The sequence below is a fragment of the Pseudomonas sp. IT-P171 genome (genome assembly GCF_949767765.1).
GTDB classification, from domain to species: Bacteria; Pseudomonadota; Gammaproteobacteria; order Pseudomonadales; family Pseudomonadaceae; genus Aquipseudomonas; species Aquipseudomonas fluorescens_B.
Map to the genome: position 1 here is coordinate 225,567 of NZ_CATKQN010000044.1, position 111,546 is coordinate 337,112.

A 111,546-nucleotide genomic window follows, 5' to 3' on the forward strand; every position below is an offset into this window, starting at 1 on the left:
GCCGATGTCACCAAAGAATGCGGGGCGCTGCGTGCCGAACTGTTGAAGGCCAAGGCCGACCTCTCAGATTCAAACCGTAGAGCCACCGATATTGAGACGAAAAGCAACTGGGAGCTGATGGCCAATAGCAGGCACATCAGTGAACTCACCCTCAGGATTCGCGAACTCACCGGCGAAAAACCGTTCGACAGCCCTTTCCCCCATCAGCGAGACACCTCCCTCACGTAGGCCTGGCATGCGGCTAGCGCTATCAGTCCTTGGTCGCCGGCGTCGGTGATTCCGATAATTCGTTGAGCATGCGCTGGGTCAAGTCGGGCGCGCGCTCCTCCATGAACCACGCCGACGGCTTCGGTACCGGCAGGCACTGAACAGACACCGGCTGGATCCTCGGCAATGAGGACTGACAGCCGCAGATCAGAAGTGGCAAGGCGATCGCGCAGGCGAGCCTGGTTGACTTGAGCATCAGTTAGTTCCTTGTGATGTGCATGGTCGCTGGCCGACAGGCGCTGCTCGAGCACCAGACGCTTGTCCTGATCGGCGCGCAACTGGGCGGCGGCGGCGTTGCTGATGGCGGCCAGGTCGTCTTGGTGCAGTTCTGCCTGCTCGGCGAGTTGCTTCCCGTAGCGCCAGTCCTGGACCTTCCAGGCGGCGCCGGCAGTGGCCAGAACCAGCAGTAGGATGCCGGCCAACTTCCCCACCGCGGGACTCATGGCACGTCCTTGAAAAAGACGTGTCCGCCGAGCTTCAGCGTCTGCTTGGCCTTCGCGGCCCAGGCTGGTGGTGTTTTCATAGCGATCGCGTAATAGTGCGTGGCGCCGCCGATTGGATCGAGCACCTTACCGTCGATCACCTGATCACCCGCAAGCCGCGCCTGAGCCAGCTCGCGGAACGGGATCTGCTTCGCGCCTGACAGGTAGGCGAAGTTCGGGTCAGTCTTGTTCCAGCAACTGAACTGGTACTTGGCTTGGCACACGCCGGCATAGCCTTCTCCCCACCATGACTTGTCCTTGCCGTCATTCACGCGGTTGCGGATCGTCCAAGCCACGGCGATCTGGCCGGCCAAGCTTTCACCACGAGCCTCGCCCCACAGCGTGCGCGCGAGGATGTCGCGGTCCTGATCCGATACAGTCATCACTTTTCTCCAGGCGAAAAAAAACCCCGACATAGTCGAGGCATTAATTGAAGTTACTAGCTATGACTTAGGCCTTTTCTTGGGCTCCGACTGCCATACCTGATGTAGATATTTTGTCGCTGACTCTATATCCAAGATCTCTACAAGGCTCCTCAAGGTGAATGAATGACCTTACAGACAAGAACCACAAAGAGATCGCGAGGAAAACGGCAGGTATAATCGGAGAAACCCACTCGATATTTCTCGAATAAAAATGATCAGCTATCAATATCAGCGGCATATGTACAAGGTATGTAGAAAAAGAAACCTTGCCGGCGGCTGATAACCTGTCCCGAATAAGCCCGTTGCCAACTAGCATGCCTTGGCCTGGTAGAGCCATAAGAAACAAAGCGGCACACATTACTACAACAAAGATGTAGCCCTTTACCGAGTAGTGGGAGTTCACATAGGTCAGAGCAGCCACAACAGCGACGGATAAAGCAAGACCAGATCGCCCAGCCAGCGTCTTATATGCAAAGCTAGTTACCGAGTCTTTATAGAAAAATATTAAAACACCAATAAGCATTGGCTGGATTCTGAAGACGCCCCATAGAGGCCACTCATTGAATCCAACAATGAAAAGTAGAACAATAAAAAAGACTATTGCTGCTACCGCAACTCTAATCTTCGCAACGATTACGAGAAGTGGAAGCAACGCATAAAACCACTCCTCCAGCGAAAGTGTCCAGTAGTACCCAAAAATACCGCACTCACCAACCTTCACACAATGAAAGTATAAGTACAGGTGCGCAACTTGAAGAATTGCTGCAATTGCATGATGTAGGTTGTCGTACGGATTTCCGAGAAGTGGAATCATGAACGAGAGTGCGGTCCATGCAATTACCCATACGACACCTGGAATGACCGTCCTGAACCATCGCCGGGCGAAGAACACACTGAGCGACCTGCGGGCCGAAATCTTTCTGTTTGCAAACGATCTTGAAAGAGACTCGCTTACCAAAAAACCACTTATCACAAAAAACAGATCAACTCCGCATCCGCCATTAAAATTGACAAGTATTGTCTTCAACCAATCCGGAATGAAACTAACAGATCCAACATGGTAGGAAACCACTAATAAAATGGCTATACCGCGAAGAGCGCTGATATCTTCGTTTTGTTTAACGACCTGCATATTCCATCCGTGATGCTTTAAATTCGACCATCCATTTTATAGCAAAACAGCACCAAGCACACTAATTTTATTAGTTGGCATGGATTGCATAGCTCTTCCTTGAGCTTAGAATTACTAAGTTCCTGAAGGGTACTCTGGCGCAATAGGAAGCAAAGATTCAGGATCAGACATACCAGAAGAAACTATATTTCGCAAAGCCTTCCGATACGCAATCCAATCTTGTGGAACTGGAATTGCCGATTCATAGCAGCGAAGAATTGCTTTATCCGATTCAGAAAGAGCAATTGTCGCTTGCTGTTTTATTTCAGCATGCGGATCACCTGCCGGGATCTCTGGCATTGAATCCGAGTAAACCTCATCGCTGTTAATATCTGCTTCTGAGTCAATAGCACGCCATCCAAGCCCATCTTTACGGATTGCGAAACTCATAAGTTATCCTCCCAGCCGACGCACTGCAGAGCAGCTGTTGTGTTGTTGCTTGCGTAGTATATGTTGGTTGACTCAAGCATAAAGTTCGCTTTCGATGAACTGTCATATGCGGCGGCAACACCTAGCGCCAATTGAGGCGGATTCGCCGCGCTGTTAAAGGCGCCATGAGCATTGTTGGGTGCGGCAATGGCATTCCCAGAGCTTGTAGTCGGAGCATGAATTGACATCACCAAATCAATACTCGCGGCTGTCGGCGGTACTACAGCAGCAGTTGAAACGGCAAGCCATGTTGGAGTGCTGATGTTGCCTTGCGATCCCGATGAGATCACGGGACAACCAACAACGTTTGACCCAGCAGCCACCTTATACGAGCTTTTTCGGCCGATCTGAATCCAGGAAAGCGGGTACTTGTTTGCGGTACCGTCGGTCCGGATCCAGCCTGTCCGCGCCCTATGGGTGTAACCACTTGGCAGCGTTGGCGCTGTCGCTGATAGCGAGATCAATCCGGACACGGTAGTTCCATTCCAGATGATCCAAGTCGAGTACCAGGTCGAAGCAGCGAGCGAGCCGGTGTCCAGTCCGTTCGCGCCCGACGCAGCACTGTTGATGGCTACAGCAACCCCACGCAACGTCGCATACAGGTTCGCAGAACTTGCAACAACGATTTCATCTGCAGATACCGAGATACTTGCGTTAAGTCCGGTGGTGGACCCTTGAAGTTTTTTGAACGCTCCCTGAACAGTAGGGGCGCCTGCCACCATAGCCTTAACCGCTTTGAGGACTTGGTCTTGCGTGCCCTTAACTGGCGGAATGCCGCCTGCTGTCAGAACGCTCATCAGTTCTTCCTGCACATCATTCAACCAGTCATCAGTAACGACCGTTGCCTGAACGCCGCCAACCGGGTCGCCCTCGGTGAACTTGTTATCAACCGTGGCTCCAGCCCCGTCAATTCTGTGCATGCGTCAATCTCCGTAGGCGAAGAGCGCTATCGTGTGCGCTGGCTTCAATTGATTTATTTTGCATTCGAGCGTGTCGTTACCCCACGTGCGTAGCTGCTCACCAGCGGCGGAAAGGCCTGCTCGAAATTCTGTGACGCTCACCTCTGGCGCTCTGATCAACCAGGTATGAACCCATGGGCCGTTAGTCAATGCATCCCCAGCCACTGATATCCCGGCTCTGAACGGCCTGTACACTTCGATCGTCACCGTGTACCCAAGGGATGCAGCGAGCTCAATGAAGTACTCAGCTGACTGGCCGCCAGTGCTTGTGAGCTTTGTCAGTAATGCGCTTCGCCGCCCCTGCAACGTTTCCTCGAGGACGCCTGAGCATTTGTCAGGCAGTCCCGCCACTCGCTCCCAGTCAGGTAGCAACTCGGCAGATGTGGATGGGTTTGCCTCTTGCGGCAGCATGCTTGCTCGTCCATCGACACGCGCGAGCTCAATCGACATCCCATCAAGAAGTTCGTGTAGCGTGGTGCCGTGGTCGCGGGGAAAGGCCTGGCCAGGTGGAAGCAGCGCTTTCAGCTGCTCCCTGTATTCAGCAGCTGTTGGCATTGCGCCTCCTAAAAGCTGGAGAAAGTGAGGGTGCCCAGGATTGCCATGTGGCCAGTGGCGTGCGTCACATCCGCAGTTGGTGTGATTACCTGGTTGTTGTCCTCGCCGGCGGCCAGCGATACGGCTTCACGCAGACGGCTGATCAGAATTGGCCCGCCAGGCGCAGAGTCACGGTCGATCAAGTCCGCCAGTTCGGCGCGGACTGCGTTTTGAACAATAGTGGTGTTCGGCGTGAGCTTGATGGTCATGTCCAGCGGATCGGCGATTGGCGCCGCGACGAAGACTTCTGCTGTCACCGGAGCGCGTGCATTTATGTACGCCTGGACCTCGGCCACCTTTGCCGGGGAAGGGATGATGGTCACATCCTCATCGCACACGAACAGCACAGTGACAGTGCCCGCCCCCATTTGAAGCGGGTAAACCCAGACCCGTGTCACACCTGCAACCTCAAGCGCCCATTGTTCATAGTCGAAAGCCGCGCCGCCGTGTGGAGGCTGTTGAATCCTGGCCAGAAGTCGAGCCAGCAGTCTTTCATCTGACTCGACGTCAACGCCGCCCTCGATCTTAGTGGCCGTAGTGCCAGTGGATTGAACTCCGGCGATTGGAGACAGCAGAAAAATAGGCAGTCCAGAGTCGAAGTTACCAGCCTCCCCCGCCTCGATCGCCAGGATGGGAACGATCAACGGTCCGCCGCCGAACACGGCATCGCCTAGCACCTTGTACTGGACGCCGTCTTGGCGCTGGACAATCGTACCGTCAAGGATGGCGGCACCAGCAGTTCCGGAAAGTGCGTACTGTCCGGAAGCAAAGCCAGCGGTCTTTCGTATTACCTTCCAGATCGCAGCCCAACGCTCCAGATATTCTTTCTCGGCGGTGTCGATAATCGACTGCTTGGCAATCCAATCGAGATAGCCGTAAAGCATGTGCACGGCGCCGGCCTCGGACTGGCCGAGAACCCCGAGCAGGGATCGACGCAGCACCGCACTGTCAACACCGGTCACCCGGCTGCTGATGTCGGTTATTACCCGGTTGATCAGCTCGGTCAATGTGGGTCGAGCAAATGGCATCAGGCGGACCTCTTCGCGGCTTGAGCCGCCCATTCATAATTGAAGCGATAGCGAACCGGGGATCCGGTCGGCCGGAAAATATCAACGGTGATCCACATCCAGCCCCTGGCTCCAAACTCCGTCGTGACCTCAACTCGCGTTGCAATCAAGTCATCCACCATCCAGGCCAGGGCTTCCAAGCAATACTGCTTGGCGCGACTGAGGACCTGAGGTAATTGCTTTTCGCGGGCCAACAACCAAAGCAGAGAGCCGGTCTGGTCAGACGGGGTGGCGTTGCTGATGTCCCCCCAATAGCCGCGCAAATCATCCTGCGGTAGCTCGGCTGGGATCTGCTCGGGGCTGGCCCGGCGATCGGTGAAGAGGCTGATAATCACGCCTGTTTCCAGGCCATCGTCACGAGCCAGGTCGAAGCCCGACAAAACCAGCTCGCCGCCGTTTTCGGTCATTACCATTGCGGCATCGGCCATCAGACAGGCCCTCCAGAATTTCCACTACCGGCGGTGACGCCGCTGTGTTGGTGGGCACTGCCAATGTTTTTGCTGTTGTTCGTGATGGTTCCGGTGGTGCTGATGTTGCCGATCACCTCAAGATCGCCGATCAGCTTGATCGTCGGAGCAACCACCTCAAGGTGCTGTACCGCAGTGATCTTCACCATCTCCCGCAACAACTCGATCTTGTTGCCCAGGTCGTCATAGATCGCGACTTCGCCAGCCAGCAGGGGGATGCGGTACCGGCGATCATCAATAACCAGCACAATCCCTTGCTCACGGACCCCGCCGCTGAACGCGACGGCGCAATCGCCACCCAGCGGATGGCTGGTGAAGCCGTAGTTCTGCATGTGCTCCAGCCCGTCACGCAGCTCGTCCTTGAGCAATTCGACTTGCACCTGTTGCCGTGGGCCAGTGTCGCTGACCGCGCGCAATACACCTCGACCGAACATCATCCGCACCCGGTTGCCTAGCTCTCGGATAGCCTCACTCATTTAATTCGATCCTCTTCCGGGATAGCCTCACGCCAAATGTTCCGCGAGCCCTTTTTATCGCTCTTCGTGGATTTCTTTCCGTCCGGAGGTTCTGGATCAAAGGCTTGCGGGCTGACTATTTCCAGCTTGGCGGTAGTGCCTCCCTCGCCTCGCTCATAAGTCACTTGGCGAATCAGCATCCACCCATCCATCCGAAGCCAGACCGACCGCACATACACCAGCAGGCCCGGCTCCCAAAGTGCACCGCCCGGGCTTTGTCGCCATCCCTGAACAGAAATGCTCGCAGCAGCGCCCTTGCCAATTCGACTGTTTGCTTCCCAAGTAGCCCGATCCTTGAGGCTCGATGACGTGCCGCCCGTCTCGGCGACCAACAACATCGGCCGATAACGCTTGATTCCACTGTCAGTGACCGCGCCTTCTATATGCGCCTCAGTTTCACCGGTGCTGTCCGGGCTGTAGCTGGCCTGGCCCTTCACCAGGTAGCTGCTGAAGCGTTGGCTGTGATCGATGGTGCCACTTGCGCTAAGGATGTTTTCGCCCTGGACCAGCGAGGCAGTTGCACGTCGAACGCCAGCGCGGGTTATCAACAGACCGCCGGCGCCATCCGGCATCAACAACGCTTTTCGCTGCCGGGCATATCGCTCGATCGCTTTGAACGCTGTCTCTCCCTGCTGCAGCTTGCACACCGGGAATGGTTCGCCGACGTCAATATCGGCGATGACCTTCACACCGAAAGGCGCAGCAAGGATCTGCGCCAATCTGAGCAGGTCGATGTTCTTCCACTCGTCCGGCGCGTGCGCAGCGCTGCAATCGACGAGGTCGGCAACCTTGTCCCGGCCTTGGATATTTATGGTGTGGTCATTGGCGCTATATGACGGCTTGAAGATATCGACGTAGCCAACGACCATTCGGAAGCTGGCCAGCCGAACCTCGCACGAGTCACCAGGGATGATTGGCCACGGTTCAACCTGCGAGGCAGAGCTCTCACTGCCCTCCCATCTTTCGGTGAGAGTGGCGGTGAAAGCAGTGGTCGCAGCATCGATTGCCCGGGTCACGCCAAGAGACGTCCAGCCCGAGTAGTTCATTCCATTGACCAGCAGTTCGAGGTCATCCATCCGCCAGCACCTCTAGTTGATTGCCGCCCACCAAAAACCCAGGGTGACGCGGACCATTACGGGTCGCGATTTCATCGGCTCTGCCGGCATCTCCATAAATCTGGTAGGCCACCAACAGAGATGGCAGTGTTTCCCTAGGGACGAACTGGACGATGCGAGCAAGGTCCTGCTCAGGATTTGGTACCGCCTGGACAACACTCGTGCGCAAGTCCGACAGCGTCACGTACACCTCGTCATTCGGGGTTGCCTCGCTTTCGGCGTCGATCCTGTCGAGCAGGTCTGTGCGGACTTTGATTGCCTCCTGATAGCTGTCGTAGACGGTCGGAGCAGTTGAGGTTTGGGTTAGCCCGCTCGCAGTAGTGACAGTCGTCTGGGTAACAACTGCGGCCTTTGCGGCTTCGGCTACGGCGGCTTGGCGCACCAGAGCATTCATGGCGACGTAATTTGTCGCTTCCTGTTTTCGACTCGGGGTCGCGGTGCTGCCCGAATAATTGGACGGTGAACGGTCGAACAGACCGGTCAGCATGCTGAACGCATTACTCCCGAAAGCCGAGCGGATCGACCCGAACAGGCTTGTAATCCTGCTGACCATTTGCAGCGGTTGCTGCACCAGGCTGAGCGCGTCTGAGGCAAGCCCTTTGGCCTGCTGATAAAAATCTGATGCCGCCTGTAAATCACCGGCAAAGCTCAAGCCCGGAGCGGCCATGAATTCACCGAGTTCGGCCAACCCACTTACAGCGGACTCCGCGACATAGGCGGGAAATCCGGTAGTGAGAAAGTCCGAAACAAAGCTTTTCTCAGCGGCAGCCGTGACAGCATTGCCCTTTGCATCGATCGCATTGACGGTATCGACTTTGGCTGACGGGTAAGAAGCCTCCCCTGACTCCAGGAAGGTCAGTTTCACCGGACAAAAGCCGCCTTCGTTGGAGCTCTCGCTTACCCCCAGCCCTCGGCAGGTGACCGTCATCTCACCGCGGTACGGGTGAATCAGAACGCCAGGGCCTGCGGTCTCGCAAGCCTTGATCAATTCGTCACGCTGGGTTTGATATTCAGCGCCAATCAGATAACCGGAAACCGAGAATTCCCGAGCCTTCCGGCCAAGGTCCTCGGTATACGGTACATCACGTTGAGCATGCTCATGAACTGCTTGGCGGCGGCCATGGGTGCTGTCTGCAGACTCAACAAAAAAAGGAACGCCGCGAAAGCTCGCGGCGTGGTAGTTATCTCGCCAGGTCATGTCCTCGCTCCGGCAAAGCCCGGGCTGCTGCCGGGCTGGTGAAGTTCAAATGCATACCCGCACAAACAGCGAGAAGCCATTTATGATGGGGCGAATTCACAGAAGGGATTGCGTTATGAAAAAGCTTGGAGCTGTTGTTGTTTTGCTGTTGGCAGGCGTCGCTCACGCAGAGGAGCGCCTTCAGACCGTTCAAGTTGCCGGGCTTTCTGTGCCAGGTACACCTGCCATCGGCAAAGAGCTTGGGTTCACACAATGCGAGGACAAGTACAGCTATTACGAGTGCAAGCGAAACAAGCCCACAGTGATTTACGGCGCGAAGGCCGACAGCGCTTCAGTGTTTTTCAATGGCAAAGACAACTTTTCCAGTAAAACCGATTCCCGCACCGAGCCAAAAATATCGACGGTGCCTCCTGAGAAATTGTCTTACAGCTCCATTCGCCTGGACTTCCATCTCACCGAGCGTGAAGTGTTGGAGCAGGCACTACTTGCTGACGGCTGGCTGAAAAGCGGGGCTGGCAATTCCCGCAGCTACTATAAGGAAGGGGTTGCCGCTACGTTCAGCTTTCACCGCTCACTGGCAGTTCTCGAGCCTCTTGGGTTGACTGAGGTTAAAACGCAGATCAACACGCTGAAGGCAAAGGCTGCCGAAACAGCCAAGGCAGAGGCCAGCTCGAGCTCGTTTATCGAGTCCATGAAAAAGTAACTCAAACCGGCGAGGCCATTGAATAGCCAAGGTCTGTATCGAATTGCGCACCTTGGCTTCCCTCGGTTTTCACCTGCACACCCCTTGGCATATTGGTGAAGTCGACCTTCACGCGAACTTCTTGGGGTTGAGGTGGTGTAGCAACGATTTTTGCTGACTCATTGCCAACCCGTGCTGCCCGACGCCCGATATCGGCCAAGTCCTTTTCAGACCCCGGTGCGGCGGCACCAGACTCCGGTGCCTGGACCTGTGCTGATGGTTGCTCTGTGCCGGTTGAAGCATCACCAGTGGCAGCGCCACCCGAAACCTCGATACCGAGCATCTTCGCCGCCCAGTCCGGAATGGCGCTTTTCATAGCGCTCATTGCGTCCCTGATCTTCTCTCCGAGAATCGCGCTAAGGTCCCAGCCGGTCATGTACTTCACCAAACCGTTGAGCGCCTCCATGATCAGGGTGGCCGGGTTGTACTCCTCCCACACCTTAACGATGCCGTTGATGATCCCGTCGCTAAACGCCGCTTTAACGCCCGCCCACTTCTCTTCGAAGAACGCGACGATGTTGTCCCAGCTTTTGTAGATCACCGTCGCAGCAAAACCGATGGCGAACACCGCCGCCAAGAACCAGCCAACCGGCGTCGCGGCAATGGCGAATCCCAGTCCTTTGAAAGCCACGGCGAGGTTGAGGATGCTCATCACGAGCCCACCGCCGATGTACGCGCCGAGCGCCGCGAAGATAACGTTGGCACCGCCGAAGGTGTCAGACAGCCAGCCGACCGCGTTAATTACCGGCTGAATCCCCTCGTAAAGGTCACCGAGGAAAGCGGTGATTTTCTGGATGTTCCCTGGCAGGTTTTTGGCAAAGCTGGTGGCGAACGCTTCGATCTGAGGCCGGTATTTGACGATCGTTTCAGTCAGCCACGTGGACATCTTGCTAAGCTCAGGAACGAGCGCGGTGCCGATGATGTTGCCGACGCCGCCGACAGCTGCCTTGAGTGTGTCCAGGATGTCGCCGAAAGCCTCACCATCCCGAACAGCATCGTCGGACAGAACGATCCCGAGACGCCGAGCCTCGTCGGCCATGTCCTTGATACCGGCACCGCCACTCCTGATCAGTGGCAAAAGCTCAGTCGCACTTTTACCGAAGATCTTCACCGCGGCCTGAGCCTGCAGCGCAGGATTTTTGATCTTGGAAATACGGTCAACAAACATGTCGAACTGCTGGTCGGTGCTTTTTAAGCTGCCATCGGTGTTCTTCAGCTTGATGCCAAGACCGGTAAACATGTCCTGGAGCTCTTTCGAACCCTTGGTCGCGGCACCGACGTTGATGTTCATCTTCTGCAGTGCGCCGGCTAACGCTTCCGTAGAGGATCCGGTGAGCTTGGCGGCGAAGCCAAGTTCCTGGAATCGTTCGCGGCTGATACCGGTGCGTTCGGCGGTGTCACCGATCAAGCCCGTGGCATCTGCATAGCCATTCACGAATAGGCCAACTGCCGCAGAGGTGATGCCCAGCGTTGCCCCTAGCCCAAGTAGCCTGTCCCGGCTTTGCCCAACGGCGGTACCAACACCGCCGATTGCGCTCCCCACGTTCTTCAGGCTGTTGGTGAATACTGGAAGCCCGGCGCGGTCCAGTGACTTGCTGATCCCCGCACTGATCGCCTGCACCTTCCCCAACATCCCACGCAGCGGAGCGGTCAGCCGGTCAACAGCACCGATGATTACGCTTAATCCGTAGCCTTTGTCTGCCACCCCGTCCACTCCTCTGCCCGCTCAAGCCACCAGTTCAACTCGTCGAAGTCCATCTCCATGACCTCCGAGGGCTGCACGCCCATTACCTTGACGACAGCAGTCACGCCGGACTGCCACCCCCGAGGTGCTTCAGCAAAAAATCACGCGCTTCCTGCAGGAGTACGGACTGATCTTCCTCATCCATCTCGTCGATAAAGGCCGGAGTGCGCCCTGCCATCTTCGCGCTGAGGTCAATCAGAGTGGAGAAGTCGAGGTCGACGGTGCCACTGCCTTTCCCGTCTGAAGTAACCCGCAACGAATAGCCGCGCAGGTATTTCAATTTACGGGTCACGGTCAACTCACTGACGGTATCGCTACCGAACTGCACCGGCTCCTTGAGCGGTACAACCGTTTCCTTTGCCTTCGCCATTACTTGACCTCCTCGGCCGACATGCCTTCGAAACGAACCGGAATGTTGCCCTCGCCCGTGTTGCCCGTACCCTCGTTGGCGTACCAGGCTTCACGCAGAACGATTACCTTACCGTTCGCCAATTCGAGGGTGATCGTGGCATCGGAGATGTCGAGCAGTGCTTCCAAGCTCATCTCGGCGCGATCGGTGATCTCGCCTTCAACAAACGGGATCTGTGGAGTTTCCTTGTAGCCGTGGACGCGATCACTACCGACCACACCCTCCTTTTTCGGCCTGCCGATGTTGTAGGTGAAGTCGCCTTTGGCGAAGTACATATCGCCGTCGATCTTCAAGCTGATGATGCCGCCTACGCGCTTGTTGCCTGCCATGTGATGGTTCTCCCGAAGGCCGCCTTAGAGGCGGAATTGAATCTTGTTGGCGACGATTCGCAGTTGGTTGACCAGGTCCGGCGGCAGCAGCATGTCGAGCCGGTTCGGATCGCTGACGTTGCGCTCGGCGATGAGGTTGGCTTTGAAGTCGTCGATGTTCTCGACCAGCCCCAGATCCTCCCATTCGCGAAACTTGGAGATGGCTTCTGCCTTCATCACGTTCGGCGTGACCACTGCCTGACCGATGCCGTAGCGAGTACCGTTGTCGGCCAGCTTGTGCCGTGGGTACTTGCGCAGGATGTAGTCGCGCCAGTCGTGGCGGATAAACATCAGGGTGAACAGCGTTTCACTGTCCAGGTAGCTGATATCAGGCCCGCCAGCGGCGTTGGTTTTGTAGGTTGTGATCAGGCGTTCAACGAGCATGGTGCCGTCGGTGCCGACCTTGCTGGTGGCGATGCCGTCGAACAGCAGCAGGTTGCGCTCTTCGTTGGTGAAACGATCGGCCGCCGCCGGTGGCAAGCACCAGGCATAAGCCAGATTCTGGATCGGGCGCGCTGGGTCGATGGCCGCGTAATACGCAGCTATCGCCATGGTCTCGGCGGCCTTTTCATAAGCCGGCATCGGCTCATCGTTGGCCATGATGATCGAGAGGTGCTGGCTGTTATGGCTGTCACCGATCGCGCCGAGACTGCCTTGAGTGCCGCGGGCGGCAGCGAAGGCGTGCGCCTCAATCTCACGGTTCCAGGCGAAGCGACTGTTCAGCTCAGTTTTGATGCTGGCCAGACTTGCCGCGTCGGTGTACGGCACAGCCCAGGTATGCAGCCACTCATCACCGAGGGCAGCCAGAGCAGTGTCCAAAGCAGGGTTACCAGCGCCGCTGGTAAACGCAGTGACGGTGACACCAACACCAGTGGGCAGAGCCTGGCCGGCGTAGTAATTCACCCGGGCATTCAGGCTATTGCCCGCTTCGCCCTTGTGACGACTGGTTAGGGTGACAGTGCCGGTGACGGCCGCAGCGGTGACCGGCATGTCGGATGCGGCTGTGATTGCAGCTGCCGCAGCGGCACCAATCGCCGTGGGAGTGTCGCCGCTGATGACGCCAACCGAAACACGACGGCCGGCGATCATCAGTTCAACAGTGCCGGAAGCGGTGGCCGGGCCGGTGAAGACTACCGTACCGGTCGCGGCGACACCGGCGGCATTGTCGATCATCGGCATCACCTGAAGTTCGGTGTAGGTGTCGATGGCCAAGGCGGCTCGAACCATACCGGCAAGCATCGAGCCCGCGCCGAACAACGAGTCGGCTTGAGGAGCACTGGTCACGCGAACCATGGTGTTGGCCACGGCTGAGCCGGCGGTCAACTTTTGGCCGATCAACAAGCGGCGATAGGTGACCGACTGCGGGCCACGTACGGCCTGGCTGTTGTCGATCTCGCTGTAAACGCCCGGCTTGCGCAGCGATCCTGGCCCAGGGATGGTGTCGTATCCGATGCTCATTGTTTCTCACCTTTTTGGGTCGGGGCCTGATCAACAGGCTGTTCTGGCTCAAACGTGACGTCACCGGCCGCTTCCTTGCGGATCCAGTAACTGTTCTTTTCCAGCGGTTTGCCTTCTGCAGGCAGCGCCTCATAGGTGCCAGGGATCCGCACCAGGCGCCCCTCGACGGGTTTAACCAGCACTCGGGTGGTCATGGATTCAGGTCCTCGATGATCGTTTTGGCACGATCCGGCGGGTTGGGTTGGGCGTTGTCCAAGCTGTACTCGGTGCCCAGCGTGTTGAAACCGGGAAGTGTTTCGTTGAAAAGGTCGTCGGGGTGACGGTCCAGATACGACGCCTCGAAGATGAGGCGGCAGGCGCCGGTCAGTTGCTCCGATTGATCGAGTAACACCATGCGAGAACGCAGGTATTCCAGATCGTTGACGGTGTTGCCGAGGGTGTCGTCCATCAGCAGCAGGCGCTCAACCTGCCGGGCCAGCGTGTCGAGGGTGTCGTCCAGTGCACTGTTGCCTTCGGCGTGGATCTCCACCACCAGCTCGACCTTTCGCAAGTACTCGCGCGGCGCCTGGTTAAAGATCTCGCCGGACTCGTCCATCGTGTAAACGATGATTGCGGGTAGGTCGTTCTGCCAATCGTTCGATATCAGCGGAGCCACGCGGCTGGCATAGACGCTGGCCCCCGCATTGGTCGCGCCGAGCAGGACCGCAACAGCCTGCTTGCGTATCAGTTCTCGTGGATGAGCCATGTTCAAGCCTTTCGAAGGATGATCGTGACCCCGGCCACACCGTCAGGCTGAACATCGCTGATGGTGTAAAGCTCACCGCGGGCCTGGACCTTGTCACGGCTCGTCGGCTTGTTCGGCAGATCGATCAGGCGGACGCCGAGAATCGGGTTGTTGGTCGATACGGGGGCCCCCGTCTCCGGATCAACAGAGACGTGAGCTGTATCAAACACGGCTTGGGCCAGAGCCACGCCGGGCGCGACTCCGTCCGTCAACCAGTACACGGCGCCATCAGGATCGATGGTCGCCGAAGGCTCACTGAATGTTCGGATCGAAACGCCAAGCATGCGCTGGGCCATTGAGGCCCAGCTCATTTAGACTGGCGCCGGAGCAGACACGCCGTTGAGACGGCAGGCACCGGTCGCGCTCGGATTGGCCTCTACGTCGGTCGCCATGCCAGCCAGCACCAGGCCGGTAGCAGACACGTTGGTCAAGGCGCGGGTGGTGGTATTCATGAAAATGAGGTCACCAACTGCCCATGCCTGCGCACTGGTTTTCGTCAGGTCAAAGACACCGGTGGTCTTGAGAACGACCGCAGCACCGGCGACTTCAGTAGTCGCGGCAACGCCAATAATGGCGCCAACCTTGTAAAGCTCGCCGGAAACGGTACCGCCTGCGGGGGCCGCTACGGTCAAGCAGTCACCAGCTTGGATATAGGTTTTCATGCGAAATCACCTTGAAGTTCAAATAGGGCAAAAACAAAAAGGACGCCCAGTGGCGTCCTTTTAGGTCTGTGTGCTTGCAGGGGCTCAAGCACCAGGGTTTTTGTACGCACCGCGGTAGTCGATCCAGGCGGCGCCGAAGACCAGACGTGCCTTGATTTCCATACCGTCGACTTCAAAACCTTCACGGGTCTCGGTGAAGACGCCCGGCTCACCTTCGAGGTAAGCATATTCAAAGGTGTCAATCAGCCCTGCCTCGGTGAACAGATACCATTGGTTGCCAGTGATTCGGCCATCGACGATGACGACCAGCGACGTGTTGCGGCCGTCGTTGATGTCGGAGTTCTTGGCTGGAACGTATTGGGAACTGGTGAACTGGAAGGCTTCCAGCTCCTTGTCAGGACCGACCACCAGGTAGCGCGGCTCAACGTTGAGGAACGCGCCGGCCTTGGATTTTTGCTTGCGCATTGCGGCGCGTGCAGCCCCCAGGGTAGTGGTGTTGATTGCGCCACCACTGGCTGCCAGGTTGCCGTGACCCGCGACAAAGATTGCAGTCCCGTCAGTGAAGTTCGGGTTGCTTAGAATCAGATTCCAAACCAGATTGGATTCCGTCTCGGCAGCGGCCAAGCCGTAGGCCCGAGGGATGCGCGTCAGTGCGCCCAGGTCGTCGTTGATGACGGCTTCCCAAGTAATGGCGATGATCTTGCCGAACTTGGTGACGCGGATCGGAGCCCCATCTTCTTCGAGTTTTCCGTACTTGTATTCGCCATGCTCCTTGACCTCCTCAAGTGCGGAGATATCGCCCAGCGCGGCACGGGTGGTGGCGCGGAAGTCTGGAACCGTCGTCATCTGACCCAGAGGGCGCCAGGTCTGCGGCGCTTGGGCGTAAGCATCGCGGAGGGTGCGGGTGACGCCACCGCCGAGCAGGATTGGGAAGTCGCTGGTGGTTTGCATGCCGGCGGCGCGCATTGCGGTACGGTCACAGCCGAGGGCAGCTCGCGCCACTTCTTGTGGGAGCATGCCGCGCGCATTGCCACCAACAGTTTCCACACACTCACGCGCCAGATCGAGCAAGCGCATGCCGCGGAACTCCCGGGCGCCTTCGATCAATGCGATGGTCGGGTTGCAACGGTTGAGCAGAGCATTCTGCATAGCATTGCGCTTCGCAGTAATCACCGCCTCATCCAGACCGCCCACCACTGTCGCTTGGCTGTTGCGCGTTTCGGGTTGATCCTTACCCTGTTTCTCGGCGGCCTTGTCGATCAAAGCAATACTGGCATCAGCGATCGAGACGCCACGGGCCACCAGATCTTCTGCGACATCCTCGCCCAGACCAACCTTCTTCGTCATTTGGCGAATGGTCAGGCTGCGCTTACGCTCGGCATCAGCGGATTCGCGACGGATCAAATCCTCGGCCGCGCGCTTTTCTTCTTCAGTCATCGGGTTTTCCTCGGTGGTGTTGGCCACGGCGGCCGGTTGATCGGGAAGCGTTGCCGCTTCGCGAACTTCGAAAATGGTTTTGAATCGGTCGCCTGTGTACTCGGCGGGTGTTTTTGCGCTACGCACCTTCGCCCCGTCGTCGAAACCGATCGGAACCAGGGAGATCTCCAGCGGCTCCCAGTCAATCGCTCGATATGTCGGGAGCTTGTCGTCTTCCTCTTCGGTGAGCTGGTATTGGTGAACCGCGTAGCCGACGCTGACGTTGCGCAGAATCCCGTCGATCACGTCTTTGAAAACGATGTCCGCGTCCTCGCGCTTGCTGAACCGAACCAGAGCATGGCCTTCCCCATCTGCCAACCATGCGCGTTCGACCACCGCCAACACCGCACGGAGTTCGTACTGGTTGTGCACACCGAGCAGCGGCGCACCGTTGTTCAGACGATCAAGGCGAACAGCCTTGTCGCTGACTTCTAGTTCCTCCATGTAGCTGCCGATATCCCAAGACCAGCGGCGCCCTTTTGCCCCCGTCGTCCAAGTCAGTTCTACCGTGCGGTTTTCGATATCAACCGATTCCGGCCTTACCGCTGCTCGCAGGCTGAACGCCGGAGTCTCATGCGTCTTTCTCGTCGTCACCTGATTCGGAGTTGGCATCGTCTGTTTTCTCTTCTGTGATTGGCGGCTGACTTGGTGAGCCGGCGGCCGCGACTCGGCGCGGGTCGCAATCCAGGACCAGGCCGTATTCGTCGATCATGTCGTTGGCTTTCTTGATTTGCTCCGCATGTCGCTTCGGGTCTGTGATGCCCAGTTCGCGCAAAGCATCCGGCCATGTAGTCAGACCGTTACGCACGCGGGTGATGACGTTTTCGGTTTCCGACTTCGGATCGACCATGTCGCGACGAGGCGGAACCCAGTAAGCCTTGACGTCATCCATTACCCCGCCAGGCAAAAGCACCTGTGCCTCCATGAACCAACGCCAGACCTGATCACAGAGCTGAGGGATCAGCATTCGCCACTGCCAAACATCGACACGGCGGGCGAAGTTCAGCCAACCCATTCGGCCGCTAGAGAAGTTCACGCCCTTGAGGTCACCGGTCAGCAGTTCGTAAGGGACGCCCAAGCCGACGGCGATGGCATGCAGCGCTTGCCAGGAATAAGGCGTGTAGCCGTTGAAGGTTGGTGGAGTGCCGAAACTGACCGACTCGCCGAGCGACAACTCCTGAAGCATTCCTGGCTCCATGCGATCAATGAGAGGCGGTCGTTTATTGGAGCCTGCAGGGCTATTTTCAGGGTCCTTGGTAATGAACCCAGCGAAGCAGGCGGCGATCTTCGCCTGCTCCATGACGGCATCTTCCATCTCGTCGAACTTGCTCATGCGCTGAATCACAGGAGCCAGCCAGGTGTAACCCCGCGCCTGACCTGGCCGCTTCCGGAAGAACACATGAATCACGTCTTCGGCTGGCACGCGCGACGACTGCAGCGAGCCCCATGCCGCGTTCGAGCCAGGATGTCTATCGAATAACCAGTAGGCGACCCTTCGACCAAGAGCATCGAACTCGACACCCTGAATGACTTCATTCAGACCAAGGACCATCGCCTTGCTTTCATCGAGAAAGTCAGCTTCCAAAACTTGCAGCTGGACTGGAACAGGCAGACCGTCTGAGCTGAAACGGCGCCGGCGCCGAATGAGGCACTCACCGCTTTCGGTGATTGCCTCCATGATCATGTGTTGCAGACCGTAAAAGTTTTCCAACCCGTCCGCATCGCAAGCGGTCGTCTCAGCCCAAGCCTTCCAAAGATCCACCAGCTTCAGGCCATCACGATCGCGTCTCGCCAATGGCAATGGAACGATGCCGGCACCAACCGTGTTATCTGCTATGCCAGTGATTGCTCGCTCAGCGAATGGGTTGTTCCGACGTTGTTCGCGAGCGCGATTCCGAAGCTTCGCAAGAGCTGGGGCGTTCTCGGCGTTTGCATCAGCGCCAGTGGCGCGCCATCTATCATTTCTTCGGCCGCCTGCCGCGCCCTCGAACCGGCGCTTCAGCATGTCCATTGTCATCTCGGTGCGCAGCTTTTTCAGGCGTGCGTCCGATCGTTTCGCGGCATACCCAGGGAACAGGCTGTCGAGCATGCTCATGGGTAATATCCTTTCGAGAATGAGGTGTAGCGGCGACCGCCGTCGTTGTTTGCATTCAGGCCGAGTTCTCCGGCCATCAGTTTTAGAATCCGGATCATCTCGTCGAGCGACCGGTAGGTGACGCTTTTGTCGGCATAGCGGACGGACAGCGCGCCTTCGGCGATGGCCGCCTGCAAGGCCTGGTACTGCTCGATTGTGAAAGCCATAAGTCTCACTACCAGAATGTGGATTTCTTCCGCGGTCGTTCTTCCGCGTCCGGTTCGTTGCCGCCAGTTACCGCAGCAACCAGCAGATCCAGATCAAGCCCGAACCGTTGTTGGCAGATGCGCAGCGCGGCGAGCGCGTACACGAAGCAATCGAGCGCCTCGTTTCGGCGGCCGCCGCTATCCCAGCGCATCACGCGCTTGCCTTTGGAAATGGCTGCTTTTTTCTTTTCGGAGGTGAGCTGCTTCACCTCCGACTCGTCGCAGATCGCGTCGTTGGCCGGAAGGTGAACCACCCCCGGCTGAGAAACGCCCGCCTGGGAGGCAGCCGTGTCGACGGGGAGTCCCATCCGGCTGTAGAGCAGTTCTTTGGCGTTGTCAGTACCGACTTCGGTGAGGAAGACTTTGTGAACCTTGTTCTTTGTGCGCGGGAAGTTCGCGATCGGCTTGCCGTAAATGGTCGCGCCACGGATCGGCACAACCCACTGGACGCCGTGCTTGCGGCTCTCGGCGTAAACCTCATCCGCATAGTGACCGCCGGCGTCCCACGTCCAGCGCTCAACCTTCATGACGGTGCCGTCCACGCGGGTGAATTGCCGGTGCAACTCAAGTCCTACCTTACGGCGGAGCTCTTCACTGGCAGGGTCGCCCATCAGAATGAAGCGATGAACCAACCACGCTTCCTCGCCCGGACCGAACGCCCAGACCCGCCCCTCGAAACGATCGTCTTGAGTATCGATGCCACCAACAAGGACCAGACCGAGAGCCGGTACCTGCGGATAAACTTCGCGGCGACCATACAGAACTTCGGAGTCGAGCTTCTCGCCCTGGTCGTCGTCCCATGTTTCGCCGCGCGTGGTGTTGATAAAGGTGATCAGCTTCGAAACGTCGCCCTTCACCTTTAGCCATTCTTCGGCCAGGCTGAGCCACGTGCTCCAGGTGCTGTAGATCGCCCAGATGCTGAAGCTGACGGAACGAGGGGTGCGGATGATTTCACCATCAACACCAAACCAGTCCATCCCGTCGCGGGTCCAGATGCCGGTGTGCTCACAGATCCACCGGCCGGTCTTGGACGCCTCGACCATCTCGTTGTGCCAGATGATGCAGGCGGCGTGCTCGCACACGTACCAGGCTTTCTCGGCCTCACCGAGCGCATTCTTCTCCCACTTCAGGCCGAACTCGCAATCCTTGCCGCCCCACTTGAGCGTTTGCTCCTGTCGGCAGTGCGGGCAGTCGATATGAAACTTGAGCAGGTAAGGCGACTCTTCGACGGCCTTGGTGATCTGGCAGGAGCCGACACGCTTCGGCGTAGATCCTCGGATCGACTTCGGATAAATCGCGCCATTCAGCCGCTTGTCACCGAGCGTAATCGGCGAGCCCTCGCCTTCAACGCTTTCGTCAAAGTTCGAGAGCTCGTCGTAGATCACCTCGTCGGCGGATTTCTCACGGTAGTTTCGCGAGGCCTTACCGCCCCGGATCCAGAGCGTCCGGCGGTTGGCAAATATCTTTTGATCGAGGGTGTTGTCGCTGTGCTTGCGGCCGAACCATGGGGCGAGATCGCCCAACACCGGCACGTCACGGATCATACCGTTGACGTGGCTTTTGCTTATGTCCTCGGCGTCCGGATCAGTCGGACTCCACATCATCACGTTGCGACGCTTGTGCTGGAGCTTGTAACCGATGTTCGCCATCAACAGCTTGGTGTAACCGATCCGCGCCGACTTGATGAAGTTGACGACGTTGATCAGGTCATTGCCCATGCTGTTCAGGATCGCAACCTGGAACGGCTCGGTTGTCCATTTGCCCTCGTTGTAAGAGGACTCGGCGGACATGTAGAAATTTGCATCTGCCCATTCGACGGCGGTTTGCGGTGGTTCTTTGTAGAGCGCCTGGAGTCCTAGCTTGATCGACTTGCGAAGATCATTCAGCCATGGACTCAACGTACTCATCTAATAATTCCGGAAGTTGCTCACCAAAGCTGGCAGCAATATTTCGAGCAAGCGCGATCTCCCGCTCCACCGACTCGATGATTCGAGGGTCAACCTCTGGGTGACGCCGAGTGACGGTCTTGCCGACGGTGTCCAGTTTCGAACCGATCTGTGCGGCGATTTTGGCAAGGGCATATGTGGCGAATGGGACCGGGACCAGCTGCTTGTCCAGCACCAGGTTCTTCTTCTCCTGGGCGATCCGTTGGGCGGCGGTGAGACCGCGACGCTCTTCGAGCAGCTTGTACTCGATCATCGGATCGACACCTTCGGTTCCCTCACCCGTCGGTTGTTGTTTCCGTTGCGAGTGTTCGACGCGGTTTTCGACCACGTTCTGCACGGTATAGAACGCCTCGCGACCGATGCGGGCGACAGGCGCAACTCCCCATTTGTCAAAGGCTTGCGGGGAAATCCCCAGGCTCGAAGCCATCTCGGATTTGTTCAACCACCCGCGCTGTTTGGTTGTTTCGTTTTTGGCCATGATTAAACAACAACCAACCTCTGAAAAAAGGTCATACATGTTTGATGGGCGGGGCCCGAATTACCCGCAAGGGGTCGGGGCCCCGGGAAGGACCCAAAGGGGGGGTACCCCCCTGCCCTGCCCGTCAGCCCCGGGCTGTGGACAGTGCCTGATCCATCGCGCTGGCGAATTCCTTCGCTCGGTTCGCCTTCACGATGTTGTCTGCGATCTTGTAAAACGGAACGATCACTCGGTAGCCAGGCTCGCCCTCACTGAAGATGAAGACCGGGCGAACAGCATCACCGAACGCAGTCTTCTTCCTCTCCCAGATTCCTTGGGTACCGTCGACATCACCTGCGAAATACTTCTGGGCGTTGCCCTTGCGCTTGCTGCGCTTGCTGCCCGTGGCGTTAGCCTGCACACCACTGACAGTCTCGGCCGCACCAAGGCCTGACAGGATCTTCATGATCGTGCCGCGCGGTACGTTGCCGAATTGATTGAGTGCTGATGCTGCTGGGATTGCGTACTGACCTGGCTTCATGATGCCTTTGCCGATCAGTGCTTTCTCGAAGCGCTTATGTGGCCGGCGACCACCCTTCACTGCCTGTTGCAGGTAGGTGTCCGCTGGCACGCCTGACGTCCATGCATCCTTAAAGAAGGTGCGCGCCTCTGGGTTGCCCTTCTTGGCAGCCTTCACATAGAGGCTGTTCATCGTGGTCGCGGTTGGCCTGTCGAGGCGAGCCCTCAACACTGAGAGCTCACCCTGCTTTACGAGCACGGCCAGGCGTGTGGCCATCAGAGCAAAAGCGAAAGGAATCTGTTTGCTACCAACCGTGCGCAGGGCCTTAGAAAGCTCTTCCACATTGGTATGGGCATCGATCTTTATCATCGTACCCTCCAATCTATTCTGGCTGAGCAGGCTCGTCTTTCGGTTCATGAAGCTTCGATTGCTGCACCACCCTGGCTACTGCCACTGCAATGCTGAGCCCCATGTTCACGACAGCAAAGACCAGAGGATCCACTGCACCCTGAAAAACCGACCACCCAGCCGCAGCGGCATTCAGGATTGCGGCGGCGATCGCCAATTGAACACTGGTCATGCGCCAGAACTTTCGCCATTCAGGGATTAAAGTCATTGGTTGTCTTCGCTGCAGGTAGTTGCTCGAGGCGTTCGGCGTAGCGCTTCCAGTGATCTCGGCTTTTAAGGGCTTCGCGCAGTGCAGAGCTTTGATCGACACATTGATCGCTGCCGTATCGGTAGACAGTTGTTCGGTAAACCTTGGGTGGCTCCTGGATCGTTTCTTTCTGCGCGCAACCAGTGAGCAGCATGAGGACGATCAGCAGGAGCTTCACTTTGGCCTACCTGTCTGGACGAGAGCCTTGAGGCTCTCGCCGACCTGGCCGATCTGGAACTCTTGCCGCTGGGTCGAGATGCGAAGGGAATCGATCAGCTTGTCTGTCGACTCCCTTGAGCGCTCCAAAGAGTCGACCCGCTGGCCTATGAGTGCCTGATTGGTTTGGTAATTGGCCAACTGCACCTGGAGCGATCCGAGCGACCCAACTACGTAGACAAACGCGCCAATGGCACCGGCCGACAGGATCGTTTGCAATATCGGGACAGCGACCTTGAATGTGGTGCTGTCTGCAATGCGCGAGACTTCAGTCATTGGCGGTACCGTGCGGATTCAAGTCAGCTCCAGCAGCACTCCCAGCTCGGAGCAATGGGTGTGGTGGAGCCGAAAACGAAAAAGCCCCGGCAAATGCCGAGGCTCTGTGAACTGTAGAAAGCAAAAAGCCCAACTCAGGGTCGGGCTTTGCTCGCGGAAAAACCGCAAAGTAACTGAAATCTATATATGGACCCCGGTCCTGTCAAGCAGCTTCTCGGCGAATATCTAACGCGCCATCAATCCATGCAATTCCGGCTTTCCAAAGCTGCCTGGTCTTCTCTTCACCGAAGCCCAATTTCTTGCCCACATCAACCAGGGCTTTGTCCCGTGCGGTGTAGTACTTCATCAACACATTCCCGCATTCCGGATAGCGCTTCAGCAGGCGGCCCATCAGCCCGTCAATCATCAGCGCGTCGTCATCAGTGATCATTGGGGTGTGCAAGGTGTTCTCGCGAGATGCGCAGCATGACACACCTGACCCCAACACCACCCAACGACCCCAATGCTCCAGGAGGTCTTCCGATGTGCGCTCGGTGTAACTCTTCGTTCTGGCCATTGATCAATCCCCTGTGAAGTTCGAAGCGCCGGCACCGCGGCGGTTGTTCTGTTCGTATTGTTCGTGTGCACCACCCTGCTCCTGCTTTGCCCTGGACAACTCGGCGGTCATGTTCAGCAGCTTCAGGCTAAGTTGCTGAACCAGGTCAGGCAGTGGCATCGCATCTCCGGTGGTAGCGCAGACCCAGCCAGAGGCGTTGCACTGGACGCAATCCAGTTGGTGGAACACACCGCTGACGACCGTGGTGCCACGGCAGATTCCGCACACCATTAGAGGCTTCGCTTCGCGGCGAAATGCAGGGCCGTGGCTCTTCTTCATTTCGCCTCCGGCTCTTTAAGCACGATCTGAACACTTGGCTCCCCTTCCTGAGGTTCCACCCAAACAACCATTTCGACCTCGTGATGCACACCGCCGAACCGCACGTAATCGCCAACACGAGGAGCCTGGTCACGACGACGGAAGGCGAAGGCCGAACCACGCAGAAAGTAAGTAATGCCGATTCCAGTCATTTTTAAACCTCGCCTATGGTTGATTCTTGAATGGACTCGCAGGCCTTATGTTCCGTGGCTTCCAGCGCATTACCAGAATCTCCGGTTCTAAAGCCGGTCAAGCCGTGAATGTGGTTGAAACCCTTCTGGTCTAGATGCGCATGCCACTGTTCCAAGGCATCACGCTTGCGGCTCATCACGTCCGATTGGATGTAAACCTTCACGTTGTGACCCATCGCGTGGTTGATCAACAGTTCACCGATCAGGTGGTCAATGCCGATGTCTGCCCAGCCGGTGCGGGCCACCTTGCGCAGGTCGTGACTGGTCCACTCGCCCTGCCCCAACCGGGTGAATACGGCACTGGCTTGGCCTTCACTCAGGGCCTTGCCATTTCGTGCTGGGAACAGGAACTGGCCGTCATATCCTCTGGCGTACTGACCTTCTCGATACCGGATCAGCAGCTCGCACGCTTGCTCTGTCAGTGGCAGGTGATGCTCGACACCGGTCTTGGTGTGCTCGGCCGGAATGAACCACTCACGCTCGGCCAGGCTGATGTGCGACCAGCGCGCCTGACGTGTTTCGCCGATACGTGTTCCATGGCAGAGCATCATCAAGGCCAACATGGCATCCAGCGGCGCCGCCTTGGTGACTTCGCTCAGTTGCTCGAGCAGACCTTGCAGCTGAACACCACGCAGGCGCGATGGCTTGATCCCGACCTTGGCCTTCGAGAAGTCGTTGAACTTTATGGCGGCCATAGGATTGGCCGAGATGTGACCCAGCTTGAACGCCTGACGGAATGCCAGGGCCAGCAGCTGGAATGCCGAACGCACGTAGTCGATGCCGATCTTCTCCTGCAACGGCCACATGAACTGGCTGTCGAGGGTTGCCTTGTCGATACCGGCGAGCGGGTGGTTGCCCAGGCACGGGATCAGGTGACACTTGATCAGCGAGGCGCCAGTCTTCTTGCGTTTGGTCGACAGATTGCGGTCGCGCGACATGCGTTCGGCATACCAGTCCAGCAGCTCACGAACTGTCACCCACTTCGACAGGTTCGAACCATCACCGGACTCCAGGCGCAGGCGAATCGCTGGCAGCGCCGCGACGACCTGTTTGGCGTTTAGGTCAGGAAAGGCCCCGATACGGTTCCACTCCCCTTTCTTCACCAGGTACCACGACGCCCGGGCGCGGTCCTTATTGAATCGCAGGTATAGCCCGCGATTCTCAATATCCCGCAGATCTCGGACATCGCCAGCGGCCTGACGCTTGATTTCGGCGTCGGAGATCTTCACGGCAGCGCTGCTCATGCAGCCACCACGGTTGGAGCCAGGCGCAGGTAGGCGCGGATCTGCTCCATCGCGTCGAAGTGGCCACGGCATACCACGGCGAGATACCCCTGATCGTTGAGCTTGCGGATGCGCTCGTCCTGGCTGGCCGAGATCGCGGCATCGTTCGGCGGCGTGGCCTTGAATTCGATGTACAGGCCGAAGTAGCCGCCGCGTGCCATGGTCAGCACCAGGTCGGGAATACCGGCCACCACGCCCTGCTGCTTCAGCTTCACCGCCACGGCCTTGTGACGGTGCCCGCCATTCGGAACGTGATAGATCAGGTCAGCCACCTCCGGCATGCGGATGCGAAGCTCAGCGATGAGCGCGGCCTGCTCAAGGCCTTCTCGGTCGATTGCCTTGGCGCGCACCGGCTTCTGCTTGAACAGCTTCATGGCGGCTGGCTTCATTTGCGCTCACCTCGCGCAATCCGGTACCGGCGCTCTAAGTGGCGAATGCCGCACCAAACGCCGCCGCCGACAATCAGCATAAAGATGAGCCATAGGTGGATCAGAATATCGTTCAGGTAGGCGCTCATACCTTCTCCCCGGTGATGACGTCGATAATTTCGAAAGTGTTCGGCCACATCAGGCGACCGAACTGCTGAGCAATGGCGCGATGCTCAAACAGGCCGACAGCACGATCTGGTTTGTCAGTGAGGTCCAACTTGTAGCCGCAGCAGTGCACGGCGTACCGGTATTCGACGGGATTGGTCGGAGCGAGACGTGAATCAGCCATGTGCGCGCCCCTCAAGAGCGGCTTTGCGCTTTCCGAAACGCTCCAATAGCTGCTGGCGGGCCTCCTGACCGCATGCCGGAATCGACTGACGCGCCATAGTTGCCAGGAACCGCGCATCGCCATATTCCTGTGCCAGCTGCGACTCAGGCTTCTGTGAGTCGTGACCGATACCGACGGCGATATCCTCCAGGGGCTGACCGTTCATAAGCATGCGGATGGTGATGTCGTAGGCCCTGTCGAAAACCTTGCTGGCTTTCTCCGAGATCAGGTCAGCAAGGTTATGCATCTCGCACTGGAGCGCTGCGTGACGCACAGCGAGGTGAGACCACTCCCGCGAGGTGATTCGTGCCGGATGCAGGTTCAGCAAAGCTTCGCGAAAAGCCTTATCGTGCGAAGGAATTCCGAGCATTTCCGGTGTCGGCTGGCACAGTTTGACGAACTTACCCACGCTCGGCATGAAGTCAGTTCCCAGAGCCCGGCAGCGCTCAATGCCAAAACGGATCTGCTCGATCTGATTAATACCCGCGACGATGAACGCCTTGGTCCAGCTACGCTTTGCAGCTCCCAGCGCGACGTCGTTTGGCCAGGCCTGTTTCCAAGCCGGAAAGATGGCCTGCAGCTCTTTGAACAGCGCGTTGACGACATCGACAGTTCCTGGCGGGAGGGTCTTCGGGATGGTCGGCAGTGTCGGTGGCTGGTATGAACCAATCGCGCTGCGGATATCGGTTTTTGCGCCTGCTGCGTCCAGCAATTTCGCAGCGCTTCTTGGTGCCTTCGGCTGGTTCATAGAGCACCGCCCATATCATCGCCCCAACCACGATCATCGAAGTCTGGGCCCGCTGCTGAGCGCTGGGGAAACTGCTTCACATTCGAAGCTGCTGCCCGGACCTTGTCGTTGTTGACCCACTTCACGAGCATGCCCACCCATTCAGCCTGGGTGTTGACCTGGCGTTGAGGCTCGTAGTGAGCAGTGAATGCGACGCGGACGACTTCGGTGAACAGATCGAGCGACAAGCCGCGGTGCAAGGCGTAGGTTTTCAGCAGCGTTTCATCCGGAACCCAGTCGAGGGTCATTTCGATGGGCATGCGAGGATCGACTGACTTCTGCGCAGAGAGAGGTTCTTTATTCTTCTCTACATCTTCTTTAGGTAACGCGCCGCTAACGTTCGAAGCGTTAGTTTTACCGTTACTCGCCTTGTGGTTTGCCACTCGTTTTGCCGTGAGAAGCCTGTTCTTAGCGGTCTTCCCGTTGTGTCGGTCGAAATGCGGGAGGCTGATAACGCCATCGGTTTCGATCATCCAGTCAACCAATTTCATGTACTCACAGAAATCGATAACGCCAACCAATCGGTCGAGTAACTTTTTGCTAACGCTCGGAGCGTTACCATTTTCTGTTTGCTGGTCGAACCAGCCCCAGACCCGCATCAGCTTGCCAACCACGGCATCCGGGTCGATACCGGCGAAGTCAGCGATCTGGCAGACCTCGGGCTTGTCCAGGGTGGTGAGTTCAAATTTGATCCAGTCGCCGGCCATTACGCGGCCTCCTGCAGTAGTTCAGCGAGACGTGTAAGGCCTTTCGGAGTGACCATTGGGTCGAATGCAGCGCGCTCGATGCCGGTTTCGGGATCAGGCTTCAAGGCGGTGACCTTGTGAGTCATGTGGCCGGAGGTGATGCGTGGCTGATAGGCAATCCATCGCTTGCATCCCTTTCGCCGATAGATCCAGCGATGCTGCTCAAGCCAAGCAAACAGTTGCGATGGGGGGATGCCAAGTTGCTTGGCCGAATCAGTGACACAAATCGCGCCACCCGCAGCGGCGAGCCGTTTGATTGCGGCGACCTTCGGCGCCTGATCGGATATGACGCGCTGAAGCTCACCATTCTTATCAGCAAGGTCGGCCGCAAGACGTAGGGCTTCAGGCAAGGTTTGGGGAATCGTGACAGCCTGTCGTGACACGTTTTCAAGTTCGCGCAAACGTGTCACGACACGGAAGCGAAGCGGTGCGCTGTAGCCGGCGAGCAAGGTGATGACCAGGTCCTGGCCAAGCACGTATTCAGTTTGCTGGCGGTTTACGCTGTCCAGATAGATGCGTCCAAAAGTGGACGCATCGAAACCAAGATCACCGAGCATGCGTTTGGTGTCGCGCATGACGTGCTGATGCTGTTTGCCGGTGAGATCTGCAATCTCCCGGCTCGACATGGTGACCGTATTGCTTGGAGCGACGATCGCGTTCATAATTGCCCCTCAAGTGTTTGTGTTGTGAAGAAGCCGGTCTAGCCACCGGCTTTTTTGTGCCTGTCATTTGGGTACTGGATGAATCAACAGCTAATCCGGTGCTCTGTTCTTGGCCTATTCCGTCGCGGATAATTGGCTTAACGAAACGAATGTCAGGCCACTGCGAGCTCTGGCCAGATTTGTTTCCAGTCATCAGGACGCAGCGCTTTGCGCGTCACCGCTCCTCCGGTCGCTGACTCGGTACGAGCTGCAATTTCGGCGGAAGCAGTCTTGTGGCCGTAAGCGATCAACCGCAGATACGCACGGCTGGTGCCGGTGCTGATGACCGAGGCATCGCTTGCTGTTTTCAGCCACTCAAGAAGTTGAGGATTTTTGGTCCGCATGTCGGGCCTCCTTTTAGATGCCTTGGATTATTACCCGCAGGTAATCTCAAAGCAATACCCGTAGGTGATTTACCTTTTGGTAACAGGAATGGATGATTTGCGGATGGAAATTTCAGATATTCGCCGCGACAACTTGCGGACACTTATGAAGCAGCGTTTTGATGGAAAGCAGGCCAGATTGGCCGATGCTTTAGGTCGGAGCGCCAATTACATCTCGCGCTGCCTCTCGACAGCGCCCTCCTCAGCTGGTAGTAAAAACATCGGGGAAGACTTCGCACGAGATATCGAAGCGAAGCTCGGCCTAGAGCGTTACCAACTCGACCGAGAAGGCATGAAGCCCTCGGAAGTCATTAGTAACGCTGAATACCTGGGCCCTTTTTCGGTTTGGGACGATGAGACACCGCTGGACGAAGATGAGGTGTACGTGCCATTCCTCAAGGAAGTTGAGCTGTCAGCCGGTAGCGGCAAGACAGTGGTAGAGCCATCACACAAACAAAAGCTGCGCTTCGGGAAGATGACTCTCCGACGTCAGAACGTGCAGCCAAGCGAGGCGGTATGTGTGACGGTAAGTGGAAACAGCATGGAGCCGGTACTCCCCCACGGAAGCACGGTGGGTGTAGATCAAGGCTGCACCGCAATTACAGACGGCAAAATGTACGCGCTCAACCATGGGGGCCAACTCCGAGTTAAAACTCTGTATCGGGCACCAGGTGGAGGCATCAGAATGCGAAGCTACAACCGGGACGAACATCCCGACGAGGAATACAGCGCAGACGACATGCTTCAGAAAGACATCATCGTGATCGGAAAAGTCTTCTGGTATTCAGTTCTCCTTTAGCGCCGCGCTAAAACAAACACATCAAGCCCGCTCCTTCAGCGGGCTTTTTTTCGCCTGCCCGAAAAATAATTACCTATAGGTATTGACCGCGATAGTTACCCACAGGTAATGTCTATCCATCGCCGGATAACAACCGGCCAGATGGAAGGCAGCGATGAACCGGCCTCAACGGTTCAGAGGGTTGGCAACTGACCCGGGTGTGCAGCGTAAAGCACCGCAAACAGTTATCCGGCGGACTGAGTCGCGGTCGGACAAACAACTTGAACGAGCCCGTACCGCGCCAGCAGCGCCGAAGGGACGCGGAAAGTTTCACTGATGCACCTGGTTGGACGGGTGCATTGGGAAAACAACCGGGAGTCACGACGATGGCAGAGACAATCATCAGCGGCGATTGGCAAGGGTTTCTCGGTCGCGGATTAGCGCCCCGAGAGATTCAATTCCTTCTTTTGGTTGCCCAGGGACTTACGGCAAAAGAAATCGCAAAGGACTTCGGGCTTGCCCCGAGCAGCGTGGCCAAAAGGCTTTCCAGTGTGATGTTTAAGCTCGGCGTACACAGGCAGTCAGCAATGATTGCAGAGGCCATGAAGCGCCAGATCATTTGCCCGGTCTGTGTCGTGCTTGCGGTGATAGCCATTCACTCAATGATCGACGATCAGGCGTTTCGCCCTGAACGAAGAGTGTTCGATCGACGTATTCAGCACCTCAGTTAGTGAAGCCTGGCGACAAATGGAATCGTGAAAACAACCGGGAGTAACAGCGATGGAAACTGAAATCTCAAACGGCGCATGGAAGGGTCACCTCGGACGCGGCCTGGCGCCTCGAGAGCTTCAGTTCCTGTTGTGGGTTGCCCTGGGGCTGACTGCAAAGGAAATAGCTCGGGAAGCCGGCATAGCACCGAGCACTGTTGCGAAACGCCTCACCAACGCAATGTTCAAGCTCGGCGTCACCCGCCGGGCCGCCCTGGTCGCCGAGGCAATGCGACGGCAGATCATCTCCCCGATGTGCTTCGTCCTGGCCACTCTGATGGCCATGAATGCAGTAGCCAACATCCAGTCAGTCGAACCCGCCCGCCGCGATCGCCGACCGCCGTCTGTACGGATTGCCCAGATACGAATCACCCGCCGCGCCGAAACGCTAGAAGCCGCATAACTCAACCAGAAAGGAAAAATCATGATCGAGCTCGGACAGAAAGCAGAAGACAAAATCACCGGTTTCTACGGCGTAATCACCGGCCGTTCTCAGTACCTCACCGGTTGCGATCAGTACTGCCTGGCCCCACCCATTCGGAAAGGGATCAACGAGGTGCAGAGATCGGAGTGGTTCGATGAGGGCCGCATCAAGATTCTTGGCCCTGGGGTTACCGCAGCTGATGTAGCCGGTCCCGCACCGGGTGGACCTCAGCGAGACGCACCGCGGCGCTGATGGACAGCATCACTGCTGCACCTTGGCGACAGGGTGCATCGGGATGCAACCCCAACCCAGAGGAATCACCATGTTCGGCAAACTGTTTGGCAAGAAATCCGGCGAAGCCCGTCAGGCCCTGGCCGTGATGACCAACCGCGATCTGATGCAGGCTTCGGTCTACGGCGTCTTCTATGTGGCTTCCGCTGATGGTGACATCGAAAAGGAAGAGCTCGAAAAAATCGAGAAGCTGATCAACAACTCGGCCGCCCTGAAAGGCTTCGGCGCCGAGCTGAGCAACACCATTGACCGCGCCAAGGCCGACTTCAACGACGGCGGCCCCCGCATCATCCGCCAGAACGCCGAAAAGGAACTGAAGGACCTGGCCCACAGCGTTGACGACGCGGCCACCGTGCTGAACTTCATGCTCACCGTGGCAGAAGCTGACGGCGAGATCGAACCAGCCGAAATGGCGGTGCTGGAAAAGGCCGCCAAGATCATGAACCTCAATCTCAAAGACTACCTGTAGTCATGTTCGGCAGGTTCGGCAACAAAGCGCGCTCGCTGGCAGCCTACGGGCTCGCTGGCGGTGTCGTCTTCGTCGACTCAGCCAGTCGCATCCTTTCAATGGTTGGTGACCTGGTACTGGTCGCGCTGCTCTTGATGGTGCTGATGGTTGGCAAGACGAAAGACAAACCGTAGGCATCACTTCTGCCCATTCACTGAGTGGGCAGCGGGATGCGGACGAAACCCCGGCTTATACCGGCCACCTGCACTCATCAACTAACCCAGCACGGAGGATTGGCAGCCATGTGAACTTCAGATACCTGCGCGGCCCTCATGGCTCCGCAGGCTACGTCACGTAGGGAGGTCTTCGTGACGCAAACAAAAGCCCGGTTCCGATCGGGCTTTTTTACGCCTGCCTTTATCCGTCAGCACTCTCCCCTGCGCCCAACGGCAACCAGCAGGAAGCCCCGAGTTCTGACGAATAAACGCAACCCCATAACGAGGGATCAGCCATGCAATCAATGCTGCAGCAGCGCGCTGCCGGGCTTCTCGCCCTGCGTACTCGCGCAATCATCGCAACCGTCGAACTCTACGCCATGATTGGCAAGGAGCTACCCGCGCAGAAGATCCGCTACCAGGTCGTCACCAAGGGTAATGCCTATCACATCGTTGAGCGCTCCACCGGGCTGACCAAGGGGTTCCGCTGGACTTGGAAGGAAGCGGTCAACCTGGCGCAGGTACTGGAAGCGCGCGCCGATGGCATCAAGCTCTCGCTGTCTGGGGTGCGGAAATGATCGGCGTGCCAATGCCCAACCCGCGAGACTCGATCATCTCGGAACTGAATAAAAAGATGGATCACTTCTTCGGCGCCGGTAAGAAGATCGACGTTATCCCGCCCGGCATCAGCGCGGACGTGCCGATGTTCGGCGCCACACCGCACAGCCTGAAGCTCCGTGCCGCTCGCGACAAGGATGCGCCGAGGCTTCAGGAGCTGGCTGACGCCGGAAAGACCGTGGTCGAAGCAGCCAAGGAAATGAGCATGCTCGCCAAGCGGGCTCGACTGATCGCCCGGGAAAACAACATCAAGTTCGCCGAACCATCGTGAGGCGCCTCAGCAACCAGGTGCGCCAGCGCCGACGACAAACATGGCTGGACTTGCCGGTCAGTGGAATTGAAGGGGTAGCCTATGGCCAAGAGCAACGCGGAACGGTCAGCGAAAGCCGCGGCGAAGAAGAAGAGCCGCGGCGAAGAGGAAATCAGGCTGCACTGCCTGCCCGGTACTCGCCAAGCCCTTGCTGAGCTGATGACCTGGAGCGGAATAGAGGAACAAGGCGAGGCGATCACGCTGATGATTCACCACCTGCACGGCCTCGGCCCGGGCGGCGCCCTTCCCCTGCTTGAGCTGCCGCCGCGACACGAATACGTGATACCCGAAAACGTGTCGCGGAAATTGAAGTTAGCCAACGACCGCGAGGCTCTTCGAATTGTTCATGACGAGTAACGTTTTCCGGGAGGCGTAGTTCCGGGCACGTAAAGTAACTCCTCGTCGATTGTGTTGAGTATCGGGATATCTCCTACCCTTGGCATTCTTTCCAGTGCAATACGCGTTGGCGCCACATCGAAGATTCGGCCACGCTGAATGGCGATTAAGCTGCCACTTACCCGGAATACACCACAGTCCGGGCAGTCAATTTCGCGATAGTCCCCTTGCGGACGGTTTTCTTTCGCCGGCGATCCGCAAACCAAGCATTCCATATTCCCTCCTTGACCCGACCGAATGCCGGGCCTTGAAGCAATAGCTCACAAACACCTATCTCGCCACCACCGGTCACGGAGGGCGGCGCCTACCTGAGGTATTCGCAATGCCCGTACTCCACAGCGCAATCCACAAGATCGACAAGAAGCCCGACGGCACACCGGCTGTTCTATTCCTCGGCAGCGCAGAGCAGGTCGAGAGCCAAGCCCGCGACGATCTGATGTGCCAGTTCAACGAAAGCTACAACGCCACCGCCGGCAAGGGCTGGGGCTTCTTCCACGCGGAATCTGGCGCGTACCCACTCAGCGGCTGGCTCAGCAAGTACCTGGCTGGTGGTTCCGACTTCCTTGAGTTCAGCACCATCGCTGTCGAACACCTGACCAAGCTGATGGAAGAATCGAACCTGACCACCGGTGGGCACGCGCTCTTCTGCCATTACCAGCAGGGCCTGACCCAATACCTAGCCATCGCCCTGGTGCAGGAAACGGAAGCGGTGACGATGACCGAAGAGTTGCACCTGATGACGGTCAAGCGCCTGGACCTGGACCATATCCGCCTGGCCGCTCGAATCAACCTGAGCGAGTGGAAGAACAACCCGCAGTCGCGCCAGTACATTTCGTACCTTAAAGGTAAGCAGGGCCGCAGGCTCAGCGAGTACTTCCGTGATTTCATCGGCGCGCAGGAAGGTGTAGACGGCCCAGGCGAAACCCGCACCCTGCTCAAGGCGTTCAGTGACTTCGTTGAAAGCGAAGACCTCGGCGAGGAATCAGCCCGCGAGAAGACCAACACCTTGGTCAGCTACGCGATGGCCCAAGCCAAGCTCGGCGAGCCGCTCACCCTGGACGAGCTGTCTGAAGTACTCGACGACGATCAGCCAAAGGCGTTTGCCGACTTCATCCGCGATAAGGATTACGGCCTGTCGGCTTCGATCCCGCCAGACAAAAAGACCCTGAACAAATTCAGACGCTTCACCGGCCGCATCGATGGCTTGTCGATCAGCTTCGAGCAGCACCTTCTCGGATCAAAAGTCGAGTTCGACGAAGCCGGCGGAACCCTGACGCTGCGCAGCCTGCCGACTCAGCTTACCGATCAACTCAAGCGCGCAGCCGCTTGACACTCACCGCAACGCCGCGCTCTGGACGGAGGGCGGCGCCTGACTGGAGATTCACCGTGGACAAGAACACGAAGATCCTGATTCCGGAAATCTCCGGCGAATGGACGGAGCGCATGCGCTCGGGAAAAACGAACATCTGGAATGCCTGCAGCCACGATAGGCCTCATCGAAACGGCCTTCCCGAAGTAAGACTTGATCCTCCGGAAACTGGACTGTACGCCGAGCGTATCGACGGCGCCTGGTACTGGGTTTCTGGGTGCGCCAAATGCAATGACAGCGGCGAGCGCTACAGCTACTCGGTCTGCGATAAGCATAACGTTTGCAGGCTGTGCAGCACTCACCGTTCAAAACTGACGGAAACGCCATGGGGTCATCCGGACGGCTTCACATGCAAGCCCTGTCAGGATGCAGAAGACGCAAAGGCCAAGTCTGCGGCGCTGGCCAAAGTGGCCGAGAGCGAATACGACGCTTGGGACTATCGCGCTCAGGACGAATGCAAGTGTCCACACTGTGCCACGCTCATCCACATAGAGTCGGAGGACTACGGCGACAAGAACATGGATTGCGATACCTGCGGCGGCCAATTCGAATTGACCACCGAGTATTCCGTCACCTTCACCACCAAGGTGATCGGCGAACGCATCACCGCCTGACCCACCCTCACCTATTGCGCTGAAGGCTCTGTAAATCGGTCGATCTCTTTCCGGTAGGTTGCAAGCTCAATGATCTGCCGCAAGCAGATCACGACTTCCAGCTTCTGCTTGTCGTCGGGGATCCCTATTCGCTTGAGCATCATTTGAGCGTCTTCCTCGATTGCCACAAGTGCATCGATATCGCTTTGCAGTCTCATGTCGGCCTCCCGCCAGGCTGAGTTCGACATAAATAAATACCCCACTTCAACGAATCACGCCAGCCGGCGAGGCAATCGGCTGTCTGGAGCAGTTATGAATCCCTACCTGATCACGGGCCCAGCCCAGATCGGCATCAGTGGTGGTCGCACGAGCGGGCACATGGTCTACAAAATCCTCGAGGCGCATGGCGGGGTGCTTCCGCCGGACGTTCACCTGTTCTTCCAGAACACCGGCAAGGAACGGGAGGAAACATTGGTGTTCGTCGATCAGATGGCGAAGCGTTGGAACATCGTGGTTGTCTGGATGGAGTGGTGCCGTGTGTACGGCCAGCCGGATGACGCGCCCTGGTATCGCCTGGTCGACTTCGAAACCGCCAGCCGCAACGGTGAGCCGTTCACGATGATGCTTGAGTACTACGCTGCGTACCGAAAAGCCGAAAAGAACTTGGCGCCGGTACTGCCAAACTTCTCAAACAACATGTGCACCGCCTACTTGAAGATCAAAATCGGCGAGAAGCACATGCGGTCACTTGGTTACGGCGAGTGGGATTGCGTGATTGGCATCCGCAAGGACGAACCTGGACGCTACCACCGGATGATGGCCGCCAACGCAAAGGGCGGCACGCGCTGGGACAACCTTTGCCCCTCCTATACCGCAGGCATCACCAAGGAACACGTCGCCGCATTCTGGAAGGCCCAGGACTTCGACCTCGGCATGGATTCCGACCTGGGCAACTGCGACCTCTGCTGGAAAAAAGGAGAGGACAAACTCTTCAAGGCTATCCAGGCCGAACCGGATCGGGTGATCTTCTGGTCCGGCGCCGAGGAGCGCTTCAATCAGGTGTTCTGAATGGACCGCCCGAAGTACTCGCACTTGGCCTGGTACGCAGAGAACTACAAAGGCCAGATGGATGCGTTCGGCCATTCAGAAGACATCGACTGCTTCTGCGGTGACTGATGGGAGATTGTGTGAATTAGCGAATTAGATGGTTCAAAGCTGCACATCTCAACAAACAAGCTGTAAGCGCGTCCGACTCTGGAGTTGAGCCAGGATGCATCAAACTACCCTTTCCCTCGACCATTGCTGCGGAGAAAGAGAGTGCGCTCAACAGATTAAATAGTCTGAGGTAGTTCTCAGGCGTGGCAAAGCCATGGAAAAATCCGTGAGAAATCCCATGTCGATTCAGAGTTAAGTATTCAGGAGCTGAACCGGTGTGTAAATAGAGCTTAGCGTTCAGGTAGCTCGATATGCTTTCAAACATCTGAACGCGTTCATGAAAATGATCTAACAAAGTAATGGTAATTTCATTATCTGGATACCAATCATATCCATCCATCATCATACTAATTTCTTTCTGCTGCAGTTTTTTGAAAACTTTAGTTAGTGTTTTGATACTTACATCTTCGTCAACATTTATTCCTGACGCCACGCCTAATCGCCTGACGATACCTTCAATGCACGGTAAAAGACCGACTATTGCAACATTGTAGAGTCCAAGACAGTACGCTTTTGATGACTCTACTAATTGAGAGTGATATTGATCAAAAGTTTTTCTTGCAGACCACACACCATCAATTAGCTGCGCCAAACCGTCAGGGGGATACATCTCTAAAAGCATGCGATCGCCACACTTCATTTTGTCATTCTTTGTTGTCGCGTCCAATATGCCGGCCGCATGTCTACTTAGGAAACCCATAGCGTAATAAGGGGGTGTAACAATGTCGGCGGATGAGAAGACTTCGCGCATCCAAGCCAATCCGTGGCCTCTTGGCACCTCAGAGATATTTCTAGGAAAAAAAGCTGTTCCGTCTAGAGTAGTAACTCTATACCCATGTATCGGCCAAAAAACATCGACCTTAGCCTCTTCGACTTTTATGTAGTCTACCCCCTGCCTTCCTAGGCAGGCCTCTACCGCTTTCAGGCTTTTACCCAATGCCTGAGTTCTTCTGCATGCTCTGTAGACTTTCGCAAAATCCATCACGCCCCCCTATCCAGTCCACGGAATATACCCGCGAGGTTTCCCCATGCCCACAGAAAACCAGCCAGGCGCAGTGCTTGGTGCAACTAACCGCACGATGCATTGCTGTCTGGACGTCCGCGGCTCGTTGAAAAACATGAGCAGGCGCCAGCTCACCGGTCTGTTCCGCCACGCCGACGGCACCAAGTGCACCGCCGATGAGGCAACGGATCATCTGCTTGAAGCGCTGGCCCAAGGCAAAGAGGTTCTGCCGTTCGGGCCGCCCTGCGAGGGTTTCGATTTTTCCGGCAATGGCTGCCCAGGGCATGACACGGAGGCCGCATGAAGCGCATCTACCTCAGCGGGCCAATGACTGGCCTGCCCGCTCTAAACTTCCCCGCCTTCGCCGCAATGACCGCCAACCTGCGCGCCGAGGGCCACACCGTCACCAACCCCGCCGAGCTCAACCCTGACGGCGGCTCCTGGAACGACTGCATGCGCCGCGACATCGCCGCCCTGATGGACTGCGACACGGTGGCCACGCTCCCGGGCTGGGAGCATTCAAAGGGCGCCCGCCTCGAAGTGCTGATCGCTGAACGCCTCGGCATGACGGTTGTGAATGCCCATGATCTGGTATCGATGGAGATCGCAGGATGAGAAGGGACATAAAATGCTAGCGATCGGCATTTAATGACTTCGCCGGCTTGCATCTACCACCCGAGTCACCTTAACAACTTCAAACCTAGCTGAGAAATAACGCCTTTAAATAAAGTATCAATATACTCTTCCGACTCAGCAAAATTTTTGTAGTTATCGCCACCTAAAGACTTCCAATTCGATTCTATAGATGACTTTGCCGCCAAGACCCCAACTTCTGGGTAGTCTGGATTGATCACCCTTAAAAAATTCGTCGCACAATTCAAACACTGCTGCTCCACACCGAACACAGCCCTCAGTTCGTTGCCAAAAGACTTACCCCAAATAGCATTGCACTCGACAAGAAGGGCTTTAAGATCGGAACGTAGACATATTGCACGTTCTATCCGAATATCAAATGTTTGCTTAACCGCCCGACGCACCTTTTCATGTTTATAATCTTCTTTTGTTTTTAACTGTGCGGCCGAAAACTCAGCACTGCCCCAGATGCGCTTCACTTCTTCTTTGTATAATTCGACCGCAATAGCAACCCTTCTTGCTAGCTCATGATCTGACGTGGCGCGTATTTGCTTACGCCACAACCCTATTCCATAAACTGCAAAAGATGCTGCAACGACTGTAGCTACAGCGCCAAGTATTTCGAAGAGGTCGTGAATGTTCGCAACTTTGTAAAAATCGCTTGGAAAAAGCAGCCTTGACCAAATGATGCCAGTGCCAAACAACCCCAAACACAGTAGCCACTCCAATCTGTATTTCATGCGTCGCTCACCTGAAAAATCTAACGATATTAACAGGCCATCAGCCAACGAGCAGCTATCCAGATGTCCGCACTGCACTACCACCCTCCCCCTTCAAAGTCAGCCGCTATAGCGGCAAAGGAACAGTCATGCCTGAAGAAACTGCTGTGATCCAACAACTGCCGGTCGTGCGCGACAACATGGGCTTCTGGACTCATCCGGCATGGCCGAAGGACGGCGACGAAGATGCGATTCCAAAAGCTTGGTTCAAGGAGAAAGGCTTCGAAGCCCTGTGTGCCTATATGGACGGCGATGGTCCCGAAGAATTGAACGAGCACTGGGCTGAGGACGGTCTTTGCGACTGCACCACGTGGGTGCCGAGCACTCCTACTGGTGAAGGCTGGTTCATCTTCTCGATCCACGATACCGAAGACGGCCCTATCTGCGTCTGGGTGCGGCCGATACCAGTGGATTACGCCTACTCAAATAATGGTGAGGACTGGACCGCTGACTGGTGCTCGTTCATCAGCCAAAACGATGAACTCGCTCCTGGCGATGAGTGCCAGCGCGGCGTAATCCACTACGCAGATCCTGCGGAGTTCGTCGATTCGGACGCTGTGATCGACGCTATGGCTGATAACGCCTCATCGAGCGATCTCGGCGAGTGGGCTGAAGACTTTCCAGCCGTCAGCCCCGAGGCCAAGCAAGAACTTGAAGATCTTCTCGATGCCTGGGCTCGCAAGAACTGTGACTGCACCTTCTACCGCGTCAAGAACATCGAGACGTTCACGATCGCCGCCGAGGACTTGGAACAGGAAGAGGTGGCGCCATGATCCTCCCCGCCCTCGCCTACATGGCCTGGCTCATCTACAAGGGGCCTCGGAACTGAAGTAGGAGCTCACTCGACCAGTTGCGGCCACTCAGCAATTTCTCTGAAACAACTGGACGAGCGAACGCCTGAACCTTACTCGCCGTCGTCTTGCCAGCGCAACTCAATCATCCCCCTCCATCTACCAGCCTGCCGGTGAACGGCGGGCGAGGAATCCCCATGACCAAAGAAGACATCTACGACGAACAGATCAACCCGCTGATGGCGCAAATCATCAAGATCTGCAAAGAGCACAGCATCGCAATGATCTTCAGCGCGCACATCCCGAACGAAGAAGATGCCGATCTTGCCTGCACCACTCACCTAGCAGGTGATGACGGCGAATGCTACGGGGCTTTCGTCAAAGCGTTTCACGCCATCCGCCCACAAGCAGCACCGGTAGTGCATACGCGGATCACTCACGGTGACGGCAGCGCCACGCTGGCAGCTTATATCGGCTGACCCCCTCCCCACCTTCTGCCGCCACGCGGCGCGGAGCATCATCATGGCAAAAGTCATTGCCCACATTACGGCTCGGCTGCCACGCCTCATGGAGGCAGGCGAATATCGGAAGCTGCGCTATGCCGGCGGCAAGCCGAGCCTGCAACAGTTGAAAAAATGGATTGAGGAAGGCGAAGTGATCGGAGAGGTAAAAGGCGGGATGTATTTCGTGGACCTGCAGGCGGCCGTGATCGGATCGAACGATCCATTGCTCGCCAAGATGATGGAGGTGGGCTGATGGCTCCCCCGCGCGCCAGGACAGTGAAGAACCGGGACCTGCCAGCGAACCTGTACCCGAACGGAAAGTACTGGCAGTACAAAAACCCGATCACCGGCAAGAAGACCAGCATCAATAAGCCGATGGCCGAGGCCATCAAGCTGGCGAAGGCTGCCAACGCCAAGCTGCTGCCACTGCTAGCCGACGACGGGGCGTTGCTGGCCATGCTCACCGGCGACGCTGCGCCGAAGTTCAGCGGCTGCCTGGAGCGTTTCGAGAAGGAATGGCTGACCACCAAGACCTACGCCGCGAGCACCTTGAAGGAAATCAAATTCAAGTTGGCCCGGTACCGCGAGGACTTGGGCGACCTGATGATGGGACAACTGGATGTGCTGACGGTGGCCGAGTACCTCGATGGTTTCGAGAACAACGCCTACACGAAGCACCGCGGACTGCTGGTGCAGGTGTTCGCGTTCGCCGTGGCAAAGGGCCTGTGCGATCGCAACTCCGCCGAGCTGACCCTGGTCAAGAAGGAAGCAGAGAAGAAGCGCCAGCGGCACACAGTCGAGGGGCTGAACAAGATTTTGGAATACATCGGGACGCCGATCTGGCTGAAACGCGCCATCCGGCTGGGGTTGCTGAGTCTTCAGCGGCGGGAAGATATCGTGATGTGGCCGAAATCGGCCGTGGACCTCGAGCAGAACACCATCAAGGTGTCGCCCGGGAAGACGCAGAACTACGGGAAGCCCGTGCACCTGGAGATTGTCATGGGCCCGGCGCTGCGGGAGGTAGTCTTAGAGTGCATGCGGTCGCCGGTCGTCTGCCCGTACCTGATCCACTACTCACCGAAGGCACGCAAGCGGACCCAGCTCGACGCCAAATTGCATTGGAACGCTGTGACGGCGGACTACCTTACCAAGTCATTCGCCCAGGCGCGGGACGATTCGAAGGCCTACGAAGATGTGGCGGCCGGCGAGCGCCCCACTTTCCACGAGATCCGCGCACTCGGCGCCTGGCTGTACGAGCAGCAGGGTTTCGAGCAGGAATACATCCAAGGCTTGATGGGTCACGCAGATGTGAAGATGACCGAGCACTACCAGGCGGGGCACGGCGATGACGCGGTGGTTTACATGAAGGTCAAAGCCGACCTGAAGGTGTAGCGCGGTGGTCGTTTGCCCAAAATATTCCCAAAGTTTGCCCAAACACCAGGCAACAAAAAAGGGCCCACCTTTCGGTGAGCCCTTCTAGACCGCCCAGCAGAGCGGATTTTGTTTGGTAGGCGCGATTGGACTCGAACCAACGACCCCCACCATGTCAAGGTGGTGCTCTAACCAACTGAGCTACGTGCCTGCTGTGAGGCGGCATTCTACGGAATTCCGGAGGGGTGTCAACACCTTTTTTCGAGCTAACCCTATGAATATGCAAAATATTTAATTTTGCGTCTGCGAAGAAGATTTTGTGGTGGCTGGCGGTCGATTTTTAACTCGGGTAGGATCGGGGCACTCGTAAAATATATTAAACAGAGGCTGCAGGATGGCGAACACCCCCTACCCAGAGTCCTATTACGCCGCATCGGCCAATTCGGTTCCGCCACGCTCGGCCTTGCAGGGTGATGTAGAGACTGATGTCTGTGTGATCGGCGCCGGTTACACCGGTCTGTCCTCTGCCCTGTTTCTGCTGGAGCACGGTTTCAAGGTCACGGTGCTGGAAGCCGCCAAGGTGGGTTTTGGCGCGTCGGGCCGCAACGGTGGCCAGATCGTTAACAGCTACAGCCGCGACATCGATGTGATCGAGCGCACCGTTGGCCCCAAGCAGGCACAGTTGTTGGGGCAGATGGCGTTCGAGGGCGGGCGGATCATTCGTGAGCGGGTCGCCAAATACAATATCCAGTGTGACCTGAAGGACGGTGGTGTGTTCGCCGCGATCACCGCCAAGCAGATGGGCCATCTGGAATCGCAGAAGCGCCTGTGGGAGCGTTTCGGTCACACGCAGCTCGAGCTGCTGGATCAGAAACGCATTCGTGAAGTGGTGAACTGCGAGCAATACATCGGCGGCATGCTCGACATGAGTGGCGGGCACATTCATCCGCTGAACCTGGCACTCGGCGAAGCAGCGGCGGTCGAGTCATTGGGCGGCACTATTTATGAGCAATCGCCGGCAGTGCGCATCGAACGCGGCGCGAACCCGGTGGTGCATACGCCTCAGGGTAAGGTCCGGGCCAGGTTCATCATCGTCGCGGGCAATGCTTATCTCGGCAATCTGGTGCCGGAGCTTGCCGCCAAGTCGATGCCTTGCGGCACTCAGGTCATCACTACCGAACCGTTGAGTGATGAATTGGCGAAAAGCCTGCTGCCACAGGATTATTGCGTCGAAGACTGCAATTACCTGCTCGACTACTATCGCCTGAGCGGTGACAAGCGCCTGATTTTCGGCGGCGGCGTGGTGTACGGCGCGCGGGACCCGGCGAACATCGAGGCGATCATCCGGCCGAAGATGCTCAAGGCGTTCCCTCAGCTCAAAGATGTGAAGATCGACTACGCGTGGACCGGCAATTTCCTGCTGACCCTGTCGCGTCTTCCGCAGGTCGGGCGCCTGGGCGATAACATCTACTATTCCCAGGGTTGCAGCGGTCACGGTGTGACGTACACGCATCTGGCGGGCAAGGTGCTGGCTGAAGCGTTGCGCGGTCAGGCTGAGCGTTTTGATGCGTTTGCTGGCTTGCCGCACTATCCGTTCCCCGGTGGACAACTGCTGCGCACGCCGTTTGCGGCGCTGGGGGCTTGGTATTACGGGTTGCGGGACAAGTTCGGGTACTGACCGACACGGCAAAACCATTGTGGGAGCGAACCTGCTCGCGAAGGCGGCCAGACAGTCAACATGAATGTTGAATGTGCCGGCCTCTTCGCGAGCAGGCTTGCTCCCACATTGATTTGGGGTCAGAGCCGATCTCGTGGGATGCCGCTGCGGATCCGAATGATGTCGGCGAGTACGGCGAGGGCAATTTCCGCAGGGGTCTTGCTGCCCAGGTTCAGTCCGATCGGCGCATGAATCCGCGCCAACTCCGCATCTCCCAAACCACCAATCCTGCGCAACCGCTCGAAACGTTTCTGCGACGTCTGCATCGATCCCATCACCCCGATGTAAAAGGCCTCGGTGCGGACCGCTTCCATCATCGCCAAATCGTCGATGCGTGGATCGTGGGTCAGCGCAACCACCGCCGTGTCGCGGTGACAGCCACCGTCGGCGATGAACACCGAGGGCAACTGACGGCGGACCTCGACATTTTCCAGCACCACGCCTTCCAGCACTTCGTCGCGGGGATCGCACAGGATCACCTCGAAACCCAGGCCCACCGCAAACTCCGCACACGCCTGGGCGACGCTGGAGTATCCCGCGAGCAACAAGCGCTGAGCTGCGCCGATCCGCAGTCGAACCCGGTCGATCTCGCGCTCGACGCGCACGCCCTGCTCGCGATCGGCGAACACGCTGCGCGCGCCGCTGGCAAGATCGACTTCGCGGATCAACCGACGCTGCCCCAACAACGCCGACTCCAGTTCCCGCAAATGCGCCTGAACCTCGCAATCAGGGTTCAGCCTCTCCACCAGTACATCGAGCACGCCGCCGCAGGGCAGGCTCACCCGGGAACGCGGATCATCGCCCTCGCCATAACGCACGACGCTGACGGCTTGATCAAATACGCCCTCGGCGACGCGCTCAAGGAAATCTTCCTCGACGCAGCCGCCGGACAGCGAGCCGATCCATTGTCCCTGAGCATTCACCGCCAGCAGCGATCCAGGCGCGCGGGGCGCTGAACCATAGGTGGCCAGCACGGTGCACAACCAGAAGCGCTGGCCGGCCGTCGACCAGTCCAGCGCCCGGCGCACCACTTGCAGATCGAGATGCTGCATGTCAGTGCGCCTTGTGCTCGAGCGGCGGTGCATCAGCCCGCAGCGCCTGCACATCCCCCACCGCCAGGTCTTCCGACTGACCACCCCAGCCCTGACGCAGGTAGTTCAACAGATCGGTGAGTTGCTCGTGGCTAAGCTTCTCCGCGAAACCGGGCATCGGTTGCATGTGTTCGAACCCGGCAAACTTCTGCTCACCGATGCCATCGTCGATCACCCGCACCAGGTTGCGTGGATCTTCCAGACGCAGCGTGGTGTTGCCGCGCATGGCGACCGCGATGTGCGGCTTGCCTTCGCCGTTGACCGCGTGGCAACCGGCGCAAACATTGAGGTAATCCTGACGACCGCGCTGGGCACTGGCGCTCAGTTTCTCGAACGGCACTTCGTTCAGCACTTTTGCCGTCGGTGGCTGATCGCCGAGCAAGAAGGTCGCCATGGCCGCCAGGTCCGGTTCATTGAGGCCCTGGGTGCTGTTGTGGAACACCGGGAACATCTCGTTGAACATCGTGCCCTGGACGCTCATGCCGTGCTTGAGGAACGAGCTCAGGTCCTGATGATTCCAGCCACGTGCAGCCAGATCGTCGGCCAGCAGGCTCGGCGCCAGATAGCCGTTGAGCAGGCCGCCGGTCATGCGTTTGTCTTGCTGCATCGCACCGGGCAAACCGCGCGGCGTGTGGCATTCGCCGCAGTGGCCAAGCACGTCGACCATGTATTGGCCGCGCTTGAAGGCTTCGCTTTTGCCCTCGGTCGACGACAGTTTCACGTCCTTGCCATAGAGCAGGTTCCAGCCCATCAAACCCAGGCGCACATTGAACGGGAAGCTCAGGCTGGTGACCGGCGCTGCGCGCTCAATCGGCTCGACCGTTTTCAGGTAGGCATAAATCGCGTCGGAGTCTTCACGCGGCATCAAGTGATACGAGGTGTAAGGCATCGCGGGGTACAGGTTCGCGCCATCGCGACGCTTGCCTTCGGTGAGCGCGGCGAAGAATTCATCATCGCTGTAGAGGCCGATACCGTGCTCTTTGCTTGGCGTGATGTTGGTGCCGTAGATCGTGCCGAACGGCGAGACGATCGGCAGGCCACCCGCATACGGCGCGCCACCCGGTGCGGTGTGACACGCCATGCAGTCAGCGGCGCGAGCGAGATAGGCACCGCGGACAACCTGATCATCCGCCTGCGCCAGCAACACCGGCGCAGCCAGGCCAACCGCCAATGCGAGACGGGAAAATAGAGGCTTCATGCTTAACCCTCCTTGACCAGGCCGAGATCGGTCAGCACGTTGCGCGTCGCACTGTAGTAGCGCACGTAGCCGGTGCAGCGACAGACGTGGTGACCGAGGCTGTCCTCGATCACTTGTTCCAGCTGGCTTTTGACGATCGGTTGACGTTGCAGCTTCTCCACCAACACGGTCGCGGCATTCACGAAACCCGGGGCGCAGTAGCTGCACTGGAAGGCGAATTCATCGACGAAGCGCTGCTGGATCGGGTTCAGTTCGGTGACCTTGCCCTGTTCGTCACGGGTCGCGTGGCCTTCGATGGTCCGTACTTTCTTGCCTTCGAAGTAGTGCGCGCCCGTGATGCAGGTGCGCACTTCTTCGCTGGTGCCGTCGGGGTGGTCGACGATCACCACACAGGCGTGGCAAATGCCCTGGCCGCAGCCGAGGCGTGAGCCGGTGAGGTTTTTGTATTCGTGCAGGTAGTCGATCATCGGCAGGTCGTCAGGGATGTCCACCGGGCCGACGGATTGACCGTTGAGGGTCAGTTGAAGCGGACGGTCAGCCATTGAGGGCCTCCTTGATGCGGGCAGAAGTGATGGGCAGGTCGCGGACCCGTTTGCCGATGGCATGGGCCACGGCGTTACCGATGGCACCGACCACCGGGATCATCACCACTTCGGCGACGCCCTTCGATGGATCACTCGGCGACAGCGGCGGCAGGATTTCGGCGGTCTGCTTCCAGACCGCAACGTGGCGCGCCATCGGTAAGCGGTAACGGTTGAAGTTCCAGTCACCCTCCCCCGGCCCGCCTTCGTACAGCGGCATTTCTTCCATCAACGCGTGGCCGATGCCCATGGCGATCCCGCCTTCGACCTGGCCCTTGACCAGCTCCTCCACCAGTACCCGACCACACTCGACCCACGAGTGATGGTTGAGCACCTGCACTTCGGCCGAACCCTTGTTCACTTTCAATTCCACCAGCGTCGCCACCGGGCTGTAGTAAGTCACCGCCGCGTTGTTCAACTGGGTGTCCGGGTAATGCACGTTCTGGCGATCGAGCAGATGGAAACCGGCGCTGTTCATCTGCGCTTTTTTCACGTTCGGTGCGCCATCGCCGTACTTCACCGCCAGGCCGTCAAGCGGCAGACGCTCACGCACGCCGTCGATGCTGAACTCGGCCTCGGCCCAGCTCCAGCGGTTGAAACCGTGCACGGTTGCGCCGGTCACCAACCCTTTTTCGTGAGCGTGTTTCGCCAATTGCTCGAAGCTCAGTGGCTGCATGCCGTTGGCCGTGAGTTTGCCGTCGACCCAATGCGCGTCTTCACGACGAACCACATAAGGATTGGCCTGGCCGCCGTAAGGGCCCTGCCCCCAGATCTGCAACGCTGCCGGCCACAAACCGTGGTTGAACAGCACGCGCGCCGCTTCACGGGTGGCGTGGCTGAAGTAGTACGCGGAGTTGGTCGCCGACGAGGCCGAAGCCACTTTGCCGACCCAGCGCGGGTTGCGCAGAAAGTTGTCCTGCTCGGCCTGACTCATGATGTACGGGTTGCCGCCGGTGATCAGTTGCAACTCTTTCCATTCGGTCTCGCCGGTCTTCACTTCGTGCGCCGGGTTGCCGAGGAAATCGGCCACGACCAGTGCTTGCGAAGTGGACATGCCGGTACCGATTTCAATGCCGATGTGGCGCAGATGGATGCGGCCTTCAGCGGTGAATTCGACGCTGGCCATCGGTGCTTCGGAGCCGGTGCCGAAGTCTTTCTGGCAAATGGCAAAACCGACGCCATACCAGTTATCCGGGTCTGCGGATTCGCGCTGCCGTTTGATTGCGTCGCGGTTTTTCCAGACCTCGTGAACGGCGGCCTTGTCGAGAATTTCATGCAGACGCAAGGCACCCGCCGGCACCGCGCCCTGGGTGTTTTTCATGCCCGAGACCATGGCGTTTTTCTTGCGCAGGTCGATGGCGTCGATGCCGAGGCGACCGGCAATTTCATCCACCATCATTTCGGTGGAGGCCATGCTTTGCAGCGTGCCGTAGCCACGCATCGAGCCCGCTTCAACGGCACGCGAGTGATAAGCCGTGACCTGCAAATCGTTCTGCGGCATGTAGTAGATCGACTGCGCCGCCGTGGCGCCAACCGCCGCCACCGATGGGCTGTAGTTGATCCGCCCGCCACCATCGACGCTCATCTCGGCGCGGAAAATCTTGAAGCTGTGATCGGTCTTGTCCACCGCCAGCTGGTAGCGAATGTCGAACGGGTGACGCTTGATGCCGCTCTGGAATTGCTCGTAGCGATCATTGGCCAGACGCACCGGCACACCGGCGCCGTACAACGCCGCAAGGGCCGCGTAGTAGACGAAAACGTTGTGGTCTTTGGAGCCATAGCCGACGGTGTAGCCCGGATGCATGTGCAGGTTGGCCAGGCCGAAACGCGACGGCGCGATCATCTTCGCGGTCTCGGTCGCGGTTTCCAGCGGGCACTGGGTGGCGACGACAAAATGCAGGGTCTTGGTCGCCGGGTCGTACCAGCCGTTGCCGTTGTCCGGCTCCATTGCGGCCGGTTCGATCGACGGGGTTTTGTAGCGCTCGTCGAACACCAGCCAGTTGTCTGGCGGCGTATCGATCTGCTGCTTCATGCGCTCGGCGTAAAACAGACCGCGCTCGGTCAGGTTGCCGTGCAGGTCCGGCTGGGAATTCCATACCGGGCGACGGTTTTTCAGCATCGGAAACAGGATCGAATCCTTGAGACTGGCGAATTCGTCTTCGTCCGCCGAAGTGGCGCCGCCGACGCGTACGTAGCGGAAACTGCCGTAGGGATCGCCTTCGTAGAACGGCACCTGGGCACCGTAACGAATCGCTTTGTCATTGAATTTGAGTTGCGCCTTGGCCTGACGGAAGCGCTCGAAGTCGTTCCAGATCAGGATCGCCACCGGGTGGCCGATGAACATCGGCACCTTGCCTTCGGGCAGCAGCGGATCGGGTGCGTGCTCTTCCGGGAAAGCGATGCCGTCCTTGTCCAGGTCCGCGGCGGTGACGATGCGATCGGGCTGCAAGTCCGCACCAAGCCACGACAGGTCGTAGCCCGCATAGATGCGGTCGGCCTTGATGGTTTTCAGCAACATGGCGTGGCCCTGCTGCTGCGGCCAGCCGGGCATGTCCTTGGCGCGGATGTCGCGGGCAAAGACTTTGCTGCCGCAGACCTTGGACAAGGCATCGTTACGCGAGCGCGCCTTGCCGTTGTTGCCGAGCCATTGCTCGGACGGCACGGTCACGCTGTTTTCCATCAAGGCTGCCAGCGCCGGACTGCCGAGCGGTGTCAGCGTCACGCTCACACCCGCCACCAGCCCGCCCTGAAGGAACGAGCGCCGGGATATTTCACGGTTGGACATGGATCATCCTCTGGGCGGTTATGGGCCCGCCCTTCTGGTTATGTTCTGGAAATCTCGAGTCTTGCAGAAGCCCTTTTTGACGTTGCAAAGGGCTGTGTTGACAGTGCAAAGTTGACCGAAAGGTTAACTTTATAGATTTATGCGCCTATAGAAAACAACTGGTTACAAAAATCTGACCGAGGAATCAAAAAACCGCTGCTTTGCGGCGAAGCAAATCGATGAACAAACCCAACTCCCGACTGATGTGTTCACCCTTGCGCAACAGCAATCCGAACGGCGCCAATTGCACGTCCAGCTCTACCGGCAGCGCCACCACCAGACCCATTTTCAGGTAGTCGCGCAATGCGGTTTCCGACAACACCATGATGGCGTCGGTCAGCTGGATCAGCTGCTGCATGGAATACACCGAGCTGCATTCGATGATGTCGGCAGGTGTCGGCAAGGCCAGGCGCTGCAAGGCCTGGTCAAGCCCAATGCGCGCCGGACTGGTTTCCGGTTGCAGGATCCACGGCCAGCCGCTGACCAGTTCCGACAGCTCGAGTTTCTTGCGCCTGGCCAGTGGATGACCGGCATGCACCACCACCAGCAATCGTTCGTTGCCCAGTTGCTCGAACGCGTAGTGCTCGCTGTCAGTGGCCGCATTGCGTCGAGCGATGGCGAGGTCGATGCGACCCTGCTCCAGCAGTTGAATCACCTGGTCGCTGGTGTCGCCCATGATGCGGATTCGCAGTTGCGGATTCAGCGACTTGATCTCGGCAATCGAATCCATCACCAGGTCCGGTGCCGCGCCCATGATGGTGCCGATGGAGAGATAGCCGTAGCCGCCCTGCTGCCGTGCGATCAGGTCTTCGGCGCAGCGATCGAGGCCGCTGATGGCTGACTCGGCGAAGCGGATCAACTCGGCGCCCAGTGCCGTCGGCCGCATCCCGCGCGGCAGGCGCTCGAACAGGTCGCAACCGAACATGTCTTCAATCTCATGCAGCATGCGGGTGGCGGCCGGTTGCGACATGTTCAGGTTTTGCGAGGCGCGGTGCAGGTTCAGACTGCTACTCAGCGCCACCAGCATGTGCAGATGCTTGTAGCGCAGACGGTTGAGCAGGCTGCGGGAAACGGTGGGTGTCGTCATGGCGGGCCTTTTTATCGATACCCTGAGGGTATCAGTTGTTAGCTAGATTCGATTTGTAACGCATCGATCCGCAGCCGTACAGTCTTTCCCATAAGAACAAATGCCCTACCAAAGGAAAACTGCGATGAAGACTCTACCTGCGCCTCTGCTCGCCAAAATTTCCTGGCGGCTGCTCCCGTTTCTCCTGCTGATGTACATCATGGCTTTTCTCGACCGCGCCAACGTCGGGTTCGCCAAGCAAGCCTTTCAAGCCGACACCAACATCAGTGACGCCGCGTTCGCCTTCGGCGCCGGGGTGTTCTTCGTCGGGTACGCGCTGCTCGAAGTGCCGAGCAACCTGATCCTGCACCGCGTCGGCGCCCGTCTGTGGATGTGCCGGATCATGGTCACCTGGGGCCTGGTCTCCGCCGCGATGGTCTTCGCCCACACCGAAACCAGCTTCTACGTTCTGCGCTTCTTGCTGGGCGTGGCCGAAGCCGGTTTCTTCCCCGGCGTCATCCTTTACCTCACCTACTGGTTCCCCAGCGCCGCGCGCGGCAAAGCCATGGGCTTCTTCTACTTCGGTGCACCCCTGGCGTTCATCTTCGGCAGCCCGTTGTCCGGCCTGTTACTGGAGATGGACGGGTTTGCCGGTGTCCACGGCTGGCAATGGCTGTTCGCAGTTGAAGGCCTGATGGCCACGGCGGTAGGTGTCTGGGCCTATTGGTACCTGGACAATCGCCCGGCCGATGCAAAGTGGCTGACCGTTGAAGAACGCCAGCAAGTGCAAGGCATCCTCGATCAAGAAGACAGCCACAAACAGAACCACGGCCGCAGCCTGCTCAACGTCCTGTGCCAGCCGTCGGTGCTGTACCTGTGCCTGATTTATCTGCTGATTCAGGCCAGTGTCTACGGCGTGGTGTTCTATCTGCCCACCCAGGTCGGGGGACTGCTGGGCACCAAGGTCGGACTGATGGTCGGACTGGTCACGGCGATTCCGTGGATCTGCGCGATAGTCGCGGCGTACCTGATCCCCGGCTACAGCGACCGCACCGGCGAACGTCGACGCACCGCTTGCCTGACTTTGCTGATGTCGGCAGCCGGGATCGCCTGCTCGGTGACCTTCGCCAGCCCGTTCCTCGGCATCGTCGCCCTGTGCTTCGCCGCTTCCGGGTTCATCGCCGTGCAACCGGTGTTCTGGACCTTCCCTTCCAGTTACCTCGCCGGCAGCGCTGCGGCGGCCGGGATCGCCCTGATCAACTCGTTCGGCGCCCTCGGCGGCTTCATCGCCCCGGTGCTGAAGAACTGGGCCGAAGGCGCCTTCCATTCACCGGCCGCCGGTCTGTACGTGTTGGCCGGCACCACTGTCATTGCCGCGTTGCTGGTCCTGGGCATCCGTTCACCCGTGCAGAAGCCTTCCAGCAAACCGGCCACCGTTTAAACCTGAGGAGTCACACCATGGGCATTCCAACCATCAAACACGTCCGCGCCTTCACATTGAGAGGCGGCGGCGCGGACTATCACGATCAGGCGGACGGCCACTGGATCGACGATCACATTGCCACGCCGATGAGCAAGTACCCCGAATACCGCCAGAGCCGCCGCACATTCGGCATCAACGTGCTTGGCACGCTGGTGGTGGAGATCGAGGCCAGCGACGGCACCGTCGGTTTCGCAGTGACCACGGGCGGCGAGCCCGCTGCCTACATCGTCGAAAAACATCTGGCACGTTTTCTCGAAGGTGCACGGGTCACCGACATCGAAAAAATCTGGGACCAGATGTACCAGTCGACCCTGTATTACGGGCGCAAAGGCATCGTCATCAATACGATTTCCGGCGTTGACCTGGCGTTGTGGGACTTGCTCGGCAAGATCCGCCAGGAGCCGGTGCATCAGTTGCTCGGCGGCGCGGTCCGCGACGAATTGCAGTTCTACGCCACCGGCGCCCGTCCGGACCTGGCGCAGAAAATGGGGTTCATCGGCGGCAAGATGCCGTTGCACCACGGCCCGGCCGAAGGCGAGGAAGGCCTGCGCAAGAACCTCGAAGAACTGGCGACCATGCGCGAACGGGTCGGCCCGGACTTCTGGCTGATGCTCGATTGCTGGATGAGCCTGGACCTCAACTACGCCACCAAACTCGCAGTCGGCGCCCACGAATATGGCTTGAAGTGGATCGAAGAAGCCCTGCCGCCGGACGACTATTGGGGTTACGCCGCCCTGCGCAACAACGTGCCCAAGGGCATGCTGGTGACCACCGGTGAACATGAAGCGACCCGCTGGGGTTTCCGCATGCTGCTGGAGATGGGCTGCTGCGACATCATCCAGCCGGATGTCGGCTGGTGTGGCGGGATCACTGAACTGGTGAAAATTTCCGCCCTGGCCGACGCCCACAACGCGCTGGTCATTCCTCACGGCTCGTCGGTTTACAGCTATCACTTCGTCGCCACTCGGCATAACAGTCCGTTCGCCGAGTTCCTGATGATGGCGCCCAAGGCTGACGAAGTGGTACCGATGTTCCACCCGCAATTGCTCGGCGAACCGGTGCCGGTGAACGGCCGCATGCGCCTGTCCGCACTCGACCAGCCCGGCTTTGGCGTAACGCTCAACCCGGAATGCCAACTGCATCGGCCGTACAACCGCTGAGTAAGGACCCCGTCATGAACATGCCTCACAACGCTTTCAAGGCCGCCCTGAAAAACCCGGCAACCCAATATGGAATCTGGGCCGGTTTCGCCACGGGCTACGCCGCCGAGATCGTCGCCACCACCGGTTACGACTGGATGCTGATCGACGGCGAACACGCGCCGAACACCGTGCCCGGCGTGCTGGCGCAACTGCAGGCGGTGGCGCCCTACGCCACCGCGCCGGTGGTGCGTGCGGTGACGGGCGACGCCAACCTGATCAAGCAACTGCTGGATATCGGCGCGCAGACGCTGATGATTCCGATGGTCGAAACCGCTGAGCAGGCAGCGGCACTGGTCCGCGCCATGCGTTATCCGCCGCACGGTATTCGCGGCGTCGGCGGCGGTTTGACCCGCGCTACACGCTGGGATGGTGTACCGGATTACCTGAACACCGCCCATGAGCAGCTGTGTCTGATCGTTCAGGTGGAATCGCGCACGGGTGTTGAAAACGTCGAAGCGATTGCCGCCGTCGAAGGCGTCGATGCGGTGTTTATCGGCCCGGCGGATCTGTCCATCGGGCTTGGTCACGCCGGCAATCCCGGTCACCCGGAAGTCCAGGAACGGATTCAACACGCGGTGAACGCCACGCTGGCGGCCGGCAAGGCCTGCGGCATTCTTGCGCCGAACGAAGAGGACGCGCGCCGCTATCAGAGCTGGGGTTGTCAGTTCATTGCGGTGGCCATCGATATCAGCCTGCTGCGTCAGAGCGCCATGGCCACCCTGGCGCGTTATCGCACACCGGCCACCGCTCAAGCGCCTTCGCGTACCTACTGATCAAGGAGTCGTCTCCATGCCTGTCTACGAAAACTTCATCAACGGCCGGTTTGTGGCCAGCGCTGCTCATCTCGACGTGATCAACCCGGCCACCGGCGCGGTGCTGTCGAAAGTCCCGGCCTCGACTGCCGAAGACGTAGACCGCGCCCTCGCCGCCGCCCGCGCCGCGCAAAAAGACTGGTCGCGCAAACCGGCGATTGAACGCGCCGGGCATCTGCGTCGCATCGCCGCCAAGCTGCGGGAAAACGTCGCGCACCTGGCGCGCACCATCACGCTGGAACAGGGCAAAATCAGCGCCCTGGCGGAAGTCGAAGTCAACTTCACCGCCGATTACCTCGACTACATGGCCGAATGGGCCAGACGCATCGAAGGCGAAATCATCACCAGCGACCGCCAGAACGAAAACATCTTTCTGTTCCGTAAGCCGCTAGGCGTAGTCGCCGGGATTCTGCCGTGGAATTTTCCGTTCTTCCTGATCGCCCGCAAAATGGCGCCGGCACTGCTGACCGGCAACACCATCGTGATCAAGCCCAGCGAAGAAACCCCGAACAACTGCTTCGAATTCGCCCGACTGGTGGCGGAAACCGACCTGCCGCCCGGCGTGTTCAATGTGGTCTGCGGCGACGGTCGAGTCGGCGCGGCGCTCAGCGCGCACAAGGGCGTGGACATGATCAGCTTCACCGGCAGCGTGGATACCGGCTCGCGAATCATGGCCGCCGCCGCGCCGAACATCACCAAACTCAATCTGGAACTGGGCGGCAAGGCGCCGGCGATTGTGTTGGCGGATGCCGATCTGGATCTGGCGGTGAAGGCCATCCGCGATTCGCGGATTATCAACAGCGGTCAGGTGTGCAACTGCGCCGAGCGGGTGTATGTCGAGCGCAAGGTCGCGGACCAGTTTATCGAGCGTATCGCGACAGCCATGAGCGCTACCCGCTTCGGCGACCCGATCGCCCAGCCGGATGTGGAAATGGGGCCGCTGATCAACCGTCAGGGCCTGGACAGCGTCAACCGTAAAGTCCGCACGGCGTTGAGCCAGGGTGCGAGTTTGATCAGCGGTGGGCAGATTGCCGATCTGCCGAACGGTTTCCACTTCCAGCCCACCGTGCTCGCCGGTTGCAACGCTACGATGGACATCATGCGCGAAGAGATTTTCGGCCCGGTGCTGCCGATTCAGATCATCGATGACCTCGACGAAGCCATCGCCCTGGCCAACGACTGCGAATACGGCCTGACGTCGTCGATCTACACCCGCGACCTGAGCAAAACCATGCACGCGATGCGCGAGCTGGTTTTTGGCGAAACCTACGTGAATCGGGAGAATTTCGAGGCCATGCAGGGCTTCCATGCCGGGGTGCGTAAATCCGGGATTGGCGGTGCGGATGGCAAGCACGGGTTGTATGAGTACACCCATACGCATGCGGTGTATTTGCAAGGCTGAAACTGGCAATGAACCTGTGGCGAGGGAGCTCGCTCCCGTCCGGGTGCGAAGCACCCACTGAGGGGACGGCTACGCAGTCCAGCGGGAGCAAGCTCCCTCGCCACAATTTGCTGACTGCTTAAAAGTCCACAGTCGCCGAAAGGAGGTAGGTTCGCGGCGTCGACAGCGTCAATCCAGGCTCACTGTCATCCGAAGCCCCGGCCGAACTCCAGTAGCGCTTGTCCGCCACGTTCTCGACATTGGCCCGCAGGGTGATGTTCTTGTCCTCGACCTTGAACGCATAACGTGCGCCCACGTCGAAACGCTCCCACGAATCGATTTCCTTGTTGTTGGACTGGTCCAGGAACTGCGAGCTGGAATAGATGCCGCGGCTGGTCAGGGTCAAGCCCTGTACGGTCGGCACGTCCCACTCGGCGCCGAGGTTGACGTTGTATTTGGGCGTTGCCGGCGCGCGGTTGCCGTCGAAGGTGCCATTGGTGGTATTGGTCAACTCGCTGTCGATGTACATGACACCGCCGAGCAAGCGGAAACCTTTGAGCGGCTCACCGAAAACACTCAGCTCCACACCGTCGTTCTGACGTTTGCCATTCGGGCCAAAGACGCGCGTCGTGGCGTTGGTTTCATAGGCCGGCTGCTTGATCCGGAACACCGCAGCGGTCACCGCAAACTGACCCGCATCATACTTGGCGCCGACCTCGACCTGGCGACTGACGAACGGCGGGAAGATCTCGTCCTCGTTGATCGAGGTCGACGGGGCGATCTTGCCCTGGCTCAGGCCTTCCATGTAGTTGGCATACAGCGACAGCTTATCGGTCGCCTTGAACAGGATACCGCCCGACGGCGAGACCTTTTCCTCATCGTAGGCGGTGTCACCTTTGACATCAGCCGTCCAGTCGTCGACCTTCACACGCTGCCATCGAGCGCCGAGGGTCAGCAGCAGCCGGTCATCGAAGAAACCCAGGGTGTCGGACAACGCCACACCGGTAGAGCGATTCTCGGTGTAGACCTTCGAATCGAGTCGAGTGGGCGTGACCGGCGTGCGCGTTTCCACGGGGTTGTAGAGGTTGCTGTTGGCATTGGCATACCGGGCGCCGCCATTTTCGAAGTCCATGTAGAAATAGCTGGCCGCCAGGTTGACCTCATGGCTCACCGGGCCGGTGTGGAACCAGTTGCGCACCCCGGCGGTAGCCGTGCGGACACTTTCGTCTCGGGTGAAGTCACGGGGCTGAACGGTGAAGTCGCCCTTGTTGTTGGTGACTGAAACGGCGTGACGGAGGAAGTCATGATTGCTTTCACGCGCGCCTACGCCGCCGTACAACATGACGTTATCGCTGACATCGAATTCGCCGTTCACCGTGCCGAACGTATCATTGGTACTCGCCTTGCTCCAGGGTTGCGCATAGTTGTGACGTACGTCGCTGGCGTGCGGAACCTGTGCGTTGGCGCCGACTTGCACGCGCTCTTGCGGTGCGTCGGTATCACGCTCGGTACGCCCCAGGTCGGTCGAGAGTCGCAGGCGTTCACCGCGAAAATCCAGGCCCAGTACGGCCATCTCGCGGTCGACATTCTGGTGATCCCATTCGGTGTCGCCGGACTGCTTCACGCCGTTGAAACGAATCCCGAACTTGTTGTCTTCACCGAAGCGCCTGCCAATATCCACGGCACCGCCGGTCTGGCTGTCGGACGCGTAGTTGCCGGTGAACGAAGTGATCGGCTTGTCCGTCGCGCGCTTGGGCACCACGTTGATCCCGCCACCCACGGCGCCTCGCGGCGAGATGCCGTTGATGAGCTGGCTCGGGCCTTTGAGAATGTCGACGCGGTCGGCCATTTCCATGTCGATCGTGTAGGTCGGCAGAACGCCGTAGAGACCGTTATAGGCGACATCACTGTTGAACAGGCTGAACCCGCGAATGGTGAACTGCTCATAGCGCCCACCGGCCGGATTGGTGGCGCGAACCGAAGGATCGCTGGCGATCAGTTCGCCCAGGGTACGCGCCTGCACATTCTTGACCACCTCACTGGTGTAAGTGGTCATGCTGAACGGCGTTTCCATGAAGTCTTTCGAGCCCAGCAAGCCCTGGGAACCGCGGCGCGCGACCTGGCCGCCGGCATATACCTCGCCGTCCGTCCCGTCTGTGGCGCCAAGAATCGAGGTGGGGGCCAACTGCAGGCTGCTGCCTTCTGGCGCCGGGGTCAGGATGTAAGCCTGTTTGCCCACCGGTTGCAGTTGCAGACCGGAGCCTTGCAACAGTCGCGCAAAGCCCTCCTCCACGGCATATTCGCCGGAAAGACCGGTGCTGTTGCGACCGCTCACCAACGCAGGGTCTACCGAGAGATTGACGCCAGCCAACCCGGCGAAACGGGTCAGCGCATCGCTCAGGCTGCCGGCAGGTACCTGATAACTGCGCCGGGCACTGTCGTCGGCCCAACTGGAGGTGATGAACAACGGACTGGCACTCAGGCCCAACAACAGGCTCAGGTGCAACAACGGACGCAGGCGCAAAGAAGCCGGGCGTGGATGGCAGGTTGCGGACATTGAAATGGCTCTCTTGATTCGTTCACATGCCTTGAATGACAAGCGAGTCGAAAAAAGGGGACAGGCTTCACACACTATTTTTGCGCGGCAGCAACGTGACCCAGTAGCGGGTTCGGGAATGCACCTCTAGCGGCAGGCTGGCCGCAAGCAGCGCGAGGACGCGATCAGTGTCTTCCAGCCGAAAACTGCCGGTGACGCGCAGTGTTTCCAGCTCCGGCTCCCAGCGCAGAACGCCCGGACGGTAGGTGCCGAGTTCGCGGAGGAAATCCCCCAGCGGCTGGTTCCTGGCCATCAGCACACCTTCGCGCCAACCGGGAGCCAGCGCATCGAATGGCGTGATCGCTCCGACACCCACCGCTTGCAGGTTGACCTGCTGGCCGCCGCGCACTGCCAGCGCCGGCCCTTGCAAGGGCTGCAACTGCACGGATCCGTTGAACACCGACACTCGACAGCCTTGCGCGTGCTGGCGAACGCAGACTTCGCTTTGACTGACGATGACATTGCCGAACTTCGTCTGGATCGTCAGCGGCGCAGTCCCCGGCACCTTCAGCGACAGTTCGCCCTCGATCAGTTTCACACGGCGGCTCTGCAAATCCACATCGACGGCACTGGCGGTGTTGAGTTGCAAGGAGCTGCCATCGGCGAGCTGCACTTTTTTGCGCTCGCCAGTGGCCGTGTGCAGATCGGCACGCCAGACATCCAGAGGCAATTGTCGGCTGATCAGCCAGGCCGTCGGCACCAACGCCACGGCGCCCAATGCGCGCTTGAGCACCACGCGCCGCCCCGGATCAGGACGATCCAGACTGCTCAGCGCCAGCCCTGAAGGCAGGTCGGTGAAACGCTGACGCAAGGCATGCGCCTTCTGCCAGGCGTGCTCGTGAGTGGCGCAGGTCTCACGCCAACGTTGCAAATTCGCCCGGTCCTGCTCATTGGCGCCGCCTGATTCCAACAACGCAAGCCACTGCGCCGCAGCACGGACAGCCTGACGGGCATCGGACGCTTGACTGTTCACAGGTCCACCAGCAGGCAATGCTCGTAGGCTTGTGCCATGTAGCGTTTGATCGTGCGCTCGGACACCTCCAGGCGCTCGGCGATTTGCTGGTAGTTCAAACCCTCGAGCTGACTCCAGAGAAACGCCCGTCGCACTGCCCTCGGCAGTCCGTCTAGCAGCTCATCCAGCGCTTGCAGGGTTTCCAGCAGCAACCAGCGCTGCTCGGGTGATGGCGCACACTCTTCGGGCATCGACGCCAACGCGGCCAGATAGGCCTGCTCCAGACTGCGACGCTGGTAGAAATTGCTCAGTAGGCGTTTGCCCACCGTCAGCAGATAGGCACGGGGTTCTTGCAAGTCGGCGATCCGCTGGGAGCTGGCCAGCAAACGCAGGAACGTATCCTGGCTCAGGTCCGCCGCATCACAGCCGTTGCCCATGCGTCTTCTCAACCAGCTTTCAAGCCAGCCCCGGTGATCGCGGTACAGGTCGTGAAGGGTTTGCTCCTTCGGCATCACTGCATCACTCATCTCAAGAAGCCCTGTGCCAAGGAGTTATCGTAAATGAGAGTGATTCTAATTAATATCGAAGCCGGGAACCAAGTCCTTTATGCACCGCACGGGCAGAAAGTTGGCTCTGGAAAGGCTGGAGTGGCATAAAAAGCCAAATTTCAGACACAAAAAACCCCGGTCTTTCGACCAGGGTCTTTGCTATCGACTCGAAGTAAACCAAAGGCTTTCTTCGTAGCTCCAAGGCGTTCAGTGGGCCTTGAGGCAGATATGGCGCAGCGGACGGGACTCGAACCCGCGACCCCCGGCGTGACAGGCCGGTATTCTAACCGACTGAACTACCGCTGCGTATCGCTTTGGACTTGCGTCCTAACTCGTCTGATCGAAAGCTTCGAGGCTTTCAATCTCGAGCCAGATAAACCTGACCCGGAAAATATGGCGCAGCGGACGGGACTCGAACCCGCGACCCCCGGCGTGACAGGCCGGTATTCTAACCGACTGAACTACCGCTGCGCGTCGGTGGAGGCTTTTCAGCTTCCATCTTGCTTTCGCAAGACTCTCAAGAAGTGGTGGGTGATGACGGGATCGAACCGCCGACATTCTGCTTGTAAGGCAGACGCTCTCCCAGCTGAGCTAATCACCCTTTGCTTCTCTGAGGCCGCGAAATTTACGCACCTAACGAAGCTAAGTCAATAGCCCGCTTGAAGTTTTTCTGAAAAAGACAAAATCGTGTCATTCGCGCCAACGCCGCTGCCCTGTCACTCGCTGTAAATCATCTTCTTGGTCATGCCGCCATCGACCACAAATTCCTGGCCCGTGACGAAACCCGCATTCTTCGACAGCAGCCAGGCAACCATCGCCGCCACGTCCTCGACCGTCCCTACCCTGCCCGCCGGATGCTGCGCGTGGTCAGCTTCGGTGAGGGGTTCGGCACGCCGCACCGCAGGGTCCCGCGCATCGATCCAGCCAGGACTGACGGCATTGACGCGAATTTCCGGACCCAGGCTGATCGCCAACGCATGAGTCAGGGCCAACAGCCCGCCCTTGCTCGCCGCGTAAGCCTCTGTGTCGGGTTCCGACTGCCCGGCACGGGTCGAGGCCAGGTTGACGATCGCACCGCTGTGAGCGCGCAGGTACGGCGCACAGTGCTTGGCCAACAGCATCGGCCCGCTGAGATTCACCGCCAGTACCCGATTCCAGTAAGCCAGATCGAGGCTTTCCAGGGTGATGTTGTGCGGATCGGCCACTGCCGCATTGCACACCAGCGCATCCAGACGCCCGAACTGCCCCAGCACCTCGGCAACACCCAGCGCGACCTGCCCCTCGTTCGAGACGTCCATGGCGATGAACCAGGCGTTATCACCCAGAACCTTCGCCACTTTCGAACCACGCACCCGGTCCAGGTCCGTCAACACCACCTGCCAGCCTTCGCTGATCAGCCAGGCCGCAATCCCCAGACCAATGCCTCGTGCGGCACCGGTTACCAGTGCAACGCGGCCATTGGAACCGGTCGTCGGGATGGACAACTCGATCACAAGGCAGCCAACCCGCGCGCCAGATCGGCCTGCAGGTCGGCCACGTCTTCCAGACCGACCGCAATTCGGATCAGGCTGTCACGAATGCCCGCCGCTTCACGCTCCTGCGGCGCCAGACGGCCGTGGGAGGTGGTGCTCGGGTGGGTGATGGTGGTCTTGCTGTCACCGAGGTTGGCGGTGATCGAAATCAACCGGGTCGCATCGATAAAGCGCCAGGCGCCCTCTTTGCCACCTTTGACCTCGAAACTCACCACGGCACCGAAACCTTTCTGCTGACGCTGAGCCAACGCGTGCTGCGGGTGGCTTTTCAGGCCAGCGTAATGGACTTTCTCGACACCGTCCTGCTGCTCCAGCCATTCGGCCAGTTGCTGGGCATTGGCGCAGTGCGCCTTCATGCGCAGGCTCAGCGTTTCCAGGCCCTTGAGGAAAATCCAGGCATTGAACGGGCTCAAGGTTGGCCCGGCAGTGCGCAGAAAACCGACGACCTCTTTCATCTGCTCGCTACGACCGGCCACGACGCCGCCCATGCAACGACCCTGGCCGTCGATGAACTTGGTCGCCGAGTGCACGACGATGTCCGCGCCCATCTTCAGAGGCTGCTGCAACGCAGGCGTGCAGAAGCAGTTGTCCACTACCAGCATCGCGCCTTTGGCGTGAGCGATTTTCGACAACTCGGCGATATCCACCAGCTCCGCCAGCGGGTTGGACGGCGATTCGACGAACAGTAATTTGGTATTGGCCTTGATTGCCGCATCCCAGCCGGACAGGTCCGCCAGAGGCACGTAATCGACTTCGATGCCGAAGCGCTTGAAGTACTTCTCGAACAGGCTGATGGTCGAACCGAACACGCTGCGCGACACCAGCACATGATCGCCAGCACTGCACAGGCTCATCACCACCGCCATGATCGCGGCCATGCCGGTGGCGGTCGCCACGGCCTGCTCAGCGCTTTCCAGCGCGGCAATGCGCTCTTCGAACGCGCGAACGGTCGGGTTGGTGTAACGCGAGTAAACGTTGCCCGGCACTTCCCCGGCGAAGCGCGCGGCCGCGTCGGCGGCGGTACGGAAGACGTAGCTGGAAGTGAAGAACATCGGATCACCGTGTTCGCCTTCCGGCGTGCGGTGCTGACCGGCGCGTACGGCCAGGGTATCGAACGCTACGCCTTCGAGGTCGCTGTCCAGCCGACCGGCATCCCAATCCTGACTCATGCTGTCACTCCTTGCCTTGCTCTTCTAGTAGATACAAAACCGGCCCCTCAGGGCCGGTAGTTACTCAGTTGTTGTACAGATCGATGATCGCGCTGACTGCCTGCGTCTTGACCTTGGAGGCATCGTTACGTGCCTGCTCGATCTTGTTCAGGTAAGCCTCGTCGACGTCGCCGGTCACGTACTGGCCGTCGAACACCGCACAATCGAACTTCTCGATCTTGATCTTGCCGCCACCCACCGCTTCGATCAAGTCAGGCAAATCCTGATAGATCAGCCAGTCTGCGCCGATCAGATCCGCAACGTCCTGAGTCGAACGGTTATGCGCGATCAGCTCGTGAGCGCTCGGCATGTCGATGCCGTAGACGTTCGGGTAGCGAACGGCCGGCGCCGCGGAGCAGAAGTAGACGTTCTTGGCGCCGGCTTCGCGGGCCATCTGGATGATCTGCTTGCAAGTCGTGCCGCGAACGATCGAGTCGTCCACCAGCATCACGTTCTTGCCGCGGAACTCCAGCTCGATGGCGTTGAGCTTCTGGCGTACCGACTTTTTCCGTGCGGCCTGGCCCGGCATGATGAAAGTACGGCCGATGTAGCGGTTCTTCACGAAGCCTTCGCGGAACTTGACGCCCAGGTGGTTCGCCAGCTCCAGCGCTGCGGTGCGGCTGGTGTCCGGAATCGGGATGACCACGTCGATGTCGTGATCCGGACGCTCGCGCAGGATCTTCTCGGCGAGCTTCTCACCCATGCGCAGACGGGCTTTATAGACCGACACGCCGTCAATGATCGAGTCCGGGCGCGCCAGGTAGACGTGCTCGAAGATGCACGGGGTCAGAGACGGGTTGGTCGCGCACTGACGGGTGTGCAGCTTGCCGTCTTCAGTGATGTAGACCGCTTCGCCTGGTGCCAGGTCGCGAATCAGGGTGAAACCGAGCACGTCCAGGGACACGCTTTCGGAGGCGATCATGTACTCGACGCCTTCGTCGGTGTGACGCTGGCCGAAGACGATCGGGCGGATGCCGTGCGGGTCGCGGAAACCGACGATGCCGTAGCCGGTCACCATCGCCACGACGGCGTAACCACCGACGCAGCGGTTGTGCACGTCAGTGACTGCAGCGAACACGTCTTCTTCGGTCGGCTGCAGCTTGCCGCGCTGGGCCAGTTCGTGCGCGAACACGTTCAGCAGCACTTCCGAATCGGAGTTGGTGTTGACGTGGCGAAGGTCAGATTCGTAAATCTCCTTGGCCAGCTGTTCAACGTTGGTCAGGTTACCGTTGTGCGCCAGGGTGATGCCGTAAGGCGAGTTGACGTAAAACGGTTGAGCTTCGGCCGAGGTCGAGCTGCCCGCGGTCGGATAGCGCACATGGCCAATGCCCATGTGGCCGACCAGACGCTGCATGTGACGCTGATGGAACACGTCACGCACCAGGCCATTGTCCTTGCGCAGGAATAACCGGCCGTCATGGCTGGTCACGATACCGGCAGCGTCCTGGCCGCGGTGCTGGAGGACGGTTAGCGCGTCATACAGCGCCTGATTGACGTTCGACTTACCGACGATACCGACGATGCCACACATGCGACGCAACCCCTACTTAATGGATCTGAACTGAACACAACTCACTGAGGCGTTTTGGCCGTCGGCAAGAGGTGCTCCTTGAACGGTATTTCAGCGGGTACGCTGATACCGCTGGCAAGCCACTGACTGCTCCACCCGAGGATCAGGTTTTTGGACCAGTCTGCGACCAATAGAAATTTTGGCACGAGCTGCGACTGTTGCCACCACCCGTCCTGCTGTACCGGCCCCAGGCTCAACAGCCCGACCGCCACGACCACCAGCAACACGCCACGCGCAGCGCCGAAGGCCATGCCGAGGAATCGATCGGTCCCGGACAACCCGGTAACGCGAACCAACTCGCCGATAAGATAATTGATCATTGCGCCTACGATCAGCGTGGCGACAAACATTATTGCGCAGCCCGCGATCACGCGAGCCGATGGCGTTTCGATGTATCCGGCGAGGTACTCGGACAATGCACCACCGAACATCCAGGCAACGACTCCTGCGATGATCCAGGTCACCAGCGATAATGCTTCCTTGACGAAGCCGCGGCTCAGACTGATCAATGCGGAGATGGCGATGATTGCAACGATCGCCCAGTCAACCCAGGTAAATGGCACAGTGCAGCCTACAGACGGATAAGGCGGCGCATTTTAGCAGAGCCCATGCTTATCGGTAAGCTGCGATTGTCAGTGCATTTCAAATCGGGGCGATAGTTTTTAACCGCGCTCAGGCTGGAAGCGCACCACAAAACCCTTGAGGTTCTGCTGACGGTTCAACAAGTCACGCAGACGATCGGCTTCTGCCCGCTCGATCAGCGGCCCGACGAATACCCGATTCTTGCCGTCAGCCGTGCGAATGTAGGCGTTGTAACCCTGGCTGCGCAGGGTTTTTTGCAGATTTTCAGCGCTGGCACGATTCGACAGGCTGGCCAGTTGCACGGACCAGCTGACCGACAGGCCATTGGCGTCGACCCGGCTTTGCGTCGTGTCCGGTTTACCCGGTGCGGCAGTGATCGGCTGGCTTGGCGCAGTCGTTGGTTTGTTGACCGGAGCCGGTGCCGGAGGCGGTGTAACCGGCTTGGCGGCGGGCGCAGGTGCAGGCGCAACGGGAGCCGTCGGTGCGATCGGCATCTCTGGCTCTTCCTGCTGGGCGATTTCGTCATCACTCGGCACAGGCTCTTGCGGCAAGGCTTGAGGCTCAGGCACGACCACCGGCTCAACCTGAACCTGCGGCACCGCAGGCACTTGCGGCGCAGCCGGCGCTTCGACCGTGACCTGACGCTGATCATCCTGACGGGAAAACAGCATCGGCAGGAAAATCACTGCCAGTGCCACCAGCACCAGGGCGCCGACCATGCGCTGTTTGTAGGCCTTATCCAGCAATGCCATTTGCCGCTTCCTCCGTGGAGCGCCGGGCCAGCCATTCAAGGGCCTCGGCGACACAATAAAATGATCCGAACAACAGAATCTCGTCGTCGCTCGTCGCTTGCGCGCACTGCCCGTCCAGGGCAGCGGCCACGCTGTCATAGGACGTTACCGAAGCACCAAGGTTCTGCAACGACCCATGCAAATCGGCAACCGGCCGCGCCCGCGGTGAATCCAGCGGCGCAACAGCCCAGTGCTGGACACTAGCATTCAATTCGCTGACAACACCATCCAGATCCTTGTCCGCCAACAACCCGAACACCGCCAGACGCCTGCCGACCGGTGGACGACTGGCCAGACGGCGGGCCAGGTATTCGGCTGCGTGGGGGTTATGCCCCACATCCAGCAACAGGTTCAGGCGCTTGCCTTGCCAGTCAAACTGGCGGCGATCGAGACGACCGACAACCCGCGTGGCCTTCAGCGCAGCAATAATCTGCGCGTCCACCCAAGGCAAACCGAGCAACAGATAAGCCTGTAGCGCCAGTGCGGCATTTTCCATCGGCAGATCGAGCAGTGGCAGATCATGCAACTCGACTACTCGCCCCTGAGCGTCGAGACCGCGCCATTGCCAGTTGTGATCGGTAACGCCGAGGTCAAAATCACGACCCCGCAGGAAAAACGGGCAGGCCAGCTCGCGCGCCTTGTCCAGCAGAGGTTGAGGAGGATTCAGATCGCCACAGAGCGCAGGCGCGCCCTGGCGGAAGATGCCGGCTTTCTCAAAAGCCACGGACTCACGGGTGTCACCCAGATAATCGGCGTGATCAACGCCGATGCTGGTCACCAGCGCCATGTCGGCATCCACCACGTTGACCGTGTCCAGACGTCCGCCCAGGCCGACTTCCAGCACCACGGCATCAAGCCCGGACCGTTGAAACAGCCAGAACGCCGCCAGGGTGCCCATTTCGAAATAGGTCAGGGAAGTCTCGCCACGCCCCGCCTCTACCGCAGCAAAGGCCTCGCACAGCTCAGCGTCAGTCGCTTCGACGCCGTTGACCTGCACCCGCTCGTTGTAACGCAGCAGATGCGGGGAATTGTAGACACCGACTTTCAGACCCTGCGCCCGCAGCAACGAAGCCACGAATGCGCAGGTAGAACCCTTGCCGTTGGTGCCAGTGACCGTGATCACCCGAGGCGCCGGCTTGCCCAGCCCCATGCGGGACGCTACCTGTTGCGAGCGCTCAAGGCCCATGTCGATGGCCGAAGGGTGCAACTGCTCAAGGTAGGCGAGCCACTCGCCAAGGGTACGTTCAGTCATATGTTGGCTGGCACCGGTGGAACCACGATCGGCTCGATGGGTGCAGCAACGAATTTCGGCGTCGGCTTGCCGGTCAGTTGCGCCAACAGGTTGCCCAGACGCGGACGCAGTTCCTGACGATGAATGATCATGTCGATCGCACCGTGCTCCAGCAGGAATTCACTGCGCTGGAAGCCTTCCGGCAGTTTTTCGCGAACGGTTTGCTCGATCACACGCGGACCGGCGAAGCCGATCAGGGCTTTCGGCTCGCCGACGATCACGTCGCCGAGCATCGCCAGGCTGGCGGAAACGCCGCCGTAGACCGGATCGGTCAGCACGGAGATGAACGGAATGCCTTCTTCACGCAGACGCGCCAGCACCGCGGAGGTCTTGGCCATTTGCATCAGGGAAATCAGGGCTTCCTGCATCCGCGCACCACCGGAAGCGGCGAAGCAGATCATCGGGCATTTGTTTTCCAGGGCGTAGTTGGCGGCGCGCACGAAGCGCTCACCGACGATGGCACCCATGGAACCGCCCATGAAGGAGAATTCAAAAGCCGAAACCACCACCGGCATACCCAGCAGCGTGCCGCTCATGGAGATCAGTGCGTCTTTCTCGCCCGTCTGCTTTTGCGCTGCGGTCAGACGGTCCTTGTACTTCTTGCCGTCACGGAATTTCAGGCGGTCGACCGGCTCCAGGTCCGCACCCAGCTCGCTGCGGCCTTCGGCGTCGAGGAAAATGTCGATACGGGCGCGCGCGCCGATACGCATGTGATGGTTGCACTTGGGGCAAACGTCCAGGGTCTTTTCCAGCTCCGGACGATACAGCACAGCCTCGCAAGACGGGCATTTGTGCCACAGACCTTCAGGCACCGAGCTCTTCTTGACCTCGGAACGCATGATCGAAGGGATCAGTTTGTCTACTAACCAGTTGCTCATGCTTTCTTTCTCCAGTACCGGCGGCCCGAACGCTCTGGTTCGCAGCCCCGCGTATGCCCTTGAGCTAAATTCATGTGTGTGGCGATGATCGGTGGATAGCCGGGTCAATGAAGCATGACCTGCGTACAACCCATCAATCCTCAGCCGTGCCTGCTTTGTGCAGCGCAGTGCATTTTGGGACGGCGGCAGTCTGCCAGCCGTCACATCAACTACGTGCTACTGCGTACAGCCTTGATGAATGCCTGAATCTTTGCGTGATCCTTGATGCCCCTGCTCGCCTCCACCCCACCGCTGACGTCCACGGCGTAAGGCCGAACCCGGGCAATCGCCTCGGCGACGTTATCCGGCGTCAAGCCGCCCGCCAGGATGATCGGTTTGCTCAAGCCTTGAGGTATCAGAGACCAGTCGAATGCTTCGCCGGTTCCGCCGGGTACGCCTTCAACGTAAGCGTCGAGCAGGATACCGCTGGCACTTGGGAACGCATTGCATGCCGCGGCAATGTCGTCGCCGGCCTTGACCCGCAGCGCCTTGATGTACGGCCGGTGCCACCCCTCACAATCGGCAGCGGTTTCGTCGCCATGGAACTGCAGCAAGTCCAGCGGCACGGCATCGAGCAGTTCGCCCAACTCGCAACGGCTGACGTTGACGAACAACCCCACAGTGGTCACGAACGGCGGCAGCGCCCTGATGATGTCGCGCGCCTGCTGAAACGTCACGGCCCGTGGGCTCTTGGCGTAAAACACAAACCCGATGGCATCAGCCCCGGCCTCGACTGCCGCCAACGCATCTTCTATGCGGGTAATCCCGCAAATCTTGCTGCGAACGGCTGACATGTCGATAAAACCTCAGGGCAAATCCGGGAAAGTCCCGGATGGTAACAAATGCGTTCGAGGGCGTCAGCCGTCAAGTTCGGCGAAACCGGTCAAGAAGTGTGGACCGATGTAACGCTCGGGCAATTCGAACTCGTCGCGGTACTCGACCTGCACCAGGTACAGGCCGAATGGATGCGCCGTCACCCCGCCGGAACGGCGAATCCGGCTCTCCAGCACTTCCTTCATCCACTCCACCGGACGCTCGCCGGCACCGATGGTCATCAGTACTCCGGCAATGTTGCGCACCATGTGGTGCAGGAAAGCGCTGGCGCGAATATCCAGCACGATCATCTTGCCGTGGCGCGTGACACGCAGGTGATGCAATTCCTTGATCGGCGACTTGGCCTGGCACTGACCCGCACGAAAAGCACTGAAGTCGTGGGTGCCGACCAGGTACTGCGCGGCCTCGGCCATGCGCTCGGCGTCGAGGGGGCGGTGATTCCAGGTGATTTCTTCGTTCAGGTGCGCCGGGCGGATCTGGTCGTTGTAGATCACGTAGCGATAGCGCCGGGCGATGGCCTTGAACCGAGCATGGAAATGCGCGGGCATGACCTTGGCCCAACTGACGCTGACGTCGTGGGGCAAGTTGATGTTGGCGCCCATGACCCAGGCTTTCATCGAACGCTCGACTTGCGTGTCGAAATGCACCACCTGACCGCAGGCATGCACGCCCGCATCCGTGCGCCCGGCGCAGAGCAGCGACACCGGTGAGTCGGCGACTTTGGACAAGGCCTTTTCCAGGGTCTCCTGCACTGTGAGCACACCGGACGCCTGACGCTGCCAGCCGCGAAAACGCGAGCCTTTGTATTCAACGCCCAAGGCGATGCGGAAAAAGCCGTCAGCCGCCATTTCGGCAGCCGGGTTATCTATATTTGCCAAGGAGTAACAGCCTGCTGATCAACGCAAAGGCGGGCATTATAAGGCCGCCGGACCGGGACGCCAGAGGCGCGTGCCGTTTGTGCCGCTGCAGCGCCCATACCGACCTCTTTATATAGATAGCCTACCCGGCCGTTCGGTGCGCTTTATGAGGATTTGCTGGCTTAAGAAAATCAAATGTCGGTGCGGGCTTGCTGGCTCGCACATTGAATTTCGCCACTCCCAAGAAACAAAAACGGCAGCCTCAAAGGGCTGCCGTTTTGTTTACGCTTTACCGATCAATCAAGCCAGACGCGCAAGCATTTCCTTGGCTTCGCTCTTCTGACCCGCATCTCCCTCGGTCACAACCTCGTTGAGGATGTCCCGTGCGCCGTCGGCGTCGCCCATGTCGATGTAGGCCTGGGCCAGGTCGAGTTTGGTGGCGACTTCGTCGGTGCCAGAGAGGAAATCGAATTCCGGCTCGTCTGCGGCGGAGGCCAATGCGTCTTCCGCGGTGAAGGTCGGCTCGCTGATGCTCTGGGACAGACGATCCAGCTCGGCGTTGACGTCATCCAGCTCTGCCGCGAAGGCGTCCGGAGCATCCATTTCATCGGCCAGCGACAGATCGAAATCAGCCGGCAGCTCCAGATCGTCCAGCGCCACCTCAGGAACGACCGGCGCTTCAGCGGCAGGCAGGTCCTTGACGTCGTCATCCAGGCTCAACAGGAAATCGTCTTCAGCGAGGGTCGCTGGCGACGCATCACCACCGAGGTCCATGTCCAGGTCGAAGTCCGACAGGTCGTCGAGATTTTCCTTGATTTCAGTCTGCTGCTGCAGCACCGACTCAAAGCTCAGGTCGTCGTCCAGCGGGAATTCATCCAGTTCGGCCAAAGCCTCTGGCGAAGGCGTCGGCTCAGGCGCAGCCACCGCCGGAGAAGCATTTTCCAGATCATCCAGACTCAGATCAAACGCGCTATCGAAATCGTCATCAGCCAGTGCCGGGGCCGGGGCCGGGGCTTCGGGCTCGTCCATCAGCAGGTCCTTGACGTACTGGGCGTCCAGTTCAGCGGCGACAGCCGCAGCCGCCAGGCCACCCGCCACGACGACCGCCATGGCCGGGAAGCGGCTTTTCAGCTCTTCGACACGGGCAAAGTTTTCGCCGTTGGCCACGAGCTGACGCTCCTGGGCCACGAACGCATCGCGATCGCCCTGCTGACCGTAGACTTCCATCAGCTTCAGACGCAGGTCACTGCGCTGAGGTTCTTGTTTGATGCCGTCTTCCAGCAACGCAGCCGCCTGATTCAGGCGACCGGCAGCCATGTGCGACTGCGCCTTGGTCAGCACGTCGTCATCGCGATCAGCGGCAGGCGCGACCAGTGGCGCGGCGATCGGTGGCGTTACCACCACTGGTGCAATCACTGGAGCCGGTGCCGGTGCCGGGGTCGGCGCTGGCGCAGGAGCCGGTGCAGTCGCGAGCTTCACGCTTGGCGGCGGCACTTCCAGACCTTCAAAGCTGCTTTCAGGCAAGTCCAGATCAGCAGAGAACTCCTGCTCCTCGGACAACGCACGCGCCATGCGCAGGTGCTTCTCGGCTTCCTGCTGGGCTTTGCGGCGACGGGCCAGCAATAGCAGCAACAGCAGCAGAACTACCGCCCCGCCACCGACCATGCCCAGCAACCACGGATTGGTCAGCAGTTCATTAAACTTCTGGTCGTCAGATGTTGCAGGCGCTGGCTCGGCAGGCGTCTCGGCCGGGGCCGGCGTTGCTTCAGGGGCCGTCGCCGAAGGGGCTGGCGTCGCCGGCGCGCCTTCGACAGGCGCAGGGGTCGGGCTCAATTCGGCCGAGATGGCCGGCGCCGTCGTCGCAGCAGCCGGCGCACCCGCAGCACCTTCAGCCTGTAACTTGGCCAGTTGATTGTTCTTCAGCTCGATCAGGCGTTGCAGCTTGTCCAGCTGGCTTTGCAGATCGGTCATGCGGCTTTTCAGTTCAGCGTTGTCACGACGGGTCGTGTCGAGGCTTTCCTGGGTCACGGCCAGCTTGTTGTTCAAGGCTTTGGCGTCGCCGCCCGCACCTTTGCCACCGGCCTTGCCGGACTCGGCGGACACCAGGCTCAAATTGTCCTTGGCAGCCTGCGCAGGAGTGCCTTCACCGCGAGCGCGTTTGGTCGCGTCGAGTTGTTGCTGTCCTGTTCCAGGCTTGGCTACATAGCGACGGCCCTGACGCCACGCGGTGTTCTGCGCGGCGACTTCAGCAATGGCTTTGGGTTGCGGCACACTGGTGGCCTGCGCCTGATCCGGCAGGCGCAGGACCTGACCGGTCTTCAGCAGGTTGATGTTGCCGTTGATGAACGCATCCGGATTCAGCGCCTGGATGGCCAGCATGGTTTGCTGAACCGAGCCGCCATTACGCGCCTTCGCAGCGATTTCCCACAGGGTATCGCGCGGCGTGGTGGTGTATTCGGTCGGTTTGGCGGCGCCCGTCACGGGGGCAGTGACCGCCTGGGTCGGCGCCGGTTGCGCAGCCGCTTCAGCGGTTTGCGGCGAGAATTTGGATGGATCGAGCAGCACGCTGTAATCGCGCAGCAGGCGACCATTGGGCCACATCACCTGAACCAGGAATTTCACCATCGGTTCGGACAGCGGCTTGCTGGAGGTCACACGCAGGACGCTTTTACCACTGGCGTTGAGCACCGGGGTGAAGCTCAGGTCATTGAGGAATGCCTGGCGGTCGACACCGGCCTTGGCGAAATCTTCGGGCGACGCCAGGCTCGGCACCACTTCGGCAGCGGTGAGTTCCTTGACGTCGAGCAATTCGATTTCCGCCACCAGCGGCTGGTTCACCGACGACTTCAGGGTCAGCTCCCCGAGTCCGAGGGCATGCGCCATACCGGAGGACAGCGCCGAGGCGGCCGCTATTGCTAACACCAGTTTGCGAACTTGAACCATAGCCTCATCCTTTGTTTGAACATTCCTCGGCCAGCGAGAAGGTGTTGATAGTCGCTGCCGCAAGGCATTGCGCGCGACGGCGAAGTGTCGTCGCGCGCGAACTTTTCTTGCATGCCCCGGAAAGCCCCGCAGGGTAGCTCGCCTTCAGCAATCCGGCCAGGCATCGCCCGGCTAGAATCATTCTGTAATTTGTTGCCAAGTATCTTTTACAGCAGGTCTTTTATCAACAATTCAGCCACCTGCACAGCATTGAGCGCCGCGCCTTTGCGTACGTTATCTGACGTCAGCCACAAATTAAGTTCCGACGGGTCGTCGATTCCAGCGCGAACCCGACCGACGTAGACCACATCCTGCCCTACCGCATCGCCGACAGCGGTCGGGTAATCACCGGCCTCCACCAGTTCTACACCGGGTGCGTCTTCCAGCGCTTCGTTGATTTTTGCCAGGTCCACGACGCTTGCTGACTGCAAGGTCACACTAAAGCTATCGCCAAAAAACACCGGGGCTTGAATGCAAGTGACGGAAATCTTTAATAAAGGCAAAGCCATGACCTGACGCAGCTCACGCACCAGACGTTTTTCCAGCAGCGTATGGCCTTGATCATCCGGCTTGCCGACTTGCGCCAGCAGGTTGAAAGCCATCTGCCGATCGAAAAAAGTCGGCTCCAGCGGACGCACATTGAGCAGTTCGGCGGTTTGGCGTGCCAGCTCTGTAACGGCTTCGCGGCCCTGGGCAGAAACGGCCAGACTGGCGGTCACATTGACGCGTTGCAAGTCGAGCAGACCCAGCAACGGTGCGAGCACCACGGCCAATGTGGTGGCCGATGGGCTTGGGCTGCTGACCTGGAATGGCTTTTTCAGGCCGGCCAACACCCGGGCATTGGCTTCCGGCACCACTTGCGGCGCCTGATCGGCCGGCAAGGCGCCGGACAGATCGATCAGCGAGCACCCGGCGGCCGTGGCGCGCGAGGCGAAACTCAAGGTCACCGCCGGGCCTGCGGCGAAAAACACCAACTGCACTTTGCTGAAGTCGAACTCATCGACTTCCCGCACCCGCACGTTCTTGCCGCGAAACGGCACCGAATGCCCGGCGGATTCGCTACTGGCCAGCAGGTGCAAATTGCCGACCGGAAAGTCGCGTTCTTCGAGTATCTGCACCAGCGTTTCGCCAACAGTACCGGTGGCGCCGATCACGGCAATATCAAAGGACTGGCTCATGGTTCTACCTCTGGCGAAACGGGGGGAGCGGCACTTTACCGGGTGGGTGGCGTGCAGGCAATTCGGCCTGGGTCCGCGGCGTCTGTTCCGGCCCCTTCGCGAGCAAGCCCGCTTGTGTCTAGGCCTAGGGATAAACCCTGGGGTGAGAGGGGTGGATGGCAAGCACCTGATCAATGTCAGACTACCGGGAATAAAAAAACCCGCACCTCTTTCAAGGCACGGGCTCTTTCATTGCTTCAATCAATCAACGCTCAAGCAGAATCCGCAGCATGCGACGCAGCGGCTCGGCCGCGCCCCACAGCAGCTGGTCGCCGACGGTGAACGCGCCGACGAACTGCGAACCCATGTTCAGCTTGCGCAGACGACCCACCGGAACATTCAGGGTGCCAGTGACCTTGGTCGGGCTCAGCTCCTGCATGCTGATGTCGCGGTTGTTCGGCACCAGCTTGACCCATGGGTTGTGCTGGCTGATCAGCCCTTCGATGTCGGCGATCGGCACATCTTTGTTCAGCTTGATGGTCAGCGCCTGGCTGTGGCAACGCATGGCGCCGATGCGCACGCAGATGCCATCCACCGGGATCGGGCTCTTGAAGCGACCGAGGATCTTGTTGGTCTCGGCCTGGGCTTTCCACTCTTCGCGGCTCTGACCGTTCGGCAGTTCCTTGTCGATCCACGGGATCAGGCTGCCGGCCAACGGTACACCGAAGTTTTCGGTCGGGTACGCGTCGCTGCGCATGGCTTCGGCGACACGGCGGTCGATGTCGAGGATGGCACTGGCCGGGTCGGCCAGTTGATCGGCGACAGCGGCGTGAGTCACACCCATTTGCTTGATCAGTTCACGCATGTGCTGCGCGCCGCCACCGGAGGCCGCCTGATAAGTCATAGCGCTCATCCACTCGACCAGACCGGCCTCGAACAGACCGCCCAGGCCCATCAGCATCAGGCTGACGGTGCAGTTGCCGCCGATGTAGTTCTTGGTGCCCGCGTCAAGCTGCTGATCGATGACCTTGCGGTTCACCGGGTCCAGCACGATCACCGCGTCATCCTGCATGCGCAGGCTGGAAGCGGCGTCGATCCAGTAACCCTGCCAGCCGGCTTCGCGCAGTTTCGGGAAGACTTCGCTGGTGTAGTCGCCACCCTGGCAGGTCAGAATCACGTCGAGGGTTTTCAGCTCTTCAATGCTGTAAGCGTCCTTGAGCGGAGCAATGTCCTTGCCCACGGACGGGCCTTGGCCACCGACATTGGAAGTGGTGAAAAACACCGGCTCGATAAGATCGAAATCCTGCTCTTCCAGCATCCGCTGCATGAGCACGGAACCGACCATACCGCGCCAACCGATCAGACCTACACGTTTCATCGCAACTACACCTTCTTAAAAAGTGGGCCGCTGCTTTCAAGAGTGAAAGTTGCAGCGGGCCCGAGAGATTACAGATTCCGCAGCGCGGCGACTACTGCGTCACCCATTTCCTGCGTACCGACTTTAGTGCAACCGGTCGACCAGATGTCACCCGTACGCAGGCCTTGGTCCAGAACCAGACTGACGGCTTTCTCGATCGCATCCGCCGCGCCCTGCTGGTTGAAGCTGTAGCGCAACATCATCGACACCGACAAAATGGTCGCCAGCGGGTTGGCGATGCCTTTGCCCGCGATGTCCGGCGCAGAGCCGTGGCACGGCTCGTACATGCCCTTGTTGTGGGTGTCCAGGGACGCCGAGGGCAGCATGCCGATAGAACCGGTGAGCATCGACGCCTGGTCGGACAGGATGTCGCCAAACATGTTGTCGGTGACGATCACGTCGAACTGCTTCGGTGCGCGCACCAGTTGCATGGCGGCGTTGTCGACGTACATGTGGCTCAGTTCGACTTCCGGGTAATCCTTGGCCACTTCCTCGACGATTTCACGCCACAACTGGCTGGAAGCCAGGACGTTGGCCTTGTCCACCGAGCACAGCTTCTTGCCACGCACCATGGCCATGTCGAAACCGACACGGGCGATGCGGCGGATTTCGCTTTCGCTGTACGGCAGCGTGTCGTAGGACTGACGCTCGCCGTTTTCCAGGGTACGGGTGCCGCGTGGCGCGCCGAAGTAGATACCGCCGGTCAGTTCGCGAACGATCAGGATGTCCAGACCGGAAACGATTTCGGCTTTCAGGCTGGAAGCCTCGGCCAGTTGCGGGTACAGGATCGCCGGGCGCAGGTTGCCGAACAGGCCCAGTTGCGCACGAATTTTCAGCAGGCCGCGCTCAGGACGGATGTCACGCTCGATGGCGTCCCATTTCGGACCGCCCACGGCGCCCAGCAAGACAGCGTCGGCTGCGCGGGCACGTTCCAGGGTTTCGTCGGCCAGTGGCACACCGTGCTTGTCGATGGCGGCGCCGCCGATCACGTCGTGGCTCAGCTCGAAGCCCAGGTTGTACTTGTCGTTGGCCAGTTCCAGCACCTTGACCGCTTCGGCCATGATTTCCGGACCAATGCCGTCACCCGGGAGAATCAGAATCTGCTTGCTCATGCTTTCCTCATGTCTTCAGTCGGTGTGCCCTTGAGCACACCCGGAAAAATTCTATCGCTCGGCCATCAGCACAAGCACATCGGTACTGAATGAACCATCGGGTTCAATCTCAAAATATTCGCGCACTTCATTGCCCATCGACTGCTGCAACTCGCGGATCGCGGCGCGCATCACCTGTGGCGTGCGCATGCGCTCGACCCAGCTGTTGTACTCCAGACGCAGGCGCTGGCGCGTGGTGCTGCGAGTGTGCAGCCCCGCCTCGCTGACCTGGCGCAACCACTCGCCGGCGGAATAATCGCGCACATGGCTGGTGTCGCGCAGCACTTCGACGCTTTGCAGATAAGTGTCGAACAACGGACTGCCCGGTGACAACACATCGACGAACGCCGCCACGCCGCCCGGCTTCAGTACCCGACGGACTTCGCGCAGGGCCAGGCCGAGATCGCTCCAATGGTGCGCCGAATAACGGCTGAACACGAAGTCGAACTCGCCATCGGCGAACGGCAGGCGTTCGGCGGCGCCGAGGGCCGTGGTCACGTTACTCAAACCGCGGTCAACGGCGGCGGCGGCGACCACGTCGAGCATTTGCTGGGACAGGTCGTAGGCCACCACTTCCTTGACCAGCGGGGCCACGTGAAAACTCACGTGGCCGGCGCCGCAACCCAGGTCCAGCACTCGGGCATCGCCCTGCCCGGCCACTTCGGCTTGTAGCAGTGCGAATTCGGTGCCTTGAGCGTGCACGGCGCTGCTCAGATAGGCTGCGGCCTGTTCACCGAATTGCTTTTGTACAACCTGAGTGTGCTGGGCGGTGCTGGTCATAGTCATATCCTTGATATGTGTGTTGTCTGAACTGTCGTCATCGCCAGCAAGCTCGTTCCCACAGGGTTTTGTGAACGCCGCAAATCAATGTGGGGCCAGCCTGCTGGCGATGGCGTCGTCACGCCTTACGCAAACTTACGCGTCGCGAAACAACCAGGGCTGGCTCGCCCGGTGCTTGGCTTCAAACGTCGCAATCGCCTCGTGGTCCTGCAAGGTCAAACCAATGTCGTCCAGGCCATTGAGCAGGCAATGCTTACGGAATGCGTCGATTTCGAAGCTCAACACTTTGCCATCTGGCCGGGTCACGGTCTGAGCTTCGAGATCCACCTGCAACTGGTAGCCAGGATTCGCTTCAACCTGCTGGAACAGCTCATCCACCTCAGCGTCGCTCAAGATGATCGGCAGCAAGCCGTTCTTGAAGCTGTTGTTGAAGAAGATGTCGGCGTAGCTCGGCGCAATGATGCTGCGGAAACCGTACTCTTCCAGCGCCCAAGGCGCGTGTTCACGGCTGGAGCCGCAACCGAAGTTTTCGCGGGCCAGCAACACGCTGGCGCCTTGATAACGCTCGGCATTGAGGACAAAGTCCTTGTTCAGCGGACGCTTGGAGTTGTCCTGATACGGCTGACCCACATCCAGATAACGCCACTCATCGAACAGGTTCGGGCCAAAACCGGTGCGCTTGATCGACTTCAGGAACTGCTTCGGAATGATCTGGTCGGTGTCGACGTTGGCACGATCCAGAGGCGCGACAAGACCAGTGTGCTGGGTAAAAGCTTTCATGCTGCGCTCCTTAGATCAATTCACGGACGTCGACAAAACGACCGTTCACAGCGGCGGCGGCGGCCATGGCCGGGCTCACGAGGTGGGTACGACCACCGGCGCCCTGACGGCCTTCAAAGTTACGGTTGGAGGTCGATGCGCAATGCTCGCCCGACTCCAAACGGTCCGGGTTCATCGCCAGGCACATCGAGCAACCCGGCTCGCGCCATTCAAAACCGGCGTCGAGGAAAATCTTGTCCAGGCCTTCCGACTCGGCCTGCGCCTTCACCAGACCCGAACCCGGCACCACAATGGCCTGCTTGATGGTCGAAGCCACTTTGCGGCCCTTGGCGATGACGGCTGCAGCGCGCAGGTCTTCGATCCGCGAGTTGGTGCAGGAGCCAATGAAAACACGGTCGAGCTGGATGTCGGTGATCGCCTGATTGGCGGTCAAACCCATGTATTTCAAAGCGCGTTCGATGGAGCCACGCTTGACCAGGTCCATTTCCTTCGCAGGATCGGGAACGTTCTGGTCAACGGCCAACACCATCTCGGGCGAGGTGCCCCAGCTGACTTGCGGCTTGATCTGGGTCGCGTCGAGCTCGACGATGGTGTCGAACGTGGCGTCTTTATCCGTCACCAGGTCTTTCCAGGCTTCGACAGCCAAGTCCCATTCCGCGCCTTTCGGGGCAAATGGACGCCCCTTCACATAAGCCACGGTTTTTTCATCCGCTGCCACCAGGCCTACGCGAGCGCCGGCCTCGATGGACATGTTGCAGATGGTCATGCGGCCTTCGACCGACAGATCGCGAATCGCGCTACCGGCGAACTCGATCGCATGGCCGTTACCGCCGGCGGTGCCGATCTTGCCAATGACCGCGAGAACGATGTCCTTGGCTGTCACGCCGAACGGCAATTTGCCTTCGACGGACACCAGCATGTTCTTCATTTTCTTGGCGACCAGGCACTGGGTGGCGAGTACGTGCTCGACCTCGGAAGTGCCGATACCGTGAGCCAGGGCACCGAATGCGCCGTGGGTCGAGGTGTGGGAGTCGCCGCAAACCACGGTCATGCCCGGCAAGGTCGCGCCCTGCTCCGGGCCGATCACGTGCACGATGCCTTGACGCACATCATTCATCTTGAATTCGACGATGCCATATTCATCGCAGTTGTCGTCGAGGGTCTGAACCTGCAAACGCGAGACCTGGTCGACAATGGCGTCAATGCCGCCCTTGCGCTCCGGCGTGGTCGGTACGTTGTGGTCCGGGGTCGCGATGTTGGCATCGATGCGCCAAGGCTTGCGCCCGGCCAGACGCAGGCCTTCAAAGGCTTGCGGCGAGGTCACTTCGTGGATGATGTGACGATCGATGTAGATCAGCGCAGAGCCATCGTCGCGCTGCTTGACCAAATGCGAATCCCAGAGCTTGTCGTAGAGCGTTTTGCCGGCCATCAGACGGTTCCTCATCAGCTTGTTTCTATGCCCCGGGTCTTGAGAATTTCAATAACCCTTTGGCTTGTGAGGTCGATCCTAGGGGGTTACATTAAATAACTCAAATTCATATTTTTTATGCTTTGGATAACCAACTGGAATACAGCAATGGACCTCGCCAACCTCAATGCCTTTATTGCCATCGCCGAGACCGGAAGCTTCTCCGGCGCCGGTGAACGGCTGCACCTGACACAGCCGGCGATCAGTAAACGCATTGCCGGGCTAGAGCAGCAGTTGAAGGTGCGCCTGTTTGACCGCCTGGGCCGCGAAGTCGGGCTGACCGAGGCCGGTCGAGCCCTGCTGCCACGGGCTTATCAGATTCTGAACGTGCTGGACGACACCCGCCGCGCCCTGACCAACCTGACCGGCGAGGTCAGCGGCCGCCTGACCCTGGCCACCAGTCACCACATCGGCCTGCACCGTTTGCCGCCCTTATTGAGGGAATTCACCCGCCGTTACCCGCAAGTCGCGCTGGATATTCAGTTCCTCGATTCGGAAGTGGCCTACGAAGAAATTCTCCACGGCCGTGCCGAACTGGCGGTCATCACCCTCGCGCCGGAGCCCCACGCGCTGGTCAAGGCCACGCCGGTGTGGGACGACCCGCTGGATTTCGTGGTCGCCCCGGAGCATTCATTGATCAGCAATGGCGCGGTGACCCTGGCGGACATTGCCCTGCACCCGGCCGTATTCCCCGGCGGCAACACCTTTACTCACCACATCGTCCAGCGCCTGTTCGAAGCGCAAGGCCTGACGCCGAATATCGCCATGAGCACGAATTATCTGGAAACCATCAAGATGATGGTCTCGATCGGCCTGGCCTGGAGCGTGTTGCCGCGCACCATGCTCGACGATCAAGTTGCACGAATACCTTTGCCGGGCATACAACTGTCTCGCCAGCTAGGCTATATCTTGCACACCGAACGGACGCTGTCGAACGCAGCACGGGCCTTCATGGCCTTGCTGGATGCACAAATCGATTTGCCAGGGACTCCAGGCTAACTTGTGCTACGCCTATAGAGCCGCGAATTCCTGTGCCTAACGCCCAATTCAGCCCAAGGCCTGCCAATGCCGAAATCTGTTGACCGTATTCCGCCGATGCCACGTATACAGGCGCTTGACCCGAAACGGTCCGAGCAGAGCTGGGAAAGCGCGCCGCAGTTGCTGGCCGCCCTCAACGGCGCACGGCTGGGCGCCTGGTATTGGGACATTGAGCGCGGGCAGATCAGCTGGTCGCGGGGCACGCAGGCTTTGTTCGGCTTCGATCCCCGGCAGCCGTTGCCGGCCGACCTGGAATACCTCGACCTGCTGCCGCCCGAAGATCGGGCCAAAACCATTCGCGCGTTCCACGCGGTGATTGCCGGCGCCCCGCTGGAGCAGGCGATGCACCACCGCATCCGCTGGCCCGATGGCAGCCTGCACTGGCTGGAGATCAATGGCAGTTTGCTACCGGATAAACACGGTCGGCCGCGCATGATCGGGGTGATCCGCGAAATCACCCATCAGCGCCAGCGTGAACAGGCCCTGAGCAGCTCGGAAAAACGTTTCGCGACGCTGTTTCACCTGTGTCCGAACATGGTGCTGCTGACCCGCCAGGAAGACGGCTTGATCACCGAAGCCAACCAGTATTTCGAAAGCCTGTTCGGCTGGCCGGTGCAAAACGCGATTGGCCGCACCACCATTGAACTGGGTTTGTGGGTTCACCCTGAGCAACGGGAGAAACTGGTCAAGGCGACCAAGGCCAAAGGCGAATTGGTCAGTATGGAAGTGCAGTTTCGGGCCAGCAATGGCCAGGTCCACGACGGCATCCTCAGCGCGCAGAAAGTCGAACTCGAGGGCCAGCCCTTTCTGCTCAGCACCTTCCTCGACACCACTGAGCGCAAGATCGCCGAGCTCGCCCTGAAAGACAGCCAGGAACGCCTTGATCTGGCGCTGGACTCGGCACAACTCGGCACTTGGGACTGGCACATTCCCAGCGGCATGCTTTACGGCTCGGCCCGGGCCGCGCAACTGCACGGGCTGGATCCCATACCGTTCCATGAGTCGTTCGAAGCGTTTTTCGAAGGCGTGCCCGGCGAAGAGCGCGACAGCATGCGCGATGCCTACCGCAGCCTGCGTGAAGGCCCGGCGGGCAACTATCAGCTGACCTACCGCGTGCAACTTGAGGACGGCACTTCGCGCTACCTGGAAAGCCGCGCCCGCCTCTATCGCGATGAAAACGGCGCCCCGTTGCGCATGGCCGGCACCTTGCTGGACATCACCGATCAGGTCGAGCGCGAACAGAAACTGGTCGCCTCCGAAGAAAAGTTTGCCACCCTGTTCCAGGTCAGTCCGGACCCGATCTGCGTCACTCGCCAGGACACCGGCCAGTTCATCGAGATCAACTCCAGTTTTACCCAGACCTTCGGCTGGAGCACCGTCGAGGTGATTGGCCGCAGCGCCGACGAAATCGGCCTGTGGGACGCGTCGGCAAAAAGCCTGCGCCGGATCGAGCAAGTCATCCGCGAACAGGGCCTGAACAACGTGGCCATCCTCGTTCAGCACAAGGACGGTCAATCGCTGACCTGCGTGATATCCAGTCGACAGATCAGCGTCGGCGACCAGCCGTGCATCGTCACCACCTTGCGCGACATCACCCAGCAACAACGTTCGGAAGCGGCGCTCAAGGCCAGCGAAGAGAAGTTCGCCAAGGCCTTCCACTCCAGCCCTGACGCCATCACCATCACCGAGCGCGACACCGGGCGTTATCTGGAGGTCAATGATGGTTTCTGCCGACTGACCGGCTATCGCGCCGATGAAGTGGTCGGCCGCACGGTCTACCAGGTCGGCATCTGGGCCGAAGAAAAACAACGCTCGGCGCTGCTGGCCGAGCTACAGATCAAGGGCCGGGTGCATCACCAGGAAATGCTCGGCCGCAACAAGCGCGGCGAACTGCTGACCGTCGAAGTGTCGGTGGAACCGATCACGCTCAACGAAACCGCTTGCCTGCTGCTGACCGCGCGGGACGTCAGCCTGCTGAAAAACGCCGAAGCGCAGATCCGTCACCTGGCCTACCACGACCCGCTGACCAACCTGCCGAACCGCGCACTGTTGATGGACCGCCTGAGCCAGCAGATCGCCCTGCTCAAACGCCACAACCTGCGTGGCGCCCTTATGTTTCTCGATCTCGACCACTTCAAGCACATCAACGATTCGCTCGGCCACCCGGTGGGCGACACGGTGCTGAAGATCATCACCGCCCGCCTTGAAGCCAGCGTGCGCATGGAAGACACCGTCGCCCGGCTGGGCGGCGACGAATTCGTGGTGTTGCTCAGCGGCCTGGAAGGCTCGCGTAATGAAGTCAGCGCCCAGGTCCGTGACCTCGCGGACACCTTGCGCGAGCTGTTGTCCGAACCGATGTTCCTTGATGGTCAACGCCTGCAAGTGACGCCGAGTATCGGCATCGCGCTGATTCCCGATCACGGCTCGACCCCGACCGACCTGCTCAAACGCGCCGACATTGCGCTTTATCGGGCCAAGGATTCCGGGCGCAACACCACGCAGATGTACCACAACACCATGCAGAAGGCCGCCAGTGAACGCCTGCGCATGGAAACCGACTTGCGCCTGGCCCTTTCCCGGGGCGAGTTCGAGGTGCATTACCAGCCTCAAGTGGATGCTCGCGACAACCGTATCGTCGGCGCCGAAGCGCTGGTGCGCTGGTGCCACCCGGAACTCGGCGCCCAATCGCCGACCGAATTCATCAAGGTGCTGGAAGACAGCGGGTTGATTCTGGAGGTCGGCACCTGGATCGTCGACGAAGTGTGCGCGGCCTTTAAAAAGTTGATCGCCAAGGGCCTGATCGACCCATTGAATTTCAGCCTGTGCGTGAACATCAGCCCGCGGCAATTCCGCCAGAACGACTTCGTCGAGCGCATCGAGCACAGCCTCTTCAGCCACGGCCTCCCCTGCTCGCTGCTGAAACTGGAAATCACCGAAGGCATCGTCATCCAGAATCTGGAAGACACCATCAGCAAAATGCGTCGCTTGAAAAAAATCGGCGTGAGCTTCGCCATGGACGACTTCGGCACCGGTTATTCCTCGCTGACCTACCTCAAGCGACTGCCGGTGGACACGCTGAAAATCGACCAGTCATTCATCCGCGACGCCACCACCGACCCCAACGATGCCGAAATCATCCGCGCCATCGTCGCCATGGCTCGCAGCCTGCAATTGAAAGTGATTGCCGAAGGGGTGGAAACCCCGGAGCAGCTTGAGTTCTTGCAGGGGCTGGGTTGCCATTTTTATCAAGGGTATTTGCACAGTTCGCCGCTGCCGGTGGAGGCGTTTCAGAAGCTTCTGAAATAAAGCGGACGGTGTAGGAGCTGCCTTCGGCAGCTCCTACATGGAAAAAGAAAAAAAGGGCGCCATTGGCGCCCTTTTCATTGCCCTGCCTTAGTGCTGCAGTGCTGGTTTTTGCGTCCCGTTGATCGGGATACGTTTGGCTTTCGCCTCTTCCGGAACCACCCTCAACAGGTCGATGCTCAACAGACCGTTGCTCAGGCCGGCGGCCTTGATTTCGATATGGTCCGCCAGGCGGAAGGACAGTTTGAAGGCCCGCTGCGCGATGCCCTGGTACAGATAAGTGACGCCTTCGTTCGCGTCACGTTTGCCGCCACTGATGGTCAGCACACCTTTTTCCACTTGCAGTTCCAGGTCTTCTTCCTGGAAACCGGCGGCCGCTACGACGATGCGGTATTGGTCGTCGCCGTGTTTTTCAACGTTGTAAGGTGGATAGGTGCTGCCTGGCTCATTGCGCAGTGCGGTTTCGAAAAGGTCGTTGAAACGATCGAAACCGACCGAGGAACGGAACAGTGGTGCCATGGAAAATGCAGTGCTCATGATTCAAATCTCCTGAAAACATATCAGCAAGTTTTTTTGTCTCCGCGACCCGAATTCGGCATCGCGTAATCCTTAAATAAGGACCGCCGATTGCTTTTCAAGAGATTTTTTCAAATTTTTTTAAGCCGCCTCCAACACCTGTAACCCCAGCAAACGCGAGACCTGATCCAGTTCGGTTTCACGGCGCAGGACGGTGAACAGCTCAACCGCTTCGGGATAATTGCGCGTCAGCATCGCCAGCCACTGCTTCAGGCGACCCGGCGATTGGCGCGCCGTCATCTGCGCCTTGGCTTGCAGCCAGAAATCCTGAATCAGCGGCAGCAGTTCGGCCCAGCTCATTTCGACCACTTCTTCACCGGCACGGGCGGCAGCGATTTGCCGGGCCAGGTCCGGACGTGACACCAGCCCGCGGCCGAGCATGATGTCTTCCACGCCGCTGATTTCTCGGCAACGGCGCCAGTCCTCGACGCTCCAGATATCACCATTGGCGAACACCGGAACCTTGACCACCTCCTGCACTCGGGGAATCCACTCCCAATGTGCCGGTGGTTTGTAACCGTCCATCTTGGTCCGCGCATGCACCACGATGTGTTCCGCGCCGCCTTCGGCCAGGGCCGTGGCGCAGACCAGCGAACCGTCGGGGCTGTCGAAGCCCAGGCGCATTTTCGCAGTGACCGGAATGTGCGCTGGAACGGCGCGGCGGACATGCTCGACGATCTGGTTCAGCAGCTCAGGCTCTTTGAGCAACACCGCGCCACCGCGCGACTTGTTGACGGTTTTGGCCGGGCAACCGAAATTCAGGTCGATGACTTCGGAGCCCAGCTCGCAGGCCAGCGCGGCGTTTTCCGCCAGGCACACCGGATCGGAGCCCAATAGCTGCACGCGCAAAGGCACGCCAGACGCCGTGCGTGCGCCCGTCAGCAATTCAGGGCCGAACTTGTGGAAATAGGCAGGTGTGAGCAACTGATCGTTGATCCGGATGAACTCGGTGACGCACCAATCGATACCGCCCACACGGGTCAGCACGTCCCGCAGGATGTTGTCGACCAACCCCTCCATGGGTGCCAAAGCAATTTGCATGAAAAACACACTCGACGAAAAACGTGCGGCAGTTTACTGGATTCCCTGTCGAAAGACTTGTTCATACCGCTGTGGCGAGGGAGCTTGCTCCCTCGCCACAGCGATCGTGTCAGCTCGGAACCTGCAACGCCGGGCCGTAGCCTTCGATGAATTCGGCGGGCATGCGCTTGGGCTTGCCCGTGGACAATTCGATACAGACAAACGTGGTCTGCGCTCGCAGCAACGTGGTGTTGTCGCTGGGGCGTTTCAGCTGGAAGTGCCGGGTCATTTTCAGACGCTGGTCCCAATCGACGATCCAGGTCGCCAGTTGCAACTCATCGCCCTCATAGGCCGCAGCCAGGTAATCGATCTCGTGCCGCACCACCGCCATCGCCCGATCAAGCCGCCGGTACTCGACCAGGTCCAGGCCAAGCCGCTGAGAGTGGCGCCAGGCGCAGCGCTCGAGCCAGGTCACATACACCGCGTTGTTCGCGTGACCCAACCCGTCGATGTCCTCGGCGCCCACCTCCAGATCAATGATAAATGGCGTTGCCCGATCCCAGCCCATGCCCCACTCCCGGTCAGATTATGTCGACCGGGGCAGTGTAACGGATGCTCAGGCCGATTGGCGCGATTGCAGGCTGCGGCCGGCCAGCAGTGATAACACGCCATCAATCACCCGAGGGTCAGCCAATACCCGTTGATGACCGCCTTCTTCCAGTCGCAACAGACGGCTGTCGAACCAGGCTTCGTGGATCAGCTGGGACTCCTTGACCGGAACGAAGCAGTCGTCTTCGGCGTGAACGATCAGCCCGGGCATGTCGAGTTGATAGTGCGAGACATCCAGTGCAGCGGCACGCATGCCAACGTCTTTCTCTACCTGGCGGATGAACGCCGAACGGGCTTTTGGCGGCAGTCGCACGTAACGGGCAAAACCACGCAGCACCGCGAGAATTCGCGCCGGCGCAGCAATCGTCACCAGGGTTTCAGTGCGCAAACCCAACTGAACGGCGAGCATGGCACTGGCACCGCCCATCGAGTGACCGATGACCGCCTGCAGCGGCGGCAACTCGGCGGCGGCCTCAAGCATGGCCCGGGCGAACAGCGCGACGTTTGCTTCATTGCCCGGTGAGCGACCATGGGCAGGGCCATCCAACGCGACGACGGTGTAACCGGCATCCACCAGCGCGGTAATCAGGCTGGCAAACTGCGTCGGCCGGCCTTCCCAACCGTGCATCAGCAACACCGCCGGGCCTTGCCCCCAGCGCAACGCTGAAAGGCCGAAGCGTAAAGTGATGCGCTCGGATTTCGCCAGCAGCGGCAATTCCCAGTCTCGCGGCGGCAGATCCCGCGGCGTCATGAATGCCAGTCGCATTTTGCTTGCGACCAGTTTCGGTGCAAACCAGCCCAAGGTGCCATTAACGCCACGAACCCACTTTAACGTGCTCATCGCTCTCACTCCTCAGGCCATTGCCTTCAGGTCATATCACCGCCGACTTGGCGGCACGCAGCAATCGATCGGATAACTCTCCCGGCCCCAACGCTCGCGCCAGAGCCAAACCACCCACCATCAAGGCCATGTCGGCCAAGGCTTTGTCGGTGTCTTCCGGGCTGGCCGCCAACTGCGCGACCATCATTTCCACATGCTCATTCAACGCCACGCGAAACGCGTCCGGCAGGCGACCCAGCTCACCGACAGACGCCGGGATCGGGCATGCCGACTCAGAGGAATCACGGTGTTTGCGTGACAGGTAAAACGCAGCGACCAAGGCGCGACGTTCTTCGCCGGTCAATTCGGTGTCCATGTCGGCGATCAGGCCACGGCGATGACCGAGCAGTTGCTTGAACGCTTCCAGCATCATTGCGTCCTTGCTTTCGAAGTGCGCATAGAAGCCGCCCACCGTCAGGCCGGCTGCGCCCATCACTTCGCCCACGCTCGGTTCGGCCGGGCCGCGCTGAATCAGCGCTGCGCTGGCGGCCTTGAGGATGCGTTCGCGGGTTTGAGCTTTTTTATCGTTCATCGTTGCCTCCGAATATTACGACTAGAATATTATTCTCATAATAATTTTACGCAAGTCGTGGGTGTGACCGTTGGTCTGAAGCACAGTTTGAAAGAAATGAGGGGATTTGGCCAAACGCCAGACAAACAAAAGGGCCATTCAATAATTGAATGACCCTTATAAAATCCCGCAGAGCGGGTAATCGTGGCGTCCCCTAGGGGACTCGAACCCCTGTTACCGCCGTGAAAGGGCGGTGTCCTAGGCCACTAGACGAAGGGGACGCAAAACCTTCTATACAACTGATCAGTGCTGAGGGCTGATCGATTCAAGGCCGGTGTGGCCAGACCTTGAACTGTAAAATTGGTGGAGCTAAGCGGGATCGAACCGCTGACCTCCTGCATGCCATGCAGGCGCTCTCCCAGCTGAGCTATAGCCCCGGATTTTTCGCCTCGCGGCGGAGCGACATCTTGCAACATCGCTTCTGTAAAACTGGCGTCCCCTAGGGGACTCGAACCCCTGTTACCGCCGTGAAAGGGCGGTGTCCTAGGCCACTAGACGAAGGGGACGCAAACCCTTCTATACAACAGATCAACGCTGAGTGTTGATCGCTTCAAGGCCGGTGTGGCCAGACCTTGAAGTGTAAATTGGTGGAGCTAGACGGGATCGAACCGTCGACCTCTTGCATGCCATGCAAGCGCTCTCCCAGCTGAGCTATAGCCCCTCATCGCTGAGGACGGGGCGAATCTTAATGGCGCTTTGGAAACGTGTCAAATTTATTTTTAACAATTTCCAAAGTTTTTTGCCGACATAACAATCACTTACCGCCCTCCCCCCGGAAAACGGGGGACTTCGGAAAGAACACGGGTCTGTAGAAGCTGGCGCAGCCTGCGATCTTTTTGGCTACGCCGATGAGCAAGATCAAAAGATCGCAGCCTGCTCCAGCTCCTCCTGTGTGGATCAGGCGATGTTGCCGAGGAGTTTTTCCCACTCTTTGTTTTCTTTCTTCGACACGCCGCCCAGCAGGTCGATCGCCTGGCGCAGACGGAAACGCGTCAGGTCCGGGCCGAGGATTTCCATCGCATCCAGCACCGATACCGAACTGGCCTGGCCAGTGATGGCAGCGAACATCAGCGGCATGGCGTCACGCAGTTTCAGCTCGAGGGATTCGACCACCGCCTGAATCGTCGCGGTGATGCTGTCCTTCTCCCACTGACGCAGGCTTTCCAGCTTCCACAGAATCAGTTGCATCAGCTGACGCACCTGGTCGCCCGACAGCTTCTTCGATTCAAACAGCTTGGCATCCGGGTTCACGCCCCCGGCGAAGAAGAATCCGGCCAGCGGTGCGACCTGGCTGAAAGTCTCGACGCGACCCTGCACGTGCGGCGCGATCTTCATCATGTATTCAGGGTTGAGTGCCCAGGTTTGCAGGCGCGAAGCGAACTCTGCCACCGGCAAATCACGCAGCCACTGGCCGTTGAGCCACGACAGCTTCTCGATGTCGAAAATCGGCCCGCCGAGGGAGACGCGGCTCAGGTCGAAGTTGTCGACCATTTCTTGCAGCGAGAACTTCTCGCGCTCGTCCGGCATCGACCAGCCCATGCGCCCGAGGTAGTTGAGCATCGCTTCCGGCATGAAGCCCATACGCTCGTAGAACGTCACAGAGGTGGGGTTCTTGCGCTTGGACAGCTTGCTCTTGTCCGGGTTACGCAGCAGCGGCATGTAGCACAGCTCCGGTTGCTCCCAACCGAAGTATTCGTACAGAAGAATCAGTTTCGGTGCCGAAGGCAGCCATTCTTCGCCGCGCAGGACGTGGGTGATGCCCATCAGGTGGTCATCGACCACGTTGGCCAGGAAGTACGTCGGCAGGCCGTCGGTCTTCATCAGCACTTGCATGTCCATGCGATCCCACGGGATCTCGACGTCGCCACGCAGCATGTCCGGCACCACGCACACGCCTTCGCTTGGCACTTTCATACGGATCACATGTGGCTCGCCGGCGGCCAGGCGGCGCGCGACCTCTTCCTTGGACAGCAACAGTGCACGGCCGTCGTATCGCGGGGTTTCACCGCGAGCCATTTGCTCGGCGCGCATCTGGTCCAGTTCTTCGGCGGTGCAGAAGCACGGGAAGGCGTGACCCATTTCGACCAGTTGCTGGCAGTACTTCTGATAGATGTCGCCGCGCTCGCTCTGACGGTACGGACCGTGCGGGCCGCCGACGTCCGGGCCTTCGCTCCAGTCGATCCCCAACCAGCGCAGGGCGTCGAAAATCTGCTGTTCGGACTCGCGGGTCGAACGCAATTGATCGGTGTCTTCGATCCGCAGGATGAACTCACCGCCGTGCTGCTTGGCAAAGCAGTAGTTGAACAAAGCGATGTAAGCGGTACCTACGTGGGGGTCCCCGGTAGGCGATGGCGCGATGCGCGTGCGGACGGTGGTCATGGCAAGTCTCGAAATGAAGATAAAACAAAGGGCGAATGGTAACAGGCGTTGCCCGCCCGGCTCCAGCGAACAGGGCATTTAAGCCAAGTTTGCGTCTACAACGGGCTCGGGCCGGGATGAATGATGGATTATCAGCCGATGGCATTTACCCACTATCGACTGTATGCCAGATTCGCCTGCTGATAACTTTCCTTACAATTTCTCGACTACAGTTTGCCCCATGCCTGCCCAACTCAAGCGTCGCCTGTTTATTTTCCTGTTGATCGTCCTGCTGATTGCCGGCGGCTTCTTTGCCCAGTGGTTCTTCAAGGGACGGTTTTATGAGAGCACCGACAACGCTTACGTCCAGGGCGAGATCACCCGTGTGTCGAGCCAGTTGGGCGCGCGCATCGATCAGGTGCTGGTGCAGGACAACCAGCACGTCGAGAAAGGCCAGTTGCTGATCAAGCTCGAAGGCGATGACTTCCACCTCGCCGTCGACCGCGCCAACGCCGCCCTCGCCACTCGCCAGGCCGAACGCCTGCAAGCCCAGAGCAAACTGACCCAGCAAGCCAGCCTGATTGCCGCGAGCGAGGCGCAAGTGGCCTCCAGTCAAGCCAGCCTCGGTCGCTCGCAAATCGATTTGTCCCGCGCGCAAACCCTGCGCAAACCGGGCTACGTTTCCGAAGAGCGAGTCACCACCCTTTCCGCCGACAACCACATCGCCCGCTCACAGGTAACCAAAGCCCAGGCGGATGCTCAAAGCCAGCGCCAGCAAGTCAATTCCCTGAGCGCCGAAATCAAGCGCCTCGACGCCATGATCGCCAACGCCAAAACCGATCTGGCCCAGGCTGAACTGAACCTGACCCGCAGCGAAATCCACGCCCCCATCAGCGGCCTGATCGGCCAGCGCGCCGCCCGCGAAGGCCAGTATGTGCAGGCCGGCGCTTATTTGCTGTCGATCGTCCCGGATCAGGACATCTGGATTCAGGCGAACTTCAAGGAAACCCAGATCGGCCACATGCAGCCCGGCCAGAAAGCCGAACTGACGTTCGACGCCTACAGCGACACACCGATTGAAGCGCGGGTCGACAGCCTGTTCGCGGCCTCAGGCGCGCAGTTCAGCCTGTTGCCGCCGGACAATGCCACCGGCAATTTCACCAAAGTCGTACAACGGATTCCGGTAAAACTGACGTTCGCCGCGGACAACCCGCTGCACGGAAAGATTCGTCCGGGCATGTCGGTTACCGCCAAAGTGAACATCAAAGACGCCCCTGACGATGGCCGGTGATCAACTGATCCGCCCGGCCGGCGAACCGACCCGGCGGGACTGGATCGCGGTGATGAGTGTGATGCTCGGCGCGTTCATGGCGGTGCTCGACATTCAGATCACCAATTCGTCGCTCAAGGATATTCAGGGCGCGCTGTCGGCGACCCTGGAAGAAGGATCCTGGATTTCCACGTCGTACCTGGTCGCGGAAATCATCATGATTCCGCTGACGGCGTGGCTGGTGCAGCTGCTCTCGGCGCGTCGACTGGCGGTATGGGTTTCGCTTGGATTCCTTGCCGCGTCCCTGCTCTGCTCGATGGCGTGGAGCCTGGAAAGCATGATCATTTTCCGCGCACTGCAAGGCTTCACCGGCGGCGCGTTGATTCCTCTGGCGTTCACCCTGACGCTGATCAAGCTTCCCGAGCACCACCGCGCCAAAGGCATGGCGATGTTCGCCATGACCGCAACGTTCGCGCCGTCCATCGGACCGACACTCGGCGGCTGGCTGACGGAGAACTGGGGCTGGGAATACATCTTCTACATCAACATCCCGCCGGGCCTGATCATGATCGCCGGCCTGATGTATGGCCTGGAGAAAAAAGAAGCGCACTGGGAACTGCTGAAAAGCACCGACTACACGGGGATTGTCACCCTGGGTATCGGACTCGGTTGTTTGCAGGTGTTTCTGGAAGAAGGCCATCGCAAGGACTGGCTGGAATCGGACCTGATCGTTGCGCTCGGCAGCATCGCCCTGATCAGCCTGATCACCTTTGTGATCGTGCAATTTTCCAAGCCCAACCCGCTGATCAACCTCGGCATCCTGGGCAATCGCAACTTCGGTTTATCGAGTATCTCCAGCCTGGGAATGGGCGTCGGGCTGTACGGTTCGATCTTTCTGTTGCCGCTGTACCTGGCGCAGATCCAGAATTATAACGCCCTGCAGATCGGCGAAGTGATCATGTGGATGGGCGTGCCACAGCTGTTCCTGATTCCGCTGGTGCCCAAGCTGATGAAATACGTCTCGCCGAAATGGCTGTGCACGCTGGGCTTCGGGTTGTTCGGCCTGGCGAGTTTTTCCTCGGGTGTGCTGAACCCGGACTTTGCCGGACCGCAGTTCAATCAGATCCAGATCATCCGCGCACTCGGCCAGCCGCTGATCATGGTGACCATCTCGCTGATCGCCACCGCGTACATCCTGCCGCAGGATGCGGGCTCGGCGTCGAGCCTGTTCAACATCCTGCGCAACCTCGGCGGCGCAATCGGCATCGCCCTCCTCGCCACCTTGCTGGATGCGCGGACCAAGACCTACTTCGATTACTTGCGTGAATCCATCGTGCCGAGCAACCCGCAGGTCGCCGAGCGCATGGCGTCGCTGACCGACCGGTTTGGCAGTGAAACGGCGGCGCTGGGCAAACTCAGTGAGATCGCCCATCAACAGGCGTCGATCATGGCTTACAACGATGCGTTTCATTTTGTCGGGATTGCGCTGGGGATCAGCATGATTGCGGTGTTGCTGACCAAGCAATTACCGGCGGGGTTGAAGGCTGGCGAGGCGCACTAGTTGAGTATTGTGTCGTCAAGACTGGCCTCATCGCGAGCAGGCTCGCTCCCAGATTGGATCACGCTCACTGGGTCAACTGTGGGAGCGAGCCTGCTCGCGATGGCGGCCTGACAGGCACTGCAAATCTCAAACAGCAATCAACCGATCCCGCAGCTTGGTAATTTCATCGCGCATCTGCGCCGCCGCTTCGAATTCCAGGTCGCGCGCCAAGGCGTACATCTTCTCTTCAAGGGCCTTGATGCGCTTGGCGACCTCTCCCGGCGAACGCAATTCCGCTTCGTACTTGGCGCTTTCCTCGGCGGCCTTGGCCATGCCTTTGCGCTTCTTGCTGCGCGAGCCTGGCACGGTGGCGCCTTCCATGATGTCGGCAACGTCCTTGAACACACCTTTCGGCGTAATGCCGTTGGCCAGGTTGAAGGCAATCTGCTTGTCGCGTCGACGTTCGGTTTCACCGATGGCCCGCTCCATGGAGCCGGTGATGCGGTCCGCGTACAGAATCGCCCGACCGTTGAGGTTACGCGCCGCGCGACCGATGGTCTGGATCAGCGAGCGCTCGGAACGCAGGAAGCCCTCCTTGTCCGCATCAAGGATCGCCACCAGCGAAACCTCCGGCATGTCCAGGCCTTCACGCAGCAGGTTGATCCCCACCAGCACATCAAAGGTTCCGAGTCGCAAATCGCGGATGATTTCCACGCGCTCCACAGTGTCGATGTCCGAGTGCAGATAACGCACACGCACGCCGTGGTCGGCCAGGTAATCGGTCAAGTCTTCGGACATGCGCTTGGTCAGCGTGGTGACCAACACCCGCTCTTCGAGGGCGACGCGCTTGGTGATTTCCGAAAGCAAATCGTCGACCTGAGTCAGCGCCGGACGGATTTCGATTTGCGGGTCCACCAGCCCGGTCGGGCGCACCAGTTGCTCGACGACCCGACCGGCGTGCTCTGCCTCGTAGTTGCCCGGCGTCGCCGAGACAAAAATCGTCTGCGGGCTGATGCCTTCGAACTCGTCGAAGCGCATCGGCCGGTTGTCCAGCGCCGAGGGCAGACGGAAGCCGTACTCCACCAGGGTTTCTTTACGCGAACGGTCGCCCTTATACATGGCGCCGACCTGCGGCACGCTGACATGAGACTCGTCGATCACCAGCAAGGCATCGGCCGGCAAGTAATCGAACAAGGTCGGCGGTGCCTCACCGGACGCACGGCCCGACAGGTAGCGCGAGTAGTTTTCGATGCCGTTGCAGTAGCCCAGCTCGAGGATCATCTCCAGGTCGAAGCGCGTGCGTTGCTCAAGACGTTGCGCTTCCACCAGTTTGTTGTTGGAGCGCAGGTATTCCAGGCGCTCCTGCAACTCGACCTTGATCCCTTCAATGGCACCGAGCAGGGTTTCTCGCGGCGTCACGTAGTGGCTTTTCGGGTAGAAGGTGAAGCGCGGCAGCTTGCGAATCACCTCGCCGGTCAGCGGATCGAAGGCCGACAGGCTCTCGACTTCGTCATCGAACAGCTCGATGCGGATCGCTTCGAAATCGGATTCTGCCGGGTGGATGTCGATCACATCACCGCGCACGCGGAAGGTCGCTCGGGCGAAATCCATGTCGTTGCGGGTGTATTGCAGGTCTGCCAGGCGACGCAGTAAAGCGCGCTGATCGAGCTTGTCACCCCGATCCACGTGCAGCACCATTTTCAAATAAGTTTCCGGACTGCCCAGACCGTAGATGCACGACACCGTGGTGACGATGATCGCGTCCTTGCGCTCCAGCAACGCTTTGGTCGCCGAGAGTCGCATCTGCTCGATGTGATCGTTGATCGAGGCGTCTTTCTCGATGAAGGTGTCCGAGGACGGCACGTAGGCTTCGGGCTGGTAGTAGTCGTAGTAGGACACGAAGTATTCGACGGCGTTGTTCGGAAAAAACGCCTTGAATTCACCGTACAACTGCGCGGCCAGGGTCTTGTTCGGCGCCAGCACCAGTGTCGGGCGCTGAACCTGGGCGATGACGTTGGCAATGCTGAACGTCTTGCCCGAACCGGTCACACCGAGCAATGTCTGGTGCGCCAGCCCGGCTTCAATGCCCTCGACCATCAGGCGAATGGCTTCCGGCTGATCGCCGGCGGGCTCGAAGCGGGTGACTAGCTGGAATTCAGACATGAAATACCCTCTGGGTCGCGCCCGTCCGGTCAAGCCGGACAGCTACGAAAAAGACCACAAACGACCGACGTCGCCCGAGGAAAAAACTGGATTGTGCTCAATGTGGAGCCGATTGCCCTCGCTTTCAAGGCAAACGTCCTACATCCCTTGAAGTCTTTGACGGGATCAATCGACTAACGGTCGAAAAATAATCGGGAAAACTTACGGTAAAAGCCAAATCGACTGTCGCCATCAATCGCAGATGGCCTCTATACTAGCTCCCCGTTTGTGCACCGCTCTAGTGCATTCGGCTGGAGCGCGACACGTCCCTCCACTCTCCATTCAGAGCCGCCGCAAAAATGAGCCTGTTCTCCGCTGTCGAAATGGCACCACGCGATCCAATCCTGGGCCTCAACGAAGCATTCAACGCCGATACCCGTACCAACAAGGTCAACCTGGGGGTCGGTGTTTACTGCAACGAGGAGGGGCGAATTCCACTCCTGCGCGCCGTTGTCGAAGCCGAGACGATTCGCGTCGCTCAACACGCTTCCCGTGGCTACTTGCCGATCGATGGCATCGCGGCTTACGACCAGGCCGTTCAGAAACTGCTGTTTGGCAATGATTCGCCGCTGATCGCTGCTGGCCGTGTCATCACCACTCAGGCCGTTGGCGGTACTGGCGCACTGAAAATCGGTGCCGACTTCCTCAAGCAACTGCTGCCGAACGCTGTCGTGGCGATCAGCGACCCAAGCTGGGAAAACCACCGCGCGCTGTTCGAAACCGCCGGTTTCCCGGTGCAGAACTATCGCTACTACGACGCCGCGACCCACGACGTTAACCGTGTCGGCCTGCTGGAAGACCTGAACGCCCTGCCGAACGGCTCGATCGTTGTGCTGCACGCCTGCTGCCACAACCCGACCGGCGTGGACCTGAGCCCGGCGGACTGGAAAAACGTTCTGGAAGCCGTGAAGGCCAAGGGTCACGTACCGTTCCTCGACATGGCCTACCAGGGCTTTGGCGATGGCATCGACGAAGACGCCGCCGCCGTGCGTCTGTTCGCTGAATCGGACCTGACCTTCTTCGTCTCCAGCTCGTTCTCCAAATCCTTCTCGCTGTACGGCGAGCGCGTGGGCGCCCTGTCGATCGTCAGCGAATCGAAAGAGGAAAGCGCGCGCGTGCTGTCGCAAGTCAAACGCGTGATCCGCACCAACTACTCCAACCCGCCGACCCACGGTGCAAGCATCGTCGCCGCTGTGCTGAACAGCCCGGAGCTGCGCGCCAAGTGGGAAGAAGAACTGGCCGAAATGCGCCTGCGGATTCGCGGCATGCGCACCCAGATGGTTGACCTGCTGGCGAAAAACGCGCCACAGCGCGATTTCAGCTTTGTGGGGCGTCAGCGCGGCATGTTCTCCTACTCCGGCCTGACGGTTGAGCAAGTCACCCGTCTGCGCAACGAGTTCGGCATCTATGCCCTGGACACCGGCCGCATCTGCGTCGCCGCGTTGAACCAGAACAACATTGATGTCGTGACCAAGGCCATCGTTGCGGTGATCTGAGTCGTACGGTAATACGAAAAACGGGAAGCCTCTGGGCTTCCCGTTTTTTATTGGCTCAGATAATTCTCAACCTCATGGTCGAGCGCTCTAGACTGCACATCATATTACTGTGGGAGCCGGGCTTGCCCGTGATGGTGGTCGGCCAACCAACAACTGTGTTGAATGTGAGGGCCCTATCGCGGGCCAGCCCGCTTCCACAAGTTCTATGTACATTCCGGAATTCTGACGAGAACCCACATGAAAAACGATGACCTGCGCGCTGAGCGCGATGACCTGGATGACCTGAATGACTTCATCCCCCGCGTCCCGGCCAAACGCAGCAGTAACCTGGTGCTGCAAGTGGCTGCGGGTGTGTTCCTCGGCGGCCTGGCCTTGTGGCTGGTGCAGCTGGGTGCGACGCTGCTTTACGCCAAACTGATGCTCGCCACCGTGACGTTCGGCGGTTAAGCCAGTTCGGTCGCGCGCTGGCTGGCTGCATCGTCATAGGCGACGTACAGCGATTCGGCGACCTGGCTTTTGATGGCCTTGGTGCTTTCCAGGCCCAGGACAAAACCTTCGGCCTTGCCGCCTGCGCGATTCAATTCGTCAGCGGTGCTGGCCTGAGTGATGGCGTCGAACAGTTTTTCGGCGTGCGGACCGACCCCTTTGGGCAGGCTGATCTGAGCGATGCTCATGCGGACACCTCGTTGTTGCGAAGTGTGAGGGCTGGGTGATTCATGGCGCGTACCTTTTCGGCGAATGGCCGGCAGCGCGTGTAACCACTTCCGGGCGGCCATGGTAGACCTCTGGTGCCGTTCTGGTAACCGCCAATCGCCGATAAACCACCGTCCGTCCCGATGAATTCCTCAAGTTGTCAGCAGGTGCTTGACTTCTCTTTTTGAATCAGTAACATACACGCCATTCCGCGATAGCTCAGTTGGTAGAGCAAGTGACTGTTAATCACTGGGTCCCTGGTTCGAGTCCAGGTCGTGGAGCCAGACAAGGTTCGGAGAAGGCTTTCAAAATCTCTGAACACCAAAAACCCGCCTTATGGCGGGTTTTTTCGTTTTGGCGTTCCGTCGGATTCCGGTGGGTGCGCTGCGTTTTAAGGGGAGATCTTGGGAGAAAGGTCAGTTCGATAAAAGGGAATACCCTTATGTCGCGCACCACTGCTCCACTCTCCGACTCCGCTTGCCGTTCGGCCAAGCCCAAAGACCGCGCCTACAAGCTTTTCGACGGCGACAGCCTTTACCTTCAAGTCCAACCCTATGGTCGCAAAGGCTGGCGTCTCAGATATGTGAAACCTGACAGACGGGAAGGACTGACCTCATTCGGCAACTACCCTATCGTTGGCCTCGCCGATGCGCGCCGCAAACGCTTGGAGGTGAAGCGAATGCTGGCGGATGGAATTGACCCCAAAGGAGCCAAGAACCAAGCCAGGACGGACGCTCTGATCAAGGGCCGCACCTTTGAACGCGTTGCGCTGGACTGGCGCACGGAAATGTCAGCCAAGTGGGCACCGGACTATTCCAAGACAGTGATGAGTCGCCTCAAAACTCACCTCTTCCCGCTGATCGGCGCTCGCGCCATTGTCGATTTGGAAACCCACGACCTTATGCGGCCCCTGGAAGCGATCAAGAAGCGCGGAACGATAGACATTGCTTTAAGGGTACAAAACTACCTGCAGAGCATCATGCACGAGGCAAAGCGCCTCCGGCTTATCACCGTAAACCCTGCTTACGACCTCGTAGGCTCGATCAAAGCCTCGCGGGTCGTCCACCGCCCCGCATTATCCTTATCGCGCTTGCCTGAATTGCAGGAACGGATCGACACCTATAAAGGTCGCGCACTTACCCGGCTGACGGTCTTGCTGTCGCTGCACGTGTTTGTACGCTCCAGCGAGCTGCGCTTCGCACGCTGGAGCGAGTTCGACCTCAAACGTGGCGCCTGGGAAATACCCGACATGCGACCAGCGTTGGAAGGCGTACCCTTTTCCACAAGGGGTACGAAGATGGCAGGCGATACCAAGTCTTGGAAACCAATGTCCGAAAACACGGTGAACAGCGCGCTTCGGAAGATGGGGTACGACACCAAATCCGAGATCTGTGGGCATGGGTTTCGTTCGATGGCCTGCAGCGCACTGATCGAGTCAGGTTTGTGGACGGACACAGCCATCGAGCGGCAGATGAGCCACAAGGAACGCAACAACGTCCGCGCCGCTTACATCCACAAGGCAGAGTTCATCGAGGAGCGCAGGCTGATCATGAACTGGTGGAGTCGCTACCTTGAGGCTAATCAGCAGAAGCATGTCAGCCCACGCGAATTAGCCAATCAGACGGGTGCGAATGTCACTCGCCTAAAAGCAAAACGTGGCGCAACTGAGTAAGCGCTCGGTCCTCATTTCTCAGTGATCCGTTTGTCCACGCGGGCCCATCCAAACAGAGCTGCAAAGCCGCCCTGTTTGGATGGACCTCACTAAAAATATCTAAAGCCCACGTAATTGTCTGTGGAAAACCATTGATTTCCATCGGTGGATAATTTCATCCACAGCCGCAGAACTCCCAACAATTCGAGCCTTGACCCGAATTCTCCACAGGCGTAGAAAAGGTCGGGCAAAGCGCTGTCGTTGACAGCAACCCAGGTAGCCAGAACCTTTAAGGCTACGCCACACCGTGGTGGTTCTCCCAAAGTGCGATTAGCGTCCGGCGGCTCGCACGGTCACAGCGATGTGATGGATGCCTACTTTTACCAGTGTGCCCACTGCGGCAACTCATCCCCTTTCATAGCTGCTCCGCAGCAACCTATTCGCTTGGCCATTTCACTGCGCCAACCTGCGTGACAAATACCGAAGTCACCAGCAACAGCGATGCAGATGATGGTGCAGCAGCCCAGGGAATGGACTGCACCTGACTGACAGTCAGGCGCGCCCCGGTCATCGCCTCACTGCCTTCACCTGACTCAGGATCTCGCGGCGTTGGTCTCGTCAGCCAGTGCAGCCTCCACCCACCCACTTCTTCGGAGGTGTTCAGGAGGCCAGATCATGAGATGCCCAAGCCCCCGGTCGTAAAGAGTCGCCAGTCCCGCGTTAGTGGACAACCCTCACAGGTCGCAGGGGCCTTGATCCCTGATAACACCCAACATTCTTGGCGGGATGACGTGGGGAAAGTTTCGAAGGTTTTGGCTTCGAGCGGAGTTTGATCATGGCATTGGTAGGTAGACGGATGGGCGAAATTTTGGCTATGGACGACAACTGAGTTATGCCGGGCCACAGGCGTTGCGCGATCTGTTTGGCGTCGGGCATTACGGCACGGTCAAGGCGCCCAGTGATCGCTGGCAGGCGTTTATTCGGTGCCACCTTTTGACCACGGCCAATCTAGCTAGCAGTAGCGAACCTAACCGGTGACAAATGAATGCCCGACTATTATAATTTGATTATCATCGACCGATTTAGGGTATAGGCAATCCAATGGAAAATAAGACTGCACGATTAACTGTGCTCATTGATCCCGTCAAGAAAAAAGCACTTGAGGAGCTTTGTGCGTCTCAGGATCTGACGCCTTCTCAGGTCGTTCGTCAGCTTATTAGGGACTACCTGGAGACGCATGGCGTGTCCTACGCTACCAAAAGCAAAATTGCGGCCAATGGCAAATGATTCATCCATGTATGAGCGGGCACGACAAATGCCCGCTCATCGTGCCTCATTCACTCCTGCCCCCGGCCCCCACCTCTAGCCCTGAGTCTTGTTAATCTGGACATAACTGACCAGTGCACCATTGAAGTCAACATGATAATGCTCTGAGCCGAGCGCCTGAAGAATCCCTGCCCTGTCGAGCTTGCCGAGGACTTTCTCGTTGGCTTCACACAACTTCACGACGATGCTGCGCTTGCGCAGCTGCTCAATGACTTCGAGCAGTGTTTGCAAGCCCGTTATATCCATGAACGGAACTCGCTTCAGACGAATAATCAATGTACCTGGATCCGTATGCGTTTGAGCCAGAACACGCTCAAAGGTTTCTGCTGCGCCAAAGAAGAGCGGACCCTCAATGGTATAAACCAAAACGCCAGGCGGAAGACGAACATGTCCATTGATCTGTAACTCAACCTCAAGCTCTTTATCGACCATTCGCTGCACCTCGACAGAAGACGCCATCCGACGCATGAATTGCAGCATGGCGAGAATTACCCCGATGTTCACGGCAATCGTTAAATCACTGAAAACGGTCAGGCTGAAGGTTATGAGAAGTATCGCGACGTCGGCTTTTGGGGCGCGTTCGACCATGCGTTTGAAGTGCTTCAACTCACTCATGTTGTAAGCAACTACAAACAGGATCGCAGCCAAGGTACATAGCGGAATATCCGAGGCCAGAGGCGCCAGGAAAGAAATCAATAAAACCAATGTGAGCGCATGGGCAAGACCCGCAATTGGACTGGTCCCGCCATTGCGGATGTTGGTCGCTGTTCGAGCGATCGCGCCTGTCGCAGCAAAACCACCGAACAAGGGAGTGACCAGGTTAGCGATGCCTTGGCCAATCAACTCCTGATTGGAGTCATGCTTGGTACCCGCCATGCCGTCGGCGACAACAGCAGACAGCAATGACTCGATGGCCCCCAGCATCGCGATCGCGAACGCCGGGCCAATCAATTCAATAAGTTGCGGCAGCGTTATTTCAGGAAGGCCAATTTTGGGCAGTCCTTGGGGAATTCCTCCAAATGCATTCCCGATCGTGGCCACGCCGTCGAATTGAAAATAAGAATGCAACACCGTCACAACGACCATAGCAATCAGGGGGCCGGGAACGCGCCTTACGCCTGGTATTTTAGGTGCGAGTATCACCAACGCCAGGCTCAAGGTCGCTAACAGTGTCGTGGGCACATGTAGGCTGGGTAGGGCCTGAATGAGGTGCCACAGCCGCTCGTGGAAATGGTCGCCACTGATTTTCGGCAAGCCCAAAAAGTCTTTCCATTGCCCGACCCAAATGATCACCCCGATGCCGGCGGTGAATCCCACAATCACGGGGTCAGGGATGAACTTGATAAGTGCGCCAAGCTTGGTGATGCCGAGCAGCAATAAAATTGCCCCAGCCATCATTGTCGCGATCTGCAAGCCATCAACACCGTACTTGGCCGTCACGCTGGCCAAAATGACGATGAACGCCCCAGTTGGGCCGGCAATCTGAAGCCGGCTTCCGCCGAACAGCGAAACCAACAAACCACCAACAATGGCCGTGTAGATCCCTTGCTCTGGCTTGACGCCCGAGGCGATGGCAAATGCCATGGCCAACGGTAGCGCCACGACGCCGACGATGACCCCTGATACGATATTTCGAAGCCAATGCTCGCGCCCTAACAAGCCCGCTTTCCAAGCTTCTCGTATCGCAATCATAACTAGCCTCACCCTGGTGGCATGTGCATACTATTCACACGTAGTGATAATAGCAAAGCTATTGGCCTAGCCTCGGTACGACACCAGCAACGCTGTAGATTCGGTGCAGAGAGAGCTAAACCATATGCCCGGAGACCCCGCATGAAACGCGAAGACGTCAAAACCAAACACGGTGAAGGCATGCACTTCGACACGCATGTGATAGCCAATCCGGCCAACACGCACGAGTGGATCATTCTTTTCAAAAAGGATGCAGGGAGAAGCTATTTTCTGGTCAATGACAACGAGGAGATTGAGTCATTTGGACGCCTCGATGATCTGATCCATGAGCTTCGCGAGCTGGGTATCAAGTCCGCCGAAGTTCATTTCTGATAGTTACGCTCAGGGAGTTTGATCATGTCAGTAAAAATTGAGCATCTGTCCGGTCAAAGCGACGAGCTTTGGTCTGTTTGTTTCGGTAGCCGCAGCATTCAATTTCGTACCGAGCAAGGGGCGAAGGACTATGCGGCCACACTCAAAGAAAGAATCGACGCACCGCATACCTTTCCGGGAATTCACCACGCTCCCAACCCAGACCACTGATCAACGCTGATCTGGACGAAATGACCCACGCAGAGGCCCCTACGCAACTGGGTCACGAACTCACGCAATTGTCGAAGTACGCGGATCAAATCCAAGAAGCGATGAGAAAACTCTGAATTCCAATGTGCCGCGCTTAGGGCGTGGCACATTGGGGCATTCGAACGCGCAAAAAAATGGCCACACGAGGTGGCCTAAGACGGGTTCAAGCACAGGAGGATCTCTATTGACCAAGAAATACAGGCCCGCCCTGAAGTCTTAGGGCCAATAGAGTTGGTCCGCTGGCTGACAAACCCCTTCATCAGCAGCGTTCAAGCCGGCAATTTGACCCTGGTCTGTGGGTCAGGACCTCGTTGCCTTGCATTATAATAGTGTTAACATAGCATTGTAATCAACGTCTAATTTTAGGGGCTCGCATGACTATCGACTTCAAGAAGGCTGCACTGGATTACCATGAATTCCCAACCCCAGGGAAAATCAGCATTGAGCTGACCAAGCCCGCCGACACAGCCGCTCAACTCGCACTGGCGTACAGCCCAGGCGTAGCCGAGCCCGTTCGCGAAATCGCGAAGGACCCGGAGAACGCCTATCGCTTTACCGGAAAAGGGAATCTGGTGGCCGTGATCACCAACGGTACGGCCATTTTGGGCCTCGGCAATCTAGGCCCCTTGGCCAGTAAGCCGGTCATGGAAGGCAAAGCGTTGCTGTTCAAACGTTTTGCCGGCATCGACTCGATCGATATCGAAGTCAATGCTGAGAGTTCCCAGGCGTTTATCGACACAGTCGTGCGCATTGCTGACACCTTTGGTGGCATCAACCTGGAAGACATAAAAGCCCCTGAGTGCTTTGAAATCGAAGAAGCACTGATCGAACAGTGCAGCATCCCGGTCTTCCATGACGACCAACACGGTACTGCCATCGTCACCGCGGCCGGTATGCTCAATGCACTGGAGATCCAGGGTAAGACTCTGGAGAACGCGAGAATTGTTTGCCTCGGCGCTGGTGCCGCAGCCACGGCCTGTATGCGCCTACTGCTTAGTCTCGGCGCTCAAAAAAGCAATCTGTACATGGTCGACCGTACCGGTGTCATCCACTCCGCACGGGAAGACCTCAATCAATACAAAGCACAGTTCGTTAACGACGGTGGCCCTCGTACGCTGATGGAAGCCATGAATGGTGCTGACGTGTTTGTTGGTTTGTCTGGGGCCAATCTCCTTCCAGCTGAAGCGCTGGCAGCGATGGCACCCAATCCGATCGTGTTTGCCTGCTCGAACCCGGATCCTGAAATCAGCTACGAGCTGGCCATGACCACACGTGATGACCTGATCATGGCGACCGGTCGCTCTGACTACCCGAACCAGGTGAATAACGTTTTGGGCTTTCCGTTCATCTTCCGCGGGACCTTGGATGTTCGGGCAACCCGGATCAACGAAGCGATGAAAATTGCGGCGGTGGAAGCACTGCGCCAATTGGCCAAAGAGCCTACCCCTGTGGAAGTGCTGCAAGCGTTCAACGTCGATAAGCTTGAGTTTGGGCGCGATTACATTCTCCCCAAAGCGCTCGATGCTCGCCTGCTCGGAGCAATAGCCGGCGCAGTGGCCAAGGCCGCTATCGACACCGGCGTTGCGAAGCTGCATTACCCAACGCACTACCCGCTCTAAGCTGACGTCAATCATGCTGATGTGCCGCAGCTGCACGACCTTTTGCACGGTTGGCAGCTGTCGCACTCGGGGATCATCCGTCCGCCGCACGCCCTGAATATCGACAGCCCGCCATTTGCAAGATCATCCACTCTTGGCTGATCGCGGGGTGAAGCGTTCGGGATCCCCGTCTGCTCCCCCAGCAGGTAATCACCACACAGAGTCGCCATCTCAGGCAATCCTGATCACCGATCAGAAAAAACGACAGTCAGCGGCTTTAACACTCAACGAGCAGACCAGCCTAAATCGCGAGGACCTGGTGATATCTGATGTGCATAATCGGTTGGGTTTCTTGCTCCTCATACGCTTGGGATAGGGGTGAATGAATGCCGATCAAATATGTTAGGAGCCTCACTGGGCGACGGCGTACCACAGATGCAAACCGACATCTTGGATTTGCCTTGGCCTTCGTAGCGGGAGCAATCAACGCCGGTGGTTTCCTGGCGGTGCATCAGTACACCTCACACATGACGGGAATCGTCTCCTCGATGGCAGACAACAGTGTGCTGGGAGCCTATGACCTGGTGCTCAGTGGCACCGGCGCCCTGTTGTCCTTTCTGATTGGGGCAGCATGCTCGGCGGTCATGGTCAATTATTCCCGCCGCAGACGCATGCACAGCGAGTTTGCAGCGCCCCTCTTGCTCGAAGCCTTTTTGCTCATCTGCTTTGGCTTCCTGGGAGCCCAGCTCTCCACCGTGGATGGTCTATTCGTGTCCGTCACCGTGATGCTGCTGTGTTTCATCATGGGGCTACAAAACGCGGTGATCACCAAAATTTCCAAAGCCGAAATCCGAACGACGCACATCACCGGCATCATCACGGATATCGGTATTGAGTTTGGAAAACTCTTTTATTGGAATGCCGTCAGCACATCGACGCATCCAAAAGTTCTCGCCAATAGGACCCGGCTCAAAATACTGATACTGCTCGCGCTGAATTTCTTCTTCGGCGGCGTGGTGGGTGCCTTTGGGTTCAAGCACGTTGGCTACATCTCAACGGTACCGCTCGCGATGGTTCTGGTGACGCTGGCGATCGTGCCTGCCTTTGACGACGTCAGGCTTTTTGTCCGCCGCGTCGTGCGAAAGTGAACAGCTTGCCTGCAAGCAGCTTTCCAGGCGTTGCTATACTGGATTTTCACTACGTTGATCGTTTCTATTTATGACGTGCCAGGTGTCCAGCGACTGATCCCACTCGCAGGCACGCTAAAAGCGGCGCCCTCGCCGAGCGGGTAATTTTCGTTTTTAGCCCGCGTGGTGATCGGCTCATCAAGATCATCGAGATGAGGGTTGTGATGACCCACATATTGGCCTGTATCGACAGTTCAACTACATCTTCGGCCGTCTGCGACTACGCCGCTTGGGCCAGTCTCAACTTTGTATTGCCGTTAACCCTCCTGAATGTTGTGGACCGCCCCGCTGGCGTAGAGATACGGCCCGGCAGCCTGGCGCACGTGCTAGAAGCTATGTCGCTGGACGAAAAGCGCCATGAGCAGGCGTTGAAGCAAGGCTTGATAATGCTGCAAAACGCTCGAGAAAGAGCGATCGCGGATGGCGTAATGCAGCCGGAACTTCGTCAAAGCGACGGAGAACTGTTGGGGCGGTTACTCGAGATGAAAACTGACATGCGCTGGCTAGTCATGGGAAAACACAGCTCGTTCTGTCCCCGACTCAACCAGCTCGAAACCATCATCCATGCTTTGCACAAGCCGATCCTGCTCACCCCTTGTTCCTTCAACCCACCACGAAGCCTGATGCTTGCTTATGACGGGAGTGAGGACACGCACATGGGGGTGAAAATGCTGGCAGCGAGTCCAGTTCTCACAAAGCTGCCCGTGCACCTGGTCATGGTCGCAGCCAACACGCCGAAGAATCTGGAACGACTCGATGCGGCAGGAGCCATTCTGCAAATCGCCGGGTGTGACGTTCGGACCGAGATCTGCGGCGGGAGAGTGGAACTCGCCTTACAATCCTATCAGTCTGAACACGATATCGATCTGATGGTTATGGGCGCTTTTGGTCATTCGCGAGTCCGCCGATTTTGGCTTGGCAGTACGACTTCAAGAATGATCCGAGCCACAACTCGTCCTCTTTTATTCCTGCCTAAAAGCTACCTCAACATGTAACGCACAAACGTTCGAACACCCTAACGTCATCAAGATGAAAACGCTCCTTGCCACCGCATACGATTAACATTATATGTTAATGTAATGCGCGTCTTCGATGAAACAAATGACTGCACGCTTGATCCAGTAGCTCGCCCGTAACAGCCGCATCCTTGACTAGTTTTGTGCGGCGCGAGAACTGACACCCACTCAGGTCGCCCGTCAATTGATCCGCGATGACCTGCGCAGTCACGGCGCGGAGGATGAAACACAGCACTCTGCCGCGGTGAAAGCCGTCAGACAGTCAATGCCAATCAGCAGACTCGTGACACCAGTCTCAGTGACCCAATCAATACAGCGGCTGACATAGCGCTGTTAAGGAAGAGACCATGAGCAAAACCATCGCAATCATCAAGGGTGACGGCATCGGCCCTGAGATCATGCAAGCGACGCTACGCGTACTCGATGCCCTTGACTGCAATTTTCAGTACGACTTCGTTGAGGCCGGTTTGGAGGCCTTGCAGCAGCATGGGCAACTGATGCCACCCGAGTCCATAGAGACGATCGCCAAACATGGCGTCGCACTTAAAGGCCCTCTGACAACGCCGATTGGCCGCGGCTTCTCATCGATCAACGTCCACCTTCGCCGCCACTTTGATCTCTATGCCAATGTCCGACCAGCGATCAGTTTCCTAGGCACCCGTTCGCGCTTCGAAGATATCGACATCATCACGGTGCGCGAAAATACCGAAGGGGCGTACCTACCAGAAGGACAAAGTATTTCGGAGGACGGCGAAGTCGCTCTGGCGAGCATTCGGGTCACACGCACTGCCTCCGAACGCATCGTGCGGTATGCGTTCGAGCTGGCTCGTAGCAAAGGCCGTAAGAAAGTGACCGCGGTGCACAAGGCCAACATCATCAAGTCTTGCTCCGGGTTGTTCCTTGAGGTGGCGCGTGAGGTCGCTGCGAATTATCCGGAAATCGAATTCCACGAGATGATCGTCGATAACGCCTGTATGCAGCTGGTGATGAATCCCCATCAATTTGATGTCATCGTCACCACCAACCTGTTTGGCGACATCCTCTCAGACTTGTGCGCAGGCCTGGTGGGTGGACTGGGCTTGGCGCCGGGGTCCAACATCGGCGCCGATGCGGCCATCTTCGAAGCGGTCCACGGCTCGGCACCGGACATCGCTGGCAAGAACATCGCGAACCCATGTGCATTGTTGTTGGCTGCCGCAGACATGCTTGATTACCTAGGCATGGTGGACAAAGGGACACGCATTCGTACAGCTATCCGCGTTGTTCTGAAAAGCTCCTGCGATCAAGTGACACCCGATATGGGAGGGACTGGTACAACTGAGTCCTTCGCTGACGCCTTGGTTGCCTACTTGCGCGACTAAATAGAAAATCAACAAACACGCGCTCCGTCCGAGTCGCCAGCTCAGTACTAGCTGGCGACTTTCTACGTGTGCTCCACTCTGACCTACCCGTAGGACAGTCTGCTGGATTAAATCTTCTTATACTCCACGGACTGATCCGGCCACGCAGTCAACACCTCAAAGCCATCGCGGGTGACCAAGACCATATGCTCCCACTGGGCCGAGAGCGAAAGATCCTTGGTGATCACGGTCCAGCCATCCCCCAGCGTTCTTACACCGTGCTTTCCAGCATTGAGCATTGGCTCGATTGTGAAGATCATGCCCGGTTTCAGTCTCAGACCTTCACCAGGGTTACCATAATGACGGACCTGTGGCTCATCATGGTAAACCATGCCAATGCCATGTCCACAGTAGTCACGCACTACACTATACCCTTCACGGTGCGCCACGGTTTGAATGGCGTGACCGACATCACCGAGCGTGGCACCGGGGCTTACTGCATGAATGCCGGCACACATCGCCTCATAGGTCGTGTCCACCAGCCGACGAGCCTCTGCGCTTGGCTCGCCGACAAAATACATTCGGCTTGTATCACCGAACCAACCATCCTTGAGCACCGCGACATCAATATTGAGGATATCGCCATCCGAGAGTTCTTTATCTGACGGGATTCCGTGGCATACGACATGATTGATGGAGGTGCACAAGGTTTTGGGGAAACCGTGATAACCGATATTGGCTGGAGTGGCCTTCTGCACGTTGACAATATAGTCATGGCAGAGCTTATCAAGCTCATTGGTCGAAACCCCGGGCCTGACGTGAGGCGCAATCATGCTCAGAACCTCCGCAGCCAACTTTCCCGCAGTTCGTGACATAGCAATTAGTGCAGGCTTCATAGTGGTGCTTTACCCTCATTATGCACATTAGGGACTGGTTGGGCGGGTGTTCATTCGCCGAATGCTGTGCAATTACAGGAGCGCAACATGAAAATTAATAAAAATTACCAAACTCCACAGCACTCTACGAAAGAAACAATTTTTTGTTAGCGTAGCGTTAGCGCTAATAGAAAGTTATTAACCATTATTACTAACTGCAATCGCGCTTGTAGGCGGACGGCAACGCACGAGGGTACGAATGCGGAGCTTCAATACGCTCTTTTAACTTTGCTGCGTAATCTTTTGCACCCTGCTCACTGCGAAACTGAATGCGCCTGGTTCCAATACACACGGACCACAGATCTTCACTCTGACTAGACAGATACTCGATTCTGACGGACATGACGGCACTCCAAGGAAAAGAATTCAAAAATGAATTTCAGCAACCTTAATACCGATTTCTCGCAGCTCATGAATCAAATCATCAAGGTACCGAAAGGGTTCGATTTCTTCGTTGTCATTGACCAGGAAGAAGCTTCTTCCTGCATCCTTTTTAAAGAAGGCGATCCACTCCTGGGTGTTGGCCGGGTTGGCAATCAAATGGGTATCAAACTGAATGCCTTCAGCGTGTTTGGTTTTTACGTCCTCACGTTTCATACGGGTCTCCAAGCGCTCACGTATTGCTGTTCTCATGCATGTCTTTGCCTCCCGGCAATCGATCAAAAGACCTCGCCTCTGCCTGAAGCAAGGGCGAGCTGATTGCCTTTCCATTATCACTGCATGATAATATTATGCACATATGACCCCTTGGAGGCTAGTCATGAGCAGGACTGTCTAAGCACCTCAGTCACCTGGGTCCGAGTCGGTCCGCCCAATGCCGTGGCTTTGAGGGCGCACGGCCATGCGGCCAGTTTCCCGCGACAACAGGATTTGCCGGCCAGATCGAGAACAAGCGGAACCAAAGGGCTCTCACAATAAGTAGCGAGCTATCAATTCCAGACCTTGAAGGTGATTGTCTGCACAGGCTCCGAAATGGCTGACTTGACCGTGATGATTACCACCTTGAAGAGCACATATGGCGTCATGCGCAAAGGCTCCAGATGCGTATCTCGCAGCAGCGGATCTCCCTTGCTTTTGATTCAACGCGTACGGTTTCTGAATTTTAAGGACGACAGTCATCATGCGAAAAACAGAAATTGAGAAGCGCCTCCCGCTCAATGCTCCGACCCTGGAGCCAGGGCAACGACTGTTGGTTTGCCTTGAGCAATGCGTCGTCGTCCAGCAGCGAGAAACGAGAATCTATCAAGTTGTATTCGACCGAAAATCACCCAAAACAATTCGAATTTTTTGGGCAGAAGATGAGTGGATTTTCATCGGCAGGCATAAGCAAAATGCCGAGAAAGATCCTTCATTGGAGACCTTTGTATCAACGCTAAGAACTGGGCTAAAGACTGTCTGGCGATAAAGACGGTTCTGATCTATAGCACTCTGGGCCAAAGGCAGCCACTATGATGTGTTTTTCTGATCCAGCACAGAATGGCCTGCGTACGCCGCCTTCGGCAGCTTGCTGCTGCCGTGCTCATGGGGTATCGAAGAATTCGCATTAAATACGAGCTTAATTAGGATAAATCGTAGGGATATAAATTTTATAAATCAGCATAATTTCATTGTAAAACAGATACTTATTTTTCTATTCGAGTCCAGATCGTGAGCCAGACAGCAACAACGAAAAGCCCCTGAATCGAAAGATTCAGGGGCTTTTTTGTGCCTGTGATAAACACTTCTTGTGTTCAATGCAGGAAGCGTCCTGAGTTTCCGTAGCCGCGATTCTCGCGTCCTTCCAACCCCTTGATAACCCTGACTTAGAGCTCCGCCAGTCAGATCAATGATGGCCACACCTGTGAAGCAGCAAGCTACGGCCTACGGCTAAAGCTCTGTGGTTTGGTGGGCGGCGAGAGGACGGGGTGGCGTCCTGTCCACCAGGCCTGCCTGCCTTTTCGCTGGTTCAGTTTGCCCCGTATGGTCAGGACGGATCTTGAACCAGATGGCGTACATCGCTGGCAGGAACACTAGCGTCATGATGGTGCCGACGAACGTGCCTCCGATCAGCGTGTAGGCCAGCGTCCCCCAGAAGACGGAATGGGTCAGCGGTATGAACGCCAGGATTGCAGCGAGTGCTGTCAGCAGTACTGGGCGGGCACGCTGTACCGTGGCTTCGACCACTGCGTGAAACGGGTCCAGCCCTTCTTGCGCGTTGTGGCGGATTTGCCCAATCAGAATCAGCGTATTGCGCATCAAAATACCCGAAAGGGCGATTAGACCGACCAGAGCGTTGATACCAAACGGCTGCTGGAAGATAAGCAGTGTCGGCACCACACCAATCAACCCCAGTGGCGATGTGAGGAACACCATGATCATCGCCGAGATCGAACGGACCTGCAGAATGATGACCAGCAGCGTCATGGCAATCATGATCGGGAAGAGCGGCAATATCGCTTTGCCTGCCTTGTCCGATTCCTCGACTGCACCCGCCTGCTCAATCCGGTACCCGCCAGGCAGCTTGTCGATGACGGGCTGCAACTCCGTCATGATCACGCTCGAGACGTCCGGTGGCTGCAGACCTTCGGCAATGTCACCGCGCACGGTGATGGTCGGGCTGCGGTCACGACGGCGGAGGATCGGATCCTCCATACGCACATCGACCTCTCCCACCTGAGACAGCGGAATCCGCTGACCCGCCGTGCCTACCAGCGTAAAACCTTCTATCTTGCCAGGATCGAGCCTGATATCACCCGCTGCGCGACCCACCACCTGCACCGAGCGAATGTCCTCACGAACCGCAGTGATCGGCACTCCGGCCAATAGGAACTGCAATTGCTGCGCGACTGAATTTGACGTCAACCCCACCGCCTCCAGGCGATCCTGATCCAGAGCGAAATGCAACGTCGGCGTCAGAGGTCCCCAATCGGTGTTGACGGTTCTCATCATCGGGCTCGACTGCAACACGTCCTGTACCTGGCCCGCGATCTCGCGCAACGTTGACGGATCAGGTCCCATCACCCGGTAGGCAACAGGGAATGGCGAGTACGGCCCGAAAACAAGCTGAGTCACCCTGATACGCGCTTCTGGGGCAAGTCCCTCAGCCGCCGCTTCGCGGATACGGAACTTGAGGGTCTCGCGCTCCTCCTGGCTGTCCGTCAGCACCACAATCTTCGCGAACGACGGATCAGGGAGTTCCGGTGCCATCGCCAGATAGAAGCGCGGCGCGCCTTGCCCGATATAAGCCGTGACGATCTTGGCCTCATCCTGCTTTTGCAGCCAGGTCTCTATCTTGGCCGTGGTTGCGCTGGTCTGCTCAATGGAGGCGCCATAAGGCATTTGCACTTCAATCAATACCTCGGGACGGTCCGAGGTCGGGAAGAACTGTTTCTTGACCAGGCTCATGCCGAGAATCGCCACGACAAACATAGCGATAACAGTGCCGGCCACCAGCCATTTGCGAGCGATGACCCGCGTCAAAACCTGGCGGAAGCGGTTGTAGTTAGGGGTGTTGTAGATGACCGCGTGACCACCCTCGACCTTCTTGATGTTCGGCAACATTTTCACCCCCAGGTACGGCGTAAAAGCGACCGCAACCACCCAGGAGGCAATCAGGGCAATGCCCACGATCCAGAACATGTTGCTGGTGTACTCGCCGGCTGTCGATTGCGCGAAGCCGTTGGGCATAAAGCCGATAGCGGTCACCAGCGTACCGGAAAGCATCGGTGCGGCCGTATGACTCCAGGCGTACGCGGAAGCTTTGACGCGGTCGTAGCCCTCTTCCATTTTCACCACCATCATTTCGATAGCAATGATGGCGTCGTCCACCAGCAGTCCCAGCGCCAGAATCAACGAGCCAAGGGTGATACGGTCAAAATTCTTTCCAGTGGCCGCCATCACCACAAACACCACAGCCAACGTCAATGGCACAGCCGCAGCGACCACAACGCCTACACGCCAGCCCATGCTGAGAAAACAGACAAGCATCACCACAAGCAGGGCGACGAAAAATTTGACCATGAACTCGCCGACGGCCGAACTGATATTTACAGATTGATCAGTGACCTTGGAGAGTGTCATGCCCAAAGGCATGCCTTCATTTATCTTGACCGTCTCTGCGTCCAACGCCTTGCCGAGGTCAAGACCGTTCCAACCCTCACGCATCACAATCCCCAGCAACAAGGCCTCTTCACCGTTATTGCGCACGAGAAAGGTTGCGGGATCTTCATAACCACGTTCGATTGTCGCCACGTCAGAGAGTTTGAGCGTGCGCCCCTGAACCGCGATGGGTGTGTCACGAATCTTCTGCACCTTATCGAAGGCGCCATCCAGCCGGAGGAAGACCTGCGGCCCATTGGTTTCGATCGAACCAGCGGGCGTGAGCACATTTTGATTATTCAGCGCGGCAAAGATGTCCTGAGGAGACATGCCCAAGGTGGCCAACCGATCATGCGAAAAGGAAACAAAGATACGTTCCGGCTGCTCCCCGATAATGTTGACCTTCTTCACACCCGGCACGTGCAACAGTTGTTGGCGCAACGACTCTGCATCCCGCACCAACAGTCGCTGCGGCTCGCCTTTGGCTTTCAGGGCGAAAAGTGCAAATGTCACGTCCGAAAACTCGTCGTTGACCATTGGCCCGATGACACCCGCCGGCAGCTTCCTGGCCTCATCGTCGAGCTTTTTACGCGCCTGATAGAACTCCTCCTGCACTTGCGAGGGCGGCGTGCTGTCGAGCAATGACACCATCGTGAAAGCGAGGCCAGGACGGGTGTAGGTTTCCGTGCGGTCGTACCACTTCAGCTCTTGCAGGCGTTTTTCAAGAGGCTCTGCTACCTGATCCTGCATCTCCTGCGCCGTGGCGCCCGGCC

The 111,546-nt window shown here is 58.5% G+C and carries 117 protein-coding genes, 9 tRNA genes and 1 pseudogene (2 of these 127 running past the window's edge); 41 read left to right on the forward strand and 86 right to left on the reverse strand.

The window, feature by feature from the left end; all coding sequences use genetic code 11:
- Positions 1-228, forward strand: the 3' portion of a protein-coding gene (locus ACM6I5_RS21000; protein ID WP_414884602.1) for a hypothetical protein. It extends 168 nt beyond the left edge of the window; the window shows 228 of its 396 coding nt (coding positions 169-396); its start codon lies off the left edge, out of view; the stop codon is at positions 226-228.
- Here ACM6I5_RS21000 and ACM6I5_RS21005 read toward each other — a convergent pair.
- From ACM6I5_RS21005 to ACM6I5_RS21055, 11 genes are all read right to left on the reverse strand, one after another.
- A complete protein-coding gene (locus ACM6I5_RS21005; RefSeq protein WP_414884603.1) occupies positions 204-710 on the reverse strand; it encodes a lysis system i-spanin subunit Rz in 507 nt (168 codons plus the stop codon). The two genes, ACM6I5_RS21000 and ACM6I5_RS21005, sit on opposite strands and share 25 nt — an antisense overlap.
- A complete protein-coding gene (locus tag ACM6I5_RS21010) occupies positions 707-1,132 on the reverse strand; it encodes a cell wall hydrolase (protein ID WP_414884604.1) in 426 nt (141 codons plus the stop codon). The genes ACM6I5_RS21005 and ACM6I5_RS21010 overlap by 4 nt, the downstream gene beginning before the upstream one ends.
- Before the next feature lie 67 nt (positions 1,133-1,199).
- Complete coding sequence (locus tag ACM6I5_RS21015) at positions 1,200-2,306, reverse strand: acyltransferase family protein (RefSeq protein ID WP_414884605.1); 1,107 nt, start codon at positions 2,304-2,306, stop codon at positions 1,200-1,202.
- Between the two features lie 114 nt (positions 2,307-2,420).
- The gene (locus tag ACM6I5_RS21020) at positions 2,421-2,735 is read right to left on the reverse strand and encodes a hypothetical protein (RefSeq protein ID WP_414884606.1); all 315 of its coding nucleotides are present in this window, start codon (positions 2,733-2,735) and stop codon (positions 2,421-2,423) included.
- Positions 2,732-3,694 (reverse strand): hypothetical protein, encoded by a 963-nt coding sequence (locus ACM6I5_RS21025; protein WP_414884607.1) that lies wholly within the window; start codon positions 3,692-3,694, stop codon positions 2,732-2,734. Before ACM6I5_RS21025 ends, ACM6I5_RS21020 begins: the two co-directional genes overlap by 4 nt.
- Positions 3,695-3,697: 3 nt before the next feature.
- The gene (locus ACM6I5_RS21030; protein WP_414884608.1) at positions 3,698-4,288 is read right to left on the reverse strand and encodes a YmfQ family protein; all 591 of its coding nucleotides are present in this window, start codon (positions 4,286-4,288) and stop codon (positions 3,698-3,700) included.
- A gap of 8 nt (positions 4,289-4,296) precedes the next feature.
- A complete protein-coding gene (locus ACM6I5_RS21035; RefSeq protein ID WP_414884609.1) occupies positions 4,297-5,334 on the reverse strand; it encodes a baseplate J/gp47 family protein in 1,038 nt (345 codons plus the stop codon).
- A 20-nt stretch (positions 5,335-5,354) separates the two neighbouring features.
- The gene (locus ACM6I5_RS21040) at positions 5,355-5,822 is read right to left on the reverse strand and encodes a phage GP46 family protein (protein WP_414884610.1); all 468 of its coding nucleotides are present in this window, start codon (positions 5,820-5,822) and stop codon (positions 5,355-5,357) included.
- Positions 5,822-6,337, reverse strand: coding sequence for a phage baseplate assembly protein V (locus ACM6I5_RS21045; RefSeq protein WP_414884611.1), 516 nt, complete (start codon positions 6,335-6,337; stop codon positions 5,822-5,824). The genes ACM6I5_RS21040 and ACM6I5_RS21045 overlap by 1 nt, the downstream gene beginning before the upstream one ends.
- Positions 6,334-7,452, reverse strand: coding sequence for a phage baseplate assembly protein (locus ACM6I5_RS21050; RefSeq protein ID WP_414884612.1), 1,119 nt, complete (start codon positions 7,450-7,452; stop codon positions 6,334-6,336). The genes ACM6I5_RS21045 and ACM6I5_RS21050 overlap by 4 nt, the downstream gene beginning before the upstream one ends.
- Positions 7,445-8,689, reverse strand: a complete 1,245-nt coding sequence (locus ACM6I5_RS21055) for a DNA circularization protein (RefSeq protein ID WP_414884613.1) — start codon at positions 8,687-8,689, stop codon at positions 7,445-7,447. The genes ACM6I5_RS21050 and ACM6I5_RS21055 overlap by 8 nt, the downstream gene beginning before the upstream one ends.
- A gap of 115 nt (positions 8,690-8,804) precedes the next feature.
- On the opposite strand from ACM6I5_RS21055, the gene ACM6I5_RS21060 reads away from it, so the two are divergent.
- A complete protein-coding gene (locus ACM6I5_RS21060) occupies positions 8,805-9,392 on the forward strand; it encodes a hypothetical protein (protein ID WP_414884614.1) in 588 nt (195 codons plus the stop codon).
- Position 9,393: 1 nt separating this feature from the next.
- Here ACM6I5_RS21060 and ACM6I5_RS21065 read toward each other — a convergent pair whose 3' ends face one another.
- The 28 genes from ACM6I5_RS21065 to ACM6I5_RS21200 all read right to left on the reverse strand — a co-directional run bounded on the left by ACM6I5_RS21065 (position 9,394) and on the right by ACM6I5_RS21200 (position 28,463).
- Positions 9,394-11,136, reverse strand: a complete 1,743-nt coding sequence (locus tag ACM6I5_RS21065) for a hypothetical protein (RefSeq protein ID WP_414884615.1) — start codon at positions 11,134-11,136, stop codon at positions 9,394-9,396.
- 100 nt (positions 11,137-11,236) lie between these two features.
- Positions 11,237-11,545 (reverse strand): phage tail assembly protein, encoded by a 309-nt coding sequence (locus ACM6I5_RS21070; RefSeq protein WP_414884616.1) that lies wholly within the window; start codon positions 11,543-11,545, stop codon positions 11,237-11,239.
- Positions 11,545-11,913: a phage tail tube protein gene (locus ACM6I5_RS21075; protein ID WP_414884617.1), complete on the reverse strand. Its 369-nt coding sequence runs from the start codon at positions 11,911-11,913 to the stop codon at positions 11,545-11,547. Before ACM6I5_RS21075 ends, ACM6I5_RS21070 begins: the two co-directional genes overlap by 1 nt.
- Positions 11,914-11,937: 24 nt before the next feature.
- On the reverse strand, positions 11,938-13,410 hold the full coding sequence (locus tag ACM6I5_RS21080; protein ID WP_414884618.1) for a phage tail sheath subtilisin-like domain-containing protein: 1,473 nt from the start codon (positions 13,408-13,410) through the stop codon (positions 11,938-11,940).
- Positions 13,407-13,604 (reverse strand): DUF2635 domain-containing protein, encoded by a 198-nt coding sequence (locus tag ACM6I5_RS21085; RefSeq protein WP_414884619.1) that lies wholly within the window; start codon positions 13,602-13,604, stop codon positions 13,407-13,409. Before ACM6I5_RS21085 ends, ACM6I5_RS21080 begins: the two co-directional genes overlap by 4 nt.
- The gene (locus tag ACM6I5_RS21090; protein WP_414884620.1) at positions 13,601-14,155 is read right to left on the reverse strand and encodes a hypothetical protein; all 555 of its coding nucleotides are present in this window, start codon (positions 14,153-14,155) and stop codon (positions 13,601-13,603) included. The genes ACM6I5_RS21085 and ACM6I5_RS21090 overlap by 4 nt, the downstream gene beginning before the upstream one ends.
- A 2-nt stretch (positions 14,156-14,157) precedes the next feature.
- A complete protein-coding gene (locus ACM6I5_RS21095) occupies positions 14,158-14,505 on the reverse strand; it encodes a hypothetical protein (protein ID WP_414884621.1) in 348 nt (115 codons plus the stop codon).
- Complete coding sequence (locus tag ACM6I5_RS21100; protein WP_414884622.1) at positions 14,506-14,856, reverse strand: DUF2190 family protein; 351 nt, start codon at positions 14,854-14,856, stop codon at positions 14,506-14,508.
- Between the two features lie 84 nt (positions 14,857-14,940).
- Positions 14,941-16,944 (reverse strand): prohead protease/major capsid protein fusion protein, encoded by a 2,004-nt coding sequence (locus ACM6I5_RS21105; RefSeq protein ID WP_414884623.1) that lies wholly within the window; start codon positions 16,942-16,944, stop codon positions 14,941-14,943.
- On the reverse strand, positions 16,904-18,427 hold the full coding sequence (locus tag ACM6I5_RS21110) for a phage portal protein (RefSeq protein ID WP_414884624.1): 1,524 nt from the start codon (positions 18,425-18,427) through the stop codon (positions 16,904-16,906). Before ACM6I5_RS21110 ends, ACM6I5_RS21105 begins: the two co-directional genes overlap by 41 nt.
- Positions 18,424-18,633 (reverse strand): phage head-tail joining protein, encoded by a 210-nt coding sequence (locus ACM6I5_RS21115; RefSeq protein ID WP_123365828.1) that lies wholly within the window; start codon positions 18,631-18,633, stop codon positions 18,424-18,426. Before ACM6I5_RS21115 ends, ACM6I5_RS21110 begins: the two co-directional genes overlap by 4 nt.
- A gap of 8 nt (positions 18,634-18,641) precedes the next feature.
- Positions 18,642-20,579 carry a phage terminase large subunit family protein gene (locus tag ACM6I5_RS21120; RefSeq protein WP_414884625.1) on the reverse strand — a complete coding sequence of 646 codons (1,938 nt, stop codon included), beginning with the start codon at positions 20,577-20,579 and terminating at the stop codon, positions 18,642-18,644.
- Positions 20,551-21,096 carry a terminase small subunit gene (locus ACM6I5_RS21125; protein ID WP_414884626.1) on the reverse strand — a complete coding sequence of 182 codons (546 nt, stop codon included), beginning with the start codon at positions 21,094-21,096 and terminating at the stop codon, positions 20,551-20,553. Before ACM6I5_RS21125 ends, ACM6I5_RS21120 begins: the two co-directional genes overlap by 29 nt.
- Positions 21,097-21,220: 124 nt before the next feature.
- Positions 21,221-21,964 carry a hypothetical protein gene (locus ACM6I5_RS21130; protein ID WP_414884627.1) on the reverse strand — a complete coding sequence of 248 codons (744 nt, stop codon included), beginning with the start codon at positions 21,962-21,964 and terminating at the stop codon, positions 21,221-21,223.
- Positions 21,965-21,977: 13 nt separating this feature from the next.
- Positions 21,978-22,175, reverse strand: a complete 198-nt coding sequence (locus ACM6I5_RS21135) for a hypothetical protein (RefSeq protein WP_414884628.1) — start codon at positions 22,173-22,175, stop codon at positions 21,978-21,980.
- Between the two features lie 19 nt (positions 22,176-22,194).
- Positions 22,195-22,428, reverse strand: coding sequence for a hypothetical protein (locus ACM6I5_RS21140; protein ID WP_414884629.1), 234 nt, complete (start codon positions 22,426-22,428; stop codon positions 22,195-22,197).
- Entirely contained in the window at positions 22,425-22,742 is a 318-nt protein-coding gene (locus ACM6I5_RS21145) for a hypothetical protein (protein ID WP_414884630.1), read from the reverse strand. Before ACM6I5_RS21145 ends, ACM6I5_RS21140 begins: the two co-directional genes overlap by 4 nt.
- A gap of 202 nt (positions 22,743-22,944) precedes the next feature.
- Positions 22,945-23,298, reverse strand: a complete 354-nt coding sequence (locus tag ACM6I5_RS21150) for an antiterminator Q family protein (RefSeq protein WP_414884631.1) — start codon at positions 23,296-23,298, stop codon at positions 22,945-22,947.
- A gap of 3 nt (positions 23,299-23,301) precedes the next feature.
- Entirely contained in the window at positions 23,302-23,616 is a 315-nt protein-coding gene (locus ACM6I5_RS21155) for a hypothetical protein (protein WP_414884632.1), read from the reverse strand.
- Positions 23,613-23,807: a hypothetical protein gene (locus ACM6I5_RS21160; protein ID WP_414884633.1), complete on the reverse strand. Its 195-nt coding sequence runs from the start codon at positions 23,805-23,807 to the stop codon at positions 23,613-23,615. The genes ACM6I5_RS21155 and ACM6I5_RS21160 overlap by 4 nt, the downstream gene beginning before the upstream one ends.
- 2 nt (positions 23,808-23,809) lie before the next feature.
- Complete coding sequence (locus ACM6I5_RS21165) at positions 23,810-25,090, reverse strand: tyrosine-type recombinase/integrase (protein WP_414884634.1); 1,281 nt, start codon at positions 25,088-25,090, stop codon at positions 23,810-23,812.
- The gene (locus ACM6I5_RS21170; protein ID WP_414884635.1) at positions 25,087-25,518 is read right to left on the reverse strand and encodes a VRR-NUC domain-containing protein; all 432 of its coding nucleotides are present in this window, start codon (positions 25,516-25,518) and stop codon (positions 25,087-25,089) included. The genes ACM6I5_RS21165 and ACM6I5_RS21170 overlap by 4 nt, the downstream gene beginning before the upstream one ends.
- The gene (locus ACM6I5_RS21175) at positions 25,515-25,646 is read right to left on the reverse strand and encodes a hypothetical protein (protein ID WP_414884636.1); all 132 of its coding nucleotides are present in this window, start codon (positions 25,644-25,646) and stop codon (positions 25,515-25,517) included. The genes ACM6I5_RS21170 and ACM6I5_RS21175 overlap by 4 nt, the downstream gene beginning before the upstream one ends.
- A complete protein-coding gene (locus tag ACM6I5_RS21180) occupies positions 25,643-25,846 on the reverse strand; it encodes a hypothetical protein (protein WP_414884637.1) in 204 nt (67 codons plus the stop codon). Before ACM6I5_RS21180 ends, ACM6I5_RS21175 begins: the two co-directional genes overlap by 4 nt.
- Complete coding sequence (locus tag ACM6I5_RS21185; RefSeq protein WP_414884638.1) at positions 25,839-26,633, reverse strand: replication protein P; 795 nt, start codon at positions 26,631-26,633, stop codon at positions 25,839-25,841. The genes ACM6I5_RS21180 and ACM6I5_RS21185 overlap by 8 nt, the downstream gene beginning before the upstream one ends.
- The gene (locus tag ACM6I5_RS21190; RefSeq protein ID WP_414884640.1) at positions 26,630-27,379 is read right to left on the reverse strand and encodes a DnaT-like ssDNA-binding domain-containing protein; all 750 of its coding nucleotides are present in this window, start codon (positions 27,377-27,379) and stop codon (positions 26,630-26,632) included. The genes ACM6I5_RS21185 and ACM6I5_RS21190 overlap by 4 nt, the downstream gene beginning before the upstream one ends.
- A complete protein-coding gene (locus ACM6I5_RS21195; RefSeq protein WP_414884721.1) occupies positions 27,379-28,044 on the reverse strand; it encodes a phage regulatory protein/antirepressor Ant in 666 nt (221 codons plus the stop codon). Before ACM6I5_RS21195 ends, ACM6I5_RS21190 begins: the two co-directional genes overlap by 1 nt.
- A 188-nt stretch (positions 28,045-28,232) precedes the next feature.
- On the reverse strand, positions 28,233-28,463 hold the full coding sequence (locus ACM6I5_RS21200) for a transcriptional regulator (RefSeq protein WP_414884641.1): 231 nt from the start codon (positions 28,461-28,463) through the stop codon (positions 28,233-28,235).
- A 145-nt stretch (positions 28,464-28,608) separates the two neighbouring features.
- On the opposite strand from ACM6I5_RS21200, the gene ACM6I5_RS21205 reads away from it, so the two are divergent.
- The 11 genes from ACM6I5_RS21205 (at position 28,609) to ACM6I5_RS21255 (ending at position 34,732) form a co-directional block, all read left to right on the forward strand.
- Entirely contained in the window at positions 28,609-29,301 is a 693-nt protein-coding gene (locus ACM6I5_RS21205) for a S24 family peptidase (RefSeq protein WP_414884722.1), read from the forward strand.
- 365 nt (positions 29,302-29,666) lie between these two features.
- On the forward strand, positions 29,667-30,011 hold the full coding sequence (locus ACM6I5_RS21210; protein ID WP_414884642.1) for a response regulator transcription factor: 345 nt from the start codon (positions 29,667-29,669) through the stop codon (positions 30,009-30,011).
- Between the two features lie 49 nt (positions 30,012-30,060).
- The gene (locus ACM6I5_RS21215) at positions 30,061-30,450 is read left to right on the forward strand and encodes a response regulator transcription factor (protein ID WP_414884643.1); all 390 of its coding nucleotides are present in this window, start codon (positions 30,061-30,063) and stop codon (positions 30,448-30,450) included.
- 21 nt (positions 30,451-30,471) lie between these two features.
- The gene (locus tag ACM6I5_RS21220; RefSeq protein ID WP_414884644.1) at positions 30,472-30,723 is read left to right on the forward strand and encodes a hypothetical protein; all 252 of its coding nucleotides are present in this window, start codon (positions 30,472-30,474) and stop codon (positions 30,721-30,723) included.
- A gap of 70 nt (positions 30,724-30,793) precedes the next feature.
- The gene (locus tag ACM6I5_RS21225; RefSeq protein ID WP_045060631.1) at positions 30,794-31,231 is read left to right on the forward strand and encodes a tellurite resistance TerB family protein; all 438 of its coding nucleotides are present in this window, start codon (positions 30,794-30,796) and stop codon (positions 31,229-31,231) included.
- Between the two features lie 2 nt (positions 31,232-31,233).
- A complete protein-coding gene (locus tag ACM6I5_RS21230; protein ID WP_414884645.1) occupies positions 31,234-31,404 on the forward strand; it encodes a hypothetical protein in 171 nt (56 codons plus the stop codon).
- Positions 31,405-31,721: 317 nt separating this feature from the next.
- Positions 31,722-32,003 carry a hypothetical protein gene (locus ACM6I5_RS21235; protein WP_414884646.1) on the forward strand — a complete coding sequence of 94 codons (282 nt, stop codon included), beginning with the start codon at positions 31,722-31,724 and terminating at the stop codon, positions 32,001-32,003.
- The gene (locus ACM6I5_RS21240) at positions 32,000-32,314 is read left to right on the forward strand and encodes a hypothetical protein (RefSeq protein ID WP_414884647.1); all 315 of its coding nucleotides are present in this window, start codon (positions 32,000-32,002) and stop codon (positions 32,312-32,314) included. The genes ACM6I5_RS21235 and ACM6I5_RS21240 overlap by 4 nt, the downstream gene beginning before the upstream one ends.
- Before the next feature lie 81 nt (positions 32,315-32,395).
- Entirely contained in the window at positions 32,396-32,710 is a 315-nt protein-coding gene (locus ACM6I5_RS21245) for a hypothetical protein (RefSeq protein WP_414884648.1), read from the forward strand.
- Positions 32,711-33,071: 361 nt separating this feature from the next.
- Positions 33,072-34,079: a nucleoid-associated protein YejK gene (gene yejK / locus ACM6I5_RS21250; protein ID WP_414884649.1), complete on the forward strand. Its 1,008-nt coding sequence runs from the start codon at positions 33,072-33,074 to the stop codon at positions 34,077-34,079.
- Positions 34,080-34,135: 56 nt separating this feature from the next.
- Positions 34,136-34,732: a hypothetical protein gene (locus tag ACM6I5_RS21255; protein ID WP_414884650.1), complete on the forward strand. Its 597-nt coding sequence runs from the start codon at positions 34,136-34,138 to the stop codon at positions 34,730-34,732.
- Between the two features lie 11 nt (positions 34,733-34,743).
- On the opposite strand, the gene ACM6I5_RS21260 is transcribed toward ACM6I5_RS21255, so the two are convergent.
- Positions 34,744-34,929, reverse strand: coding sequence for a hypothetical protein (locus ACM6I5_RS21260; RefSeq protein ID WP_414884651.1), 186 nt, complete (start codon positions 34,927-34,929; stop codon positions 34,744-34,746).
- 94 nt (positions 34,930-35,023) lie between these two features.
- Between ACM6I5_RS21260 and ACM6I5_RS21265 the strand changes: the two genes are divergently transcribed.
- Positions 35,024-35,779, forward strand: coding sequence for a hypothetical protein (locus tag ACM6I5_RS21265; RefSeq protein WP_414884652.1), 756 nt, complete (start codon positions 35,024-35,026; stop codon positions 35,777-35,779).
- 124 nt (positions 35,780-35,903) lie between these two features.
- Here the strand turns inward: ACM6I5_RS21265 and ACM6I5_RS21270 are convergent, their stop codons facing one another.
- A complete protein-coding gene (locus ACM6I5_RS21270) occupies positions 35,904-36,908 on the reverse strand; it encodes a hypothetical protein (protein ID WP_414884653.1) in 1,005 nt (334 codons plus the stop codon).
- 46 nt (positions 36,909-36,954) lie between these two features.
- Between ACM6I5_RS21270 and ACM6I5_RS21275 the strand changes: the two genes are divergently transcribed.
- Together ACM6I5_RS21275 and ACM6I5_RS21280 are read left to right on the forward strand one after the other, a co-directional pair.
- Positions 36,955-37,233: a hypothetical protein gene (locus ACM6I5_RS21275; protein ID WP_414884654.1), complete on the forward strand. Its 279-nt coding sequence runs from the start codon at positions 36,955-36,957 to the stop codon at positions 37,231-37,233.
- Positions 37,230-37,544 (forward strand): DUF4406 domain-containing protein, encoded by a 315-nt coding sequence (locus ACM6I5_RS21280; RefSeq protein WP_414884655.1) that lies wholly within the window; start codon positions 37,230-37,232, stop codon positions 37,542-37,544. The genes ACM6I5_RS21275 and ACM6I5_RS21280 overlap by 4 nt, the downstream gene beginning before the upstream one ends.
- A 65-nt stretch (positions 37,545-37,609) precedes the next feature.
- On the opposite strand, the gene ACM6I5_RS21285 is transcribed toward ACM6I5_RS21280, so the two are convergent.
- The gene (locus tag ACM6I5_RS21285; RefSeq protein ID WP_414884656.1) at positions 37,610-38,302 is read right to left on the reverse strand and encodes a hypothetical protein; all 693 of its coding nucleotides are present in this window, start codon (positions 38,300-38,302) and stop codon (positions 37,610-37,612) included.
- Positions 38,303-38,430: 128 nt separating this feature from the next.
- Between ACM6I5_RS21285 and ACM6I5_RS21290 the strand changes: the two genes are divergently transcribed.
- From ACM6I5_RS21290 to ACM6I5_RS21305, 4 genes are all read left to right on the forward strand, one after another.
- On the forward strand, positions 38,431-39,114 hold the full coding sequence (locus ACM6I5_RS21290) for a hypothetical protein (protein WP_414884657.1): 684 nt from the start codon (positions 38,431-38,433) through the stop codon (positions 39,112-39,114).
- A gap of 215 nt (positions 39,115-39,329) precedes the next feature.
- Complete coding sequence (locus ACM6I5_RS21295; RefSeq protein WP_414884658.1) at positions 39,330-39,611, forward strand: hypothetical protein; 282 nt, start codon at positions 39,330-39,332, stop codon at positions 39,609-39,611.
- Between the two features lie 43 nt (positions 39,612-39,654).
- Positions 39,655-39,888: a hypothetical protein gene (locus ACM6I5_RS21300; RefSeq protein WP_122838227.1), complete on the forward strand. Its 234-nt coding sequence runs from the start codon at positions 39,655-39,657 to the stop codon at positions 39,886-39,888.
- Complete coding sequence (locus ACM6I5_RS21305; RefSeq protein ID WP_414884659.1) at positions 39,888-41,027, forward strand: tyrosine-type recombinase/integrase; 1,140 nt, start codon at positions 39,888-39,890, stop codon at positions 41,025-41,027. Before ACM6I5_RS21300 ends, ACM6I5_RS21305 begins: the two co-directional genes overlap by 1 nt.
- A 113-nt stretch (positions 41,028-41,140) precedes the next feature.
- Here ACM6I5_RS21305 and ACM6I5_RS21310 read toward each other — a convergent pair.
- Positions 41,141-41,217: transfer RNA gene (locus tag ACM6I5_RS21310), tRNA-Val, on the reverse strand.
- Positions 41,218-41,400: 183 nt separating this feature from the next.
- On the opposite strand from ACM6I5_RS21310, the gene ACM6I5_RS21315 reads away from it, so the two are divergent.
- The gene (locus ACM6I5_RS21315; protein WP_017337654.1) at positions 41,401-42,684 is read left to right on the forward strand and encodes an NAD(P)/FAD-dependent oxidoreductase; all 1,284 of its coding nucleotides are present in this window, start codon (positions 41,401-41,403) and stop codon (positions 42,682-42,684) included.
- Between the two features lie 119 nt (positions 42,685-42,803).
- On the opposite strand, the gene ACM6I5_RS21320 is transcribed toward ACM6I5_RS21315, so the two are convergent.
- The 5 genes from ACM6I5_RS21320 to ACM6I5_RS21340 form a co-directional block, all read right to left on the reverse strand.
- Positions 42,804-43,775 carry an XdhC family protein gene (locus tag ACM6I5_RS21320; RefSeq protein ID WP_414884660.1) on the reverse strand — a complete coding sequence of 324 codons (972 nt, stop codon included), beginning with the start codon at positions 43,773-43,775 and terminating at the stop codon, positions 42,804-42,806.
- Between the two features lies 1 nt (position 43,776).
- Entirely contained in the window at positions 43,777-45,012 is a 1,236-nt protein-coding gene (locus ACM6I5_RS21325) for a c-type cytochrome (protein WP_414884661.1), read from the reverse strand.
- Between the two features lie 2 nt (positions 45,013-45,014).
- Complete coding sequence (locus tag ACM6I5_RS21330; RefSeq protein WP_414884662.1) at positions 45,015-45,554, reverse strand: (2Fe-2S)-binding protein; 540 nt, start codon at positions 45,552-45,554, stop codon at positions 45,015-45,017.
- The gene (locus tag ACM6I5_RS21335) at positions 45,547-48,378 is read right to left on the reverse strand and encodes a xanthine dehydrogenase family protein molybdopterin-binding subunit (RefSeq protein ID WP_414884663.1); all 2,832 of its coding nucleotides are present in this window, start codon (positions 48,376-48,378) and stop codon (positions 45,547-45,549) included. The genes ACM6I5_RS21330 and ACM6I5_RS21335 overlap by 8 nt, the downstream gene beginning before the upstream one ends.
- Positions 48,379-48,562: 184 nt before the next feature.
- Positions 48,563-49,504 carry a LysR family transcriptional regulator gene (locus ACM6I5_RS21340; RefSeq protein ID WP_414878711.1) on the reverse strand — a complete coding sequence of 314 codons (942 nt, stop codon included), beginning with the start codon at positions 49,502-49,504 and terminating at the stop codon, positions 48,563-48,565.
- 124 nt (positions 49,505-49,628) lie between these two features.
- Between ACM6I5_RS21340 and ACM6I5_RS21345 the strand changes: the two genes are divergently transcribed.
- From ACM6I5_RS21345 to aldA, 4 genes are read left to right on the forward strand one after another with little or no spacing between them, the layout of a single operon-like run.
- Positions 49,629-50,924 (forward strand): MFS transporter, encoded by a 1,296-nt coding sequence (locus tag ACM6I5_RS21345; protein ID WP_017337648.1) that lies wholly within the window; start codon positions 49,629-49,631, stop codon positions 50,922-50,924.
- Between the two features lie 17 nt (positions 50,925-50,941).
- Entirely contained in the window at positions 50,942-52,126 is a 1,185-nt protein-coding gene (rhmD, locus tag ACM6I5_RS21350; RefSeq protein WP_008067008.1) for an L-rhamnonate dehydratase, read from the forward strand.
- 14 nt (positions 52,127-52,140) lie between these two features.
- Positions 52,141-52,941, forward strand: coding sequence for an aldolase/citrate lyase family protein (locus ACM6I5_RS21355; RefSeq protein WP_017337647.1), 801 nt, complete (start codon positions 52,141-52,143; stop codon positions 52,939-52,941).
- Between the two features lie 16 nt (positions 52,942-52,957).
- Positions 52,958-54,382, forward strand: coding sequence for an aldehyde dehydrogenase (gene aldA, locus ACM6I5_RS21360; RefSeq protein WP_414884664.1), 1,425 nt, complete (start codon positions 52,958-52,960; stop codon positions 54,380-54,382).
- Between the two features lie 118 nt (positions 54,383-54,500).
- Here aldA and ACM6I5_RS21365 read toward each other — a convergent pair whose 3' ends face one another.
- The 22 genes from ACM6I5_RS21365 to leuC all read right to left on the reverse strand — a co-directional run bounded on the left by ACM6I5_RS21365 (position 54,501) and on the right by leuC (position 77,735).
- Positions 54,501-56,918: a TonB-dependent siderophore receptor gene (locus ACM6I5_RS21365; protein ID WP_414884665.1), complete on the reverse strand. Its 2,418-nt coding sequence runs from the start codon at positions 56,916-56,918 to the stop codon at positions 54,501-54,503.
- A gap of 67 nt (positions 56,919-56,985) precedes the next feature.
- Positions 56,986-57,930 carry a FecR domain-containing protein gene (locus ACM6I5_RS21370; protein ID WP_414884666.1) on the reverse strand — a complete coding sequence of 315 codons (945 nt, stop codon included), beginning with the start codon at positions 57,928-57,930 and terminating at the stop codon, positions 56,986-56,988.
- Positions 57,927-58,436 (reverse strand): sigma-70 family RNA polymerase sigma factor, encoded by a 510-nt coding sequence (locus ACM6I5_RS21375; RefSeq protein WP_017337643.1) that lies wholly within the window; start codon positions 58,434-58,436, stop codon positions 57,927-57,929. Before ACM6I5_RS21375 ends, ACM6I5_RS21370 begins: the two co-directional genes overlap by 4 nt.
- A gap of 250 nt (positions 58,437-58,686) precedes the next feature.
- Positions 58,687-58,763 (reverse strand) — tRNA-Asp (locus ACM6I5_RS21380).
- Between the two features lie 88 nt (positions 58,764-58,851).
- A tRNA-Asp gene (locus ACM6I5_RS21385) sits at positions 58,852-58,928 on the reverse strand.
- A gap of 54 nt (positions 58,929-58,982) precedes the next feature.
- A tRNA-Val gene (locus ACM6I5_RS21390) sits at positions 58,983-59,058 on the reverse strand.
- A gap of 115 nt (positions 59,059-59,173) precedes the next feature.
- The gene (locus ACM6I5_RS21395; RefSeq protein ID WP_017337642.1) at positions 59,174-59,950 is read right to left on the reverse strand and encodes an SDR family oxidoreductase; all 777 of its coding nucleotides are present in this window, start codon (positions 59,948-59,950) and stop codon (positions 59,174-59,176) included.
- Positions 59,947-61,158, reverse strand: a complete 1,212-nt coding sequence (locus tag ACM6I5_RS21400) for an O-succinylhomoserine sulfhydrylase (RefSeq protein WP_017337641.1) — start codon at positions 61,156-61,158, stop codon at positions 59,947-59,949. The genes ACM6I5_RS21395 and ACM6I5_RS21400 overlap by 4 nt, the downstream gene beginning before the upstream one ends.
- A 64-nt stretch (positions 61,159-61,222) precedes the next feature.
- Positions 61,223-62,728, reverse strand: a complete 1,506-nt coding sequence (gene purF, locus ACM6I5_RS21405; RefSeq protein ID WP_007905939.1) for an amidophosphoribosyltransferase — start codon at positions 62,726-62,728, stop codon at positions 61,223-61,225.
- 41 nt (positions 62,729-62,769) lie between these two features.
- On the reverse strand, positions 62,770-63,330 hold the full coding sequence (locus ACM6I5_RS21410; protein ID WP_017337640.1) for a CvpA family protein: 561 nt from the start codon (positions 63,328-63,330) through the stop codon (positions 62,770-62,772).
- 99 nt (positions 63,331-63,429) lie between these two features.
- The gene (locus ACM6I5_RS21415; protein WP_414884667.1) at positions 63,430-64,101 is read right to left on the reverse strand and encodes an SPOR domain-containing protein; all 672 of its coding nucleotides are present in this window, start codon (positions 64,099-64,101) and stop codon (positions 63,430-63,432) included.
- Complete coding sequence (gene folC / locus ACM6I5_RS21420) at positions 64,085-65,392, reverse strand: bifunctional tetrahydrofolate synthase/dihydrofolate synthase (protein ID WP_414878704.1); 1,308 nt, start codon at positions 65,390-65,392, stop codon at positions 64,085-64,087. The genes ACM6I5_RS21415 and folC overlap by 17 nt, the downstream gene beginning before the upstream one ends.
- Positions 65,389-66,309 (reverse strand): acetyl-CoA carboxylase, carboxyltransferase subunit beta, encoded by a 921-nt coding sequence (gene accD / locus ACM6I5_RS21425; protein WP_008028281.1) that lies wholly within the window; start codon positions 66,307-66,309, stop codon positions 65,389-65,391. The genes folC and accD overlap by 4 nt, the downstream gene beginning before the upstream one ends.
- A gap of 209 nt (positions 66,310-66,518) precedes the next feature.
- Positions 66,519-67,142, reverse strand: a complete 624-nt coding sequence (locus tag ACM6I5_RS21430) for a phosphoribosylanthranilate isomerase (protein ID WP_017337637.1) — start codon at positions 67,140-67,142, stop codon at positions 66,519-66,521.
- Between the two features lie 63 nt (positions 67,143-67,205).
- Positions 67,206-68,030: a tRNA pseudouridine(38-40) synthase TruA gene (gene truA / locus ACM6I5_RS21435; RefSeq protein ID WP_031318628.1), complete on the reverse strand. Its 825-nt coding sequence runs from the start codon at positions 68,028-68,030 to the stop codon at positions 67,206-67,208.
- 309 nt (positions 68,031-68,339) lie between these two features.
- Positions 68,340-70,982: a FimV/HubP family polar landmark protein gene (locus ACM6I5_RS21440; RefSeq protein ID WP_414884668.1), complete on the reverse strand. Its 2,643-nt coding sequence runs from the start codon at positions 70,980-70,982 to the stop codon at positions 68,340-68,342.
- Between the two features lie 206 nt (positions 70,983-71,188).
- Positions 71,189-72,199: an aspartate-semialdehyde dehydrogenase gene (locus tag ACM6I5_RS21445; RefSeq protein WP_017337634.1), complete on the reverse strand. Its 1,011-nt coding sequence runs from the start codon at positions 72,197-72,199 to the stop codon at positions 71,189-71,191.
- A gap of 244 nt (positions 72,200-72,443) precedes the next feature.
- The gene (gene asd / locus ACM6I5_RS21450; RefSeq protein WP_414878702.1) at positions 72,444-73,556 is read right to left on the reverse strand and encodes an aspartate-semialdehyde dehydrogenase; all 1,113 of its coding nucleotides are present in this window, start codon (positions 73,554-73,556) and stop codon (positions 72,444-72,446) included.
- Positions 73,557-73,624: 68 nt separating this feature from the next.
- A complete protein-coding gene (gene leuB / locus ACM6I5_RS21455) occupies positions 73,625-74,707 on the reverse strand; it encodes a 3-isopropylmalate dehydrogenase (protein ID WP_017337632.1) in 1,083 nt (360 codons plus the stop codon).
- A gap of 51 nt (positions 74,708-74,758) precedes the next feature.
- Complete coding sequence (locus tag ACM6I5_RS21460) at positions 74,759-75,526, reverse strand: class I SAM-dependent methyltransferase (RefSeq protein ID WP_017337631.1); 768 nt, start codon at positions 75,524-75,526, stop codon at positions 74,759-74,761.
- 135 nt (positions 75,527-75,661) lie between these two features.
- Positions 75,662-76,306, reverse strand: coding sequence for a 3-isopropylmalate dehydratase small subunit (gene leuD / locus ACM6I5_RS21465; protein WP_414884669.1), 645 nt, complete (start codon positions 76,304-76,306; stop codon positions 75,662-75,664).
- Positions 76,307-76,316: 10 nt separating this feature from the next.
- Positions 76,317-77,735, reverse strand: a complete 1,419-nt coding sequence (gene leuC, locus ACM6I5_RS21470; protein ID WP_414878700.1) for a 3-isopropylmalate dehydratase large subunit — start codon at positions 77,733-77,735, stop codon at positions 76,317-76,319.
- Positions 77,736-77,882: 147 nt separating this feature from the next.
- Here leuC and ACM6I5_RS21475 point away from each other — a divergent pair, with 147 nt between their 5' ends.
- Together ACM6I5_RS21475 and ACM6I5_RS21480 are read left to right on the forward strand one after the other, a co-directional pair.
- The gene (locus ACM6I5_RS21475; protein ID WP_017337628.1) at positions 77,883-78,773 is read left to right on the forward strand and encodes a LysR family transcriptional regulator; all 891 of its coding nucleotides are present in this window, start codon (positions 77,883-77,885) and stop codon (positions 78,771-78,773) included.
- Between the two features lie 66 nt (positions 78,774-78,839).
- Positions 78,840-82,118, forward strand: coding sequence for a PAS domain S-box protein (locus ACM6I5_RS21480; RefSeq protein WP_017337627.1), 3,279 nt, complete (start codon positions 78,840-78,842; stop codon positions 82,116-82,118).
- 87 nt (positions 82,119-82,205) lie between these two features.
- Here ACM6I5_RS21480 and ACM6I5_RS21485 read toward each other — a convergent pair whose 3' ends face one another.
- The 10 genes from ACM6I5_RS21485 to gltX all read right to left on the reverse strand — a co-directional run bounded on the left by ACM6I5_RS21485 (position 82,206) and on the right by gltX (position 88,150).
- Complete coding sequence (locus tag ACM6I5_RS21485) at positions 82,206-82,652, reverse strand: Hsp20 family protein (RefSeq protein WP_414884670.1); 447 nt, start codon at positions 82,650-82,652, stop codon at positions 82,206-82,208.
- Between the two features lie 120 nt (positions 82,653-82,772).
- A complete protein-coding gene (locus ACM6I5_RS21490; protein WP_017337625.1) occupies positions 82,773-83,732 on the reverse strand; it encodes a tRNA dihydrouridine synthase in 960 nt (319 codons plus the stop codon).
- 109 nt (positions 83,733-83,841) lie between these two features.
- Positions 83,842-84,279, reverse strand: a complete 438-nt coding sequence (locus ACM6I5_RS21495; RefSeq protein WP_017337624.1) for an acyl-CoA thioesterase — start codon at positions 84,277-84,279, stop codon at positions 83,842-83,844.
- 48 nt (positions 84,280-84,327) lie between these two features.
- Positions 84,328-85,161, reverse strand: coding sequence for an alpha/beta fold hydrolase (locus ACM6I5_RS21500; RefSeq protein ID WP_017337623.1), 834 nt, complete (start codon positions 85,159-85,161; stop codon positions 84,328-84,330).
- Between the two features lie 31 nt (positions 85,162-85,192).
- Positions 85,193-85,732, reverse strand: coding sequence for a TetR/AcrR family transcriptional regulator (locus ACM6I5_RS21505; RefSeq protein ID WP_017337622.1), 540 nt, complete (start codon positions 85,730-85,732; stop codon positions 85,193-85,195).
- Between the two features lie 184 nt (positions 85,733-85,916).
- Positions 85,917-85,992, reverse strand: a tRNA-Glu gene (locus ACM6I5_RS21510).
- A gap of 80 nt (positions 85,993-86,072) precedes the next feature.
- A tRNA-Ala gene (locus ACM6I5_RS21515) sits at positions 86,073-86,148 on the reverse strand.
- A gap of 53 nt (positions 86,149-86,201) precedes the next feature.
- A tRNA-Glu gene (locus ACM6I5_RS21520) sits at positions 86,202-86,277 on the reverse strand.
- Positions 86,278-86,356: 79 nt separating this feature from the next.
- A tRNA-Ala gene (locus tag ACM6I5_RS21525) sits at positions 86,357-86,432 on the reverse strand.
- 236 nt (positions 86,433-86,668) lie between these two features.
- Positions 86,669-88,150: a glutamate--tRNA ligase gene (gene gltX, locus ACM6I5_RS21530; protein ID WP_414884671.1), complete on the reverse strand. Its 1,482-nt coding sequence runs from the start codon at positions 88,148-88,150 to the stop codon at positions 86,669-86,671.
- Between the two features lie 220 nt (positions 88,151-88,370).
- Here gltX and ACM6I5_RS21535 point away from each other — a divergent pair, with 220 nt between their 5' ends.
- Complete coding sequence (locus ACM6I5_RS21535; protein WP_017339645.1) at positions 88,371-89,420, forward strand: HlyD family secretion protein; 1,050 nt, start codon at positions 88,371-88,373, stop codon at positions 89,418-89,420.
- 49 nt (positions 89,421-89,469) lie between these two features.
- Positions 89,470-90,960 carry an MDR family MFS transporter gene (locus ACM6I5_RS21540; RefSeq protein ID WP_193393025.1) on the forward strand — a complete coding sequence of 497 codons (1,491 nt, stop codon included), beginning with the start codon at positions 89,470-89,472 and terminating at the stop codon, positions 90,958-90,960.
- A 126-nt stretch (positions 90,961-91,086) separates the two neighbouring features.
- On the opposite strand, the gene uvrB is transcribed toward ACM6I5_RS21540, so the two are convergent.
- Entirely contained in the window at positions 91,087-93,102 is a 2,016-nt protein-coding gene (gene uvrB / locus ACM6I5_RS21545) for an excinuclease ABC subunit UvrB (RefSeq protein ID WP_150632484.1), read from the reverse strand.
- A gap of 338 nt (positions 93,103-93,440) precedes the next feature.
- Here uvrB and ACM6I5_RS21550 point away from each other — a divergent pair, with 338 nt between their 5' ends.
- Both ACM6I5_RS21550 and ACM6I5_RS21555 read left to right on the forward strand, forming a co-directional pair.
- A complete protein-coding gene (locus tag ACM6I5_RS21550; protein WP_017339648.1) occupies positions 93,441-94,637 on the forward strand; it encodes an amino acid aminotransferase in 1,197 nt (398 codons plus the stop codon).
- 237 nt (positions 94,638-94,874) lie between these two features.
- Positions 94,875-95,084 carry a hypothetical protein gene (locus tag ACM6I5_RS21555; protein ID WP_017339649.1) on the forward strand — a complete coding sequence of 70 codons (210 nt, stop codon included), beginning with the start codon at positions 94,875-94,877 and terminating at the stop codon, positions 95,082-95,084.
- Here ACM6I5_RS21555 and ACM6I5_RS21560 read toward each other — a convergent pair.
- Positions 95,081-95,311, reverse strand: a complete 231-nt coding sequence (locus ACM6I5_RS21560; RefSeq protein WP_008007186.1) for a hypothetical protein — start codon at positions 95,309-95,311, stop codon at positions 95,081-95,083. The two genes, ACM6I5_RS21555 and ACM6I5_RS21560, sit on opposite strands and share 4 nt — an antisense overlap.
- A gap of 227 nt (positions 95,312-95,538) precedes the next feature.
- Between ACM6I5_RS21560 and ACM6I5_RS21565 the strand changes: the two genes are divergently transcribed.
- The 4 genes and pseudogenes from ACM6I5_RS21565 to ACM6I5_RS21580 all read left to right on the forward strand — a co-directional run bounded on the left by ACM6I5_RS21565 (position 95,539) and on the right by ACM6I5_RS21580 (position 98,268).
- A tRNA-Asn gene (locus ACM6I5_RS21565) sits at positions 95,539-95,614 on the forward strand.
- A 158-nt stretch (positions 95,615-95,772) separates the two neighbouring features.
- On the forward strand, positions 95,773-97,002 hold the full coding sequence (locus ACM6I5_RS21570; RefSeq protein ID WP_414884672.1) for a tyrosine-type recombinase/integrase: 1,230 nt from the start codon (positions 95,773-95,775) through the stop codon (positions 97,000-97,002).
- Positions 97,003-97,816: 814 nt separating this feature from the next.
- Positions 97,817-97,965: pseudogene (locus tag ACM6I5_RS21575) on the forward strand (integrase); the annotation flags it as partial.
- A gap of 117 nt (positions 97,966-98,082) precedes the next feature.
- A complete protein-coding gene (locus tag ACM6I5_RS21580) occupies positions 98,083-98,268 on the forward strand; it encodes a ribbon-helix-helix protein, CopG family (protein WP_019694382.1) in 186 nt (61 codons plus the stop codon).
- 75 nt (positions 98,269-98,343) lie between these two features.
- On the opposite strand, the gene ACM6I5_RS21585 is transcribed toward ACM6I5_RS21580, so the two are convergent.
- The gene (locus tag ACM6I5_RS21585; protein WP_414884673.1) at positions 98,344-99,999 is read right to left on the reverse strand and encodes a SulP family inorganic anion transporter; all 1,656 of its coding nucleotides are present in this window, start codon (positions 99,997-99,999) and stop codon (positions 98,344-98,346) included.
- 141 nt (positions 100,000-100,140) lie between these two features.
- Here ACM6I5_RS21585 and ACM6I5_RS21590 point away from each other — a divergent pair, with 141 nt between their 5' ends.
- The 6 genes from ACM6I5_RS21590 (at position 100,141) to ACM6I5_RS21615 (ending at position 105,782) form a co-directional block, all read left to right on the forward strand.
- A complete protein-coding gene (locus ACM6I5_RS21590) occupies positions 100,141-100,371 on the forward strand; it encodes a hypothetical protein (protein WP_150802557.1) in 231 nt (76 codons plus the stop codon).
- Positions 100,372-100,395: 24 nt separating this feature from the next.
- Positions 100,396-100,581: a hypothetical protein gene (locus ACM6I5_RS21595; protein WP_414884674.1), complete on the forward strand. Its 186-nt coding sequence runs from the start codon at positions 100,396-100,398 to the stop codon at positions 100,579-100,581.
- 413 nt (positions 100,582-100,994) lie between these two features.
- On the forward strand, positions 100,995-102,239 hold the full coding sequence (locus tag ACM6I5_RS21600; protein WP_414884675.1) for a malic enzyme-like NAD(P)-binding protein: 1,245 nt from the start codon (positions 100,995-100,997) through the stop codon (positions 102,237-102,239).
- Between the two features lie 440 nt (positions 102,240-102,679).
- Positions 102,680-103,366, forward strand: a complete 687-nt coding sequence (locus tag ACM6I5_RS21605; RefSeq protein WP_414884676.1) for a YoaK family protein — start codon at positions 102,680-102,682, stop codon at positions 103,364-103,366.
- 203 nt (positions 103,367-103,569) lie between these two features.
- Positions 103,570-104,400 carry a universal stress protein gene (locus ACM6I5_RS21610; RefSeq protein ID WP_414884677.1) on the forward strand — a complete coding sequence of 277 codons (831 nt, stop codon included), beginning with the start codon at positions 103,570-103,572 and terminating at the stop codon, positions 104,398-104,400.
- Positions 104,401-104,768: 368 nt separating this feature from the next.
- Positions 104,769-105,782, forward strand: a complete 1,014-nt coding sequence (locus ACM6I5_RS21615) for an isocitrate dehydrogenase (protein WP_414884678.1) — start codon at positions 104,769-104,771, stop codon at positions 105,780-105,782.
- A 107-nt stretch (positions 105,783-105,889) separates the two neighbouring features.
- Here ACM6I5_RS21615 and map read toward each other — a convergent pair whose 3' ends face one another.
- The 3 genes from map to ACM6I5_RS21630 all read right to left on the reverse strand — a co-directional run.
- Positions 105,890-106,657 (reverse strand): type I methionyl aminopeptidase, encoded by a 768-nt coding sequence (gene map, locus ACM6I5_RS21620; protein ID WP_414884679.1) that lies wholly within the window; start codon positions 106,655-106,657, stop codon positions 105,890-105,892.
- 405 nt (positions 106,658-107,062) lie between these two features.
- A complete protein-coding gene (locus ACM6I5_RS21625) occupies positions 107,063-107,293 on the reverse strand; it encodes a hypothetical protein (RefSeq protein ID WP_150641276.1) in 231 nt (76 codons plus the stop codon).
- A gap of 1,269 nt (positions 107,294-108,562) precedes the next feature.
- Positions 108,563-111,546 carry the 3' portion of an efflux RND transporter permease subunit gene (locus ACM6I5_RS21630; protein ID WP_414884680.1) on the reverse strand. Its footprint extends 166 nt past the window's final position, so the window shows 2,984 of its 3,150 coding nt (coding positions 167-3,150); its start codon lies beyond the right edge, outside the window; it ends in the stop codon at positions 108,563-108,565.

Bases quoted from the DNA above. Each gene is read 5' to 3' on its own strand.
- ACM6I5_RS21590 (WP_150802557.1), top strand. From the start codon at position 100,141: ATGAAACGCGAAGACGTCAAAACCAAACACGGTGAAGGCATGCACTTC.
- ACM6I5_RS21115 (WP_123365828.1), bottom strand. From the start codon at position 18,633: ATGGCTTTCACAATCGAGCAGTACCAGGCCTTGCAGGCGGCCATCGCC.
- ACM6I5_RS21400 (WP_017337641.1), bottom strand. From the start codon at position 61,158: ATGAGTCAGGATTGGGATGCCGGTCGGCTGGACAGCGACCTCGAAGGC.
- rhmD (WP_008067008.1), top strand. From the start codon at position 50,942: ATGGGCATTCCAACCATCAAACACGTCCGCGCCTTCACATTGAGAGGC.
- ACM6I5_RS21040 (WP_414884610.1), bottom strand. From the start codon at position 5,822: ATGGCCGATGCCGCAATGGTAATGACCGAAAACGGCGGCGAGCTGGTT.
- ACM6I5_RS21175 (WP_414884636.1), bottom strand. From the start codon at position 25,646: ATGAGCGCCTACCTGAACGATATTCTGATCCACCTATGGCTCATCTTT.
- ACM6I5_RS21285 (WP_414884656.1), bottom strand. From the start codon at position 38,302: ATGAAATACAGATTGGAGTGGCTACTGTGTTTGGGGTTGTTTGGCACT.
- ACM6I5_RS21230 (WP_414884645.1), top strand. From the start codon at position 31,234: ATGTTCGGCAGGTTCGGCAACAAAGCGCGCTCGCTGGCAGCCTACGGG.
- ACM6I5_RS21345 (WP_017337648.1), top strand. From the start codon at position 49,629: ATGAAGACTCTACCTGCGCCTCTGCTCGCCAAAATTTCCTGGCGGCTG.
- ACM6I5_RS21595 (WP_414884674.1), top strand. From the start codon at position 100,396: ATGTCAGTAAAAATTGAGCATCTGTCCGGTCAAAGCGACGAGCTTTGG.
- leuC (WP_414878700.1), bottom strand. From the start codon at position 77,735: ATGGCCGGCAAAACGCTCTACGACAAGCTCTGGGATTCGCATTTGGTC.
- ACM6I5_RS21235 (WP_414884646.1), top strand. From the start codon at position 31,722: ATGCAATCAATGCTGCAGCAGCGCGCTGCCGGGCTTCTCGCCCTGCGT.
- ACM6I5_RS21260 (WP_414884651.1), bottom strand. From the start codon at position 34,929: ATGAGACTGCAAAGCGATATCGATGCACTTGTGGCAATCGAGGAAGAC.
- ACM6I5_RS21610 (WP_414884677.1), top strand. From the start codon at position 103,570: ATGACCCACATATTGGCCTGTATCGACAGTTCAACTACATCTTCGGCC.
- ACM6I5_RS21225 (WP_045060631.1), top strand. From the start codon at position 30,794: ATGTTCGGCAAACTGTTTGGCAAGAAATCCGGCGAAGCCCGTCAGGCC.
- ACM6I5_RS21240 (WP_414884647.1), top strand. From the start codon at position 32,000: ATGATCGGCGTGCCAATGCCCAACCCGCGAGACTCGATCATCTCGGAA.
- purF (WP_007905939.1), bottom strand. From the start codon at position 62,728: ATGTGTGGCATCGTCGGTATCGTCGGTAAGTCGAACGTCAATCAGGCG.
- ACM6I5_RS21130 (WP_414884627.1), bottom strand. From the start codon at position 21,964: ATGATAAAGATCGATGCCCATACCAATGTGGAAGAGCTTTCTAAGGCC.
- folC (WP_414878704.1), bottom strand. From the start codon at position 65,392: ATGACTGAACGTACCCTTGGCGAGTGGCTCGCCTACCTTGAGCAGTTG.
- ACM6I5_RS21490 (WP_017337625.1), bottom strand. From the start codon at position 83,732: ATGCAAATTGCTTTGGCACCCATGGAGGGGTTGGTCGACAACATCCTG.
- ACM6I5_RS21480 (WP_017337627.1), top strand. From the start codon at position 78,840: ATGCCGAAATCTGTTGACCGTATTCCGCCGATGCCACGTATACAGGCG.
- truA (WP_031318628.1), bottom strand. From the start codon at position 68,030: ATGGCGGCTGACGGCTTTTTCCGCATCGCCTTGGGCGTTGAATACAAA.
- ACM6I5_RS21615 (WP_414884678.1), top strand. From the start codon at position 104,769: ATGAGCAAAACCATCGCAATCATCAAGGGTGACGGCATCGGCCCTGAG.
- ACM6I5_RS21210 (WP_414884642.1), top strand. From the start codon at position 29,667: ATGGCAGAGACAATCATCAGCGGCGATTGGCAAGGGTTTCTCGGTCGC.
- ACM6I5_RS21070 (WP_414884616.1), bottom strand. From the start codon at position 11,545: ATGGCGAAGGCAAAGGAAACGGTTGTACCGCTCAAGGAGCCGGTGCAG.
- ACM6I5_RS21005 (WP_414884603.1), bottom strand. From the start codon at position 710: ATGAGTCCCGCGGTGGGGAAGTTGGCCGGCATCCTACTGCTGGTTCTG.
- ACM6I5_RS21335 (WP_414884663.1), bottom strand. From the start codon at position 48,378: ATGTCCAACCGTGAAATATCCCGGCGCTCGTTCCTTCAGGGCGGGCTG.
- ACM6I5_RS21330 (WP_414884662.1), bottom strand. From the start codon at position 45,554: ATGGCTGACCGTCCGCTTCAACTGACCCTCAACGGTCAATCCGTCGGC.
- ACM6I5_RS21325 (WP_414884661.1), bottom strand. From the start codon at position 45,012: ATGAAGCCTCTATTTTCCCGTCTCGCATTGGCGGTTGGCCTGGCTGCG.
- ACM6I5_RS21245 (WP_414884648.1), top strand. From the start codon at position 32,396: ATGGCCAAGAGCAACGCGGAACGGTCAGCGAAAGCCGCGGCGAAGAAG.
- leuB (WP_017337632.1), bottom strand. From the start codon at position 74,707: ATGAGCAAGCAGATTCTGATTCTCCCGGGTGACGGCATTGGTCCGGAA.
- ACM6I5_RS21165 (WP_414884634.1), bottom strand. From the start codon at position 25,090: ATGAGCAGCGCTGCCGTGAAGATCTCCGACGCCGAAATCAAGCGTCAG.
- ACM6I5_RS21475 (WP_017337628.1), top strand. From the start codon at position 77,883: ATGGACCTCGCCAACCTCAATGCCTTTATTGCCATCGCCGAGACCGGA.
- ACM6I5_RS21300 (WP_122838227.1), top strand. From the start codon at position 39,655: ATGGCAAAAGTCATTGCCCACATTACGGCTCGGCTGCCACGCCTCATG.
- uvrB (WP_150632484.1), bottom strand. From the start codon at position 93,102: ATGTCTGAATTCCAGCTAGTCACCCGCTTCGAGCCCGCCGGCGATCAG.
- ACM6I5_RS21265 (WP_414884652.1), top strand. From the start codon at position 35,024: ATGAATCCCTACCTGATCACGGGCCCAGCCCAGATCGGCATCAGTGGT.
- ACM6I5_RS21030 (WP_414884608.1), bottom strand. From the start codon at position 4,288: ATGCCAACAGCTGCTGAATACAGGGAGCAGCTGAAAGCGCTGCTTCCA.
- ACM6I5_RS21155 (WP_414884632.1), bottom strand. From the start codon at position 23,616: ATGAAGAAGAGCCACGGCCCTGCATTTCGCCGCGAAGCGAAGCCTCTA.
- ACM6I5_RS21290 (WP_414884657.1), top strand. From the start codon at position 38,431: ATGCCTGAAGAAACTGCTGTGATCCAACAACTGCCGGTCGTGCGCGAC.
- ACM6I5_RS21505 (WP_017337622.1), bottom strand. From the start codon at position 85,732: ATGAACGATAAAAAAGCTCAAACCCGCGAACGCATCCTCAAGGCCGCC.
- ACM6I5_RS21555 (WP_017339649.1), top strand. From the start codon at position 94,875: ATGAAAAACGATGACCTGCGCGCTGAGCGCGATGACCTGGATGACCTG.
- ACM6I5_RS21020 (WP_414884606.1), bottom strand. From the start codon at position 2,735: ATGAGTTTCGCAATCCGTAAAGATGGGCTTGGATGGCGTGCTATTGAC.
- ACM6I5_RS21585 (WP_414884673.1), bottom strand. From the start codon at position 99,999: ATGATTGCGATACGAGAAGCTTGGAAAGCGGGCTTGTTAGGGCGCGAG.
- ACM6I5_RS21275 (WP_414884654.1), top strand. From the start codon at position 36,955: ATGCCCACAGAAAACCAGCCAGGCGCAGTGCTTGGTGCAACTAACCGC.
- ACM6I5_RS21365 (WP_414884665.1), bottom strand. From the start codon at position 56,918: ATGTCCGCAACCTGCCATCCACGCCCGGCTTCTTTGCGCCTGCGTCCG.
- ACM6I5_RS21200 (WP_414884641.1), bottom strand. From the start codon at position 28,463: ATGCGGACCAAAAATCCTCAACTTCTTGAGTGGCTGAAAACAGCAAGC.
- ACM6I5_RS21280 (WP_414884655.1), top strand. From the start codon at position 37,230: ATGAAGCGCATCTACCTCAGCGGGCCAATGACTGGCCTGCCCGCTCTA.
- ACM6I5_RS21010 (WP_414884604.1), bottom strand. From the start codon at position 1,132: ATGACTGTATCGGATCAGGACCGCGACATCCTCGCGCGCACGCTGTGG.
- ACM6I5_RS21295 (WP_414884658.1), top strand. From the start codon at position 39,330: ATGACCAAAGAAGACATCTACGACGAACAGATCAACCCGCTGATGGCG.
- ACM6I5_RS21170 (WP_414884635.1), bottom strand. From the start codon at position 25,518: ATGAAGCCAGCCGCCATGAAGCTGTTCAAGCAGAAGCCGGTGCGCGCC.
- ACM6I5_RS21500 (WP_017337623.1), bottom strand. From the start codon at position 85,161: ATGAGCACGTTAAAGTGGGTTCGTGGCGTTAATGGCACCTTGGGCTGG.
- gltX (WP_414884671.1), bottom strand. From the start codon at position 88,150: ATGACCACCGTCCGCACGCGCATCGCGCCATCGCCTACCGGGGACCCC.
- ACM6I5_RS21580 (WP_019694382.1), top strand. From the start codon at position 98,083: ATGGAAAATAAGACTGCACGATTAACTGTGCTCATTGATCCCGTCAAG.
- ACM6I5_RS21570 (WP_414884672.1), top strand. From the start codon at position 95,773: ATGTCGCGCACCACTGCTCCACTCTCCGACTCCGCTTGCCGTTCGGCC.
- ACM6I5_RS21205 (WP_414884722.1), top strand. From the start codon at position 28,609: ATGAAGCAGCGTTTTGATGGAAAGCAGGCCAGATTGGCCGATGCTTTA.
- aldA (WP_414884664.1), top strand. From the start codon at position 52,958: ATGCCTGTCTACGAAAACTTCATCAACGGCCGGTTTGTGGCCAGCGCT.
- ACM6I5_RS21080 (WP_414884618.1), bottom strand. From the start codon at position 13,410: ATGAGCATCGGATACGACACCATCCCTGGGCCAGGATCGCTGCGCAAG.
- ACM6I5_RS21495 (WP_017337624.1), bottom strand. From the start codon at position 84,279: ATGGGCTGGGATCGGGCAACGCCATTTATCATTGATCTGGAGGTGGGC.
- ACM6I5_RS21375 (WP_017337643.1), bottom strand. From the start codon at position 58,436: ATGAGTGATGCAGTGATGCCGAAGGAGCAAACCCTTCACGACCTGTAC.
- ACM6I5_RS21090 (WP_414884620.1), bottom strand. From the start codon at position 14,155: ATGGCTCATCCACGAGAACTGATACGCAAGCAGGCTGTTGCGGTCCTG.
- ACM6I5_RS21050 (WP_414884612.1), bottom strand. From the start codon at position 7,452: ATGGATGACCTCGAACTGCTGGTCAATGGAATGAACTACTCGGGCTGG.
- ACM6I5_RS21415 (WP_414884667.1), bottom strand. From the start codon at position 64,101: ATGGCATTGCTGGATAAGGCCTACAAACAGCGCATGGTCGGCGCCCTG.
- ACM6I5_RS21320 (WP_414884660.1), bottom strand. From the start codon at position 43,775: ATGCAGCATCTCGATCTGCAAGTGGTGCGCCGGGCGCTGGACTGGTCG.
- ACM6I5_RS21305 (WP_414884659.1), top strand. From the start codon at position 39,888: ATGGCTCCCCCGCGCGCCAGGACAGTGAAGAACCGGGACCTGCCAGCG.
- ACM6I5_RS21535 (WP_017339645.1), top strand. From the start codon at position 88,371: ATGCCTGCCCAACTCAAGCGTCGCCTGTTTATTTTCCTGTTGATCGTC.
- ACM6I5_RS21215 (WP_414884643.1), top strand. From the start codon at position 30,061: ATGGAAACTGAAATCTCAAACGGCGCATGGAAGGGTCACCTCGGACGC.
- accD (WP_008028281.1), bottom strand. From the start codon at position 66,309: ATGAGCAACTGGTTAGTAGACAAACTGATCCCTTCGATCATGCGTTCC.
- yejK (WP_414884649.1), top strand. From the start codon at position 33,072: ATGCCCGTACTCCACAGCGCAATCCACAAGATCGACAAGAAGCCCGAC.
- ACM6I5_RS21340 (WP_414878711.1), bottom strand. From the start codon at position 49,504: ATGACGACACCCACCGTTTCCCGCAGCCTGCTCAACCGTCTGCGCTAC.
- ACM6I5_RS21085 (WP_414884619.1), bottom strand. From the start codon at position 13,604: ATGACCACCCGAGTGCTGGTTAAACCCGTCGAGGGGCGCCTGGTGCGG.
- ACM6I5_RS21485 (WP_414884670.1), bottom strand. From the start codon at position 82,652: ATGAGCACTGCATTTTCCATGGCACCACTGTTCCGTTCCTCGGTCGGT.
- ACM6I5_RS21625 (WP_150641276.1), bottom strand. From the start codon at position 107,293: ATGAAACGTGAGGACGTAAAAACCAAACACGCTGAAGGCATTCAGTTT.
- asd (WP_414878702.1), bottom strand. From the start codon at position 73,556: ATGAAACGTGTAGGTCTGATCGGTTGGCGCGGTATGGTCGGTTCCGTG.
- ACM6I5_RS21315 (WP_017337654.1), top strand. From the start codon at position 41,401: ATGGCGAACACCCCCTACCCAGAGTCCTATTACGCCGCATCGGCCAAT.
- ACM6I5_RS21460 (WP_017337631.1), bottom strand. From the start codon at position 75,526: ATGACCAGCACCGCCCAGCACACTCAGGTTGTACAAAAGCAATTCGGT.
- ACM6I5_RS21600 (WP_414884675.1), top strand. From the start codon at position 100,995: ATGACTATCGACTTCAAGAAGGCTGCACTGGATTACCATGAATTCCCA.
- ACM6I5_RS21100 (WP_414884622.1), bottom strand. From the start codon at position 14,856: ATGAAAACCTATATCCAAGCTGGTGACTGCTTGACCGTAGCGGCCCCC.
- ACM6I5_RS21180 (WP_414884637.1), bottom strand. From the start codon at position 25,846: ATGGCTGATTCACGTCTCGCTCCGACCAATCCCGTCGAATACCGGTAC.
- ACM6I5_RS21220 (WP_414884644.1), top strand. From the start codon at position 30,472: ATGATCGAGCTCGGACAGAAAGCAGAAGACAAAATCACCGGTTTCTAC.
- ACM6I5_RS21125 (WP_414884626.1), bottom strand. From the start codon at position 21,096: ATGGCCAAAAACGAAACAACCAAACAGCGCGGGTGGTTGAACAAATCC.
- ACM6I5_RS21145 (WP_414884630.1), bottom strand. From the start codon at position 22,742: ATGACTGAAGTCTCGCGCATTGCAGACAGCACCACATTCAAGGTCGCT.
- ACM6I5_RS21095 (WP_414884621.1), bottom strand. From the start codon at position 14,505: ATGAGCTGGGCCTCAATGGCCCAGCGCATGCTTGGCGTTTCGATCCGA.
- ACM6I5_RS21190 (WP_414884640.1), bottom strand. From the start codon at position 27,379: ATGGCCGGCGACTGGATCAAATTTGAACTCACCACCCTGGACAAGCCC.
- ACM6I5_RS21045 (WP_414884611.1), bottom strand. From the start codon at position 6,337: ATGAGTGAGGCTATCCGAGAGCTAGGCAACCGGGTGCGGATGATGTTC.
- ACM6I5_RS21025 (WP_414884607.1), bottom strand. From the start codon at position 3,694: ATGCACAGAATTGACGGGGCTGGAGCCACGGTTGATAACAAGTTCACC.
- ACM6I5_RS21160 (WP_414884633.1), bottom strand. From the start codon at position 23,807: ATGACTGGAATCGGCATTACTTACTTTCTGCGTGGTTCGGCCTTCGCC.
- ACM6I5_RS21430 (WP_017337637.1), bottom strand. From the start codon at position 67,142: ATGTCAGCCGTTCGCAGCAAGATTTGCGGGATTACCCGCATAGAAGAT.
- ACM6I5_RS21150 (WP_414884631.1), bottom strand. From the start codon at position 23,298: ATGGCCAGAACGAAGAGTTACACCGAGCGCACATCGGAAGACCTCCTG.
- ACM6I5_RS21550 (WP_017339648.1), top strand. From the start codon at position 93,441: ATGAGCCTGTTCTCCGCTGTCGAAATGGCACCACGCGATCCAATCCTG.
- ACM6I5_RS21060 (WP_414884614.1), top strand. From the start codon at position 8,805: ATGAAAAAGCTTGGAGCTGTTGTTGTTTTGCTGTTGGCAGGCGTCGCT.
- ACM6I5_RS21120 (WP_414884625.1), bottom strand. From the start codon at position 20,579: ATGAGTACGTTGAGTCCATGGCTGAATGATCTTCGCAAGTCGATCAAG.
- ACM6I5_RS21440 (WP_414884668.1), bottom strand. From the start codon at position 70,982: ATGGTTCAAGTTCGCAAACTGGTGTTAGCAATAGCGGCCGCCTCGGCG.
- ACM6I5_RS21105 (WP_414884623.1), bottom strand. From the start codon at position 16,944: ATGCCAACTCCGAATCAGGTGACGACGAGAAAGACGCATGAGACTCCG.
- ACM6I5_RS21135 (WP_414884628.1), bottom strand. From the start codon at position 22,175: ATGACCAGTGTTCAATTGGCGATCGCCGCCGCAATCCTGAATGCCGCT.
- leuD (WP_414884669.1), bottom strand. From the start codon at position 76,306: ATGAAAGCTTTTACCCAGCACACTGGTCTTGTCGCGCCTCTGGATCGT.
- map (WP_414884679.1), bottom strand. From the start codon at position 106,657: ATGAAGCCTGCACTAATTGCTATGTCACGAACTGCGGGAAAGTTGGCT.
- ACM6I5_RS21185 (WP_414884638.1), bottom strand. From the start codon at position 26,633: ATGAACCAGCCGAAGGCACCAAGAAGCGCTGCGAAATTGCTGGACGCA.
- ACM6I5_RS21270 (WP_414884653.1), bottom strand. From the start codon at position 36,908: ATGGATTTTGCGAAAGTCTACAGAGCATGCAGAAGAACTCAGGCATTG.
- ACM6I5_RS21560 (WP_008007186.1), bottom strand. From the start codon at position 95,311: ATGAGCATCGCTCAGATCAGCCTGCCCAAAGGGGTCGGTCCGCACGCC.
- ACM6I5_RS21075 (WP_414884617.1), bottom strand. From the start codon at position 11,913: ATGGCAGGCAACAAGCGCGTAGGCGGCATCATCAGCTTGAAGATCGAC.
- ACM6I5_RS21015 (WP_414884605.1), bottom strand. From the start codon at position 2,306: ATGCAGGTCGTTAAACAAAACGAAGATATCAGCGCTCTTCGCGGTATA.
- ACM6I5_RS21055 (WP_414884613.1), bottom strand. From the start codon at position 8,689: ATGACCTGGCGAGATAACTACCACGCCGCGAGCTTTCGCGGCGTTCCT.
- ACM6I5_RS21445 (WP_017337634.1), bottom strand. From the start codon at position 72,199: ATGAGCCAGTCCTTTGATATTGCCGTGATCGGCGCCACCGGTACTGTT.
- ACM6I5_RS21110 (WP_414884624.1), bottom strand. From the start codon at position 18,427: ATGAGCATGCTCGACAGCCTGTTCCCTGGGTATGCCGCGAAACGATCG.
- ACM6I5_RS21195 (WP_414884721.1), bottom strand. From the start codon at position 28,044: ATGTCGAGCCGGGAGATTGCAGATCTCACCGGCAAACAGCATCAGCAC.
- ACM6I5_RS21355 (WP_017337647.1), top strand. From the start codon at position 52,141: ATGAACATGCCTCACAACGCTTTCAAGGCCGCCCTGAAAAACCCGGCA.